This is a genomic window from Blautia parvula, from assembly GCF_020215665.1.
GTDB lineage: Bacteria > Bacillota > Clostridia > Lachnospirales > Lachnospiraceae > Blautia > Blautia celeris.
On the sequence record NZ_CP084061.1, the window covers coordinates 3,039,364 to 3,154,706 of the forward strand.

The following is a 115,343-nucleotide window of genomic DNA, read 5'->3' on the forward strand; positions in this document are numbered from 1 at the left end:
CGACTCTTTATACACTGCCGCAGTTGTCACATCCGCAGGATTGGATACCACAAGGATCAGAGGATTTTCAGCAAACTTCATAATATTCCGGGTGATACTTTTTACAATGGAAACATTTGTCTTTGCAAGATCCAGCCGTGTCTGTCCCGGTTTTCTGGCAATCCCCGCTGTAATGATTATGATCTGCGCATTGGCGCACTCTTCATATCCGCCCTTTCTCACCCACACCTGTTTAAAAAAACTTGTGCCATGAGCAATATCCAGCGCTGCCCCTTCTGCCCTGTCCTCATTTAAATCCACCAACACAATATCATTTGCCTGTACCCTTACCATCAAAGTATAGGCAATCGCCTCTCCTACATTACCTGCACCTATCACTACAATTTTGTCTCTATGGGATTCTTTCATTTATATTCTCCTGTCTGAAATATTATTTTCTATATAAGTTTTTATATCCTCCTGCAATTTCAGACAAACACCGGCGGCCCCCGCCTCTTCCAGCGATCATATCTCCTCTCACGTTCCTCCGCAGCCGCACTGCAGATACCTGCCTTCCTAGTGCACAGCCATTCCCCTGCACACACTGCCCCCACCGGAATCCCCCAGGACAATAGCTGTCCCCTTTTCTTTTCCTGCCTGTGAAGCTTGTCCTGGGAACGTTCTTTTATCACACAGTCATTATTATAATGAAAGCTTCTACGTTCAAAAGAAACCTCTGTACTTCCCTCCCGGCTATCCCACTGCCCTTCTGTCTCTGCATACGCCCCAAAAACCCCCGAAAGAACTACACCCAGAACCAGAAGACTCTTCAGAACAGTCCCTATCCTCTGTTTTATTTTTTTCACGTCTATATTTTCTCCGCCCAAATTTTTCAAAAATACACCTCCATCATAATACAGACAACCTCTTTTTTCAATACTTTATTTCAACAGAGTAGAGGAATATAAAGGCTGCTAGGTGTAGAGTTACGAATGCTGCGAAAGAGACACTGTTTTTTTATCTCCCGGTGCGAAGAACAGGGATGGAGGGGGAGGGTGCAGTTTGCTTTTGGCAGACATTGCGGCAGAGAGCCTGAAGATCCAGTACCTACTAAGACTTAGGCGCGACGGCTCTTCCGGAGCGTCTTAGTCGCAGTTCATGACAATAGGAAGTTCGCGAAGCGTACTTTCTATTGTAAGTACTTAGCTGAAGGGGAACGAAGCTGGCTGCCAAAAGCAAACTGCACCCTCCCCCTCCATCCCGTCCCCCTCCCGCCAACACACAAAAAAAAGGACAACGCCCCAAAACGTCATCCCTTTTTTCCGCCTATATAAGCTTAGAATAATCCAGAAGTGTCACCTCATTATCCTTATCCTCAATCACTTCCGGTGATTCCCCCGCCGCTTCCGCCTTAGAAAGCAGTTCCGTCACAGACGGAGCAGGCAGCACAGCTTCCTTGTCCACTACAGGCACCTCCTCAGGTTCAGATTCCATCTCCTCTTCCTGCTGTACCTCTTCCTGTGCAGCCGTCTCTTCCTGTGGCTGCGCAGCTTCTTTCTCTGCTGTCTCCTGAACAGCGCTGTCATCAGAAACCATTTCCACTGCAGACGCATCGGAACTCTCTGTTTCCTCTGCATCCTCCATACCGAGAATGATCTCTGCAGTCTCCTGCGGCACGATTGTTTCCTGTACCTTATCTGGCGCTTCTATATCTCCGTTCTGTACCTTGGCAATACTCTCTGCAATAGATGCCATGGCATCTTTCATAGCACTGTCATATTCATCAGGCTGCTTTTCCGGTATTGGGGCAGCTTCCAAAACAGGAGCTTCCTCTTCCTCATCTTCTGTTTCTTCCTCATCCAGAAGACCCTTCTTGGCAAGTTTTTTGCGGCGCTTCTCCTCTTTTTTGAGGCGCTTGCGTTCCCTGCGGCTCAGCTTCTCTTCTTCGTCGTCATCTTCGTCCTCGTCGTCCTCACTGTCCTCCTCATCCGAAGCCTCTTCATCCTCATCTTCGTCGTCCTCATCGTCAGCCTCGTCCTTACGCCATAACTCAGCCAGAATAAAAAGGATAATTAAAAAGATCACGCCGAGTCCCACAACGATCAGGCCTTCCTTGCTCTGCAGGGCAATGGCCGCATACGCAATGTAGGGAACTACCACAACGACTTTTACTGCATTATTGATTAACTGGACCGTTTCCTCCTTCGCATTCTTGTCATACACACTTTTTACCTTGTATGAACCTGCGGAGGAATCCATATCCGTAACTTTATAGACATATGCCTTATTGTTATTGGTATAGATGATCTTATCGCCCTTTTTCAAGCTTGCGGCATCTATCTCTCTTCCGTAGGCAACAGAACCCACCGGGAGATTGGTATCTTTACTGCTGTTGTCATTCATGACTGTGTTGACCCCTGCAAAGGGAGGAACGAGCAGGGCGGCTGCCACAAGAATTGCGCAGATCACAACCAGATTCACAATAAATTTCAAAAACTTAGACATGTGTGTATTCCTCATTTCGTAATCTCGTGCTTATTTTTTGCTGAAGTCCATGCATATTTTATATTAACATTTTCCGGCAGAGATGTACATAGGAAATCGCAAAAATTTTCTCAGCAGTTCCTGAGGAACGCAAGATATCCCTGATAAGCCTCATAGATATCCACTTTACTGGCAATCTCCCAGGGAGAATGCATATTCAGTACAGGCACACCGCAGTCAATGACTTCCATATTATAATTGGCCAGAATGTAGGCAATGGTGCCGCCTCCGCCTGCGTCCACCTTGCCCAGTTCCGCTGTCTGGAAGGATACCTTGTTCTCATCCATAACACGGCGAAGTTCAGCAATGTACTCAGGGTTGGCATCGTTGGAGCCGCTTTTTCCTCTGGAACCGGTATATTTGTTGAAGGTAATCCCATGGCCCAGATAGGCGGAGTTCTTCTTTTCCATCACCTCCGGATAATTGGGATCAAAGGCTGCGCTTACATCTGAGGAGAGCATTTTTGAGTTTTTCAAAGCCCTGCGCACCAGCAGTTCGCTGTACTGCCCGCAGGCATTCATCACCTCTGCCACGGTGTTCTCAAAAAAGCGTGACTGCATGCCCGTGGCACCCACACTGCCGATCTCCTCTTTATCTACCAGGAGGCATACGGAGGTATACTTCACCTCATCCACAGCGGCAATGGCCTCGAATGAGGGGTATGCACACACCCTGTCATCATGGCCGTATGCCATAAGCATACTTCGGTCCAGGCCAAAATCCCTGGCAGCTCCCGCAGGGACCACTTCCAGCTCAGCGGAGATGAAATCCTCTTCCTCCACCTGATACTTCTCCTTTAATATAGAAAGAATCTGTGCTTTTACTGCCTCTGTCTCCGCGCCTTCCAGCGGAATGCTGCCAACAAGCACGTTCAGGTTCTCACCTTCCACCACTTCCTTGGCGTTCTTCTCCATCTGTTTTCCTGAGAGGTGGATCAGCAGGTCTGAGATTCCCACAACCGGGTCGTCTGCATCCTCGCCGATGACGATGGGGAGCACTGTGCCGTCCTTTTTCACGATCACACCGTGCAGGGCCATGGGCAGTGTCACCCACTGGTATTTCTTCACGCCGCCGTAATAATGTGTGTCAAGGAGGGCCTGTTCTCCCTCCTCATAGAGCGGATTCTGTTTCAGGTCAAGTCTGGGGGAATCCACGTGGGCGCCCAGAATGCGCATTCCTTTTTCCATGGGTTCCTCTCCTATTACAAAGAGCGCCAGTGCCTTTCCCATATTGTCTGCATAGACCTTATCCCCGGCCTTCAGTTCTGTTCCTGCATCCACTACAGCATTCAGATCCTGAAATCCGGCCTGCTTCGCTCTCTTTACCATCTCCGCAACACATTCTCGTTCTGTCTTGCAGTCAGATATAAACTTCCTGTAAGCTTCGCAGAAAGCAAAAATTTCACTTTTGTCTCCGTATTTTTTCCAAGCATTTTCTGTCAATTGATGAACCACCTTTCCTATCGGGCATCTGCCTTTTTCTTATTTTAAAGCTTACTACACAGAGAATGGAAATGCAAGCGTGAACAGTAACCCAAAGGCAGTCAGGCCGGAAATCCGGCGCGGCGCCTGCTGCGGCGCCGTCTGCCAGGATTCCGGCCTGGGTGTATTTCTTCTTATTATATAGGATCAAAATTTAAGCTTCAGGGTCTTGATCTCATAAGGTTTCATCCTGAAGGATACCTTTCTTCCGTCAGGCTGCAGTTCTTCCATATCCGCTTCCAGCATATCGCATTCGCAGACTGTCTTGATGTCCTCCGCAAAGGTCAGAGAAACCTCTGTCCTTCTGTTAAAGCATTCGTAGAGTCTGACAATGACTGCCTCCTCTTCCTCCGCCTTTTTCACAACCTCAACCACCACATTCTCACGGCTGCAGGTTACAAAGGAATAGACATCCGGCAGTGTGCCGCCCTCATTGGCCTTTACGGCAGCCTCAAGAGGATTGTTCAGCAGATATGCCTGGTTTACGGTTCCCGCCTCCTTCCAGCTTCCCCGGTGCGGGTAAATGGAATAGGTGAAGGTATGGTGTTCTTTATCTGCCTCCGGATTTGGATATATGGCGGACTTCAGCATGGAAATGCCGATCACGCCGTCCCGGACACTGCATCCGTACTTGCAGTCATTTAACACGCTGACGCCGTAACCGTCCTCAGACACATCCATCCACTTGTGTACACAAACCTCGAACTTTGCGAAATCCCATGAGGTGTTGGCATGGGTAGGACGTTTCACATTGCCATACTGGATCTCAAAAGATGCCTCGCTGGTGTGGATATCCACCGGGAACAGAGCCTTCACAAAAATCTGGTGCTCTCTCCAGTCTATCTCATTTTTGATATCAATGCGGGCTGTATCCTTATAAATGCAGATGTACTGACTGATTACGGAATCCAGATAATTCCTGGTTATTTTCAGGCACCCGCGAACCGGGCCGCACTCTGCTGCCTCTATCCCGGCCACGTCATCGATCTCCCAGGATTTTTCCGTGTAGTAATTGTTCAGATCCCAGGCGTCATAATTGTGGGGCCTGTCCTCATAGCTCATGAGCACATTGGCGGCTTTCCCTTCCGGTAAAAGCTCCCGGTCTGCTCTCTTGTCATAGATGCTGATGAACTGCCCCTTCTCGTTCAGATCAATGGAGAAAAATGCGTTCTCCATATGGGTTTCCGTTACCTGAATCTCTGATTCGTATTCTTCCTCTTTCTCTTCTATCAGGAAGGTTTTATACCCTTTTGCGGGAACATCCTTTGCGGTAAACATCCAGGTGCCGTCTGCCATCTTCTGTACGGGAAGGCATTCCTCCCCTGTCTTCACTGCAGGATATGAGATATCTTCCGGACACGGGAAGCACACCGCTTCCTCAGCGTTCATGCTGTTGGGGTTGTAAACCACGACAGAGTGTTTCGGCGCATTCACGTGCTCTGCCAGACTGCCCAGCCTTCTGTCAGTGTACTCCCGGTTGGCGCTTAAGATTGCTTCGTACTCCTCTTTGGAGTCATCGTAAACCTCTTTGATGGAAGATCCGGGAAGGATATCATGGAACTGGTTTCTCAGGATCACCTCCCAGCCCTCATGGATCTCTTTGTCCGGATACGCTTCTTTCAGCAGGTACTCGCCCAAAATACCGTACAGCTCCATGTTCTGGTAAGCAAATTCTGATCTGCGGTTATATTTTTTATTCCTTGCCATGGAGGTGTAAGTTCCTCTGTGATACTCCAGATAGAGTTCCCCTACCCAGGAGGGCAGATATTTTCGGTCTCTCACCTTTTTGTCCAGCACATGGAAGAACTGCTGTGAGGTGCTCATGACCGTCTTCGGGCAGCCCGGGATCCCTTTTGCCAGACGCCTCTGGTTTTCCAGCATATCCTTTGTGGGGCCGCCGCCTCCGTCTCCGTATCCGAAGCTGCACAGAACTTCGTCGTTTAAGTATTTCTGGCTGTAGCGCTTCCATGCCCCTTTCATCTGGGACGGATTAATATATCCGTTGTAGGTGGTGAAGTGCTCCGTCTCAAAGCCGCCCTCCACGGCGCCTTTGTTGTAATCCCTGGTGGGCACGAAATGCGTCAGTATCCTGGTACCGTCAATGCCCTCCCACTCAAAGGTGTCACAGGGCATTTTATTGAATTCATTCCAGCTTATCTTTGTGGTCATGAAATAGCGGATACCGCATTTTTCCATGATCTGAGGCAGAGCCGCGGAATAGCCGAACACATCAGGCAGCCACAGGATCTCATTGTCCTTTCCGAACTCATCCCTGAAGAAGCGTTTGCCGTGTACGAACTGACGAACCAGCGCCTCACCGGAGGCAATGTTGCAGTCAGCTTCCACGAACATACCGCCCTCCACTTCCCAGCGGCCTTCCTTCACCCGCTCCTTGATCTCCTCATAGACTTCCGGCGCGTTTTTCTTTACATATTTGTAGAGCTGGGGCTGGCTGGACATGAAGATGTATTCCGGATATCTGCGCATAAGCTCCAGTACCGTGGAAAAGCTTCTCACAGCTTTATCCTCTGTCACCTTAAGTGTCCACAGCCATGCACAGTCTATGTGGGTATGTCCCACGCAGTAGATATAAGCATCACTGTCCCCGCAGTGTTTGCCGTAAAATTCCCTGGTAATATACTCCTGTGCCTTTTCCAGACTCTCATAGTATTCCCCGGAGCCTTCTTTTCTGAAGTCCAGCAGATTCAGGGATTCATTCAGGCAGTTAAGGATGGTCAGATATGCCCTGTCATCCTCCGGCAGAAGTCTTGCCACCTCATAAGGTACAGATAAATCATAAAAATATTTCTCCGTTTTTCTGTCCAGTACCTTGATGGCTGAACAGAGCCTGAGGGAAAAGTTCTGGTCACCTGTGAAGGCTGACAGGATAATGCGGTATTCCTGTCCTGCACAGGCATTTTCCGTAAGGATGATCTCCCTGTGGTTCACATCCAGACCCTGGATCCTTTTTCCGTCTACGAAAATGGAAAACTGCGGGTTGGTGGCATCCCACTCCCCTTCTCTTCCTGTCATCAGTTCGTAGACCACACATTCCCCGTCAAACTCCGAAGGGATGACCACCTTTGTCTCAAACCAATAATACTCCCTGTGACCTCCCCAGAGCTGCTCCCTTGTAAGCCTCTCCCAGTCGGAGGTGTCAAGGTTCTCAAGATCCGTGAACGTATCCTCCGTCTTCTTCATTCTGTAATCCTGAATCTCGCAGGATCTGGGATAGATCTGCTCCTGCAGGTATTCCAGCAGTTTGCCGATTCGTTCTCTCATCAACACCATGTAAAAATTCCTCCCGTTTTCACATTATCCTTTTGCTGCACCCGCCATGGTAAATCCTTTTGACATATAGTTCTGTGAGAGAATGTACAGAAGGATGGAAGGCAGTGCGTAAATCGCGGAGTATGCGGCAAGAGGACCATACTGGATGGTACCGTGCTGTCCGAAAAACTGGTACAGCATAACAGATGCCGGCATCTTCTCCGGTGAACTTAACAATATGTAGGGAATAAAGAAATTCCCCCAGCTTCCGGAGAAGGTGTAGATAAATACCACACAGATTCCCGGAAACATCAGCGGCGCCACAATCTTACGGATAGACTTCATGGTAGTGGCACCATCCACCCAGGCAGCCTCCTCCAGCTCCACCGGCACCCCGTCCATAAAATTCTTCATAAGCCAGATACCGTAGGGCAGAGATGACGCTGACAAAAACAATACCAGCCCCGGAATGCTGTCCAGAAGTCCTACGCTCAGAAAAATTTTATATACAGGCACAGTGACCGCAATCATGGGAAGTGCTGTCATAAACAGAATAACATACATAAAGCCTTTTTTGTAGCTCAAATGATATCTGGATAAAGGATAAGCCGCAAGCCCTGAGATCAGCACCACGATCAGGGACTGGGCAAAGGAAATAACAAGACCTACGCCGAATCCCCGCAGGTTATCCGAGTTGGTCAGCACATCACTGTAATTGCTGAAAGTCCACTGCGCGGGCCATTTTAAAGCCTCACCTGCATTGGTATCCAGAGACGCGATCACTACCCACAGAAGCGGAAGGATAAACACAATCCCCACGATCACCAGAAATGCACAATGCAGGGTTTTTACCATCTTTTCACTCATTACGTTCCCTCCCTTACTGGTCCTTCAGAATTCTTGTATAGATCACACTGCACACAGCGCCTACGATCAAAATCAGCATACCGATCGCGGTACCGTAGCCAAGCTGCAGCCCCTTTAAGCCCTGGTTGTACATGAATATGGGAAGGGTCGTGGTGGATGAACCGGGACCTCCTCCTGTCATGGCATAGATCAGACCGAAAACGCCCAGGGTGGACAGGGTATTCAGCATGGTATTGGTGGCAATGGTGTCCTTGATGCAGGGCACAATAATGCGGATCAGTGTCTGGAACCGGTTGGCCCCGTCCACTCTGGCTGCCTCCTCAATATCTCCGGACACATTGTCAAGGGCTGACTGGAAGTTCAGCATAGAAAATGCGGTGCCGTGCCATACATTGGCGATCACAACAGTCATCATGGGATGCTTGAACAGCCAGGATACTGCCGGTATGTGTACAGCGCCCAGGATCATGTTCATGGTTCCGTTGTCCTTGAAAAATGCCATACAGCACAGGGCAACCACGATCTCCGGCATTACCCATCCGGCCAGGATGCAGGGTCCCACAACACTTCGCAGTCCCTTGGGTTTTCCCTTCATGAAATATGCGATCAGAAATCCCAGGATACTCTGTCCCAGAAGGCTGCCCACTAAAAAGAGCAGTGTATTTTTGATACTGGTCATGGTGCTGGGGTCTGTGAGCATTCTCTTATAGTTCTCAAATCCGATAAATTCCACATTTTTTGCATTGGCTCCGCTGAGAGCCAGATTGGTAAAGGAATAATATACCGTCAGTACGATCGGTATGATAAAAAAGCATAAAAGCAGCAGCACTGCCGGAAGCAGCAGGATAGATTTCTTCGCCTCATCTTTTATGACAGCCGCACGGTTTGGTCTTGCCATAAAGCGCCCTCCCTTCAATCGTGAAAAAATATGGGCGGCGGCACTTTACGGTGCCGAAGCCGCCCAGTTGCTGAACCTGCCGGAATATCTTTCCGGACAGCCTTTTATTTCTCGGTTACATTGTCATCGCCCACGGCACGTGCCACATCCGTAGCGTACTGTGTCATGGCATCTTCCGGAGAGGTACCGGATACCACAGATTCCACCATGGTCTGGATGCTGGTGGTGACAGTGGAGTATTTGTCATTCTGCGGCCTGAAATCAGCGCTCTCCAGAAACTCTGTAGCAATCTGTTTGAAGGGCTGTGCGGAATAGGTCTCGTCACCGGCTACATCCTGTCTGGTGGCAATATTTCCCTGTGCAATAACAGCATCGGTGTAAACCTCCGGGTCCATAAGATGTTTGATGAATTCAAAGGTCTCATCCTTGGCATCTGCATTTTCCGGAATAGATAATGCCCAGCCGCCTGCCAGTGTAATGGTTTTCGGGTCCTGTCCCTCAGATGTGGGCATGGATGCGAATCCCAGTACATCCTTAGCCTCCGGCCACGGTGCTGCCCCTGTGTCAGTCCAGTTTCCTGTGATCCAGCTTCCGTCAAGGGAAATTGCCAGCTTGCCCTCCGGCAGGTACTCTCTTGCAGATGTATTGGAAGCCTGTCCGTTTAGTACAAGGGAGAGGTCCGGTCCGTATCCGTTGGTATAGATATCCTGCAGAAAGTTCAGGGAATCCAGAATACCCTGGCTCTTCACGATCCATTTATCATCATCGGAGAGCAGTCTCTCTCCGGTTCCGTAGAGCAGCATCTCATATGTCTGCATGGAAGTTGCCTCACCGGTTGCCACACCGGAGTTGCACCAGAAGGGCACTACATCGGGACATTTTTCCTTCACCGCTTTGCAGGCATCCAGGATATCGTTCCAGTTCTTTGGCTCCCAGTCCTGTCCTTCGCTGATCACACCGGCCTGTGCCAGAATGTCTCTGTTGTACCACAGTCCTCTTGTATCTGTACAGTACGGAATACCGTATACAGAACCGTCCGCGCCGGTCACGCCTTTTTTCATGGATTCATAGTAGGAGGTATTCCAGTCCTCATAATCTTTCACGTAATCATCTAATTTTGTCAGGTAGCCTGCACTCACATCATTGGGAAGCTGGAAGGTGTCCTCACAAACCAGGTCCGGGCAGGTTTTCTTATCTGCAAGCTGAAGAGCCACTTTTGTAAAGTAATCTCCCTCCTGTGCCACGATAGGGGCTATATTTAACTCCACCGTATCTTTTTTATCCCAGGTGTCATATCCGTTCTGTATCCATTTCCAGAGAGCGCCGTCCTCACCCTGGCCGTCATCCCTGAAGCAGAAGGTAATGGTCTTCTTACCGCTGTCTGCCTCTTTCTTCTCATTTCCTCCGGTGGAGGCTTCCTTGTCACTTCCTCCGCCGCAGGCGGCAAGCCCTGCTGCCATCACGACTGCCAAAGACAGGCCCATCACTTTTTTCATCTTCATACTCGTTCTCTCCTTTTCCGTGTTTTTTTGATGAAACAAGAATACCATTTTTTTCCGGTACAGTATATTCCACTTATTTAAAAAAGGGGGTCATTTTTGACCACCCTTAACGTTTTTTAATAATAATGAGTTTCACAGCGTTCTGCAGTTCCCGTGCTGTGTCCTCCGGCGGGGTGCCTCTGACCTCCATCAGTTCATAGAGACTCTCTGACACCTGCTGCGCGATCTCAAACCAGGAATTGTTGGTCTCTGCACACCATCCTTCGTTAATATAACGGTCCAGAAACTCTGTCCCCTCATCCGGCCCCACGCGCTTTGCCTGGTACGGCACCGCAGCCTTTACGGGCAGAGTATCCATGACATTGCAGATTCTCTCCTGAATCTCATCTCGATAGAGATAGGTGAGAAAACGGTAAGCCTCCCGGTCCGCATAACCCGTCACCCCAATATTTTCCCCTGAGAGCATCAAAGATTCCCTCACGTCTCCCGGCAGCGGTATGATACCCGCTGAAAATTCCATTCGTGAGCTTCTGAGAATCGTGGAGGCGCTGAGCCTGTTTGCCATCATCAGCACCTTCCCCTCAGCGAAAGAGCGGGCTACATCCGCCTCCGTGAGATTAATGGTCTGCTTTCCTACATACCGGCTCCTCTTCAGCTCCTCCAGAATACCGGCCGCCCTGATCCCGCCTTCCTGGTCTATGGTGTTTAAACTGCCTCCGCAGGCATAAAGCAGTGCTCTGTAGAAAGCGTAGATTTCCTCAGGACGCTTTGCCGCGAATCCGAACTTGTCCCCAACGCTGTCCTGCAGTGCACTGCAGGTATCCAGAAGCCCGTCCCAGTCTTCCGGGGCTGACAGCCCGTTCTCCCTGAACACATCGCTGTTGTAAAAAAGTACATAAGGATCACAGGTAAAGGGAATGCCATAATATTTTCCGTCATCCATGGTGGTGTTCCACAGCTTCTGGAAGTTCATACTGTCCTGGCAGCATGTTTCCACATACGCGGAAATATCGGCAAACACTCCCATATCAATGAGAGCAGGCATCATCCCGTTATCACATATGATCAGGTCCGCCGTTCTGCCGTTATCCATGCGGAGACAGATTTCTTTCTTAAAGTTCTCCTTTGGGATGAACTCCATGTTCACCTTGGCACAGCCGGAGCGGCTGGAATAATTTTCTGCCACTTCCTTCAAAATCTGCTGGTGCAGTTTTGTCTCATAGGCGCAGAGCACGTAGATCTGCTTTTTCTGCACCTCTTCCGCCTCCGATTCCTCTTTTTCTCCCTTCTCCGGCCAAAAGAGAAAGGCGGACACAGCCAACACACACAGAAGGAAGGCAGCAAAATACCCTTTTTTCTTCATTTTGCATTCTCCCTTTTGTATTCCGAGGGCGTGACACCGCAGAGCTTTTTAAAGACTTTCACGAAATATTTCTGGTCATGAAATCCCACCATCTCAGCCACCTCATAAACCTTATAGTTGCCGGACAGAAGCAGGCGCTTGGCTGTGCTGACCCTGAAATTCTGCAGAAAGGAGGTGAAATTCACCCCGGTCTCCCTGCAGAAAATGCGGCTTAAATATTCCGGTGTGACACAGCATCCCTCCGCTGCCTCGGACAGTGTAATATCCCTCTGGTAATTGCTGCGGATAAAGTCAATCACATTGAGTATCATGCCATTCTCTGTAATATCAAGGGTGTCCCTGCTGCTGGCAACCGCGTTCATGATCTTCTCAAACTGATATCTCACCTCTCTTTTTGAAGTGCTCCTGGCTATATTCTCCATGATATAGGAGGTATCATCCACTGCTTCCAGGCTGCCTCTGGTCTCCCCTGCCACCCTGAGGATTCCGGCTGCAAACCTGAGGACATACTCCCGGATGCAGGCAGGCCTTCCCTCGCTGTCGATCACATACCTGGCAAACTGTTCCCCGATCATGCGCACCTTGTCATACCGCCCGCTGCGGATCTCCCGGTAAATGCTCTGCTCCAGATAATCCGGATATTCCAGTTCCCTGTACACAGCGGACTCCACCAGTTCCCTGCTCAGTATGGTTTCATCCGGCAGGGAAAATGCGTACTGCATCATGTCTTTCAGCTCCTCAAGCTTCTCATTCAGTCCGGTAAGCCCGTAAAGGGTCCCGTAGCTGCAGTGGCATTCCGTGATCTGGCAGAGAGAATGATAGATTCTGGTCTTAAAGATCTTGAACAGGTTTTTATTTCTCTCCGTATCTGTCAGCATCACTAAAAACCCCTGCTGTCTCGGCAGAGGCATTACATAATAGTTTTCCATGCAGAAGGAATCCAAAAGCTCTGTGGTGTGTTTCTGGAGTTCACTCCCCGTCTCATTTGCCAGACTACACGGATAGATCAGAAAAAGTGAAATCTGTGTTCGGTCATCCACCTGCAGGGTTTCCCTGAGAATCGGTTCTGCCTGCTGCCTGTCTATATCCGTTCCGGTAAAATAGGTCCACAGAAGCTGTTCCGCAGAGACCTTTTCCACCCGGTTTTTCTCAATGTTTCCCTCCGCCTTGTGCAGCACTTCCAGAAAATCATCCACCTCCAGAGGTTTCAGCACATACTCCACCACCTGTAGCTTCAGTGCTCTCCTGGCGTATTCAAACTCCGAATATCCGGTCAAAAGGACAGCCTGTACCGCGATCCCTTCCTCCAGAATCTTTTCCAGCATCTCAAGACCGCCCATGACCGGCATCTTTATGTCTGAGATGACCAGGTCCGGTCTGTATTTTCTCACTGCCTCCAGCCCTTCTTTTCCGTTTCCGCAGACTGCTGCCACCTCATACTCTGTATCCCGGGCGAGTATGTTTAAGATCCCTTCTCTTGACTTCGGTTCATCCTCTACTACGATTATCTTCATATTGTTCCTCCTACTCATAGGGAATCAGAATGGTTATAACAGTCCCTTCCTGGCTCGACTCCACGTGAAAGCTCCCCTGCTCCCCGTAATAAAGCTTGATCCTTGTTATCACATTGCGCACACCGATGCTGGATTCTATGCGCTCTTTCTTATAATCAAAATGATTGAAATATTCTGCCTGCCCCTCCTCCATGCCTTTTCCGTTGTCTTTCACCACTATGGATATTTTATGCTCTCCTGCCTTTGTCAGGCGGATATTGATCTCATCCATACCTGTATTTCCCGGAAAACCATGGACCAGCGTATTTTCCAGAAGAGGCTGTATGAGCAGCTTGTGGATTCTGCACTTCATCAGATTCTCATCGGCCTCCACAGTACAGATAAAGGAATATTCAAATCTCTGCTGCTGGAGGTATACATACCGCTTCAGATATTCCAGTTCATCCCGGATCTCCACGATCTCATTGCTTTTGTGAATGCTGTATCTTAAGATCAGTGCCAGGCTGGTGAGCATTTTGCTGATGCTGTACTCTTTTCTGTCGATGGCGACCCAGTTGATGGCATCCAGGGTATTGTACAGAAAATGTGGGTTTATCTGGGCTTCCAGGGATTTTATCTCCGCGTATTTTTCCCGTACCAGGGCCTCCTTTTCCTGCTCATTGGATGTGCGTATCTGGCTGAGCATACTGTTAAAGTGTCTGCCGATCCTGGCAAACTCGTCCATACCCTCCTCCGGGACGCGCACCTCCATGTTCCCCTCATTGGCCTTGTCCATGGCATTTAAGATGGGCTTTACAGAGCGGTCCATGTCTTTCGAGAAGGAGACGGCAATAAGCACGCAGATAACCCCTGCCAAAAGCCCCACCAGCACAATCAGGAAGGTCAGGTTATGCAGGTCCTTCAGCACGTAATTCAAGTCCCGCACATTTACCACATAAAAGGTCTGGTTCTGGACCCCTTTGCTGCGGGCGGACAGGCTTGCGCCCTGAGGGTACCGGTTGTTCTCCACAAATTTCTGGGCTGCCTGCTCTATCTCTTCTTTGCTTCTCTCTTTTTTCTCCTCCCCGGCAAATATGTTTCTTTCCCCGTAATTGCCTTCCGGATAAGAGATAATATCACCATACCGGTTCACCACAAATGTAATATTGGATTTTGTGCTGCCCTGTTTATATACATCACACAGTGCTTTTTCATCCACACACAATAAAATGCACCCAACAGGCCCCTCCTTATAATCGTTGAAGTCTGTGAGCTGATGCGCCACATAGAAATAGTCTTTCTCCCCGTATCTGGTGTCCAGCTTGTGGTAGGTTCTGGAATAGACGGTCTGCTTCTCCGCATAGGCCTGTTTTACCATCTCATTGTTTCTGATGTTGTCCAGGTCAAAGCAGAAGCTCTCCGCGCCGGACAGGGTCATGCTGTCGTAGAAGCATACATCACCGTAAATGCCGGTGACTGCAATGCCCAGTATATTTTTGTTTATGTATACAATGTTCTGCAGATTTTCCTCTATCTTATGTTTTGCCAGGTAAAATCCGCTGCTGTCCCAAATGTTGATGGGCTTTAAATTGTCCACATAGGTCTGGTCTGTGTAGATGTCCTGTATGAGATTCTCAAAGGTATCCAGAAAGTTCTGCACATTTCCGGATGACTGTTCCAGATTGGCTTCGATCAGTTCCCCGATCTGCCTGGTTATGGTTGAGGCGCTCTGTCTGTAGGAAATCAGCAGGACGAATATGATAGGGACCAGGGAAACACCTAAAAGAAGCACAAGCATACGCCTCCCAATCCCCAGTCTCTGCAGTCTTTTATTCAAAATAGGTCTCTTCTCCTCCTTTGGCTTTTATGTGTGGTTTTATGTCCGTACGGATTTTAGGGATATTTTCCCATTATGAGATACTTCTTCATTTTACAGTATGTTTTCTTCCGTGCCAAGGTGGAGATATTTGACTTTTGGGGTGTATTCTATATATAATAAATGAAGCGATATACAGGCTGCTGTCTACAGAAAACTTTTATGATAAGGCGGAAACGCAGATGAACAGTAAGATTAAAATTATTGAGGACCTTTCCCTGAATGCATGGCCCTCACATCAGATGCAGATTTATGACGGATGGATTCTCAGATTTTCTTATTTTTATACCCACAGGACGAACTGTGTGGAGCAGATTGGTCTCTCTTCCATTCCACTAAGGGATAAGATTGCGTACTGTGAGGAGGTTTATGCCAAATGGGGGACTCCCACCATCTTTAAGATCAATCCCCTGATGGACAGCTCTTTTGACCAGAAGCTTATGGAACGGGGGTACCATACTGCCCATACCACAGAAGTGATGACAATGGATCTGGAAAAGTATAAGGTGCAGAAGCCGGCAAGACCGGTGTTTCTCAGCCGGGAGATTTCTCCGGATTGGCTGAATGGGCTTTTTTCACTGAAGGGGACTGTGAATGAGGTGCACAGAAGGATTGTGCCGTCTATGTACCGGGCGATTCCTAAGGATACTATCTTTGCGTCTATTTATGATGGGGGTAGGATCATCGGGACCGGGCTGGGGATTTTGGACAGGGATTATGTGGGGATTTATGCAATTCATGTGGATGAAAGGTATCGGAGGCAGCATTTGGGGGAGTCTATTTGCAGGTCTATATTGAATTCGGCGATTGATGAAGGGGCTACGGAGGGGTATCTTCAGGTGGTGGAAGGGAATGAGGGGGCACGGAAGTTGTATGAGGGGTTGGGGTTTGGGTATTTTTATACGTATTGGTTTCGGCAGGAATATTAGGGCGGACAGGGGGATTCAAAGGGGACGGAGAAGCGTGCCGTGGGAGCGAGGGCGGGTGTGGGTATGGGACAGACGAAGCGTTCCGCTGCACAGAAGCTAACCTGCTCTCATTCACTAAGCTCGTCGGCAATGGCCTCCTCGCTAAGTGACTGAGGCAGGTGGATCTTCTGCGCGCTCCACTGAGACATCGCCTGTCCCATACCCACACCCGCCCTCGCTCCCACGGCACGCTTCTCCTGATTTTGAAGGGCTGTCGGTTTATTATAGTAATTAGGGTCTTTTATGCATTTCTTCGGTGCGTTTTACCGCGTACTTTGTTAGGATTCTTACTTTTCTTGGTACTTCATCTTTTTTCCCTTAACTTTGCAAAATATTTATATGGAATCGTTTTGGCTGGGAGCGGTTGTTATGATCAGGTTGGTTTTTACGGAGGCGAGCCAGGTTTCTATGGATTGGGCCAGGAGGTATTGCTGGTGCAGGACGGCTTTGGCGGTTTCGGGAATTTGGGGGTTGGAGGTTTTTTCGGTTATGTTTTGTTCCAGGTTGGTTTTTAGGGTTTTTATGCCGGATGCAATGTTTTCAAGGCAGATTTTCTGGGTCTCGGGGGGGAGATTGTCCAGGTTTACCATGACAGCGTTGAAGTCCAGGAAGATGTTGATGGGCTGGGTGGAGATTCCCAGCATCAGGGTTTTGAATTCCTGCTCGCCGGCTTCGGTCAGGGAATAGACGGCTTTTTCCGCCATGTTTCCCTCTTTTACCATGGTGCTCCTGATGTAGCCTTTTTTCTCAAGCTGAATCACCTTCTTGTAGATGGAAGGGGTGCTGATCTTTACCCAGCGGGATATGTTTCGGTACTCTACCAGTTTTTGAATGTCGTATGCGCTTAGCGGCTCTTTTTTTACAATTCCCAGTACGATTAAATCTATGGTTGCCATGTGGTTACCTTCCTTTTTTATATTTTTCTTGACAGTTACTATAAATTATAGTATTATTTAGCTCAACTTGTTTTTACTATAATTTATAGTATTATATTTTATAACTGTTGTCAAGCAAAAAGAAAGGAGTTTGTAACGGTACCGTTACAGAAATCATGATTATGAGTGAAGGAAATAAAAAAATGGAACTGCTGGGCAGCGCACCTGTATGGAGGGCGCTTTTGGCAATGGGGCTTCCCACGATGATCGGGATGATGATCAATGCCTTGTATAATCTGGTGGATGCTTATTTTGTGGGGGGACTGGGGACGAGTCAGATGGGGGCAATCTCTGTGGCGTTTCCTATTGGGCAGGTTGTGGTAGGTCTCGGGCTGTTGTTTGGTAACGGGTCTGCCTCTTATATCTCCCGGCTTTTGGGAAGGGGAGACAGGAAAACGGCAGATCAGGCGGCAAGTACGGCCCTGTACAGCAGTATTGCGGTTGGTGCCCTGTTGATTCTGTGTACGGTTGTCTTTCTGCATCCCCTTTTGAAGATGCTGGGGGCAACGGAAAGTATTCTGCCTTATGCGGAGGAGTATACGCGTATCTATGTGGTGTTCTCAATTTTTAATGTGTTTAATGTGACAATGAATAATCTTGTGACCAGTGAGGGGGCTGCGAAAACCACTATGTTTACGCTGCTTGCCGGCGCTGTGCTGAATATTGTTCTGGACCCTGTCTTTATCTATGTTCTGGATTTTGGTGTGGCCGGTGCTGCGGCTGCTACGGCTATCTCCCAGATTGTCTCTTCTCTGGTATACCTGGGTTATATTCTCAGGAAAAAAGTATCTTCAGTTTCCGTATCCGTGCGTGCTGTTTCTCCAAAGAGATCATGTCTGAAATATTGAAGATCGGTGTTCCCACTATGGTATTCCAGCTTCTGACAAGTCTCTCCATCTCCCTCATTAATTTTCAGGCTAAGGAATACGGGGACTCTGTCATTGCAGGTATGGGGCCTGTGACAAGGATCATCTCTGTGGGGAGCCTTATGGTCTTTGGCTTTATGAAAGGTTTCCAGCCCATTGCGGGATACAGCTACGGGGCAAAAAAATATGAGCGTCTCCACGAGGCCATACGGCTCTCCATTATCTGGTCCACTGTTTTCTGCGTGATCTATGGGGTATCGGCATCTCTGTTCTCCGCGAATATCATCTCTCAGTTTACAAAAGGGGATCTGGAAATGGTCAGAATCGGCGCCAGGGCCCTGAGCGCAAACGGCCTGTCCTTCCTGCTGTTCGGTTTCTACACGGTGTACTCCTCACTGTTTCTGGCTCTTGGCAAAGGGAAAGAGGGCTTTATCCTGGGGGCCTGCAGACAGGGCATCTGCTTTGTGCCGTTCATTCTGCTCCTTCCCCTCTTTGCAGGTGTCAGCGGAATCCTGTACGCACAGCCGGCTGCAGACGTCATCTCTGCTGTGATCACTGTCTTCATGGCAATACGTCTTCACAGAGAACTTGGATTCTAAACTTGACTCCGGAGAAATTCTGTGCCATAATTAATTAAACGTACGGTTAATTAATTACAGAAAGGCAGTTTTATGGCAAGGAAAAAAGTACCGGAGAACTATGAGAAAATGAAACAGGGAATCATACAGGCAGCCATCGAGATCATGGTAAAGAGGAGCATGACCGAGTTCAGCCTGACCGATGTGGCGAAAAAAGTTGGTCTGACAAAGGCTGCCATCTACTGGTATTTCCCAAACAAAAATGCCCTGGTCGATGAAGTAGCCCGGAGCATTTACGATACCTATATCGGATACATAGAAAAAATCAGCGGCAGCCCTCTGAGTTCCTGTGAAAAACTCCGCAGGATCGTTCTCGGGGAGGAGGACACCATACAGGCTGCCCTGATGTGTGTCTTTCCCATCAAATTCTATCTGGAATCCTACTCCGAAAGCCACGTAGTCAAGACACTGATCAAAAACGGCTATGAAAAATACAATGCCCTCATCACTGCAGTTCTGGAAGAAGGCATCCGAAACGGGGAGTTCCAGACCTGCCTGCCGGTTTCCGAGCTGGCTAAATTCATAACAGGAGCCATTGACGGACTGGCCTTTCAGAACCTGCTGGTCTCCTCCGAAAAACCGGAGGTACCCAGATCCCTCCTATTTTCCGTATTGGATCGTATCCTGACCCCCATTCACCCAACACCAAGAAAAGAGGTCTCAAATGACTAAAAAAAGAAATTTATGGAACATCCTGCTGGCATCCCCGTTTATCCTGGCTGTCCTGACCTGTTTCATCGTAAACTTTGCCCTGGACCGGCAGTTTAGCTGGTCTCTCCTGACAGCAGCCAGTTGTCTCTACGCCTATCTGATGCTGTATACCCTCATATTCGGCGGGAAACACCGTATCCTTTTCACATACCTGGTCCTGGCCATCCTGCTGATTCCCTTCCTCTATATCATAGAATACACAGCCAATCTCTACCTCCCCCAGCCCATATACTGGACAACAAGACTCGGCATCCCCGTAAGCCTGGCCTGGCTGGCCGCACTTGCAGTCACTGCCCTTCTCAAAACCCTGACACACGCTAACGGATTCCTGACAACCGGTTACTTCATCCTTGCTTTCTACGCCGCAGAGCGCTGCACCAACAACCGGATTGATGCCTTCATCGGCTCCAATGACTCCTGGCGCCTCTCCGACCACTACCCCATCTTCTACTTCTCAGCCGCCGCTCTCTTCCTACTACTGGGCCTCATCACCACCGCCGTAAAACGTTCACGCACCCGCGCATGAGGCCTCCCCTTGGCCTCATCATCACCACCCGTAAAATACTCACGCCCCGCGCATGATGCTTTTCTCCTCCCACGCAAAAAAAGATACAGCATTCCATCACCCGACGAATGCCATATCTCTTTTTTAAAAAACCACTTACCATTGTTCTTCCACTTTCCACACAGAAGCTTCAGTCCTAAAGCGCCAGGCGGAGCAGTGGATGGGAAGGCGGGGAACCGGTTCGGGGGGAGCGATGTCTCAGTGGAGCGCCCGGGAGATCCACCTACCCCAGACACTTAGTGAAGAGCGCTCTCGCGATGAACTTAGTGACTGGGAGCAGGTTAGCTCCCGGGCAGCGGAACGCTTCGCTCCACGCGAACCGGTTCCCCGCCTTCCCATCCACTGCTCCGCCGTCCCCCTCAGCCAAAATTCCTATCTAAACACCAATTCCCCCAACTGCAGATCCCTCTTAAACCCGCGAATCTTCGTATCCCCATCAATATAAACCGCTTCAATCCCCATAGCCGCAGCCCAGTCACCCATCTGCTCAGCCGTAATATCATAAGAGAACGCCGTATGATGTGCCCCTCCTGCCAGAATCCAGGCTTCCGCACCTGTAGCCAGATCCGGCTTCGGTGTCCAGAACGCTGTAGCCACCGGCAGCTTCGGCATGGCCTTCTCTGTCTTCTTACAATCCACCTCATTAATGATCAGACGGAACCTGTTCCCCAGATCGATCAAAGATGCAGCGATGGCCGGACCGGTCTTAGCTGTGAATACAAGACGCGCCGGGTCTTCCCTGTCTCCCATGCTCAGCGGATTCACCTTAATGCTGATCGGACCGTCAGAAATAGTCGGGCACACTTCCAGCATATGCGCCTGCAGAATTCCTTCCTTACCCGGAACCAGATTATATGTATAATCCTCCATAAAGGAAGTACCCTTTGCACCTTCCATACCTGCTGTCATGATCTTCATCAGACGCACCATAGCTGCAGTCTTCCAGTCACCCTCTCCGCCGAAACCGTAACCTTTTTCCATCAGCCTCTGAATAGCCAGTCCCGGAAGCTGTTTCAGGGAACCCAGATCACCGAAATGTGTTACGATCGCCTGATAATTTTTCTCCTCCAGGAATCTCTCAAATCCGATTTCGATCTGTGCCTGCACTGCCACGTGACGCTTGAACTCTTCCGGATCTCTGCCTTCCAGAAGAATCTCATATTTATCGTAATACTCTTCCACCAAAGCGTCCGTATCACCCTTTGACACGGCTTCCACTGCCTCTGCGATCTCATTTACCGGATAAGCGTCAATTTCCCATCCGAACTTGATCTGGGCCTCTACCTTGTCACCTTCTGTCACAGCTACATTTCTCATGTTGTCCGCAATTCTCATAACACGGATATGGCTGCTCTCCATAATACCTACTGCAGTGCGCATCCAGGACGCAATCTTTTTCTGTACTTTTTCATCGCTCCAATGGCCCACTACCACTTTGCGCTCAATCCCCATGCGGGACACAATGTGACCATATTCTCTGTCACCGTGGGCAGACTGGTTTTCATTCATAAAATCCATATCAATGGTATCATATGGGATTTCCTGGTTGAACTGTGTATGCAGATGCATCAGGGGTTTTCTGTACTCCTGCAGTCCCAGAATCCAGGACTTAGCCGGTGAGAAGGTGTGCATCCATGTGATGACACCTGCGCAGTCCTCATCGTCATTTGCCTCATTGAATGTCTTTCTGATAACCTCATTTGTGATCAGAGTTGGTTTCAGAACCACTTCGTAAGGAAGCACTCCTGATTTATTTAATTCCTCTACGATAATTCTGGAATGCTCAGCCACTTTTCTGAGGCACTCATCTCCGTACAGATCCTGAGAACCTGTTGCAAACCAAAACTTGTAATTTCTGCCTGTCTTCATTAAAATCGCCCTCCTGTTAGGTTTTCTGTTTCCTTTATCTTAAAACTTGTACGGTTATCTTTACAAGTTGTATTCACAGGAAGGGTACAAGTTTTTCAGTTGTATGTTTATGGCCGCATCCAGCCGTCCGGAAAGGTGATCCCGTGCTTAAGCCCCCCGAAGTCCTCGGTCACATCGATCAGGGAACTGATATAACATCGGATTCTGTTGCTGCCGCCCCCTGCCTCCTTAAAAAGACGGCTGATGCGCTCCGCCACACGGAAACAGTTTTCCTGGGTAATGCCCGGAAGCATGACCAGAAACTGACAGGAGCTGTATCTGGTATATAAGTCTCCGCGGCGCAGGGACAGCTTCACCGCTGTCTGGAATTTTTCTGCTGCTTTACTGATCTTCTCTTCTTTTTCAATGGGAACTCCAAAACTGTCCGTCAGTGTGCACAGCATGAGAAATACAGACATCCCGGTCCTCTCCATCATACGCGTCATAATCCTGTAGGTATCAATAAAACTGGGCAGAGAGCAGAAATAAGCGCCTTTTCCCTTTGTCTTCTCCCTTAAGTCCCTGCGGATCTCCGACATATCTGAGGGAACCCCCTGTATCTGACTGCTCATGGCATGAAAGCGCTCCAGCATTTTCCCGGACGGATTTAAGCCAAACTCATTAAAATACAGGGATGCGGTCTCCTCATAGACCTTCAGTGCCTCTTTATGCCGGTTCAGGGCAAGGAGGCTGTCAATCCGCCAAAGCTGCCACTCCTCATAGGGATAGATAGAGGCCGCATGGGAGCTGATGTAAAGTATATCCTCATAGGCTCCGCGGTTTTTCAGAATGGAAAACAACTCCCGCATACAGTCAAAGTATAAGTCTCTGTACTTCACGCCTGCTATGACAGACCAGGCTTCCGCTGCGGAGGATGGCAGAAATTCCCCTTTATACAGACTGCAGGCTTCCTTTAAAAGCTCTTCCTTCTTCTCCCCGTTTTCCATGCAGGCCTCCTCGATGGCTGCCTCCATTTGATGGATATCCACCACTGCCTTAATATTCTCACTCCACCGGCATTTCCCCTTCTTTACAATAATGTACGCATCCTCCGGCATGCCTGCCTTTTTCAACTGTCTGCGGAGCCTGAAGATTGTATTGTTCAGACTGCTGTTCCCGTTTTCCACCCCATCCTTGCCGTAAAGAGCATCGATCAGCTCCGCCTTATCTATCCCCTCCCTTAAGTGCAGCATGAGAAGCTGAAATAACTGGATAAATTTTGCCGGGCTCCTCCTGTCAAAGACCACTGCCGCTCCCTCATAAGTAATGGAAAACCCCCCTAACATCCTTACCCTCATAATACCGGTACTTTTTTCTCTCTCCATCTTTTTATATCTCCTGCAATCTGCGCGCCGTTAAAAAGGCCGCCCCTCATCCAGGACGGCCTCACTCTTTCATATCTGCTCTCTTTTTCCTTAAAAGTTCAATATTTATTTGTTGCTCAAATACTCTTCGATGCTTTTCATCGCTTCGACTTCGTCTTCGCCTTCAACTGATACAGTCACGCTCTCACCAGCGTCTAATCCCAAACTCATCATACCCATGATGCTCTTTGCATTTACCTTCTTTTCCTGACTCTCCAGATAGATATTGCTGGCATACTGGCTGGCTACCTGCACGAGTAATGCGATCGGTCTTGCTTCCAGGCCGTTTGAAATACCGATGGTAATTGGTTTCCTGATCATATCTGTTCCTCCTTGTTCCCTCTGAGCTCCTCTGCTATGCTGCCGATTTTCCGCAGTCTGTGATTGACTCCTGACTTTCCCACTGGCGGTGCTAGTAACATGCCAAGTTCTTTCAAAGAAGCCTGTGGATATTCCAGCCTTATCTGTGCAATCTCCTCCAAATTATCCGGAAGCCGCTCCAATCCAATGGTATCACGGATATAGGCTATATCCTCCATTTGTTTTACTGCAGCATTTACAGTCTTGTTAATATTCGCCGTTTCGCAGTTAACCTTGCGGTTTACGCTATTGCGCATTTCCTTCAGAATCCTGACATTCTCAAGATTCATCAAAGATACATTGGCCCCCATGAGGCCTAAAATTTCTACGATCTGCGCGCCTTCTTTTACATAAACAACTTCGTGCTTCTTGCGGCTTACAACTTTAGCATCCACCTCAAAGGATTGCACCAGTTCCTGAAGCTGCTGAGCTTTTGACAATGTGGAACATACGATTTCAAAATGATAAAATTTCTCCGGGTCACTGATAGAACCTGCACATAAAAATGCTCCCCGCAGAAAAGCCCTCCTGCAGCAGTTCTTTTGAATAACCAGAGGATTCACAAGAGCGGCACAGGGCATTGGCTGCCTGTCTGCGGTCAGATACTTTGCTGCCTGCAGAATTCTTACGGTATCTTCCTGACCTCGTACTTCAATCACAAATCTGTTGTTTCTTTTTATTAAACGTTTATCTATAGAAATTTCTCTATCTATTTTAAATGTTTTTTGCAATAAAGTAAAGCACTTTCTTATAACACTTTCATTTTCTGTAGAAAAACAGAGAAATGTCTGGCCTTCCTCTGTCCTCTGTATCTCACCGCAAAAGCTGAAAATAGCTGAAAGCTCTGCGATCTGGCAATGCCTGGCAGGGCTGATGCAGCGCTCCAGCTCCTGTTTTACGCTTCCGGAGAATGACATTTCTTCGCATCCTTTTCTATATCTCTATGTTCAATCCGTATTCCGTATTCTTCTGACTTTTTCAGCCGTCTGTATAGTTCATTGGCCAGCGTCACACTGCGGTGCTTGCCGCCTGTACATCCGATGGAGATCACAAGCTGGGATTTGCCTTCGGATATGTAGTTGGGGATCAGAAAGCGCAGCATATCCTCCAGTTTATCGGAGAACTCCTGTGCCAGCTCAAATCCCATGACGTAGTCGCTGACCGGCTTGTCATTGCCGCTCAAAAAACGCATTCCTTCTATATAATAAGGGTTCGGCAGAAACCTCACGTCAAACACCAGATCAGAATCACCGGGGATTCCGTACTTGAACCCAAAGGACAGAACTGTGATCATCAGATTCTTGAACTTCTGGTTCTCCACAAAGATCTTTTCCAGTTCTTCTTTCAGCTCCCTGGTGAGAAGCTGGCTGGTATCCAGAATGTAGTCCGAAAATTCCCGCAGAAAAGCCAGCCTGCTGCGTTCCAGTTGAATCCCTTCATCCACCCTTCCGTTGCCGGAAAGGGGATGGGAGCGCCGTGTCTCCTTATAACGCTTTACCAGTGTCTTGTCATCCGCATCCAAAAAGAGGATCTCCGGCTGGAATCCCGGCAGCCGCAGCCGCTCCAGAACATGTTCCAGTTCACTTAAAGCTTTGCCGCTCCTGATATCAACACCCACAGCTACACGCTCTATCTCCCCGGAACTTCCGTCCTTCACAAGCTGTGCAAATTTCTCAATCAGGAGTATGGGAAGATTATCCACACAAAAATACTCCATGTCTTCCAGCATTTTCAGGGCCGTACTCTTGCCGGCACCTGACATTCCCGTCACAATTACAAAACGCATATAGAATCCTCTCCGCTAATGTCAAAACTCACCCAGGAATTTTACTTCCGGCTCAAGTGTGACGCCGAATTTCTCCCTGACTCTCTTCTGTACTTCCTCTATCAGGTTCTTCACATCCTCCGCTGTGGCATCTCCGGTATTGACAACAAAACCGCAGTGCTTCTCGGAAATCTGCGCTCCGCCCACCTGAAAGCCGCGCAGACCTGTATCCATGATCAGTTTTCCTGCAAAATATCCCTCCGGCCGCTTGAAGGTACTTCCGGCACTGGGCATATCCAGCGGCTGTTTGCTGGTACGGCGCTCTTTGAAGTCATCCATCTGCTCCTTAATATGGGATGCCTCACCTTTGTTCAGCCTGATGACAGCCTCCAGCACAATATATCCTTTTTCTTTTACGATACTTGTCCGGTACCCCAGATTCAGTTCCTCACGTTTCAGGCGGATCACATTGCCGTCCGCATCCATAACGGTGACTTCCTCCAGTACATCCTTCATCTCCCCGCCGTAAGCGCCTGCGTTCATCACTACAGCGCCTCCCAGAGTTCCGGGAATGCCGCTGGCAAACGCAAATCCGGCCAGGCTGTGCTCCAGAGCCACCACTGCGATTTTTGAGAGAAGTGCTCCGGCCTTTGCCCTGATGACGTCGTGGTTCACTTCTATGTCACTCATATTCTTCCAGAGCTGAATGACAACACCATTGTACCCTTTATCACTTACAAGCAGATTACTTCCATTGCCCAAAATGAAAAACGGCAGATTCTCCCTTTTACAGATATGTAAAATCTTCCGCAGTTCATCCACGCTGTGAGGACGCAGGTAGTATTCCGCAGGCCCTCCAATGCGAAATGTTGTATGCTTTTTCATTGGTTCACAGACATTGACATTGTCACTGCCCAGACACTGACAAAACTCATTCTCTATTTTTTTATTCACTTTCTTACCTCTTGCTTGATAATATTATGGAAATCCAATATGACACAGCTAAAACAGTTTCAGACAGAAATTTTATTGTTACTGTTCACACGCCACTATCCCCCGAGGTGTTTTCAGGCCGAAGGCATGAAAATCCCGAGGCAGCCAGCGCGATATGGAGCAGAATGCTCCATATCTGTGCATCGCGAAGCGTGTTGCTGGGCACGCAGTGAACAGTAACATTTTATTTTCTGTCTGTCTTCTGTCTCATCCCGATTAAATCTTTTATCACCTCTCCGGCGATCATCAGTCCGGCAACTCCCGGAACAAAGGATATACTGGAGGGCACCGGCCTTCCTGTGGACGGCCTGGTCTCTTCCGTCTGTACCTTTTCTTCTTTCAGGCCCATCCGGCGTTTTTTTTCTTTTGGCGCGATTTCCGTGGAGAAAAGCACCTTAACCTTCTTTATTTTTCTCTTTTTCAATTCCGTGCGCATGACCTTTGCCAGAGGGCACACACTGGTCTTCGCAATATCCGCAATCTGAAAACAGGACGGGTCCAGTTTGTTTCCGGTTCCCATACAGGATATGACCGGCTTATTGCAGGCTTTTGCCTTCTCAATGAGAAGGATCTTGGCAGAGACAGTGTCCACTGCGTCCACAATATAGTCATAGCTGGAAAAATCAAATAAACCGGCTGTCTCAGCTGAGAAAAAAGTCTCATAGGTATGGACCACTGCATCCTCATTGATATCTGCAATGCGTTCTTTGGCAACCTGTACCTTTTTCCTTCCGATCGTAGAGCGCAGCGCCACCAGCTGTCTGTTCAGGTTGGTCACTGCAACCTCATCGTGGTCCACCAGAATCAGGTTTCCCACACCGGCTCTTGCCAGCGCCTCAACCACATAAGACCCCACACCGCCCAGGCCAAACACCGCGACCTTGGAATCGGCAAGAATCTCCAGCCCCTCTTTTCCTATTAATCCTTCTGAACGGGAAAATGCATGCAGCATACTTGCGGTTCCTCCTAAGTAAAAAGTTCTCAATGTACTGCCCTGACTGTAGTCAAGCCGTATCGAATAACGGCTCGCTTCCCGGGCTCGCCGTTATTCTTCATTATACTATTAAATCTATCAATTGTATAGAACTAGTTTTTCATCTTTGGTTTAAAAATAAGGCTGGCCAAATAGGCGAAAATGAGGGCTGCGGAGATTCCCACGGCGCTGGATGTGAAGCCTCCCATGAAGATGCCGATGAAGCCCTGCTCACCGATGGCTTTTTTTACACCTTTCCAGAGCAGGTTTCCGAATCCCAAAAGGGGGACGCTGGCACCTGCACCGGCAAAATCCATGAGCTTGTTGTAAATGCCCACAGACCCCAGTACGGCTCCGGTACATACCAGCAGCACCATAACACGGCCCGGCAGCAGCTTTGTCTTGTCTAAAAGTATCTGAACCAGGGCACAGATCAGCCCTCCTACCCAAAATGCATTGATATAATCCATATTTACTGCCTCCTGTTATCCTGTTTTAGCAATGCTCCACCACAACAGCCTGCGCAATTCCGGGCACACTTTTCCCCTCGTTGTAGCTGACCTTTGACAATAATGCCCCTGTGGGAACAAAAAGAACACGTTTCCACTCCCCCTTCTCAATCTTGGGAAGGATATAGGAGGCAAAGGTCACAGCGGAACAGCCACAGCCGCTGCCACCGGCATGTGTGTCCTGGGACTCCTTGTCATAGATCTCAATGCCGCAGTCCATATGCTGTTTCTCAATATCAAACCCCTTTTCTTTCATCATATCAAAGAGAATGTGCTGCCCAACCTCGCCCAGGTCACCTGTGATGATCCTGTCGTAGTCCTCAGGCATGCGGTTAAAGTCCATCATATTCTGGTAAATGGTATCACAGGCAGCCGGAGCCATACATGCCCCCATATTCAGAGAATCCTTAAGTCCGAAATCAATGATCTTGCCTGTAGTGATCCCTGTGATCCGTGCCTTACCGCCTTTTGTTCCAAGTACGCAGGCTCCGCTTCCCGTCACTGTCCAGGTGGCGGACAGAGGCCGCTGGTTTCCGTATCCGAGAGGAAAACGGAATTCTTTCTCCGCGCTGCCGAAATGGCTGGATGTCACTGCCACCACATAGTCACCGTATCCCGCGGCAACGGACATGGAGGACAGAGAGAGTGCTTCCCCCATGGTGGCGCAGGCGCCGTACAGCCCATACACAGGCGTATCAAACCCTATGATGCCAAAAGAGGAGGCAATGGTCTGTGCCAGAAGATCGCCCACGTAAATGGTGCGGATCTGCCAGTTCTCCAGCTCTGCCTTTCCGATTGCCATGCTGACGGCTTCTTTTTGAAGGACACTCTCTGCCTCCTCCCAGGACTGGCACCCGAACATGCCGTCCTCCCCGCCTATCACGTCAAAACATTTTCCCAGAGGGCCGTCCCCTTCCTTTTTCCCCACTATGGAGGCTCCGCTTAGAATATGAACTGCATGTTCAAACTGAATGCTCTGTTTGCCGATGGTCTGTTTTCTTACTTCTGTCATCCCACAATCCCCCATAATTTAAGAACGTAATAGATAGCCCCCAAAGCCGCGGAGGTCAGTATACCGTAAAGGATAACCGGACCTGCTATGATAAAAATCTTGCATCCGATTCCAAATACCTGTCCCTCTTTCTGGTATTCAATAGCCGGTGCTGCCACAGAATTGGCAAAACCGGTGATAGGTACCAGCGTACCGGCACCGCCCCATTTGGCTATTTTCGGATAAATATTAAATCCTGTACAGAGTACACTTAAAAGCACCAGGATCAGGGAAGTCCAGCCGCCGCTGATTTCCTTGTCCAGTCCCTGACTCATGCAGAAGTTCATGATTCCCTGCCCCAGTACACAGATCGCGCCGCCGCAGAGAAAGGCACGGCACATGTTTTTAAACAGGCTGTGGGTGGGTGTCACCTGTTTTACATATTTTTCATATTCTTTGGCTTTTTTCTGTTTTTCCTGCTCCGCCGCAGTTGCCATAACTTTCACCATCCTTTTTCCTGCTTCCTGATTTGGAAGCTTTCTGATAGTATGAGAATGTTACGGGAAAAATATGTGCTGGAAAAAATTATAAAAAAAGAGGCAGATCCGCTTATATTAAGATCTGCCTCAGCAGAAGAATCGTCAGCGCCTGTCATTGTACTGCTCAAATCCCTCTTCGATTTCTTTTAAAATTTTTGCATATCTGAGGAGTTCCTTCTGAATCTCCTCTTTGTCTTCACGCTCCTGTTTATAGCACACCCGGTGCTCCATGCTGGCCCAGAAATCCATGCCAATGGTTCTGATCTGTACTTCAACCGGATAGTATTCCGTACTGTCAATGGTGCAGACCTGAATGCCCAGAACCATGTGATAGCTCCGGTAACCGTTCTGTTTCGGATTGGCAATGTAGTCTTTTTCTTTGATCAATATGAGATCGCTCTGTTTTTTTAACTGCTCTGCCAGCAGCTCCACGTCTCTCTCAAAATAGCAGATTACCCTGGCACCTGCAATGTCCTGAAGGTTTTCCTTGGCATTTGTAAAGCTGGCGCTCAGTTCCATGCGCTCCAGTTTCTCCTCAATACTCTGTTTCTGCTTGATTCTGGACTGGATATTGTGAATCGGATGAGACGCACTGCCATACATGGAATGGTTCAGCACATCCAGCCTGGCCTTAAAAAGGTTAAGCGCATCCTGATAGGGAACAATTAAATCGTAATATTGTTCATTAGTCATACTCCGTCCTCCTTATATAGGCAGACCATCCCCCTGTCTGCCCGCTCCCTTTACTATAACATAAACCGGCTGATCCATAAATAAAGCTGGGCTGAACTTTTTCTAAAAGGCTTATAAACTCTTACTGTTTACGCACCGCTGTCCCGCCAGGTACTGCATCACGAAGCGCTCTGCCGGGTACAGATTTTGTGAAGCAGAAGCTTTAACGGATATCATATACGCTGCGAAGTCTGAGCGTATCTGCATTTCCGGACAGGATCTCCACCTCTTTGGTATCTCCGTTCAGATCAAAATAATTGTCAGAGAGGATAAGGTCTTCCGTCTCATTGAGGATCTCCACACTCTTGGCATAGGCGGACGCAGAGACTCTGATCTTATTTCCCTCTATTTCCCAGGTAAGACAGGGATTCTCATACCGGAAATATTTCGGATAGGAAAAGATAACCGTGCCCTCTGACAGAGCTTTTGCCCCGGCGCTGTCCTCTTTTTCCGGTGTCCCGCAGTTTACTTCAAAAGCCTGGAAGCTGACATATTGTTCAAAGACATCCACATCCGGAAGCTCTGTCTTATCCATCCAGACTGCCGTGAGAGCCGGCACTGCGATCACCTGCTCCTCCCGGCGAAGAACCGCTGCCTTACTGTCACGGAGCTGCCAGCAGACTTTGATCTGCCTGTCTTTTTAGGTCTCGTTCACCACATTCAGACGGATGGATTTTTCAAATGTAAAATGCTGCCGGTTCATATTAGCCTCCCGGGTCATCCAACCCTCCTCCCGGCAGGAGATCATCACCGGGGCAAAAAAGCGCCTGGCATAATAGTGAAGTGCCTTCCACCTGCCGCAGTAATCAACAGAGGACCAGGATACCACAGGCCAGCAGTCATTTAACTGCCAGTACACGGCTCCCATACATCTTCCCCTGTTTCTGCGAAAATGCTCCACCCCATAGCGGATGGCATCTGCCTGGAGAAGCTGGGAGGCATAGAGAAGGGTGGTAAATTCTGTGGGGTAGCGGTAGGTCTGCTGCAGATAATTCATGATTTTTCCGTTTGCACCGTAATTTCTCTGGTGCTTTTCCATCACATAGGAAAAAATGTTAAAGTCATCCGGGTCGTCCGTGATCTGCTCCAGAGTCTTTTTAAAGGGAAATGCCTGAAAACCGAATTCAGAAGCATAACGGAAAAAATGTTTCCGGTACTCAGAGAAAGGACGGCCGCCATGCCAGACCTTCCAGTAATGCACATCCCCTCTGTTCGGGTCATTGGGATTGTCAAAGGAACCTCCCGAGGATGGGCTGGCCGGCCAGTAAAAGGTCTGGGGATCGTATTTTGCCAGGACTTCGGGGAGAATGCGTTCATACATGAACAGGTAATCTCTCACCTCCGACGGTTTTGTCACCCAGCACCTCTCATCCACGAACATTTCCATCTCATTGTTGCCGCACCACAGACCCAGGGAAGCGTGATGCCGGATTCTCTTTATATTGTCTGCAAATTCCCGCCGGATGTTTTCCTCAAACTCAGGGGTCAGCTCATAGACCGAACAGGCAAACATAAAATCCTGCCAGACCAAAAATCCCATCTCATCGCACAGTTCATAGAACCAGTCTTCCGGGTAGCAGCCTCCGCCCCAGACACGAATGACGTTGAAGTTGGCCTCCCGGCAGGCTTCCAGCAATTTTCTTGTCTTTTCCCTGCAGGTCCTGCCCAGAAGATGGTCCTCCGGGATATAATCTGCTCCCATGGCAAATATGGCCCTGCTGTTTAACTGATGAGCGAAGCTCTCGCCCCACTGGTCTTTCTTCCGCAGCATGGTGACCTGCCGAAGACCGATTTTTTGTTCCCATATATCCAGTGTACGTCCCTGATACAGGAGTGTGACGCAGACGTGGTAGAGGGGCTGGCTGCCCAGGTTGTTGACCCACCATAGTTTTGGGTTGTCAATGGTCAGCTCTTGGGGGGAATCCTCCAGAATCCAGGTCCTGCCGCCCGGTTCTGTCATGTGGACTGTATAGGTAAGTTCGGGACTGCAGGGGCGTGGTGATTCTTCTGAGATCACTCCGGCAGACCATTCGGTTTCTACCTGAAAGGAGAGGCGGACCTTTCCCTGTGTATGATTCTGCTGTATGTATACACTGTCGATTCTGGCTTCACGGATGCCGAGAAGGGAGACGGGGCGGAATATACCTGCGTCCGGAAGATGGGCGCCCCAGTCCCAGCCAAACATATAGTGGGCTTTTCTGAGGTGCATAAAACCTTCAAATGTATCGTCATTTCCTATATTTCCGTATTTTTTATGGGCTTTGGCAATGTATTGCAGCGGGGAATGAAAGATCACCCGTATCTCATTTTCTCCTTCCTGCAGGATACCCTTCACATCAAATTCCCAGGTTCGGTGCATGTTGAAAGCTTTACCGGCATGTATTTGGTTTACATAAATATCTGCAAGTGTGTCCAGACCGTCAAAATGAAGGACAACCCTGTGATTTTCCAGTATTCCCGGAAGTAAGGTAAACCGGCACCGGTATTCATAATCTTTTTCCATGAGGGCACAGATTCTGTCCTCATTGTCTTTCCAGAACGGATCGTCCATCCGGCCGTTTCTAAGTAAATCTGTATATACCGTACCCGGGACAACAGCATCCAGCCAGGTAGTGCTGCCAAGCTCACGCATCTGCCATACTGTGCAGAGTTGTGTGTCTGGCTCTTCGGATGTTCTGCAGGGGCTCTGTATCCTCGCCACAGCTCTGCTGTATTTCTGCATTTGCTCCGCAGCTCTGCTGTGTTCCTGCATTTGCTCCGCAGCTCTGCTGTGTTCCTGCATTTGCTCCGCAGCTCTGCTGTGTTCCTGCATTTGCTCCGCAGCTCTGCTGTGTTCCTGCATTTTGTTACGGGTATCTAAATGTTGTATTTCCATAACCTGCTCCTTATATGATACTATGTCTTTTCCATTGCTTCAAAATAAGCGCCCTGCTCAATGTAAGCGGGCGCTTATTTTCCTTTTTTACCTGCAGATCATCCTTCTGCTCTGGGATATTCCGTGCAGAGCAGGCGGTACGGCGGTTCATCCTCCTCAATCTCGGGGAATCTGCCGATGGGCTCATAGAAACGGTTGTCGTTCTCATCATCATTGCACATGGAGACTTCGCCCAAAAGTACAGGGCCAGTTCCCGGCTCCAGCTCAAAATCATGGTACATATAGGGATAGACCGTAATGCTCTCCCCGGGCTGCAGCCTCACCTGTGTCCCTGCAGGAACCGTAAATTCTCTGCCATCGCAGTTTACCGTCACATCCGTATCCGCAAACTGCCCGTCCTCTGTGGAGTTGTAGACGCGAATCAGCACATTTCCTCCGCCCCTGTTGATAATATCCTCCATCTTATCCCAGTGAAAATGCATGGGCGCCATCTGACCTTCCCTGATATAGAGAAGCTTTTCCGCATATGTCTTTGTATATTTGTTGTTCTTCAGGTTGCCGTTTCGCAGTGTGATCAGGGAAAATCCCACTTCATCAAATCTTCCCAGTCCATAATCTGTAATATCCCACCCCAGCATATTGTCACGGATCTCGTCGTATGCATGGCCCTTCTGCTCCCAGTCCTTTGGAGTAAAACCGCAGAACGGAGGGAGGGCAAAACCGTGTTTCTGGATCATGGCTTCCATCTCTTTTAAAGCCGCGTTAATCTCGGATCTTTTCATCGCTCTACTTTGTCCCTTTCTGATTCCGGGCACCTGACCGCTTTCCGCATGATCAGGTAACCCGGTAATCTGACTGTCTGTTTACTTTGTGGCTTTCCACTCGTCAATCTGTTTCTGCATCTCGTCAATGACTTCCTGGATACCTGTTGCCTCCAGTTTTTCCTGGAGTTTCGGCAGATATTCGTCAGGGTCCACGCTTCCTGTGTACAGGGATTTTCCAAACTCATCCAGCACATTTCTGAAGCCTGCCACCTGGGTGCTCACCGATTCCAGATCGAAGTCAAATCCAAAGGACGGGGCTTCCTGGGAGGCATCATTGAATTCTTTAAATGTGTTCCATTTGTCAAGGGGCTCATTCTCCAGTACATAAGTGTTAAATAATCCGCCCTGTACCCAATACGGCACTGCGTAGTCTTTGTTTGCAGCCGGTTCCAGTTTTACTTTTGTGTCATAAATATAATCTTTTCCCTCTGCCGCTGCCTTTTCTTCTGCTGTGGGCTCTGCCTTTGTCCAGTGGACGCCTTCAATACCATAGTTCAAGAGATTCCTCAGGTATTCATCTGTGTTGACCAGGTTCAGGAATTCCATAGCCTTTTCCGGATGCGCAGAGTTTTTGTTGATGGCTGTCAGAGCACCGCGGGCAGACGCGTTGGTTACCTGGGTATCCATGATGGGACTGGCGACCACCTCATAACCTAAAACCTTGCCCCATGTCAGTTCTGCGTAAGGCTGTCCGTCACCTTTTGTCACAAAACGTTTGATGGATTTATCATCGGTCGCGGTTGCGGCGTCCTTGTTGATATAACCTGCCTCATAATATTTTCTCATGGTTTTCAGAGTGGATTTCATCCTGTCTGTCTCAAATACATTTTTAACCGTCAGGGTATCATCGCCGTATTCAATGCCGACAGGGTCCTGGATCTTATCCATGTAGGTAGGCGCTGAGTAATCTTTTGTGAGATAGAACGGAACCACATCCGGCTCATTCTCTTTGATCACCTTCAGCCATGGTTCCAGATCCTCCAGTGTCTCGATCTCCTCATACGGGATGTTGTATTTGTCCACGTATTCTTTTGTAAATACCCACATGGGGCAGCTTCCGATCTCTTTTTCGCTGGGCACACCGTATGTTTTGCCCCCTACTTTTGCTGCTTCCCAGAAGCGCTCATCAATGGTGTCATAAATTTCTTTTCCTTCTTCTTTCAGAAGGTCATCCAGTTCCAGAAAGGCGCCCTTCTGGGCGTTCTGCAGATAGTCATTTGCCCAGGAACAGGTAAAGCACATATCCCAGTCATCACCTGTGTTGATGACCACCTGCATTTTCTGGTTGTAATCGCCCCATGCCACATTGTTTACTTTGATCTTGACTCCGATTTTCTCCTCTGTGTACTCATTGACTTTTTCTATTACGTCAGGTGCGTCTTTCTGTGCGTCCCCCACCTGATACCAGACAAGTTCAACAACTTCCTCTCCCTTTTCATTTGTCTCTGTCTTCTTGCCGCAGCCGGACAGCATTCCTGCTGTCATTGCTGCTGCCACGGAAACTGCCAGGGCACGTTTTACGATTCTATATTTCATTCTATTCTCCTCCTCAAATGTTTCACTTTCATCGTTTCTTACTCTTTCACCGCACCGATCGTCAGACCATTTACAAAATATCTCTGGAAGAAGGGGTAAGCAAAGATGATTGGCAGGGTTGAGATAACAACGATTGCCATTTTAATGGTCTCTTTCGGCATGTTCTGCGCTATCTGAATTCCATTGATGCCCATCATGGCCTTATTGCTGGCCAGCCAGTCAATGGAACTTTCAATCTTGATCAGCAGATACTGAAGGGGTATCAGGTTCTGGCTGTCTATATACATCATAGCATTAAACCAGTCATTCCAGTAGCCCAATGTAAGGAAAAGCCCGATGGTCGCCAGTCCCGGCATTGCCATGGGGATGACGATCTTGAAAAACAGCCTCCACTCAGAAGCACCGTCAATCTTGGCAGATTCCACTACAGAATCCGGTATGGTGGTCTTAAAGAAGGTTCTCAGTACAATGACATTGAAGGTGTTCAGACACAGGGGCAGGATAAGCGCCCATATGCTGTCCTTCAGCATCAGCACCTTTGTTACGATTAGATAGTTGGCTACCATACCGCCGGAAAACAGCATGGGTATGGTGATGACTGTAGTAAAAAATTTCTTAAATGCATAAGTTTTCCTGGACAGTGCATAGGCATAGGTTCCGGTAAGGAACAGGCCGATTACGGTTCCGGCAATTGTGACCAGAATTGTGACACCGTAACTGCGCAGGATATTTTCCCCGGCACTTATAATATAGTGGTATGCATAGAGACTGAGCTTTTCCGGTACAAACTGATAACCGTTCATTGCCAGGGTCTGCTCATCAGTCAGTGATATGATGACAACAAAGATGAACGGCAGAATACTGATCAGTGACATAACTGCAAGTATAACATTCAGCACTGCGTTGGTGGGCTTTTTTACCTTGTTGTATTCACAGACCTCTGCCTCCATCTTATCTATCATTTTTGCCTTTTTACGTTCTTCTCTTTTTGAAGACATTCTCCTTACCTCCTTCCTAAAATAGTGCGTTTTCGCTGTCAACCTTGGATACAAGCTTGTTGGCAATCATGATAAGTATAAATCCCACGGTTGACTGGAACAGCGCTGCCGCGGAACTCATGCCCAGCTCTCCGTTTGTCTTCAGGGCACGGAAAATATAAGTGTCAAGTACATTGGTTACCGGGTATAAAGGACCGGAATCCTGCGGGAGCTGATAGAACAGACCGAAATCCGACTTGAAGATTCCACCCACTGCCATGATCAGCAGAATGGTGATAACCGGTTTCAGCAGCGGCAGGGTAATGTATTTGATCTGCTGCCATTTGCTGGCTCCGTCAAGGACCGCTGCCTCATAGTACGTCTTGTTGATGCCGCAGATGGATGCCAGGTATACGACAGTATTGTAACCGACGCCCTTCCACTGGCTCATGAAGATAATGATAAAGGGCCACATGGATTTCTCGGTATACCAGGAGATTCCGTCGATTCCAAAATATGCAAGTACAGAGTTAAAATAACCTTTTTCCGGGTTTAAAAATGCGAATACACAGTAGCTGACAACTACCCAGGACAGGAAGTAGGGCAGAAACATGGAGCTTTGATAGATTTTAGCCATGCCCTTGTTGCGGAGTTCATTTAACATCAATGCCACGATAACAGGGAGCACGACACCAAGGATGATGAATGCAGCATTGTATAAAACCGTGTTTCTCAAAATGATCCAGGCGTCACCGCTGGAAAACAGGAACTTGAAATTATCAAATCCTACAAATTCACTGCTTAAGAGACTTGTAAAAAAGTTGCTTCCGGTCAGACGGAATTTCTTGAAAGCTACCAGGATACCAAACAGCGGCAAATATGCAAACAGGAAAAACCACGCGGTTCCCGGAAGGCTGAGCAGCAACAGTTCTTTGTTGGTTTTGACACGGGTGAAGAAGCTTATCTTTTCTTTTTTCTTCTTCTGTTTCAATTGAATACCTCCCTCTCATCCCGTCAAAATCCCTGCCGGCCGGGGGTTTTGGCGTTCTGTTTTGTATATATTTACTATACATTGGGGGAAGGGAAAATTATAGTTGAGAAATTGTAGGTTTTCTGGATGAATTCTAGACGGGGGAGTGGAAAAAATAGTGTCAACTGGAGAAATTCTAGAGAGAAGAAAAAAACGCATCATGGGGACGGGAACACAGGGATGGGGGTTCTATTGCGTTTGGTGGGTTGTGCGTATTGCTTGCAGGTGCTGCTACCATTTATCTGGCTTTTGATATTCTCACGTATCTGGCTGCTTTTGCGGCTTTTATTGCGCTGCTTATTCTTTTGTTTTTGGTTTATGTGCATACGAAATGTTTTATAAAAGATTAATCTGCATAATTATAAATATAGTTTGCAAATATAAGGTTTTATTCTATACCTTGGATTGATACAGACAGGTTCCATGACATATTCATGATTTTTTGGATTTTAATTAGAATTTTAATAGAACATAAATAGAATTTTTTGACAGGCGAATGATTGGCATTCGCCTGCAGACATTTTGATTTGTTTGGAATTGCTCAGATCAGAGGCCAAATTCCCGATATAAGGCCTGCCGTAATTTAGGATTTGAGGCTGCTTCTATGATTTCTTTCTCTCTGCCGGTCTCGGATAATTTAAGCGCTAATTCACCAAAGCGTCTCTCACCTTCCACAATGCCTTCCTGCTCCCTCTTTTTCAGCAGTTCTTCCATCTGCATATACCTCACCCCCAGATTCCGATTCTTTTTCATTTCCTTGATTCTGCTGTGAATCTTCTGAATGGTTGCATTTTTTGCCTCTGCCGCGCATGTATCCGTGCTGTTTTCCATGCACTTCAGTAAATGTATCAGCTCTTCTGAAACGCCTTCCGTATGTATCCCTTTTGTGTTCAGAAAGATTTTCTGCACCTCGTCACCTAAAGACAACTCCGTTTCCAGGCATTTATTTTCAAACGTATACCGGTACAGTCCTTTGCCGAAGGGGTCAAAGGTGCAGATAAAGATAATAAAGCAGGGTCTCAGACTTTTGAAATCTTCTCCCGGTTTCAGAGATGTGATGTCCATCTCTCCCTGATAATAGCGGCTTCGCTTTGGCAGATTATGCTCGTCCTCATTCTGCATTTCGATATCATATTCTACCTGCACTTCATCGCTTGCGTAAATATCCAGCCGTACGCTTCTGAAATCAGAACTGTACAAAATCGTATGCTCTGCATGGACTCTTATTTTCGCGATCGGTCGTCCGAGTATCATCTCCAGTATCAGACGGCATATCACCTCATCTTCCAGCGCTGCCGCAAATAAAAACGGGTCACATAAATCCAGTTCCTCAAATTTCTTCCTTGCCATATGTTTCCTCCTGCGGAATATGACATGGAAGTTACCTGTCTGTAATATGATTATAGCTGAAAGCCTCCGGATAAGCAACCTGTTTCTTTGCAAAACACGGTTCCATTACCGGGGGCTGCCTTGCGGGACAGTGACGTGTGAGCAGTAACCGGCTGCCGTCCTCTCTGCGTTTAAGGAAATCTCCCGGTTCACTCTCTCCCTCAGCCGGAGCAAAAAATCATGTTCCTTTGGATACCTCTTAAAGGTAATATCCATTCCCGCTGTTTCACGAATAAGCGCTTCCACAGAATCCCGTGACGTATACTGTTCCAGCGCCTCAAGTGCCCGAAGGTCCTCCATGGCATCTCTTAAAACTTCCAGCCGGATTGAGGAAAAGGGATGCCCGTCCGGTCCGGGGTAGACAAGGAATGCGTCTCCTGACGGAAAACTTTCACCACTGTCTGTCACAGCAAAGGGATCAATGTGCTGCAGCGAAAATCTGGTATTGTAAAAATTGTACCCCCACTGAAGGAATCCCTGCATCCGGTACAGATAGAGCTGGATACCCAAAATCCTATTTCTCCCTGAAGGCATGGCAAAAAAGCGGTTGCTCACATCCACTCCCTGGACACAGCAGTAATATGTCCACAAATCAGGAATTTCCGCTTCCAGAAATGGCTCCAAATGGTCAGAGGCAACCACAGGGTGCTCCACCAGTCCCAGACGATAAAATTCAAAATCACTCAAAGCATCCAAAAACCTGCAGTCTCCCAGTCCACTGTGCATACACTGTACTGCGCTGCGGTAGCTGTCCAGATCTTTCATGCCCGGCTCGTCGGACACATGAAACCAAGTATGCTCCAGCACATCTTTTTTCTGCAGATACGCCTTTAACCGGGGCAGAAATTCCATCAGAAAAAACCGGTATTCCTCCCCTGCTGCATCCGTATCCCAGCCAAAGACCTGCTGCTGCCTGCCCTCCTTCAAAGCCATGATCTTCGGAGCCGCGGCGGCACCCCACTGGGTAAATAAAGGTGCCATTTCCAACCAGACAATGCCGCATTCCCGGCACATAGAAATCCATCTTCCCAGCCTGGAAAAGCCGAATTTCCACCCCTCTTCTGTCAGCTCTGCATCTACGAGCTGAACGGTAGTCCGCTCTCCGCCCACAGCAGTATCCATGGGTGGTGTAAACAATGGTGTCAAAATCATATTGATTCCGCTCTCTGCTGCAAGAGTGACGAATTTCTTCAGAATCTGCCAATGTTGTTCGGAAAAGACAGGGACTCTATAATAATCCGCCAGACAGTCCGCATGGAGCCACTCCGTATGGATTAGCCGCTGTACCGGCAGTTTTCCACTATGTACCATGATTTCAGCTTCTCTTTTCCACAGGATTTCCCCATCTTTTACCGATACGGAGACAGTCACCGCATAGTTTCCGGGTCTCATATCCCGGTCAATACATATCTGCACCCAAAGTGCTCTCCACTGTCCCGGCACTGCCCGCACGGTACTGGCAGGCAGCGGTACCAGCACATCGGGAAACATGCCCGGTTCCTTTGTCAGATAGTCATCATCGGATAGACCGCTGCATGGGTAGGCACTGGGCACCAGGGCTGCCCGGAATACTTTAACCTCCATTCCCGGAGGCGTTTTTATTTCAAACTGTATGTCCTCCTCCAGCATATGGGAATCATGGTAATCTATTGTATAAGCAATCTGAAATGCAGTCCGCTCTCCCGCAAAGCATCCCGCACGAAAGGGATTTTCCCGGTCTTTTGGCGGCCTGCCCGGAAAAATCTTATCCAGGCTGTCCCCCAGGCAAAAATGATACTGATGCATCTGTCTTCCTCCTCATAAAATGATACACTGTCAAATCCTGCTTCTCGCAGCCATACATAATCTGTCTGCCTATACTGCAGTATTTAAAAAATTTCCTTCCGCACCGCGCAATTTTAAAAAAATCCAATCTTTCGCTGCGTCATTCAAAAATCTCCACCTCCACTGCGTCATTCAAAAATCTCCACCTCCACTGCGCAGTCGGTAAAATCAAAGCGGAAACGCACTGCGGCGTTGTCTTTCTCCACCGTGAACGTCCCCTTATTGGAACTTCCGCTTCTGGGATATCCGTCCCCGCAGTAGGTTGCCGACAGTGTCCCGTAGGTCGATACGGCAAAATCGTATGTCCCCGCATAAGGGATCACCACACTTAGCGTGTATGTATTATTTCCTATATAATACATCCTGGTCACTTCGCTGTTGGAATCATTTTTTACAGCTCCCACATAAGGCTGAAAGCTTCCGTAAACTACCACCTTTTCAGGAAGCTTGATCCCCGTTTCCGGATCATAAACCGCCTCCGCCCCATATGCGATCTGCAGCTCCGGATTGGCAGCCAGTTCTCTCAGACGGTGCCCCTCCTGCCACAGCCGCTTTACTGTATCCTCCTGACCGAATCCCATAGGGCAGGAAGAACTTTTTTTGTTGATCTGATAAAATGTCTGGATATCTTTTGCTCCGCTGTCCCCGCGCTCCATAGCTACCGGCGCGTCACCCAGCATACGCCGGAAGGGAATCTCAAAAAAGCCACACACGTTGTTCACTTCCAGCCAGCGGTAAGTATATTCCAGAAAATGATTCCGCTTTTCAAAGCTCTGATGTGCAAACCATGCGATCTGGTCATACCCCCACCAATCCTTTAAAGCCAGTTCTTCTCTGGAATACCGGGCCGGGTCATCCACCGCCAGACCACCCCAGTTGTCATATTCCATCAGATAGGGCATCGCCTGTGCTGACCAGCCGTTGGGGTTCAGGCCTCCCTCACTGTAGCCCTCCCGGACCAGCACCAGATCGGTACCTTCCCGTTCCATAAGGGGCACCCTGGTAAATGGCATGGCATGATAGTCAAACAACAGCTTTCCCCTCCGGTTCACCCCATGGGTGTGGGCATCCAGCAATACCTTATGCCGCCTGCCATGGACAGCGGCATACCTGCGTATCATCTCAAAAAGCTCCTGTGTTTTCACCATCCCCCGGTCATTTGCCGTGTACAGATGTACCTGCCCCATGTGGAGTGCCTCATAACCACAGTCAATATAGCGCGCTGCCCGGTAATAAAACCACATTCTGGCCTCCTGCCGGTTCAGATCCGGGATTCCCCCATTCTTCTCCGGCTCCTCTCTGCGGCTTACAAATCCCGCCGGTTCTCCGGGAAACAGGGTATCTGCCAGACAAAAGCACCTGTCTTTAGGTTCCATCCCAAAGTCACGGAACACAAATTCCGGTATCTTCACTGACTCCATCCTCTGGGTCACACACTCAAAAATACAAGCCTGCAGAATGATCTCCGAGTCTGCTTCATGCACCTTTTCTGCCAGCTCCCTGGATTTTGCAAAATGCACATCATCGTCTTCCGTCATATACCAGATCCCCGAAGCACGACCCAGGAATTTTACTCCCAGTTCCCGTATCACCCGCAGGTCATCCGAAAGTGTCTCACTCTCATAAAGCCCTGCCGCGGTCACTGCCCGCGACAGATAATTTTCCAGGACTTCCTTTGAAATCCTGCCGTCAAATTGATAATCCATCATCCCGGTTTCCCTTCTCTAAAAATGTAACGATTGAGGCAATATTTGCCCCTGTTGCTCCCTCTGCCAGCCTTTCATCCTTCCCGCGCATCACGCTTGGTCCTACAGCATCCAGGTGCACCCATTTTACCCCTTCCCGGATAAAAGATTCCAGAAAACAGGCAGCCACACTGGCTCCCGCGCCTTTGCCGGGCGCATAGTTAGCCAGATCTGCTGTGCTGCTCCGGGCAAGCAGTTCCCGGTAATAGCTGTCCATGGGCAGTCTCCATACCGGTTCTCCCGCTTCGCCTGCTGCGCATATAAAACTGCTGCTCATAAAATCATCATTGGAAAACATCCCTGTCATCCGGTCTCCAAGCGCATTATGGCAGGAGTATGTCAGTGTAGCCAGATCCACGATCCGCCGCGCACCCTGCCGCTGGGCATATACCAGGGCATCCGCCAAAATGAGGCGTCCCTCAGCATCCGTGTTGCAGACTTCCACTGTAGTCCCGTCCAGCATGGTGATCACATCCCCCATCCGGCAGGCCTTTGGGCCGATGGCATTCTCCGCCAGAGGCAGCACTGCCATGATATTTTCTTTTGTCTCCTCCCGTACAAGAATCTCAAAAGCTTCCAGCACATTGGCTGCACCGCACATATCAAACTTCATTCCCTCCATGGCCTCTGCGGACTTTAAGTGATATCCGCCGCTGTCAAAGAGAACCCCCTTTCCGACCAGCGCTGTAAAAGGCTGTTCGGGAACACATTCCCGGGTGAGAACTGCCAGTTTCGCTTCACGGGCACTGCCCTGGTTCACTGCCAGGATTCCGCCGAATCCCTGTCTTTTTAATTCCATGCCATCTAATATCCTGCACGTTGCTCCCAGTTTTGCGGCAAGCTTTTCCGTATAAGCAGAAAATTCCTCCGCTCCCAGGTAATTGGCCGGAAGATTGCCAAGGCTTCTGGCATAAGCAATACATCTCCCCTCCAATTCTCCGTACCGGACTGCACGTATAAATCCGCTGTCCTCCGCTGCACTGCTTTCCAGATAAAATACCGCGCTGCCGAAATCCGCCAGACTTTCACGCATTCCAAATACGTCCCCTTTTTGCAGTTCTTTCAGCCCTTCTTTTCGGAAACGATACGCCCCCTGATACATAGACCGCACAAGGAGACACACCATTTGTCTCTGCTCTTCCGCCTTTAGGCGGTAAAAAGCAGCGCTGTCTATATCCAGCCGTATCAGAAAACAGCCTTTCCGCTGTCTTCCCAGACGGCAGAACTGTTCTGCCAGCCGCCGGGCATCCATACTCTCAGGAATCACCTCCGTAAAGACAGAGGAATCGTGATTTCCAGGCACTGTTTCGGATGGATGTTTTAATATTATCTTCATAAAGCAATCCCCCCGCCTTTCATCCTCTGCCCATTCTCCACACGCAGAAGCAGTGTCTTGATCTCATAAGGCTTCAGGAATACCCGAATCCCGGATGAGCGCCAGGTACTCTCCGGTTCTTCCATAAGATTACATTCGCACCATTCCTTCACTTCAAAACCGGGGCATACTTTAACTTCTCCCCTTCTTCCCTGGAATTCATGGAATCTGAGCACAATTTCCTCCCCGTTTTCCGCCTGTTTCAGCGCATCTGCCACCAGGTTCTCCCTGTCGAACGACAAAAGGCTTCCATGCAAAGCCGCAGCTCCTGCTTCTGCACGGAGGGGTGCGTTCAGATCAAAAGCCTCCTGCTCTATTCCTGCGTCATACCACTCCTCACAATGAGGCAGCAGCGAGTAGGTAAAGGTATGGCTGCCCAGATCCGCGCTGTAGTCCGGGTCTGTTGCAGACTTTAAAAGTGTCAGGCGGATTGTATTTTCTTTCAGGTCATAGCCGTATTTGCAGTCATTAAGCAGTGCCGCCCCGTATCCTGTCTCCCAGATATCCGCCCATTTGTGGGCCGCCACCTCGAATTTCGCAGCCTCCCAGCTTGTATTTCTCGTAATGGGACGCCGGATATTGCCGTCCTGGATATCAAATCTGGCATCCACTGCCCGGATATCCACCGGAAATGCCGCTTTCAACAGCTTCTGCCGCTCCTGCCAGTCCACAGAGGTCTTAAAATCAATTCGTTTCCTGCTGTTGTAGAGGCACATGGTCTGGCAGATTGTGCTCTTATGGTATTGCCATGTAAATGACACCTCAATGCCCAGCGCATGTCTCCAAACACGGATGTCCGTACATTGGGTGATTTCCTCCATCTTTCTGTCAATCGTGGGTTCCAGTTCCCAGGCATCAAAACAGCGCGGTTTGTCTTCAAAAATCTGCAGTACATTGGCGCATGCACCGTGGGGCAGCATCTCTCTTTCAGCCTCCCTGTCATAGATTTTTGTGAGCTGTCCTTGTTCATTCCAGCAGATTTTGTAAAACAGAGTAGATACCTCATGAATTCCCCCGTTTGACTCCTGCTGCCGGCTGCAGGCAGTATTCTCTGTAATCCGCTGGTCAGCCGCCTTTTCGGTCTGCAAAGACCTCTCCTCCCCAGACCCCCAGGCAGGTTCCTCATGGGGCCCGGAGACACTCTTCTTCGCAGGCCCCCATACGATTTCCGTATAAGAGAAGGGTTCCATATCCCGAACAAGCACATAAGCCCCATCCTCTTTCCATACACAGGGAAGAGATATCTTCTCCTCACTGCCATCTTCCCGTTTCTGATAGAACCCGCCTTTCCCGTATTCCCCGACGCACACGGATTCTGCCTCCCTGCGGGGAATCCGGACAACGGAGGTTCGCTGCCAGTTGCCGCTGTTGAATACGGAAAACACCCGTTCCTCCCTGCATTCCCGAATAAGGCCGGCGCGGGCGGTCTCGTTCACTTCTCTTAAAAGAGCCGCGGCTTTTTCATATTCCGTATGGCTGTCAAGGTAGACCTCCCTTATGGAAGACCCCGGCAGTATATCGTGGAACTGCTGGCAGAGCACGATTTTCCACGCACGCAGGATACGCTGGGAGTCATAGGGCACACTTCCAAACACTCGGGATAAGACAGACCGGATCTCCGTATCCCTCAGCGCATATTCCATCCTGCGGTTCATCCGTTTATTATACGCCTGGGAGGTGTAAGTCCCTCTGTGGAATTCCAGATAGAGTTCCCCGTCCCACACCGGAAGATATCCTTCCATGGGATTCTCTTTCAGCGTCTCATTGAGACTGCGGAAATACTCCGTCACGGACTGTTTCCTCACATAGGGGATTCCAGGCATTTTCTCCACCATCTCTATCTGGCGGATCATATCCCGGTTCGGGCCTCCGCCGCCGTCCCCATATCCGTAAGAGATCAGCAGTTCCCTGTTGGAATCCTTGTTCTTATAATTGTCCCAGACGCTTTTCACTGCCCTGGGGCCGGAATTTCCATTGTATGTATAATAATCCTCGCCCGGATCGGATGTAGTCACAAAATGGGCTGTCACCCCGGTTCCGTCAATGCCCTTCCATGTAAAGGTATCATAGGGCAGCCGGTTGGTATCGTTCCAGCTTATCTTGGTGGTCATGAACGTGTCCACACCGGATTTCTTTAAGATCTGAGGAAGCGCCCAGGAATACCCGAACACATCCGGCAGCCAGAGAAATTCACTCTCATAGCCGAATTCTTTCCGAAAGAAATTTTTGCCCACCAGGATCTGCCGGATGATGGATTCCCCTGAGGCGATGTTGCAGTCACACTCCACCCACATGGCCCCGGAAGGCTCCCATCTTCCCTCAGCCACCCTCTTTTTGATATTCTCATAAATATCCGGGTGGTCCTCTTTGATAAATTCATAGAGCTGAGGCTGGGACTGCAGAAAATGATACTCCGGATACTTTTCCATCAAACGGTTCACCGTGGAAAATGAGCGGGCAGCCTTCTCCCTGGTATGGCACAGCCGCCACAGCCAAGCCACATCTATATGGGTATGGCCCGCCATGGTCACATGGACATCCGGTTTTCCGCGGCCGTCCAGACACTCGTCCAGGTATCCGGCTGCATCCGACACACTCTCATAAAATTCCCTGCTGCCCGGTTCCGTAAAATCCACCAGACAGAACGCCTTTACAAGCACATTTAAAATCCATTCCCGATATTCATTCTCTGCGCTCAGGGCCTCATAGGTTTCAAGGGCCGCTGTGGTCAGATAGTAAAGGTCATCCGCACTCCGGTCCAGCACACCGATCTGCGCCCTGCATATCTCCATCACATTGTCTTTGGGGATTCCTCCGCCGCTGAGTCCTGTCCACAGCCTGAATTTAAGCTGCAGTTTCTTTCCGCATACCCCGGGGCCGAAGAACACTTCCCTGTGGTTTCCGTCCACAGCCTGATACGGCACATCATTTATATAGAGCAGGCTTTCAAAGTTCCCGTTATTTCCGGTTCCCGAAGGGGCGCCGAAGTCAAAAAGGCCCAGCACTTCCTCCCCGCAGAATGCCTCCGGGATTTCCGCTTCCGCTGTCAGCCAGTAGTATTTGTCCCAGCCCCGGAAAGAAAATCCCGGTCCCACCTCCTTGGCGCACACTCTGCTCTCTCTGTCACTGTCCTCCCAGAACCGGAAGGAGGGAATGTTCCGAAGATTCCGGTACCGAAGCTCCCGCAGTTCCTCTGCCAGATTCTTTATCCTGTCAAAATCATGAAAATCAAACGGCATTTTTTACTCCTTTCCAAACAGACCTCCATATGCCTTGTCATAAGCTTCCAGCAGTTCCCCGGCAAGAGACCAGGAATTGACCAGCGGATGAAGCATCAGCGCCTGGGCTGCACATGCATAAGAACCTTTCTTTACAGCCTCCACTGTGAGACGCTCATAATTTTTGAGCAGCCGCATCAGGATATCACACTGCGGAGGGACGACAGCCACAGGAACGGGACGAATGCCCTCTGCGGATACATGGCAGGTCACTTCCACCACATCGTTATCCGCCAGTCCCGGAATACAGCCTTGGTTCTCCACAGAGAGCACCAGGTATTTTCCCTCTCTGCTCTGCATCCCCTCAATACAGTCCAGCATCACACCCGCATAGCCCATACCGTCGGGGACCTCCAGGCTGCCCTTCTCTGCCATCGGACGTTTGGCTGCCCCAGATTCAATGCTCATGTAAGAGTTCTCTCTCAACTGCATGTAATACAGAAATACTTGCAGCGCTCCCTCCGGGTCGGCATCCATGTCCATGGTTTTCAGTTCTTCCATCATGTGTCTGTTAATCGTTTCTATGGTTTCCCCTCTGGCCGCACCTGCTTTCTGTATATTGGCAAGCGCTTTCTCTCTGTGATAGTAATAATACAGATATTCATTTGGCAGAAGTCCCATGAGCCGCAGAAGCTTCGGATCGAACATGGCAAATTCCTGGATTCCGGCAAGGAAGCTGTCATCTGCCAGAAGCTTCGGAAGAATCTCCTCCCCCTTTCTTTTCACACTCCGTATCCAGGAGAGATGATTCAGTCCGAAAAACTCCACATACAGGTCATCCTCCTTCACTCCCAGCCAGTCGGCCATACGGTACTTTGTACTGCTCGGCGCATCACAGATCCCGATGACCCGGTCATAGCCTGCCGACCGGAGTGCCTGAGTCACAAGCCCGGACGGGTTGGTAAAATTAAAGATCCACGCATCCGGCGCATACTTTTCTATCATCCTGCAGTATTCCAGAAGAACGGGAATCGTCCGCACTGCCATGGAAAATCCCCCCACGCCTGTGGTCTCCTGACCGATGACACCGTGTTCCAGCGCAATCTTCTCATCCGTCACACGGGAATGGTCTCCGCCCACTCGAAGGGTAGTCACCACATATTTCGCGCCTTCCAGGGCTTCCCGGGGCGTTCCCGCTGCCCGGACCTTCAGGCTTTCCTGCTTCCTTTCCACTACATGACGGCACAGCCGCTCGATGATCCTCTGCTTTTCTTCCTGGATATCGTAAAGCACCACCTCATCAATATGCAGCTTTTTATATCTCTTTAAAAGTCCGTTGATAAATATGACGGTCCTTACACCAGCACCGCCGATGACTGCTATCTTCATACTAATCTCCTCCCGCTTATTTATTTTCGTATCTCTCTGTAAAACGCAGCAGTTCCTTTTCTTCCGGAAAACCGGTATTACCCCCATGGGCAGACACTGAGAAGGCACCACAGGCGTTTCCGTACTGCAGACATTTTTCAACCGGTTCCCCCTTCAAAAATCCATAGATATACCCGGCATTGAAGGAATCCCCGGCCCCGGTGGTATCCACAGCTTCTGCCCGGTAGGAGGACCTGCGGTACACCATACCATCTTTCACTGCAAGAGAGCCTTTCCCTCCCAGCTTAATCACCGCCTGCCCGCACTCCCGGGCAAACTGAAGGGCTGCCTCCTCTGCTGTATCTGTCTTTCCGTAGTGCTCCGCCTCTGTCTCGTTCATAAAAAGGACATCGATCCATGGAAACAGCTCACAGATCCTGCTGCTCCAGTTCCCGGTGGGATCCCATCCCACATCAAAAGAGACTGTGGCATCTGTCTCCTCCTTTACCCGGCGCAGCAGCCGCGCATAGGCAGCGTGGGAAATCTCCCCCTCATACCCTGTCACGTGAACATGGCGTGCCCGGCCCGCCTTTTCGATCTCCACCCTGTCCATGCTGATATCCCGGTTCGTTCCCCGGTAAGTAAGAAAGGACCGGTCCCGGGCATTGGTAAAGCTCAGGGAGATCCCGGTCCGCGCACCCTTTGCGGTCACAAGCAGCTCCGTATCCACACCAAAACGCTCAAAGGTCTCCCGTATCATATGACCGTAACAATCATCCCCCACTGTCCCCTGGAAGACAGGGCGCAGTCCCAGTTTACCAATCCCTAAAGTTAACAGGGCCGCCCCGCCTCCCACATAAGTCTCCATGGAGGAAACCAGCTCCTCCTGTCCCGGTGCCGGAAACGTCTCCACTCCGGGAATGATAATATCCACGTTTACATCTCCGTAGACATAGACATCCCATTTCTTTTCACTCATTTTTCTACTCCTTTTGTCTTCATCTGCAAATAAATACTGCCCGGCAGGTAAAAAACCGGCTTTCAGCGCGAACTAAAAGCCGGTTTTTTTGTCAACCCTTTACTGCCCCGATCATGGCACCCTGGGCAAAATATTTCTGCACAAAGGGATACACACACAGAATCGGAACTGTGGTGATCACCACTGCCGCCATCTTCAGAGAATCTGATGTGACAGCCGTTGCATTCTGCGCCAGTGCCTGGGCCACAGAAGTGATCTCCTGCTGGGAACTCATGGCCTTGCTCAGCATCTGCTGAAGCACGGTCTGTACCGGCCACTTGGAGGTATCACTCATGTAGAATGCCCCGGCAAACCAGTCATTCCAGTGATTGACTGCCGTGTAAAGTCCCACCACCGCGATCACAGGTTTGCTCAGCGGAAGCATAATACGCGTATAGATCTGAAAATAGCTGCAGCCATCCAGCTTTGCCGACTCCTCCAGACTGTCCGGAATCCCTTCAAAGAAGGTTCTTGCCATCAGAAGATATGTCACACTCACCAGCGACGGAACCACATACACCCAAAAACTGTTGAGCAGATGCAGGTTCTTATACTGGATATAAGTGGGGATCATACCTCCGCTGAATAACATGGTGAAGGTAATCAGCATGGTAATCAACTTATTTCCCGGCAAATCTTTCTGTTTCAGGGAAAATGCCGCAAGCGTAGTCACAGTCAGGCTTAATACGGTACCGATGACAGTTCTGGCAATGGTATACCCGTAAGCCCGGACAATACTGCCGTCCTTGAACACTTCCTTAATATTGTCAAACGTGGGCACTCTAGGCCAGAACCAGATACCTCCCCGAGCGGCATCCTTTCCGTCATTGAACGCCAGAACCAGTACATTCAGACAGGGCAGTATAATAATCAGGCAGACAGCAATGACGATCATATATACAATAACCTGCACCGCAATATCTGTCCGGCTGGCCCTGATCCTGCTTTTTTGGCCTTTCCTCATCCTTAACACCCTCTCTCACCTGTCACTGATAAAAGTTGACAGCATCTTTATCTTTGTTATAGACATCAGCCACATAATCTTCAAATTTCTCTACACCTGCTGCTTTTAACTGGCCGCGGAAGGACTCTATGATACTCTTCACCTCGTCGTCAGACTTTGCAAAACATGCCTGCACAAACACTTCGTCCCAGTTGAGCAGGTCCATCTGTGTCTTCACGTCCTCCATTCCCTCTGCGGACAGATACGCCGGCGCGTCCAGTCCCGGGATCAGTTTCTTCACATAGGGATAATCCGCTGCAACTTCAACACTTCTGGCAAAGGTATCGTTGGAGGACGCCCCCGGTCTTGCCTCTCCGAAATTATTGATGTTGTCTTTATTGGTAAGTACGAATTCAAAGAAATAGTTTCCGCTTCCGCCGAAGCCTGCGCCCACCTCATTGAGCAGATAGTCCATATTGCCATCACTCAGAGCCTGCTGTACCTCTTCTTTGAGGACCGGTTTTCCGTCAACCATATCGTAGCTTACACCTTCAACCCCGTACTGGGCGATCATCTGTCCCTCTTTTGTGGAGAGCCAGTCAAAGAACCGGAAGATTTCCTCCGGATTTTCCGCATCCGAGGAGATTGCCATACATCCTCTGGCACCCTTGCCGTGTGTCACCTTTTTGTTGTCGCCCTGAATGTCATTGAGAGGTCCCAGCGGAATCCAGTCATCTGTCTGGTAAATGATATCCGTATAATTGTTCACATCAGCGATGATGGCGGAGTTATAACTCTTGCAGGCCTCCTGGGCACGGGTGGAATCCATGGTGAAGAATTCGGGATTCATAAGCCCTTCGTCTATGAGCCTGCGGATATAATTGATCTCATCATAGATGGAATCCCGCTCTGCCTCATGCTTTACTTTTCCATCTGTATCGATATTATAGTTTTTGCTCACGCCCCAGCGGTATCCCGGACAGATATACTCCAGGGTGTCCACAGAACCGCCCCAGTATTTCGGTCCCAGCGGATAGACTGCGTTTCCGTTCTTATCTTTAAAGCCGCCCTCTTTGATCTTCACGAGCAGATCATAAAAATCGTCCTGGGTCCTGATATCATTCACGTTGATGCCAAGCTGGTCCACAATGGATTTCTGTATGTACATGCCTCCGCGGTAATCCTCCTCCGGATTATATTCCAAAGACTTGTCCGTGGCATCCACATTCATCTGCCACAAATACACGCCGTCCAGGTCTTCACGGAAGGTAACGTTCTTATAGGAATCCCAGGGAAGATAACCGTCCTCATAATATCTGGAATACACCTCTGCATTTTTCATATACTCGGATACATCGGCAAACATTCCCTCTTTTGCCGCCTTTGACAGCAGCGGGAACTCCGGTCTTGTAGAGTTGTCCAGATAAGAAACGATCACATCCGGAATGGTGCCGGACGCAAGCTGGGAGGCCAGCACTTTCGCGTCGCTGTCTCCGGGTGTGTATTTTACATCCAGCTTGATTCCTGTCAGCTCCGTGATTTTCTTCATTGTGGGGGTATTGTTCAAATCCTTGGGAAGGGAATTGCCGATGTCATCCACATACGCCTGGACTGTGATCGTGCGGTCCGCGATCCAGGTATCCGGTTTTCCTTCTTTGCTCTCTGTACTTACATTTTTTGCTGTCTCCTTACTGTCACCTCCGCACCCTGCAAGAGCACCTGCTGTCATGGCACCGCACAGAGCCAGCGCCAGAATTGTTTTTGCTGCTTTTTGTCTCATACCTCTTTCCTCCTTTATCTTCACGGTCACGCTACCAAAGCCCGACTTCTGTGACTTTCTTGCATATCTTATTGCTGATCACAACCAGGATCAGTCCCACGACGCCCTGTATGAGCCCAATGGCGGTTGCATATCCAAACTGTCCGCCCTGCAGTCCCACCCGGACTACATATACATCCAGCGTATCCGCCAGGGTCATATTGCCCGGTGTACGCAGAAGCCAGATCTGGTCCACGCCCGAGGAGAGCAGACCTCCGATGCCCATAATGAACAGCAGGCCGATGGTTCCCCGGATTCCCGGCAGTGTAATATGCCACATTTTTTTCAATTTTCCGCATCCGTCCATCTCCGCTGCCTCGTACAGAGCTGTATCCACACTGCTGATGGCAGCCAGATAGATAATGGAATCCCATCCGATATTCCTCCACAGATCCATGGAAAACAGGATTTTTAAGAAATACTTGGCATCCATCATAAAAAATGTGCCCCCGTCTCCTCCCATGCCAGCTATAAGCTGGTTCAGAATACCGGTATCCGGTGCGAGGATTCTCTGAAGCATTGTGACAATGATGACCGATGACAGGAAATGCGGCAGATATGTAATGGTCTGCGTCACCTTCTTAAATTTCATGTTCCTGATCTCATTGAGCATCAGTGCCAGAATAATGGCGAATGGAAACTCCAGCACACATTTGATAAACCCGATCCTGAATGTGTTCAGGATCAGCCTGGGGGCATCATAGCTTTCAAAAAAGGTCTTGAAATATTTAAGCCCCACCCAGGGACTTCCCCAGATACCCTTGTTAAAAGAGTAATCCTTAAAAGCCAGCACAGAACCGGCCATGGGCACATAGCAGATCAGCGCGTAATAGATAATTGCCGGCAGCAGCATCACGTACAGGGGCCAGTAACGGATAAGCCGTTTTCCAATGGGCTGCTTTGGCTGTTTTGGCTGCTTTTCTTTCTTTTTCTTTCCCAAACTTTTTGCCGTTTGCATTTGGTTTCCTCCTTCCTTCTGGTCTCTATTATATTTTTTCCGGGCGATTTTCCACAATGGATAAAAATTAATTATTTCATGGACATTTCTATTCCCCGCAGTCCCCGGGTTCCAGTACCGCGCAGATGGGGTAATGGTCAGACAGCCAGACATCCCCTTCCCTGTCTTCCCATTTTTCAACACTTTGGCAGACAAACGGCGCACCGGCATAGATGTAGTCAATCCGCTCCGGCATATCCTCTGGCTCGAATCCGTGATAGGTGACACCGATTCCCTCCGTGACGTTTGTAAATTCCCTGCGGCTTTTCAGGACTGCAAGCTCCGGGCTGTCCGGTTCCGCGTTGAAATCCCCTGCCAGGATCACGGGAATGTTTTGAAAGGCCGATTCCCAGTCCGCTCTTTTTAAGATAAGCTCCAGCCCCAGCCTTCTGGCCTCCCCGCCCATATGGTCCAGATGGATATTATACAGCCGGAACAGATATGCCTTTCCCGGCCCCCCGCTATACGAAAACACGGCCCCGGTACAGACTCTCGGGCAGATGCTCTGGCACGCGTAGCGGCTTCCCGGCACATAAGGCTCATCCGACAGCCAGAACGTATCCATGGAGATCAGATTCACCCTGTCCCTGCGGTATGCCACGGACACCTGCTCATCCTCCAGGTTTACGTCCCTGCCGCATCCGATCACATAATACCCCTTAAGGTTCTCCTTCAGCCACACTGCCACATGGGGCAGCACCTCCTGAAAACAGATGATATCCGGCTGTTCCCTCCGAATCTTCGCAGTGATCAGATCCCTGCGGCGGCAGAAGCAATTTTCTCTATCCTGTCCGAAATCACAGCGGATATTAAAAGTAACCAGTTTCATACCTCTTCCTCCCAGATCATAATAGCCACAGCCAGATTGGCTGGGACCATGCTTTTTCCCCGGCTGCGTTCTTCACCACAAGCCGTACATATTCCTCATCCCCATTCAGCACAAAGGTTCCTCCCTTTAACTTGCCTTCCTCATTGTGAAGATGTCCGCTTCTGTGCGGTGTCTTGAAATAAATATCCGTACAACCACTGCAGGAGGCACAGGCCGTATTGTCCTCCACATAAAAATCATGGATCAAAGGGCCTGAAGAGGCATAAAAGCTTCCGTCTCTCAGCGCCTCGAAGATACCTCTGTGGGTAAGCTCCCGGGCCTTTGCCATAATGAACCCGCCCATGCTGTACGGTCCCAGTTCATGGGTATCATCCGCCGCAAAGCAATACGTCCTGTTCCTCACATACAGAAAATGATCGTAATATGTCTCGGAGTTTCCGTTGCTGTCCTCAAACTCTGCCACATGGTTGTAGATTTCCATTCCCAGCAGCCCGTGAAGATTCTTGATATCCGTGGAATCCACCTTGGACCAGTAAGGATGGGCATAGATAGTGACATTGCCCCGCTGGGCCATATATTCAATGATCCTCTGTGGCGTACACAGGGTATTGCCTGTTCTCTCCCTTTCAAAACGGTAATGATCGGGAATCCGGTTCGTCTCAGGCAGACCTATGCTCACAAGATGATGGTCCTTGCGCTCCGGAAGCTCCAAATCCAGCTCTGTACCGGGAAATATGAGAAAATCCTCCCGGTTCAGCTCCTCATGCACTCCGTAGACCCAGTGGTCCGTGATAGCCAGAAAGGAATACCCCTCCTGTCTGTACCGCTTTGCAGTCTCCTCCGGTTCGCTGCTGCCGTCTGAGCGGGTGGTATGTGTGTGGAGATTTCCCTTGTAAAATTTTCCGGACTGATACAATGTTCTCTTCTGCATCTTCTATCCTCTTTTCTCAAAATTCTGCCTCCGAAAATCGGCATGGGCATATTATAAAGCACTTTCTTTCGGAAAAAGAATGAAGATTTCTCAGAAAAATAATGGACAATTCTACGATAATCTCAAATCTATTGAATCCCCATTTTATATGTAGTATCATTTACCCAAATTCTATTAACACTTTTTTCAGGAGGAGAGACATCTATGAAAGTACTTTATAAAGTTGGAGGGACTCTGTCCAAAGATTTTATCGGGCAGATATCCTATACCGTATGCCTGGACCGGAAATACGAAGAACTGGATATCGAGTTTTCTTTTGATAAGCAGAAGTACACAGCCGAGGATGTGACAGAGGACGTGATCCGTGAGCTGACAGACTACTGCCGCAGCAATTACGGCCTGGAACTGCCTCCCGGCGCAGACCCGGCAAAGGAGATCATGGACAGTGCCAAGACCGAGATACACACACTGGCAATGCTCAATGACCGCTTCATAGGCTGCATCCACCGCCAGCTCACCAACAGACATATGCACTTTTGCTCCTCCTCGGCCACTGAGGGCTGTATCCCTCAGACCGATCTTGAAGGAGTTCTGAAAGTAACCGTACTCGTCTTCAATGTCCTCATGGATGACACACACTACACACTGCAGGTCTCTGCCCGATAAGGAGGTTTTCATGTACAAACGACTGGAATTACACAATCACACCACAGAATCCGACGCTTCCCTCACGTGTGAGGACCTGCTTCGATGGATGGAGGCAGATCAGGTGGATGCCTTCGGCCTTACAGACCATAATACCATCTCCGGCCATCCCAAGATGCAGAAGCTGCTCTTGGAGAACAGTTCCGGCATACAGTGTATTTACGGCATGGAATACACCACCTACTACGGACATATCCTCTGTCTGAACTTAAAGGAGTATGTTCCCTGGGAAACCATTGACCGCCGCCGCCCTGAACTTTTGTTTCAGGCCATCCGGGATAAAAACGCTCTGGCAGGCATTGCCCATCCGTATTCCTATGGCTACCCCTTTGCCCGGGGATGCCGTTTTGAGATGGAGCTTACTGACTATAGCTGCGTGGATTTTATTGAAATCTTCAATAATCCCGAACCACTCCGCCAGGTCAATGAAAAGGGGCTGCTGCTCTGGGAAGATCTGGTGCTGAAGGGCTGGCCCATTGCCATGACCTGCGGTATGGATCTGCACGGACGCTGGGAGATGGGAAACCAGTTCGCCACCTTTGTGAAAGGGGAACCCGGGGGAGATACCGCAGCAGAACTGGAACAGGCCATCCGCAGCCAGAAGACCTGCATTTCCAAAGGGCCCATCCTGGAAGTCTCCGTGGCCCCTGACAGCCGCTCCCTTACGTTTCATCTGGCTGACACGAAGAAACCCGGCTTTTCCCGGCAGGATTCCTCACAGTTTCTGATCACACTCAAAACATCCTCAGATACATACACGGCTGCCCCGGACCAGGCTTTCCCCATAGAAAGACTGAAGGGCGCGGAATCTGTCATTCCGAAATTATATGATAAAACTGCGGAGATAGAAAACCTGGTCTGTGTGGCGCCTGTTCTGCATCTTACAGGACAGAGCCGTCAGCCATGGATGTGATGTTATGAAATGGAAGGGTATCTATTCGCACCGCATTTTTACGCAGCTTGTCGTCTTTACACTTTTGATCAGCCTGATCCCCACCCTGTCCATCACCTTTTTTCTGTTCTATAAGCTGGAGAATATGGTCAAGACAGAGCTTTCCGAATCCTACCGGCAGATGACCTCACAATATATAAAAAACATTGACGAAAAGCTGACCCAGTACCAATACAGCCTGGATGTCATTGCCGACAACACCGTGATTCTGGAAACCCTGGTGGACAAGACAGAAAGTCCTTACATCAAAGGGGAACAGATCAGCAGTGAGGTGACAAAATCCCTGCTGCTGGACCGTCAAAGAGAGATCCGCAACTGTATGCTCTACTCTGATATTGATGAGTATCCCGTATACGGAAAACGGGCTTCCATGGTCAAGGAGGCCGGACACGAGGAATGGTTTCTGCAGGAGCGCGCGATCAGGGAAAACAGCTTCAGCTATATCTCCAGCGCCGGCAATGTTCCTGTTCTCTCCTTTGTCAAAAACATTGAAAATGTCAATATCCACAATTATGAAAAAGAACAGCTCGGCTTTCTGAAACTGGACCTGTACATGGATCTGGTCTTCAAGCCCGCAGACACAGCCAATGAGGGGGATTCCTCCTATGAGGTCATTGTCTACGGCGATGACAGCAAAATCCTCTATTCCTCAGCGCCCCAAAAGAATTTCCTGCTGGACGCATGGCTTGCGGCCGGGGAATCCTCAGAACCGGTTGACGGCTTTACCATCAAGCACGAGAATCTGGAAAAATGCGCCCTGCATGTCCTGCTTCTGTTCGACAATCATCAGCTCACGGTCAAACAGCAGGCAGTCAGACAGATGATCCTGCCCATCATGCTCTGCGTTATCCTGCTCATCCTGTTCTGGTCCTGGCTCTACAGCCGTAACTTTTCAGTCAGGATCGGGTGTCTGGTACAAAAATTCCACAAAGCGGAGACCGGTGATCTGAACATCTACGGACCTATATCCGGCAACGATGAGGTGGCAGAGCTGGACCGCCAGTTTTCCCATATGCTGGGCAAACTGGATGCCCTGATCCAGAAAAACTATATCCGCGAACTGGAAAACAAGGAGGCACAGCTGAAAAATCTGCAGCTCCAGATCAACCCCCACTTTCTCTACAACACTCTGGAGACCATCAGCTCCATGGCTGCTGTAAAACAGGTATTTGACATCTGCGATATCTGCCAGAGGCTGGGGGAGATCTTCCGCTACAACCTTGGGAAGAATTACGGGGAATTTGTAACAGTGGCACAGGAGCTGGGCCACGTGCAGAATTATATCTTTATCATAAAAAAACGGTACGGAAACCGTTTTGAAGTGTTCTACAACATCTCCGTGGATACAGACAATGCCATGACGCTCCGCTTCATCCTGCAGCCCATCGTTGAAAATGCCATTCTTCACGGCCTGGTAAAACAGACCACCACGGGCACCCTGGAACTCTCCGCCTGGGAGGAGGAGGACAGTCTGATGATACGTGTGGAGGATGACGGCATCGGCATGGATATCCAGAAAGTGGAGGAGCTGAACCGCTCCATAAATGTGGCTGACGATCTTACCCATACCGGACTCAGCATTGGTATCCGCAATGTCAACCAGAGGATCAAGCTCGCCTGCGGAGACCAGTACGGAATCACCATAAAGAGTACCCTTCACTACGGCAGTCAGTTTGATCTGCGCCTGCCGCTCATTCGGAAAGGAGAAAAAACAGATGAAAAGGAACCTGCTGATAGCAGATGACGAGGAGCTTATAAGAAAAGGCCTGATCGCACGTCTTAATTATCTGGGGTTTGCATTTGGTGAGATTCTGGAAGCGGAGACGGGAACAGAGGCACTGGAGGCAGTGAGAGAAAATTCCATATCCATTGTCATCACAGACATCCGGATGCCTGATATGGACGGTCTGGTCTTCATCCGGGAGGCCAAGAAACTCTCCCCTCATCTGCGCTTCATGGTGTTAAGCGGTTACGCCGAATTTGAATATGCCAAAACCGCCTTAACTCTGGGCGCCAGTGCTTATCTGCTGAAACCTCTGTCAAACCAGGACCTGAAAGAGGGTATGGACAAACTGCTCACACAGGTAGAACTGGACACGAGAATACGCCGGGACATCACCTCCAGGAAGAAGCTGGAGGAGGAGAACACTGCGTACACCCTGGAAAAGGAGGTCAATGCTCTCCTCCATGAGCCTGAAGACGAGAAATTCGGAAAAGGCAAATATCCCGCATTCTACCATAAGATCTCCTCCGCTCCCGGAAACCGCCTTCTCCTGGGCATTGTCAACATTGAGGAGAAAAGCTGTGAGAACAACTTCTGTAAAGACGACACGGAGCTGATCCGCTTTGCCGTCAAGAATGTATTTGACGAGATCAGCTCACCCAGCAAGGTCCTTCTGGTGAACAGTATCATCCACCGACGTCAGATGTATGCCGTCTTTGAGAGCAGCGGCAGTGAGGAATCCGTGCTCCGCCGGGAGGTGGAACAGTTCTTCCTGGAGATGCGGGCTGTTCTTGAGAAGAAGATGGGCATTTACCTGACCATGGGCACCAGCAGCCAGACCGGCAGACTCTTTGCGGGAATCCTGGGGGAGGCGGAATCCGCCCTTCGCCAGCGGACCATCTACGGTGACGGCAATCTCTATTTTTATGAGGACAACACCGTCTTCTCCGGGAAGTCCTTTCCCGCCTCAGAGCTGTACTTTCTGGAACAGTACCTGATCCAGGGTAATGTCAACGGTATCCTCAAGCTTCTGTCCCAGTTATTCTCAGAGGAAATGCTCCAGAGCTGCGGCGTCTCCTACATCCGCATCCTCTGGGTGCGCATCCTGAATCTCCTCCTGAAATACTATGAACCGGAGATACGCAAGTACATCGGTGTGGAGGACCTTCTCCACAATTTCCGGATCCTGGATGAACTCTGCCTCCCGGAAAGGATCCACCGCTATATCTCGGATATTATCACGGACTGCATCAGCAAACGGGGAATGCAGGATGCCAGTTCCAAGGACAAGATACAGCTTGCCACTCAGTATATAAAAAAGCATTACAACGAAAATCTGTCCATAAACGGCCTGGCGGAACTCTACAACATGAGTCCCAACTACTTCTCCTCTGTCTTCAAAAAGGAGCTGAACCGTTCCGCGGTAAACTATATCACAGAGGTTCGCATGGAAAAAGCTAGGAAGTATCTAAAAGATACCGGCCTGAGCGTGATCGAGATCGCGGAAAGCGTGGGCTATGAGGACAGCCAGTATTTTTTCCGGGTCTTTAAAAAGACAACCGGGGTCACACCCCTTCAGTACCGGCAGCAATGCCGATCCGGTAAACCCATGTAGAAATATCTACTTTAAAATGGTGATATATCCATTTCTCCTTTTTCCGTTCTGGTGTATATTGAAGAACGAAAAAAGAAAAAAAGGGGTATCTCTCATGAAAAGATTTCACAAGCTTGAAAGCAGTAAAATGGCATTCTATCTGTTCCTCCTGTGCTGGCTGGCCTACTTTACCTCCTATATCGGACGGCTGAATTTCTCTTCCGCCATGACAGCCATGATCGAGGAGCAGGTGCTTGCCGGGTCCCAGGCAGGGTTTATCAGCATGGTATATTTCTTTGCCTACGGCATTGGGCAGATGTGCAACGGCCTGTTGGGAGACCGGTTCCATCCCGGACATATGATATTTACCGGTCTCGCCGCCGCCGCTGCCGCTAATCTCATCATGGGATTTGTGGATTCCTTCTTCCTCATGTCCCTGGTCTGGGGCATCAACGGATACGCCCAGTCCATGATCTGGCCTCCCATCATCCGTATTTTTGCGGAAATGCTGCAGGAAATGCAGAAGGTACGATATTGTATCCACATTGTGTCCTCACAGGTGGCCGGGACTCTGGGCGCCTATCTCCTGGCAGCGGCCGTCATGTGGCTGGCAGGCTGGAAAGCCGTGTTCGGTGCGGCAGCCCTCTGCCTGGGCGTCATGGCTGCTGTCTGGTCCCTGGGTTTCGGCCGTATTGAGCGTTACAGCCAGAGCTGCGGGAAGGAAGATACCGCGGCCCCGGATGTCTCGGGCCTTAAACCGCAAGACACATCAAAGGCTGTACCTTTCTCCTCTCTTCTCTTCAGCTCCGGCCTGCTGGCCGTAGTATTTCCGGTGCTGATTCACGGAATGCTGAAAGACGGAGTAGCCACCTGGGTGCCGACCTTTATCAGCAAAACCTTTCTGACCTCTCCGTCTCTCTCTGTGCTGGTGACCACCGTTCTGCCCATTGTAAATCTCACCGGTGCCTATGCCGCACAGTATGTATACCGCCGCACAGGCAGACGGGCCATGAAGGCTGCCGTTCCCTTTTTCCTGCTGGCCTCTGCCGCGCTGGCCGGAATCCGTCTGGCAGGCAGTCTGTCCATCATCCTGACCGTGATCCTGTTCGCGCTCATCACCGCCTCCATGATGGCAGTCAACACCTTATTTGTCAATCTGCTGCCCCTGAACTACGAAAAGCAGGGCCGGGTCTCCACAGTATCCGGCTTTCTGAACTCTGTGGCCTATCTCGGCACCGCGGTTTCCACCTTTTCCATTGGGGTCATGGTGGACCATCTGGGGTGGGGCGCCACTGTTACAAGCTGGATACTGGTCACAGCCGCTGCCCTTATAGTCTGCATTGTAAAATCTCTGCGCGAAAACGTTACAGGTCCCTAATATTTTTTCATCTCTCGTAAGGAAGCCGGGGACACCCCGTAGCACTGCTTGAACTTCCGGTAAAAGTAGCTGGTATCCGTATATCCTACCTCCTGGGCGATATCGTTGATCCTGCGGTTCGTATTCAGTATCAGGTCTTTGGCGATCCCGTTCTTGATATTGCTCAGATACTGGGTGAAGGAGCACCCCACTTCCTTCTGGAAAATCTGGCCCAGATACGAGGCGTTCATATGGTATTTATACGCCAGTGTCTTCAGACTCAGCTCCTCCCTGTAATTCTTCTGCACCTCTGCCATGATCTGCTTTACCACAGGCGTGTATGCGGAATTCTCTGTGTGCAGATATGTGATGATCTCCGAAATCTCCGAGATGAACATAGCCTTCAGTCCGAAGATATCCTCAGCGCCGTAAATCCCCTCCACCATATCGGACAGATCCTGCATATTCTTCTCTTCCAGCTTATATTCCCCCTTGATATCCCACAGCAGAATGGCGATCTTCAGGGCAGTCTGGTACAGGTTATTCACATCCGTGTCCTTGCGGATATTGTTGATGAACAGATCCTCGATGTAATTGATCGCCCCGTCCCTGTCCTTCTGCAGTATCATTTTGCGGAGCTGCGTCTCATCAATGGCCACATCCTTTGATTCCCGGTTCCTGATATGGTTGTCATCCACACAGCTTCCGTATCCGTCCAGCATCCTGTACTTCTGCATCCGCATGGCCTCCCGGTATGCATCCGGAAGCTTTTCATAATCCGTAAAGGAAGGGCCGATACTGATAAATGTAAAAATCCCCAGCTCACTTTCCAGGCGGTTCTGCAGACAGGAGAAACGGCTGTGGATCTCACCACGTATCTTCCCGGCAGTCTCCCCTTCCCCTCCGTTCCAGGTATAATCTGTCTGAAAACTGTCTATCAAAAGCAGGGTATCTGTGCCCAGATGGATCACTCTGCACGCTTCCTCCTGCAGAATGGAAAGCAGTTCCGACATATCCCCTTTCCGCATGCTTCTGCTGTCAATCTTCATAACTGCCGCTGACAGCAGCTCCGCCTTCTTTACCCTTGGAAACAGGGAGAGAAATGTTTTCTGCTCCTCCTCACTGCTTCCTCCCTCCAGAAACTTCTGCCATCCGATACGGTCCTCCATGTCCTTTGCATTGTCCCGGTCCATCTCCCGGAGTTTCAGAAGCGCCTTTTTTGCCACTGCCTCAAGCTGTTCCTCGTCAATGGGCTTTAATATGTAATCCTCCACGTCAAGGGGAATGGCTTTTCTGGCATATTCAAATTCATCGTATCCGGTGAGAATGACAAACCGCACCCTCTCATCCCTGCCCCTGATCTCCCTTAACAGGTTCAGGCCGTTCATCACGGGCATCTCCACATCTGTCACCACCAGGTCCACAGGCTCCTTCTCCCAGAGGGACAGTGCCTCCTTACCATTGTGGGCCATATGCACCACCTCAAGTCCCAACGCCTCCCAGTCTATGATGTTCCTTATCCCCTGGAGAATCAGCTCCTCATCCTCCACCAGCATTACTTTCTTCATCTGTTTCCCTCTCCCTGACCTTCAATTTCAATATCACATGCATGCCCCGGGGCCTGCCGGCCTCTAAAAACACACCGCATGTATCCCCATAAGCAGCCCGCAGCCTGCGGTTCACATTCGTCACGCCAATGGATTTTCTTGTATCCATCTCATTGTTTCTGAGTTCACGGTTCTTACTCTCCATGTCTTTTCCGGGCATTCCCCTTCCATTGTCTTCTACATGGATATAGAGGTCCTCCTCCACGCACCTGGCATAGATCCGAATCTCATTGTCGCTCTCCTCCATCCGGATTCCATGGATAAAATAATTCTCAATAATGGGCTGCAGGATAAACTTGATAACCGGAATGTTGGACAGTTCCGGCCCGCACTCCACACTGGAACGGAATTTTCCCTGGTACCGGTATTCAAACAATTCCAGATATTTCTTACAGTAGTGCAGCTCCTGCATAAGAGTTATCACATCCGCCTCCTTTAGCTGACTGCGGAAAGTGACGGCCAGGCTGTAGAGCATTTTCCCCACTTCCCGGTCCCCGTTGCAGATGGCTTTCATGCGGATGGCTTCCAGTGTATTGTACAGAAAATGAGGGTTGATCTGACTCTGCAGTGCCTGCATCTCCGCATTCTGCTGTTCAATCTCTGCCAGATAGCTTTTCTGGATGTAGGATTCCAGTTCCCGGCACATGCGGTTAAAATGGTGGGCGATCATGTCCAGCTCATCCCCGTGCTCATGTTCCGGAAGCTGTACCTTTAAGTTTCCCGTCTGCACCTGGTCCATGCCCTGCAGAATACCGTCAAGCCGTTTTGTAAGGCGTTTCAGATAACTGCTGATCAAGATCTCACCTGTAATGACAAGGACAGCCCCGATTCCCAGTATGGCAAAAATATGGACTGCCGGAACGGAGGCTGCAGTGTGCTTGTCAAGCCTGGCTGCCACAATATAATCTTCCACACTTTGAAGCTGTATGTAGGACCCGAGTTTTTTATCTGCGTCCTTTTGCTGGAAATCCTCCAGAAGCAGAGAGTCCGCCCCCGGAAATACCTGGTTTCCGTTCTTGTGATAGAGATACACCTCTGCCATGGGATACTTTTCCTGAATCTTTTTCATGGACCCTGTATCAAATGTAAAGACAATACACCCCTCCATCCTCATGCTGAGAGGGTCCCTGATTTCTTTCTGAAAGGAGTAGGAACCGGGCAGGGCAAGCCCGCCGTCCAGAATCTCCTTTCTCCGTTCCCTGCCTTCATGATTTACACGGATATCATTTTCGGAGTAAAAAACCGTTGTCTTGTTATTGGTATAGCTGATGAATTCTATCTCTTTGATATCCGGATACGCGGAATACGCATTTTCCACATAACTGTAAATATCCTTGTTGTCCAGTGTGTTGGAGGACGCGTACGTGTCCAGATGACGTTTGAGATATTCCTCCGTGTCATACCGGAAATAATTGAGCAGGTCCTCCAGCTCAGAACTGTTCTGGTAAATCGCTCTGTGCAGATAATCCGCGTCCGAGCTTACACGGCTCACCTCCAGAACCGCCTCCCCGCACAGCTTGCCTGCATAATCCTGATTTGTCTCCAGCATGCGGGTTCTGCTGGAGGAAACCGAATATAAGATCAGCACTCCTACGATCAGTATCAGAACTGCGGAATAACTGAAAAATAATTTCTGAAATAAATGTCCCGGACTTTTGTTTTCCATATATTCCCTCCTGCCTGTAAGTATACCATATCTCCGCCTGTCTGTGCATGCTGAGGATATGCTGACAGCACAAAAAGAGAGTCCTGTGGTTACTGTTCACACTCCACTGTCCCGCGAGGTGTTTTCAGGCCAAAGGCATGAAAATCCCGAGGCAGCCAGCGCGATATGGAGCGGAATGCTCCATATCTGTGCATCGTGAAGCGTGTTATTGGGCACGGAGTGAACAGTAATGTCCTGTGGTTAACTCTCTTCCAGTGAATGCAGAACCTTCCGGTTCATAAATGCTATGAGGAATCCGTACAGGCTTCCCATAAATAATACTGCTGTCCCTGCTTTCAGCTCAAACAGCATCAGGATGACTCCCAGGGAGACAATGCTCCCCAGAGTGCTGACAGGCCTGGTGACAAGAAGGATCAGGGAGGTCTTAACAATATCCCTGTTCTTCATCCGGTACCGGGAGGCCAGCAGGTACAGATTCGGTGTCACCGCCAGGGCGGCTGCGAATAATATCACAAAAAGGATCATAAGAGGAAAGACCGGAATCTGTACCGCAAAAAACTCTATATTTATCTCAAATACCAGGATCAGGAACATATGGCCTGCCGCCAGCAGATATTTCTGTCCCCAGTCATCCCTGTATGCCTTCCTGTAGTCTCTCCATACCCCGGTCTCCGTTTTGGAGAGCAGGCGGTTCATGGTGTAAAACAGGGCGGAGAGCGCCGGCCCCGCAGGAACCATGCACAGCAGGAAGAATGGCAGGCAGGTGCGCACCTGGGAGGCTCCCACAAAGAGGAAAAACAGGAGCGCCGGAAGGTTGGAGAGCAGAAACAAAAGGTTCGCTCCAATCACATACCACAGCTTTTCACAAAATCCCAATATCTTATCCATCTGGAACACTTCACTAAACATTTTCTCCTCCTCTTCCCAAGCTGCCGGTCTGCAGCCGCTCTCAGGTACGTTCTGCGCCATAAATGCACAGGCCTGACCGGATCATTACCATTATTCTTACAGCTCGATCAGGATCGTCTTGATCTCATAGGGATGCAGATGAAGCTTCATCTCCCCTGCCGGCCTTGCCTTTGTGAGCGGGCGTTCCCTCAAATCCCCCTCCATCCAGCAGGAATAACCAAATCCCGGTGTCACCGTCACGTTCTGGGAACTTCCCGCAAACTCATGGAAGCGCAGAACAATATACTTTCCGTCCTCGGACTTTTTCACTGCGTCCACTTCCACCTGTTCATTGTCAAAGGTGACAAAACTCTCAAAGTCTGCCTTCGTCCTTCCGGCAGCCGCCTTCATGGGGTCATTGAGCGTACATGCCTCCTGCACGGTACGTCCCTCCACAAAATCCCCGCCGTGTGGCAGAAGGGCATAGGTAAAGGTGTGCATACCCTGGTCCTGCAGATGGTCCGGCTGCAGACCAGAACGCAGAAGGGAAATGCGGATCACATTATCCTTGATGTCATGTCCGTATTTGCAGTCATTCAAAAGGCTGACGCCGTAATTTCTCTCGGAGAGGTCAGCAAAACGATGGGCAACGCTCTCAAATCTGGCCTGATCCCAGCTTGTGTTCCAGTGGTTTGGGCGCCTCACATTGCCGTACTGTACATCATAGGTTGCATAGGTGGAGCGGATATCCACCGGGAAAGCAGCCTTTAATAACTGCTGTCTTTCATGGAAATCCACATCTGTCCGAAAGTCGATCCTTCGGGAATCCCGGTACAGGCTCATATCCTGGGAAATGAAGGATCTCATGTATTTCCATTCCATGTGGATGGTCAGTTTCAGCGGACCGCACTCCGTCACTTCAAAGGCCGTCAGCTCTGTGATCTCCCTCATTTTCTGCTGGTAGTAAATATCAATGTCCCACGCGTCGTTGTCAAGAGGCTTATCCTCGAACATCTGCAGCACATTTCCCCGCTCCCCTTCTGCCAGGACCTCACGGCCGAAGGTCTTGTCATAGAGCCGTGTTATCTGGCCGTAATCATTCAGGGAAACCAGATAATAAGGTGTCTCAATCTCCCTTCCCCGGATGACGAAGCTGTTCTGCTCCTCTTTTCCCTGTGCCTGGGGATGGAAGAAGATGACCTTATGCCCCATGGCCGGCACCTGCTCTGCCTTTACATACACGGCATTTTCCCCTTTCTGTACAGGAAGCACACACCCCTTATCATCTGTAAAGTATCCGTTCTCTGTGCAGGGGATGGATATCAGCTCATCCTTCGTCCAGGCAGAAGCATTCCATACGGTCCAGGTGTTCTCCTCCGGCAGGGCTGTGTTCTCCGTGAAATCCTCCTCCACCTGAACTGCGATTTCTTCAATGGCAGCGTAATCTTTATGGCAGTCCTCATATACCTCATGGATGGAGGAGCCGGGTATGATATCATGGAACTGGTTGGTCAGGATCAGCTTCCAGCCCTTTGTGAGGCTTTCCTGTTCTGCTTTTTCCAGGCTTCCTGCCATGAGGCCCTGCATAACGGTCATCCACTCAGCCCTGCGGTACAAAAGCTCCATTTTCCTGTTCATGCGTTTGTTGTAGCCCTGGCTGGTGTAAGTTCCCCTGTGGTATTCCAGATACAGTTCCCCGTCCCAGGTATTTACATACTGGTCTGTGTCCTTTACTGTCTCCTTCAGTTTTCTGAAATACTCCCCTGCTGTGGATGTTTTCACATGAGGCAGTCCCGGAATCCTGTCCAGTCTCCGTCTCTGTTCCAGCATGTCACGGTTCACACCCCCGCCGCCGTCTCCGAATCCATAGGCGATGAGCAGGTCTTTATTCATCTCCTTCTCACTGTAGGCATCCCACACGCCTTTTACAGTCTTTGGCATAAGCTTGCCGTTGTAGGTGTAGAACCAGGAGCCCGGTTCATTCCAGGGTTCCGGTGTGGTGATGAAATGGGTCAGCACTTCGCTGCCGTCAATGCCCTTCCATTTGAAGGTGTCGTGAGGCATACGGTTAAACTGGTTCCAGCTTATCTTTGTGGTCATGAACATATCAATGCCGGATTTTTTCAGGATCTGGGGAAGTGCCCAGGAGTAGCCGAACACATCCGGCAGCCAAAGGTATTCCACATCTTTTCCGAACTCATCCTTGATGAATTTGCTCCCGATCAATATCTGGCGTGTCAGGGATTCTCCGCTTGTCAGGTTGCAGTCTGCCTCCACCCACATGGCGCCGTCCGCTTCCCAGCGTCCCTCTCTGACGCGCTCCTTGATCTTCTCATAGATTTCAGGGAAATCCTCTTTGATATACTCATAAATCTGGGGCTGCGTCTGCAGGAAAATGTATTCCGGAAACATTTCCATCATGCGGAGCACTGTGGAGAAGGAACGGGATGCTTTCTCATGAGTGTGCTTCAGCCGCCACAGCCATGCCATGTCAATGTGGGTATGGCCTACACAGTAGACATTTACCAGGGAATGCTTATCCATCTTGTCAATCTTCTCATTCAGCACCTGATCCGCCTGATGAAGGGATTCATAGAATTCATCACTTCCCGGATATGCCCAGTCAATGCAGTGACACGCTTCATCCAGTGCGTTTCTCAAATCATAGCGGATGGGATTGTTTTCCTCCAGGTTCTCAATGGTCTCAAGCACCATGGTTCCCAGATAGTAAAAGTCGTCTGCCTCTTCATCCAGCCAGGCCAGATCTGCCCTTTTGATCTGATGCTCCTGCACCGCGGGCACACCGCCGCCCTCCAGCCCTGACCAGAGGCGGAAAGTCAGGCTTGTGTCCTTTCCATAACATTCCTCCGGGAAAAATACCTCCTGATGGTTCACATCAACACCCTGGAAGGGTTCCTCATCCAGATAGCACATGGACTCAAAACCACTGTTGTTTCCCGCACCTGTATTTCCGAAATCAAAGATACCCACTGCCCGTCTGCCGGCCCACTCTGCCGGGATCCGGATATCCCTGTGCATCCACAGATAGCGGTCCCTGCCGGCCCAGCACTCACCCCCGGCAATCCTTCCCCAGCCGTCAAAGTTTACGGGAACCCTGGGATTTACCAGCTTCTGTTCATCCTCGCACATTAGGAATTCTCCTATAGGAGTCACACCGCGGTATCTGTATTTCTTCACTTCATCCATTCGTCTCTGTAATTTCCTGTCTGTCAAAAACATAATACCCTCCTGTTTGATGCCGCCTTTCCCACCGCCTTAAGCAGCTCTGCAGCCAGCAGCACGCTTCGTTATTTTTATTTTACATGTTTTACAGGAAATAACAATTTCCCTTTTTCTAGGTTAACTGTACAAATTCTAGTGCGGTATTCCGGTGCGCGCTTACCGCTTTACCCGGTATCCCAGAAAGTCCAGCATCAGTTCACTGTACATGGCATTGGCCCAGGAAAACCATTCTCTTGTGAAAATCTCAGGGTTATCCACAAAGACACCCTCGTGCATCATACCTTTTCCACCGTCTGTCCCCGCAAGGCGTCTGAGTACCTGAAGTTTCTCCTCCTCTTTTTCCGCAGTCAGCCCCTCCATGGCTGCAGCAATGTGCCATACATATCTGGATGGTGTATGGGGACTTCCGATGCCGGACAGCCTGTCCCCTTTATAATAGTAAGGATTGGCCTCACTCAGCAGAAATCTCCTTGTGTTTTCCGCCACGTCACGGCGTCTCGGTATGTAGCCCAGATATTCCATGGATAAAAGGCTGGGCACATTGGCATCATCCATGAGATTATACTGCCCGAAGCCGTCCGTCTCATAGGCATAGATCTCACCGAATTCCGCTGTCCTGGCAATTCCGTATGTCTCGATTCCCGCTGTTATCTCCTCCCGAAGGCGTTCTGCCCGCTGTGCTGCTGCCTCCTCATGAAGGATTTCCCGGCAGATTTCAGACATGTATCCTAAAATAACACAGGCAAACATGTTGGACGGTATCAGATAACCATAGGTACATGCATCGTCACTTGGGCGGAATCCTGACCAGATCAGACCGCAGCCTTCTTTTACCAGAGCGCCCTTTCCATCCCTTGACAGTGTATCTGTGTGAATGGCATTTTTCCGCTGGAAACGGTACTGTGACCTGGACTCATGATACTGTTCCCGTTCAAACACATCCATGATAGTTTTTATCCCTGTCAGAAAGGTATCATCAAAATGCGCGGTATATCCCGTATTCTTCCAGAGCAGGTAGGCAAGCTGGACGGGATAACACAGGGAATCCACCTCGAATTTCATTTCCCATACCCATGGGTTCTGATCCGGGAAATCCTTCTCCCAGCAGTTCCCGTTGTCTGTCTCATTAAACGCATTGGCGTAAGGCTCTGTCAATATGCAGCGAAACTGCCGCTTCACAAGCCCTGCGATCACCTGTGTCAGCTTCTCATCCTTCCCGGCAGCCAACAGATACGGGCGGAGCTGCGCAGTGGAATCCCGCAGCCACATAGCCGGAATGTCGCCTGTGATAACATGGGTGGTGCCGTCCTCCATCTCCCTCACCGTTGTGTTCAGGGTGTTGGTAAAGCAATTGCGAAACACCTCTGCCAGGTACGGTTCCTCCCTGCACTTGAGTTCTGCTTCCTTTATCAGTTCTTCTATGATTCCCGGGTTCTCCATTTTTAAAGTCCTCCTGTAATTTTTCTTATGTGTCCATCCTATCAAAAACAGATGGGGCTGTATAGTGAAATATCTCTTGAAATTTGTAAACTTTTCTACTCCGGGCTTCTGGCCGCATATGCAGAAAAGGCCCCACGGACTAACCGTGGAGCCTTTTCTATCTCTTCTGGCATTTCTCGCAGAAATATACATTCCCGCCCATATACGCCGCCCTTTTTATTTCCCCACCGCACCGCATGCACGGCTGGTGCAGAGAGTTTTTGGAGAGCTGGGTTATGTACCCGCCTTTGTTTCCGAATAAATCCCGCTCTGTATCTCTGCCCCCCTCATCACACATCTTTTTCAGTGTTTCGGTAACAGATTTGTAGAGATTCACAAAATCTTCTTCCTCCGCCTCCCGCATGTCAAACCTGGGGTCAATGCCTGCATTCCACAGAATGTCCTGCAGCACACCGTTTCCAAGGCCGGGTATGCGCTGCTCGGTTGCCAGAAATGCTTTGGCTGTCACCTTTTTTTGGGTATCCGGGTACAGACTCCGGAAATACTCGTAAGTAAATCCCTCCTCCAAAGGCGTACACTTGCTGACAGACGAAATATAATATTCATCACTGCATTTTCCCAGCGGATATACTCCGATAAACGCATACATCTGCACCGACACGGACAGGGCCGTATCGTCGTCAAAGGCCGCAAAAAACTGATGCCTTTTCGGGAACTCTGCCTTCTTTTCACAGTATTTCGGATAGGCGCCGTCAAAAAGCAGGATCATACAGTCTTCCGTATCAATCTCAATCATGCCGCCCCGGTTCACAGCCTTTACAATGGACTGCCCCTGGAGCATCTCATCATAATTTTCTTTGTCTCCGTGAAAGAACGCAAACTTATGGGGCGTATGGCCTGCTGTGACATAGTCAATAGTCTTTCCTTTCAGGTTATCTGTTATCTGCTTTGCTATGGTTCGGCTCTCCGGCAGTTCCAGCATATCATATTCCTCCTCCGGCATGTGTTTCAAACTGCATTCGGCAGGCTGTGCGTCACAGTTTGCCGAAATGAACTTTCAGGCATCTTCTAAGACTGTTTCCACCTCTTCAGTGTGGGGAACCAGGATTTCATCATTTTTTCTGCTTCCTCCTGCGTACCGAAAGGATTTCCGTTTTCCTCATTAAACTTCAGGTTAAACTGAATCATATCCTCCATTGTCATATCACCGGTAAAGCTGCCGTCCTTATAGCAGTAACAGCAATAATCCTCATTTCTGCTGCCGTCCCTTTCCGTTCCGAAATCTTCTTCCTTCTCCATAGGCATTCCGCAGCTCTGGCAGAATTTTTTATCTTCCATGATATCTGTCCTCCTGTTTTTCTTACAGGATACGATATCTAATATGACACCTTATGTCATATACGGTAAAGTTCCCGAATCTTTTCCGCCTCCTTTTCGATCTGCACTCTCAGCCATTCCGGCTCCAGGACCCTGGCATCCGCGCCGAAGGATAAAATAAAGCCGGTCAGCCACCTGCCAGGTGAAAAAGCAGTCTTCACCTCAAAGCCACCGTCCTTTTGTCGGACAATATCCTCCTCAGCGAAAAAGTCCAGCACCTGATAGCCCGCTGCCTCCGTAAATCTGAGTCTGACCGCTGTCATATCCTCTGACATGTCCCCGCCCGCGTCCTTTTCCCCGGGCATCGGTCTTACCTGGAACTGTTCCTCCTCCATCTCCAGCTCCCGGACCCGGTTCAGACGGAACAGGCGGAATGCCTGCTTATTCCTGCAGTAACCGGACAGATACCAGTGGCCGCCCTTAAAGCATAGGCGCAGCGGCTCCACCGTTCTTCTACTCTTAATACCGGAGGAATTATAATACCGGAAGGTCAGAAGGCGGCGGTGCAGAATTGCATATTTACAGAGTTCAAAATACTTCTTCTCCAGCTTTCCCGCGCCCCATGTCTCAAAATCCACCTCCAGCCAGTCCACCGTCTGTCTTCCGAACAGTCCGGCAAGCTGGGAGAGCAGACTTCGCGAGTCCGCCGCTCCCACAGCATCCAGACTTTGAAGAGCCGTCATAATGTGCTCCTGCTCCTCCTCGCCCAGCAGCGTCCTGTCAAGCTGAAAATGCTCCATCAACCGAATTCCCCCGCCGTGCCCTCTCTCTGTATAAACCGGTATTCCCGCTGCGGAGAGCGTGTCCAGGTCCCGGTATATGGTGCGTACCGATACCTCAAGCCTTGCAGACAATTCCCCGGCAGTGATCCCGCGGTGCTCCATCAGTATGTATAATATCTCAAATAATCTGCTGTTCTTCATCTTCCCATCCCGTCTGTCACTACAGCCGTCCTGCTGCCTCTTCCCGCAAAAGGAATACAGCCTGCCCGGGAAGAAAATATCCCCGGGCTGTGTAACCTGCCCAAAGGCTGTCTGTTTTCATGTTAACAGTATAACACAGCCCTGATTCTGCCCACAAGGAGCACTTGTCACGTCATAAGGAAAAACTGGATCAGGCTTCCCAGTGTCTTACCGATGGCAATGGACAGCACCACAAGCCCCACACCCTTTGTAAGGCCGATCCGCCTTGCCATAATAGCGAATACATTCACCACTTCACCCAAAGCAATGATCCAGCTTCCCAGGAACATGCCGAAGAATATGCCGATGACAGCCAGTCCCCAGTGTCCGAAAGGCACATGGAACTGATACAGGTATAAAATATTTCCCAGAAAGGTCCCCAGGATCAGAGCGTCCTCATAGAGGAGCAGATTATGGCCCGTATGGGTAACACCCGCATACCGGGGAATGATACCCAGCCCGATGATAAAAGCAGCCAGCGCGGTGGCTACAACCATACCGCCGCTTAAGCCTACAATGGCAGCGATCACTTCATTCACCCACATCTTAACTCTTCTCCTTCCTGTTCTTCTTCTCGATCAGAGTCTTATCTACATCATCCTCATAGACACGCATCTGTACTTCCATAGGAGTAGGGTCCTGCGTGATCTTTCCATGTCCGAAATGATTGAAGAAAAATATAACGCCAAGGCCGATTCCCAGGGAATAGGTAAATTCCAAAATGGTGTGCCCCGTGGAAATATTGCCTGTGAGCTGCTTGTAAAGCTGAAAAAACAGTCCGGATGTATCCACATCCATATTAAACGTCATAATGGAAAAAGCCCCTCCGAAAAATGTAAGAAAGCACACCAGAGCCGTCTTCATCCAGCTCCACAGCACATGCCCATGCTTCTGCGTCTCATAGGTAATGACAAAATTCGCCTCACCGATATGCGTCACATCCACACTCTGTTCCTTATCCTGGATCGCCTCCACCAGCTCCAGGGCAGATACCACATAGCGCCCCGGCTTACCGTCCGGAACGGTGAATACCTTTCTCACCCGGTTCCTGTTCAGTACACTGGTACTGCTGGAGGAAAGCTTTGCCACATCCTGCAGGTAGACCTCCGGCTGATGTACCTCCACATTTTTCTCTGTCTGCACATATAAAACATCACTCATGTAAATATCTCCTTTGAACATAGACAGCCGGACGAAATCCTCCTGACTGCAATTACGATTACAGGGATAGTATGACATTTTCCTGTGCAAACTATTCTTAAAACAGCACACTTGCCGTGCCATAAATCAAAGCTTTTCCCGTAGGCGGCTCAATATTTTTTTCTCCAGCCTGGACACCTGTACCTGGGATATTCCCAGCTCTCCCGCAATCTGGGTCTGGGTCTTCTCCTGGAAGAAACGCATGTAGATCAGTTTTCTCTCCTCAGGGTCCAGCGTTCCCAGCATCTGCTCCAGCATCATACGGTTTAACAGATGTTCCTGGTCATTGCGCTGCTCCTCAATCTTGTCTTCTAGAGAAATATCCGTGCCGTCGCCCTGGTATATGGTCTTCTGCAGGGACTCGATCTGTGCCCCGGACTCCATTGCCAGCACCAGTTCCTCTCTGGTCACTGCAATACGCTCCGCAATCTCATCCATCTCCGGCTCTTTCCCGTTCTCCATCATCAGTTCCTCTCTGGCTGTGTAGGCTCTGCAGCATATCTCCTTTAAGGAACGGCTCACCTTCATCATGCCGTCATCCCTTAAAAAGCGTTTGATCTCCCCTGTGATCATGGGGACCGCATAGGTGGAGAATTTCACATCATAGGAAGTATCGAATTTGTCAATGGCTTTCAACAGGCCAATGCTCCCTATCTGGAACAGATCCTCTGCCTCCACGCCGCGGTTTAAAAAGCGCCTGACAATGCTGTGTACCAGACCAATATTTTTCTCTACCAACGTATCTCTTGCTTCCTTATCTCCCTGGTGCGCACGCCCGATAAGGGCAAGGATATCCTCCATACAGCCTCCTTTTACTCAAATACCTGACTTCCGGTTCCGATTTTTTTCTTCATCCGGACGACAGTGCCCTTTCCCGGCTCAGATTCCACTTCCAGCATATCCATGAAAGCCTCCATAAAGGCAAAACCCATACCTGAGCGATCCTGTTCCGGCTTTGTGGTGAACATGGGTTCCATGGCTTTCTCCACATTCTCAATCCCCCGCCCGTGGTCTGTTACCGCCACGGTCAGCTCTCTGCCGCAGATGGTACAGTCTATCCTGATCTTCTCTGTCTCCTTCTCGTAAGCATGTACAATACAGTTTGTGATCGCCTCGGAGACAGCAGTCTTAATATCCGCCACCTCCTCAAGTGTGGGATTTAACTGGGTGGCAAATGCTGCCACCGTGATCCGTGCCAGCCCTTCGTTGCAGGAACGGCTGTCCATCTCCAATGTCATTTCATTGGTATTCTCCATATCTACCTTCCCCCTTACCTTCTTTTCTGGTGCCAGACAGCTTCCTGGCTGATTTCAATATATTTGTAGATCCCTGACAGGCGCATGATACGGTTTACCCTGTCATTTACATGGATTGCCGACACCCTGCCTCCGCTGTAATGCAGAAGGCGGTATCTTCCCATAAGCATACCGATTCCGGAACTGTCCATAAATGTAGTGCCGGAAAAATCAAAGACAAGCTGGCGGACATTCCCCTTCTTCAGCTCCCTGTCCACTTCATCGGTGATCTGGCTGGCAAAATGATGGTCCAGCTCCTGTGGTACATATACCATCAGGCAGTTGCCCCTCTTTTTTAACACATCTTCCATACTCATTTCCCCTTACTATTCCAATGCATCCCATCCGGCTGCTGCTGCCTGCAGAAATCCCATATTTTTCTGCGGACAACAAAAGGATGTGCATACGCTTATGCACACCCTTTCCTTCAAGGTTTCTCTTAGGTTATTCTTCTCCGGTGTCATCCAAGTTATCCTGGCCGTCACCTTCACCGTTGTTGTCATCGCCGCTGTTGTCATCGCCATTGTTGTCACCATTATTGTCGTCCTGGTTTCCATCTGTATTTCCGGAATCCAATCCGTCCTCACCGCCGCCGTTATCCTGGCCCTCATCTGTCTCTCCTCCGGTGTCATCCTGAGGCTCCCCCTGGTCAGCCGGTGCCTGGGAACCATCCCCGCCGCCGTCCTGCCCTGTGGGTGTTCCGCCGATGGCAGTCATATAATCCTTTGCGTCGCTGGCATAGCTGGTACCCGGAAATGCGTCTATGATCTTCTGATACCAGACAATGGCATTGGCGTTGTCCCCGCTCTTCTGGTAAGACTGGGCCAGATAGAACATGGAGTCATAATCCGGATCTCCTATCTCCTGTGCCTTCAGCAGATTGTCAATGGCAGCGGCATAATCCTGTCCTTCATACGCCGTGATGCCTGTGCTCTTATATCCCGCTTTAACGGTTTCACCGATCTCGTTCATGATGGTATCATACATGGCCTTGGCATCCACAGACAACTGGGATGCATCCACACTCTCCAGAGCGTTGGCTGCATTCTGGTAGTTACCGCTGTTGTATGCCTGCCAGGCTTTGATCAGGTTATCATAGCTCTCCGATTTGGTGTTGGCCTGGGCGATCTGCTCATTGGCCGTGTTCACCGACTGGGAAGAAGCGTCAATCTCCTGCTGCATCCTGTCTATCTCCGCTGCCTGGGTGGCTACCTTGTCACTGTATTCCACGATCTTCTTGTTGGCCTCATTGTTGATCTTCTGCGTCTTGGCCGGAACGATGAGGAACCAGAGCGCAGAGGCCCCCACCAGCAGGCCGATGATCAGATTGATCAGCGTATTGGTCACGGTCCTCTCCCTGTATTCCGGGGGCTGAATGATGGTGTCATTGCCTGAGTTGTAGATCACACGCCCGTCTTTTTCCTCACGATTCTTTTCCTTTGCCCTGAATCTTGGCTCCAGACTGGTCATTCTACCGGTCTGGTCATCCACCTCCCGCAGAAAACGAAGCGTGGTGGTGTTGGTCTTGTCTATCTTCGCCGCAATTTTAAGCTGTTTTCTGGCCTTCTCATATGCTTCTTCCTTTATATAGATCAGAGAGAGCAGATGATAACCCTTGATCAGCTTTGGATTGCTGGTCAGCACCTTCTTAAGCTGCATCTTAGCCATATCCAGATTTCCGGTACGGCAGTATGCGAGACACTGGTTATATTTCTTGATGCTGGTATTGATGGTGTCCAGCCGGTTGGCATTGCTCTGCAGCTTGTTGATGTAATCTGAAGCCACATTGCCGTCCGGCATAATGTTCTTGCTGATGACCCATTCACTTAGAGCTGCCACTACCTCTCCGGTCTCAAAATACACCAGACCCAGAAGGTTTCTGGCCTGGATATTGCATTTGTTCATCTTCAGGCTTCGTTTCAGGCAGGTGATGGCTCCGGACAGGTCACGGATCTGTGCCTTCTCCAGCCCCTGATTGTAGTAGAGATTGGACAGTGCCACTGCCTTTTTCTGGGCGGTCACATTACACCCGCACTTTGGGCAGTAAGGTGAAGTGTTGAGCTGTGCTTGGCATATCATACAATTCATCTGTCTTCTCCCTAATTCTTAGCCGTTCCATTGGTTTCTTTCAGCATTTCCTTCAAAATATCGATCACATCCGTCAGATCCTGTTTGTAGATGTTGCCTTCCGCGTCATCCACATCCAGGCACGGCTGGAATTTCTTCAGTTCTTCCTCGTAATTAATCATTCATTCTCCTCCTAACGTAATCCTTTATCTCCCCGGCAAGATACAAGGAACCCACAACGAACATCAGGCCGTCCCCCTTCAGGGCGTATGCCTTCTCAAATGCCTCTCCCGAATCCGGCACTGCCATTACACTGCTGCATCCGTTTGCACGGAACAGCTCTGCCAGCTCTTCTGATGACTGCTTCCTGCTGCCCCATATCTCTGTTGTCACCACATTGGCAAATCTGAGTCCGCCGCAGACTCTGCGAATCATATCCTCATAGTCCTTATCCGAAACAGTGGCAAACAAAAGCGTTATGGAAAACTCCTCCTGAAAATGCCGGACTGTCTCCACAAACTGGGCAACCCCGTCCTCATTGTGGGCACCGTCCACGATCACTCCCGGAAGTATGGTCTCCATTCTGCCCTGCCATTTGGTATGTTCAAGGCCCTTTTTCAAAGTTTCCTTTCCTATCCCGTGGTTTTCCCTGAGGACACCCATTGTCTCCACTGCCAGTGAGGCATTCATCATCTGGTATTTTGCAATAAACGGAACAAACAGCTCTGTCGTCCCGTAAACAGCGGAATCAAAAGTAAAACCGATTCCTTTTGGCGTGTAGGATAAAAGCTTCTGGCTTTCTGCCCTCACCTCATGGGCGGGACATCCAAGCTCCTCCGCCCGGCTGCGGATCACAGCGGCTGCTGTCTCGTTGTTCGCGTCAAAGATGACCGGCACACCCTTCTTGATTATGCCAGCCTTCTCCCCGGCTATCTTGTCGATGGTATCTCCCAGATATTCCACATGGTCCAGACTGATGGATGTGATGACACAGGCTAATGGATTCAAAATGGAGTTGGTAGCGTCAAGTCTTCCCCCAAGGCCTGTCTCAAGTACAACAATATCCACATCCTCATCTTCAAAAATCAGCATTCCCATGAGAAACAGGAACTCAAAATATGTGGGATGGTAATCCCCCTGCTCCACAAGGCGGTCGGAAAGCTCCTTCACCTTCAGAAAAGCCTCCAGAAATTTTTCATCTGAAACCATCTGTTCATTGATCTGGAATCTCTCATTGATCTTCATCAGGTGCGGGGATGTAAAAAGTCCGCATCTGTAACCGCCTTCCTCCAGCATGGTGGACAGAAAAGCGCAGACGCTTCCCTTTCCGTTGGTTCCTGCCACATGGATTATCTTTCTATTTTTATCGGGACTGCCCAGCATGTCCAGGCATTTCCTGGTGTGTTCCAGTTTATTTTTCGTTGTAAATTTTGGAATTTCTTCAATGTATGCTGCTGCTTTTTCATAAGTAAACAAAAGCGTTTTCCTTCTTTCCGTCTTTGGTAAGCCTTATCTATATAGGAAAGTCACCACTTCCCCTTATAAGGACAAGACCGTCTGCTGCAGTCCGGACAGTAGCCGCCGGATTGTAACAGGTCACTTATCATTATAATGAAGTGGTGACAATATGCAAGCAAATTATGTCGGTTCTTTTAAAAGTTTTTAATTCTGGACCGGGTTTTCCACATCAGGTACCTCTATCGGCCCTTCTCCGGCGGCTGTCCCGGTGTTATTTTCTTCCCCTATGGGATTCCCGGCGGCGCCGCCTTCTTTGTTCGCCGCATTCGGGTCAATGGTGTCCGCCCCGCCTTCTTTGTTCTCATCGTCCAGAGGCGGTACCTCCGGAGTCAGCGGCTCCACAGGCACTTTGTAGATAATACTGTCGGTTCTGGTGAGTACCTTGCGGGTGGAACTGTTGCTTCGGATCGCTACATCCACCTCATCCCCGTCTTTTAACTCCACATCATTCAGCAGAAGTGTGGTTGGGCTGATATAGGTGGTTTCCAGAAGTTCACCGTTCACCTCCACATACGCGGACTGGGTGAAGTTCTCACCGGTGATATAATACCTGCCGTCTGAGATCTTCTCAATCTTTTCAAGCACAGCGTCTTTTACTCCCAGATGCATCTCTGTCCGTTCAAAAGGATTCTCACCGTCGTAGACATACTGTTTTCCATACAGGATATCATACTGGAGGGTTTCCAGATCCACCTGGTAATTTTTCGTCTGTCTTCTGGCCTGATGGAAGCGGAAAATATTTCCCTCATGGATTCCCACACGGTCCATCACCTCTGCTGCCATCTGGTAGGCTGCCACATTGGCATCCTTCTTCTCAAGCCCCATATTGTCCCAGATCACATACTCTGTCTGGAACAGATAGCGGTTCTTCACATCCTTGACCTTCAGACCCATGGTCGGAAGGTGGTCACCGTACATGACAAGCACAACGTCCTCATCATATTCGGCCAGGGTTTCCGTAAGCTGCTTGACAAACTGGTCCATCTCATAAATCTGATTGCAGTAATACTCCCATTTATTATTGACAGCGTCGGACTCTCCGCCGGTGACAGTGATCTTGGGGTCATCGATCATAGGCTCCTCCGGATAATCCCCATGGCCCTGTACGGATATGGTGTAAATGTAATCCGGGTCGTCGGATGATTCCAGTGCTTCCATAATATATTTTGTCAGGTTCCTGTCGCGCATCCAGTCATTTGGATTAGTGTCATCCTGCTCTGACATGTATTCCTCTGAGGTAAAACTGTCAAATCCCAGATTGGCGAATACATTCCTTCTGCCGTAAAAGTTTGCCTCATTGTTGTGTATGGCATGGGTGCTGTATCCCAGATTCTTTAACACATAGGGCGCGCTCTCACAGGTGGTCTCTTTTAAGATACTCTTGTAGGGGTATTCCCCCGGTCCGAAATAGCGCAGGCTCATGCCCGTGATGGATTCAAACTCCGTATTGGCTGTTCCCGCGCCCACACTGGGCACCTTGTAGTAGCCTGAGGAATATTCCTTCATCAGTTTCCTGAAGGTTGGAATCGGGTCCTCAGAAATCTTCAGGAAGTTCACCAGCGTAGGATCAAAGAAGGACTCAAGCTGCAGGAAAATAATATTTGGACGTTTTTCTCCCGTCTCGGCAAGGCCGCTCTCGCTCTTCTCGATTCTTTTGATGGATGCCTCAGAGTAATCCCTGGGACAGCTGATGCCTGTGTTAAATATGGTGGTTGCCAGACAGTAAGGATATCCATAGTCTTCATAGGCAAACGCAATATTTCCGAAATAGTTGGACAATACCCTCTTCTCCAGTGCCAGCTTGGTTGTTCCGGCAAATGCCAGCACCCCGGCCAGCACCAGAGGAATATTGAGTTTGTATGTCATTTTTCCCTGATACTTCGGTCCCTTCAAAAACAGAAATACCAGTCCAATGAGCGCCGCTGCTGCCAATATGATCACGATCACAAAAAAGACAGGTGACAGATACTTATTGGCGATCTTAAACGCATCTGTGATCAGGTGCAGATCCGGCCCGGTGAAGGGAGTGACACGGTTTGCCAGAAGCACGCCGTTGATAATTCCCAGTACCAGCCAGAAGATAGCCAGAAGGGTTCTCATAAAAACCCTCCGGCGCACCAGATATACTAACAGTGTGGTAGTGAAGATCAGAAAGGAATTGTAGAGAAACACCAGAGGCCTTTCCGTCATATACGTGTATGCTTCGCGGACGGAATGTCTGGAGATTGCTTCTATCACAAAATACCCCATCATAACCACTACCATCTGAATCGGCAGAGAAAGCCGGTTCAGATATTTTAACCACTTCTCATTCATATATTTAACTCTCCTATAGCCTGCGCAGTTATCTGCCAAGCTGTGCAAGCCTTTCCTTTACCTGTTCCATCATATTTGTGTATTTTTCAAGTTTGGCCTTCTCCTCAGCCACCTTGCTCTCGGGAGCTTTGCTCAGGAACCGTTCATTGCTCAGCATTCCGTTTACACGGGCAAGCTCTTTGTTCAGGCGTTCGGCCTCTTTGTTCAGACGCTCAATTTCCTTCTCGATATCCACCAGCTCCGCAAAAGGCATGTAGATGACTGCCTTTGAAGTTACCGCAGAGACAGCGTCATCCGCAATTCCCGTCTTGTCGGCCTGGATGGTCACTTCGCTGGCATATCCCAGAGCTGCGAAGAAGACTTTTCCGTTCTCAAAGACCTGACGGATCTCCTCCTCCTCTGATACCACGTATACTTTCGCCTTTTTACTTGGTGGTACATTCATATCGGTACGAACATTACGGATGCTTCTTACAGCTTCCTTGATGATCTCAACTGCGCGCTCATCCTCTGTGAAGCTCCACGCTTCTGTCTTCACCGGCCAGGAAGCGATCATGATGGACTCTTCCTCAGGGTGAAGGGTGCAGAAGATTTCCTCTGTGATAAAAGGCATGTAAGGATGCAGAAGCTTCAGCGCATTGCCCAGAACGGTCTTCAGCGTCCAGAGGGCTGCTGCCTTGGTGTTGTCCTCGTCATTATACAGCCTTGGTTTTACCATCTCAATATACCAATCACAGAATTCTTCCCAGATAAAATCGTATACCTTCTGAACCGCAATGCCCAGCTCGTATTTGTCCAGATTCTCTGTAACTTCCTCTGCCAGTGTATTCACTTTGGAGAGGATCCACTTATCCGCTCCGGTCAGGGTATTCAGGTCAATCTCAGCGGGAACCTCCGCTTTTTCCAGGTTCATCATTATGAAACGTGACGCGTTCCATACCTTGTTGGCAAAGTTGCGGCTGGCTTCCACTCTCTCCCAGTAGAAACGCATATCATTGCCCGGCGCGTTTCCTGTCATAAGGGTGAGGCGCAGGGCGTCAGCGCCGTATTTATCAATAACCTCCAGGGGATCAATGCCGTTCCCCAGGGATTTGCTCATCTTGCGGCCCTGGGAATCACGCACCAGACCGTGGATGAGAACATGGTGGAACGGTGTCCTGCCTGTCTGCTCCAGACCTGAGAATACCATACGGATAACCCAGAAGAAAATAATATCATAGCCTGTTACCAGCACATCTGTGGGATAGAAATAATCCATCTCTTCCGTTTTCTTCGGCCATCCCAGTGTGGAGAAGGGCCAGAGGGCGGAGGAGAACCAGGTATCTAAGGTATCCTCATCCTGTGTCAGATGCTCACATCCGCATTTTGGACAAACTTCCGGCATGTCACGGGTTACCACTACCTCACCGCATTTGTCGCAGTAATAAGCAGGGATCCTGTGCCCCCACCAGAGCTGGCGGGAAATACACCAGTCACGGATATTCTCCAGCCAGTGCATATAGATTTTATCAAAACGGTCCGGTACGAACTGCAGACTTCCGTCTTCCAGTGTCTTGATGGCAGCCTCTCCCATCTCTTTCATTCTGACAAACCACTGGGGCTTGATCATTGGCTCCACTGTAGTGCCGCAGCGGTCATGGGTTCCCACACTGTGGGAATGAGGCACTACCTTTACCAGCAGCCCCTGCTCCTCCAGGTCTCTGACCATGGCTTTTCTGGCCTCATAGCGGTCCATTCCTGCATATTTGCCGCCCAGCTCATTGATGGTGGCATCGTCGTTCATGATATTGATTTCCGGCAGGTTATGGCGTTTTCCCACTTCAAAGTCATTGGGGTCGTGTGCCGGTGTGATCTTCACGCATCCGGTACCAAACTCCTTGTCTACATATTCATCTGCCACAACCGGGATTTCCCTGTCTGTGAGCGGCAGCTTCAGCATTTTTCCAACCAGGTCTTTGTATCTCTCATCCTCCGGATTGACAGCAACCGCCGTATCACCCAGAAGCGTCTCAGGACGTGTGGTGGCAATTTCCACATAACGGCCCTCTTCCCCTGCGATGGGGTAATTGATGTGCCAGAAAAATCCGTCCTGGTCCTCATGCTCTACCTCTGCGTCGGAGATGGATGTCTGGCATACCGGACACCAGTTGATAATACGGGAACCTTTGTAGATATAACCTTTTTCATATAATTTAATGAAGACTTCCTGTACAGCCTCGGAACAGCCCTCGTCCATGGTGAAACGTTCTCTGTCCCAGTCAGCGGAAGCGCCCAGCTTTTTCAACTGGTTGATGATCTTGCCGCCGTACTCCTCTTTCCACTCCCAGGCGTGTTTCAGGAATGCTTCCCTTCCGATCTCGTTCTTGTCAATGCCCTGTTCTTTCAGTTTCTCAATGACTTTGACCTCTGTGGCAATGGCTGCGTGGTCCGTGCCCGGCTGCCACAGTGCCTCGTATCCCTGCATTCTCTTGAAACGGATGAGGATATCCTGCATGGTCTCATCCAGTGCATGTCCCATATGAAGCTGGCCTGTTACATTTGGCGGGGGCATCACAATGGTAAATGGTTTCTTATCTCTGTTTACTTCGGCGTGGAAATATTTGTTGTCCAGCCATTTCTGGTAAATTCTGTCTTCCAGTCCCTTGGGGTCATAAGTTTTGGCAAGTTCCTTGCTCATAATCTCCTCCTTAAAATGAAATGGAATCCCGCGTGCAGCCATCTTCCTTTTGTATGCATAGAGTATCCTGCCCGGCAGACGTTTTGTGTTACAATAAAAAAGCCCTCTACAGAATAAACTGTAAAGGGCGAAATCTTCCGCGGTACCACCTTTTTTTCTCACTCATGTCCGTTAACGCAGACTACGCGTGAAGGCCTACTCCTGATTCATCCTTTACAAACCACTCTGTTCAGCCCTCCGGTTCAAAAGCTACCTTCCATCCGTTCCTCTGAAACGACCTTGCAGCCGGTGGGTCGTTCTCTCTGCCAGTTTCCGGGATGTACTCCTCTTTCTCATCACCTTTTCATACGTCCCATCATAATCACATTGTTCTCTTTTGTCAAGTGAATAAATTGTGAAGAAATAAAAATAAGCCCGTATCTGCGGACTTATTCCTCATTTGTTCGTAATACACGCTATCCTATGCGGGATATTATCCCTCTGATTTCATCCCGGTTCCTTCTATATAAAAGGGTGCGGTTACACCGGGAATAAAAATCAGAGGAATCCCAGCCGTTTAATCTGCTGCATAATTCTATAAATTCAGGTTTCGGCCTTTCGGCATTCCATAATAAGAATCTCACATGGAAGATTCAGGTTCTAAACTTTGCACGGAAGTTCTCACCCTACTGCCATCAAGCAGGTTTCCTGGCTCATGGTTCATCGCTCAGCCGCCTTCTCACACTTTCATGCAATGGCATTTTGGCTTCGCTTCCCATTTACAGTGACCGCATCGCTCAGGATTTGCACCTGATTCCCTTTTCACCAGCACTGTGCGGCCAGTGCGGATGCACTTGATCGTTTTATGGAATTATACATATTTATGTTACCATTGTCAAAGTGTTCAGTCAACCCCCATTTGATTTAACCGCTCCGTCCGCGTACACGCAGTGATCAATCCATTTACCTTTTATCATTCGCAGGGAGCACCAGACTGATTTGATCATCCAGTCTGCTTTCAGGGCAACATAAATTAAAAATGCCGGTGCATGCCAAACAAGTCCCAGAAGGATTCCCAAAGGTATCGAGACCAGCCATAAAAACAGAATGTCTGCGTACATCAGGAATCTGGTATCGCCGCCGCCGCGCAATACTCCTTTTGTTAATACTGACTGTACTGACTGGAATACTACCATGATTGCAACAGCATACATCAATTCTCTGGCGATCTTTACAGTCTCCTCTTCCAACTGAAAACTATTGATTATAACCGGACATAACAATATAATCGTAATGCCCGCAAATATTCCTAATCCGATACTGAGAGCCCAGAAGGTTTTTCCCTGTTCATAGGCTTTCTTTTTTTCTCCTGCACCCAATGAATTTCCTGTAATCACGCCGGAAGAACTGGATACTCCCTGAGTTAGGATTGTGGACATTCTGGTAACCTGAGATACGATTGCATTGGCTGCCACGAATGATGCACCGATATGTCCCATTACAATTGAAACAACACTATTTCCTAGTCCCAACAAAGTATCTGAAATAAGAACAGGCACACAGTATGAAATATAGAGATGTAATATATCCTGACATCTCATCTTCAGGTCGCGCATACGATAACCGATCTTTGAATCCTTAAAGAAGAAGAAACCGCCGATAATTCCAACCTCAACTATTCTGGAAAGCAGAGTTCCTAAAGCAGCCCCTGTGATCTGAAGTTCCGGCGCTCCGAGGTTACCGAATATAAATACCCAGTTCAGGAATATATTAACAAAAAACACTATGACAGAGGTTATAAACGGCAGCCTTACTTCCTGTACCGAACGCAAAACGGCAGTCAATGTCAAAGAAATACCTGTAGGTATGTAAGCAAATGCACTGACACGGAAATACAAAATTCCTTTATCCACTATCTGATAATCGTCTGTAAATATTTCCATAAGCTGTGCCGGGAACAGGAAAGTGATCATACTGAATATGGCAGAAACCGCCAGGCATAGACGCAGCATAACCGTGACTGTTTTTTTCAGTTTCTCAATATTCTGTCCGCCCCAATATTGTGCTGTCAGAACTGCTGCCCCATATCCCATTCCCATAGACATAATCTGAAAGATATTAATAAACTCATTGGCCAGGGATGAGCCAGCCAGTTGATACTCACCATATGCTCCCAGCATAATGGTATCGATCATGTTTACGCCTATAGTCAGCATTCCCTGTAATACCACAGGCACAGCCAAATTTACTACTTTTCGATAAAATGTTTTATCGTTCACAAACAGTTTCAACGATAACCTCCTAACATCAACACAGCCTTTCAAACAAACTTCGGCAGACGCTGATGTTTACTTTTCCGGTTGACATAATCTGACTCCTCCAAGCTGTTTCCTCAATATTTCTGCAGTTCCATGAGCCAGTCTGGCATAATTACTGCTGCAGTACAGAACATCATCCAACTTTGAAATGCGCATAGAAAACCATGTCTCCAGAACCTCCTCAATGGGAATATAAAAGATACCACAGTAATATAGGGCCGGTTTATTCATTCCCTCCAGATTGTTATTTTTAAAGACAGCTTCCATACCATTTCCGAATATCAACTTATTTCCATCTTTCCAGATGACTTCTGCCCTTTCACCGCCCCCTGATATCTGCACCTCCACTGGAAATACTTTATCTAACAGAGTAATCGGAGCATACACTGCCCGCTGATGATTACAGTCACTTTCAAGGGCCATATGGACCGGAGAGTTTGTCTGGGGCTGTATATACATTACCCGGGCATTACTCTCTTCTGCCATTGAAATACATCCTTCCTGGCGCCATACTTTTTCTGAACCCACCGCCAGAACAAACACCTTATGGCACATTGGTTCAGAAAATGGTTTAAGCTCTACAATTTCTTTCTCTTTCCGGCAATAACGTGAATAACAGTAATCCCAGAATATCTGTGGCAATTCCACTGTCTCCTTATGAGGAACGTCCTTTACCTCATAAAATATCACATCCGCACAGCCTGCATATCTTGCCATGTTATGCTTTCCCCAGATATATACTTCCGGAATTGTACATGTCCGGTTAGCTTTTAGCCAAAAAGAACGGTTCAGTTCATTTAATTCATCTCTCACTTCATAAGGATTTTCTTCCCAGTTTTCTCCGCCGTTTAAAACATCCTTTTCTCCGCGCATCTGAATAACAGGCAGTACAACAGATGTATCCTTTAAAAATTCTTTTCCCGACGGACCCGATATAAAACCTGCCGCTGCAAGCAGTTCACCTTTACTCTGTGCAAAGGCCTGCGTCATCACATCACCATTACTAAACCCCTGCATATATATTCTTTCTGTGTCAATGGCGTACTTTTCGCATATCCGGTAAATTAATCTCTCGAGATACAATATGTCTCTCTCATCACAAAGCCAGTGTTCAAACAGCAGGGAATTGGGGTAAACAACTATAAACTCTTCTTTTTCCGCGACGAAATGCCATCCAGTCTTAGCTGCTGTTCTTCTCCCGTCAAGCAAACCGCCGTGTATTTCGATTACCAACGGCAGCTTTTTGGAACCATTGTAGGAAGAAGGTATATATTCATACCAGCAATTCATCATGCCCTCTATCAACGATTCTTTGCATTCTATCAGATTATCCGGTCCTGGTATTCTTATCTCACTTTCCATCACTCTGCTTCGTGCCGGCTCCGGAATCATTTCTTTAAATATCATAATATACCCTCTTCCTCAACTGTTATTTAATCTTAATTAACTGCGGTGTCAATTGATTTACCGATTCTATTCCGATATTCATATCCGATATATTTTTTTGTGTATAGAAAAATGTAGACGGCATAAAGACCGGACATACCAGACAATGCTTCACACAAATCAACTCCTGCAGTTTGTCTGTGCAGACTTTAATGTCTTCCTGACTGGTAGCCGCTTTTCCTTCATTTATTAATTCAACTATTTCCGGAACCGGCTCCAATGAGCTGCAGAAGAAAAATGGATGCTCTCCAAATGTATCATTAAATCCATTGATCTCCTGTCCTGAACCAGATGTCCACATAGCAATTCCGTCCCAGCCTCCGCCGCCGACAACAGCCTGGTCAAATACAGATTGTTCCACACTGTTCATCTCAATAGTAAATCCGGCTTTTTCCAGAACTCCCTGCATAATTGTTGCCAGTTCCACATCTGATGCCGGATAGGTAAGCGGCAATGTGATTCCATCCTCATATCCTGCTTCTGCCAGTAATTCTTTACATTTCTCAATATCATACTGATAGGTCTCCAAATTATCATTATAGGACCAAAAACCCTTGGCGCTAAACTGGTCAGCCATGGGATATTTTCCTCCCGATACTGCCTGTATAACTTCTTCCCTGTTTACTGCATGGCAAACGGCTTCTCTGACCTTTACATCCTGAAGCGGACCTTCATCCAATGTATTGAATATTAATCCCCGCAGCATTCCTCCTACAACAGGATTTTCCGAAACACACGGATAACCGGCCGCGTCAAGAGTCTCTGCTTCATTTATACCCGGTGATATCACATCAAGCTCACCTGCCATAAAGGCTGACAGACGCGCCTGTGCATCTTCGATCAACTTAAACTCCACACCATCGATATAAGGCCCTTCGCCCCAATAATTGTCCTGTCTTACCAGACTGATCTTCTCTCCGGCATCCCAACTGTCAAACAAAAACGGACCTGTACCTACTGGTTTTTTCTGGAATCCGTCCTCTCCCAATTCTTCAAACGCCTGAGATGACATCATAAACAAACCGCCAATCTGGTTGACACCGCTGCTGTTCCATTCAGAATAAGTAATCACCACTGTCTTGGGATCAACCGCTTCCACTGATTCTATTGCCCCAAGACTTGCCTTAACCTCCTGAACATATTCAATATTCCACTTCACATTCTCCGCATCTAAGGTGGAACCGTCGCTGTACTTAATACCATCTTTCAAACGGACCGTCAGCGTCATATCTTCCGGATTTTCTATAAATTCTTCAGCCAGAAACGGTTCCATTTGTCCTGCTTTATCCAGACGTCCCAAGCGCTCCATAACAAAAGACGCCAAAATATAACTATCCAGGAAGGATATGTCCGTAGACAAGAATCCTGTTGGCTCCATACTCATAGACATTCTCAGAATACCGCCTGTTTCCTCTTCCTTCACAGTGCTTTCATCGCCCGCACTGCTTTTATCTTGGGTTTCTTCCGGCACCTTTTCCTTTGCTCCGCATCCTGCCATCAGTGATGCCGCCAAAGCAATTACTGTTAACCATGTAATACCTTTTTTGCCTTTCCTCATCTCATATTTCCTCCTTTAATTTTTTTATCTGATTACACAGCACGAAATGACCTTCCGTATACTCTTTCATCTGCATACTGTGTTCACATTCCTTTGTGGCTTTCGGACACCGTGGCCTGAAACCGCATCCCCGTATTTCTAATGCTCCGTCTGATACCTCGCCTTGTATCCTGATTGTTTTCCGCTCTTTTTCCACAACTGGATCAGGGATGGGAATTGCTGAAAGAAGGGCCTGCGTGTATGGGTGCAGCGGGTTTCTATATAACTCTTCACATGGCGCAATTTCCACGATTTTTCCCAGATACATAACTGCGATCCTGTCACTGATATGCTTTACCACAGAGAGGTCGTGAGCAATAAATATGTAGGTCAACTGCAATTTATCAGCCAGTTCCTCCAACAGATTAATGATCTGTGCCTGAATGGAAACATCCAAAGCTGATATAGGTTCATCACAGAGAATAAACTCAGGGTTGGAAGCCAAAGCCCTGGCAATACCCAGCCGCTGTCTCTGTCCCCCGGAAAACTCATGTGCCACACGGTCTTTTAATGCCGGGTCTAAATTCACCATCCGAAAAAGCTCATCCACCCGATTTGCATACGCCTCCGGAGTAGATACAAGCTTATGTATTTTCAGGGGCTCCCCCACAATGCTTCCGGCTGTCTGCCTGGGGTCAAGTGAACTGAAAGGATCCTGAAAAATGCAGGAGATCTGAGCGCGGAGCCCCTTCATCTCCCTCTCCTTCAGAGGAATGATATCTTTTCCCCGAAATAAGATTTTACCCTCATTTGCCTGATAAATCTTAAGTATACACTTGGCCAGAGTAGACTTTCCGCATCCGCTTTCTCCTACCAGCCCAAGAATCTCACCTTTTTTTATAGTAAGTGAAACATCATCCACAGCCTTAAATACCTCACCGCCCCCTTTTAAAAAACCTCCGGATTTTTTAAAAGATTTTGTGACATGCTGTAATTCCAACAGCTTTTCTTCCTTTATGATGCCGTGGTGATGTCTTTTCAAAGTACGCTTTTCAAAATTTTTCTCAGCCTCATCAAGTTCCTCTGCTTCCAGGTGACATGCCGCAAAATGTCCTTTGTCTGTCTCATGTAATACCGGTTTGTTTTTCTCTCTGCAGTCTCTCCCTGCATATTTGCACCGCGGCTCAAATGCGCAATATGCCGATTTATCAGCCAGATCCGGAGGAAGCCCGTCAATAGGCTCTAACACCCGCTCTTTATCGTCGTCAAGGCGCGGAATAGCTTTTAGCAGTCCCCGGGTATATGGGTGAGACGGGTGAGCAAATATCTGCTGTGTATCCCCCGATTCCAGTATCTCACCGGCATACATTACATAAATTCGCTGTGCATACCTTGCTACGATTCCCAGGTTATGAGTCACTATTATAAGCGAAGAGTGATAACGCTTCACCAGCTCTTTCATCATCTCTAAGAGCTGAGCCTGAGTGGTTACGTCCAGGGCTGTAGTCGCTTCATCTGCAATCAGGATATCCGCTCCTGCAGCAAGAGCAATTGCGATCATAATCCTTTGTCTCATTCCTCCGCTGAACTGATGCGGGTATTCATCTTTTCTAATCTTCTCATTTTTAATCCCTACATCCCGCAGCAATTGAAGTGTCCTCTCTTCTGCCTCCTGATTCGTCATTTTATGATGTAACAGAATACATTCCTTTATCTGCTCTCCCACCCGGAGCACAGGATTGAGACTGGTCATGGGTTCCTGAAAAATCATGCTGATACGTCCGCCTCTGATTTTTCGCATCTCTTCACTGTCTGCGGGGTATTTGAGAATGTCCTGTCCATCTAAAAGGACTTCTCCGGCCATGATTCTGCCAGGTTTTCTAATCAGCTGTAAGATACTCATCTGTGTAACAGATTTACCGCTCCCGCTTTCACCGACGATACTGATAATCTCACCTCTGTCTACATGAAAGGAAACCCCATCCACGGCCCGTACAGTCTGTCCGTCAACCTCAAAACCTGTACAGAGATTTTTTACTTCTAAAATTCTCTCTTCCATTTTCGCCTCCTAATGCTGTCCCCGCAAACGCGGGTCCATAGCGTCCCGGATACCATCCCCCAGAATATTTAATGCCATTACCAGTAAAACAATGAAAATTCCCGGTGCAATGGAATATACTGGATTTGTCAGCAAATATTGTCTTCCCTCATTTATCAGTCCGCCCCAGGTTGCTGTTGGCGGGTCAATTCCCAATCCCAGGAAGCTGAGTCCCGCTTCTCCCAAGATCGTGCCGCCAACACTTTGTGTCATAAACACCAGAATAGGTGAAAAGCCATTGGGAAGCATATGAAAAAACATCAGTCTTCCCGGAGAGGCCCCTATTACTCTGCCTGCTGTAATAAAGTCCTGTTCTTTAATAGCCATTACCTGACCTCTCAGCATTCGTATATAACCCGGTATCGCTCCTACTGACATCAGAAAAGTCAGATTCCATAAACCATTGCCTAAAACGGCTGCCAGCGCCAACGCCAATACCACCTGAGGAATGGCAAACATCATATCTGTTATCCTCATCACTACCGTATCCAGCCAGCCGCCAAAATAACCTATTATCATCCCGATTGTACTTCCAATCACAAATGCGATCAGAACTGACCCCACTCCAACTATTAAAGAAATTCTGGAACCATATATGATACGGGATAAGATATCCCGGCCATATTTATCTGTGCCGAATAGATGTTCACTGCTGATTCCCTGTAAGGTATGCATCAGATCCTGTTCATAAGGGTCATAAGGTGCCAGCAGCGGAGCCAAAACTGCCATCACAAGAAATACAAGAACTACCACAAAACTGACCATCACTATCTTTCTGGAAAACAGGGTATCCATAAATCTTCTAAACTTACTCTTTCTCACACCACCACCTCATTTCACGCGAATTCTCGGGTCAACCAATCCATAAACAATATCAACAGCCATATTTGCCATACAGATGACTGCCGCCATAATGAATACGCAGGCCTGCACTACCGGAATATCCCTGTTGCCAATGGCGGATACCAGCAAATTTCCCATCCCCGGTATGGAAAACACTGTTTCGATAATTGGAGAACCGCCGAAGATAAATCCAATACCAATTCCCATCAATGTGATAACAGGTATCAAGGCATTTCTGATTGCGTGTTTTCTTATAATATCTTTTTCTTTCATCCCTTTCGCTCTGGCTGTTCTGATATAATCCTGGTTCACAACCTCCAGCATAGAGGACCTGGTCTGTCTTGTCATGACACTGAGCGAAGTCAGCACTCCTACTAAAATCGGCATGATCAACTGTCTGACACTGAGCGCAAAGTCTTCCCACGGCCATGTAAATCCCATAGTCGGCAGTATCTGCAGCTTAACTGCCAGAAAATAAACCAGAATAATGCCAATCCAGAATCCAGGAACACAGGCAAAAATATTAGAAAAAACAGTAATAAAATTGTCCACTTTGCTTCCTCTTCGCACAGCTGAAATGATTCCCATCCAGATTCCCAGAGAAGTGCTGATCGTCATCACGATTACATTTATAAAAAAAGTAATCGGCAGTCGTTTTGCCAGCAATTCTACCACAGGTACTTTATAATAAATAGACCTGCCAAAATCCCCCTGAACCAATCCTGAAAGCCATTCACCATACCGCACCAGAAAAGGCTTATCCAGTCCCAATTCCTTATATACCCGTTCATACTGTTCCGGTCTGATCTTATTTCCGAGTATAGCGTAAACCGGGTCCCCCGGAATCAGATCCAGAAGAAGATAAACAAAAAATGTCACCAGAAAAAGGACAACCAGCATCTGTCCAAAACGCTTTAAAAAATATTTCCCCATTTTCCCTTCCTCTCTTTTCTTTATTCATTCTCCAGTTCCATGAGACGCCTGCCTTCTTCCAAAAAAGGCGCAAGCAATTCATACTGTTCCCAAAGATAATCCTGTCTTATTTCCCATTCCCTGTCAATGACCATGATTTTCCTGCATCTTCTGTCGTATGCCGGCCATTTTGGTATTCTCTCATGCCATGGATTCCCATTTCTGATAAAGGCTGCCCAGGCCCCCATTAACTTCTCCGACAAAGAAATCTCTTCTTCATCCTCTTCAATATTTCCAAATATATATGGATTCATGGCGCCATGACCAGCCCGACAATGCTTTTTGTGATCATATTTGCTGAAGTAAAATACATATACATCTGTATGTACGCAAAATGCCTCCGCTAATATCAGACCAGGGACTCTGAGATATAAGTCTGACTGCAAATCCATATAAACTTCTTTTTCGGGCATGTTAACTGCCAGATTTAAATATTTTTCGATTATTTCAGGATGCCCCATAAGTTTTCCCTGATTCAGCAAGGTAACCTTCTGCCTTGTCTCATCACTGCTCAGCCCAATAAACATCTGGTCATACTCGCCCTGGCTTGTCCCCAGCATGACAGGTATTTCAGGAAATTTCCTTTTTATTGCATCTGCAAACGGATCTTCACTGACTACCATACCATCCGCCACCGGCGAAAACAATTTTCCTTCTTTTCCAGGCAATTTCGCCATATACAGTTGTTTCTGGGCCTCTAAAATCTCCTGCGGTGATAGTTCCAACAATTGTTTCAATTGTTTTGTTTGACTGATCTGAAAAAAAGTTTCTGCTGCTGCAAGACTTCTTTCTCTGGTTGTAAATCCCAAATCAGGAAAAAAAGAACTTTCACATATGGCTTTATTAAAATATTTTCTGGATTCATCCAAAAGCAAATGATGCGTTATGGCATTTGAACCTGCTGAATGGCCGAACAATGTTACATTTTCCGGGTCTCCGCCAAAAGACTCGATATTGTCATGTACCCATTTCATTGCCATTCTCTGATCTAACAAGGCAAGATTACAGCTTTCACCATATTCTCCTGAAGAATCAACGGATGACAGATTTAGCGAAGCCAAAATACCCAATCGATAATTTGGCACTACCACCAGAATGTCCCGATTTTTCCTGACCAGTTCTTCTGGTGAATACTCACTTATGTGATTATGCCCGGCAACATAAGAACCGCCATATATCCAGAATAACACTGCTTTTTTCCCTGTTTCTTTATTGCTTAGCCAAATATTCAAATACAGACAGTCTTCACTCATAGCAAGCGGCGCTGTTTTGCTGTTCTCTGTGGAAATAATCTGGATCGGTATCGGGCCGTTTTGATAGGCTTTATAGACACCTTTCATTTTATCTGGCTTTTGCGGCGCTCTCCAGCGGAGATGTCCAACCGGAGGTTTTGCAAAAGGAATCCCCAAAAAACTAATAATCCCTTTTTCATCTGCTCTTCCTTCCCATGTGCCGTCCGCTGACTTCACTACCCTGGTATCATACATGTTTTTTTCACCTACTCCTTTCAGCACAAACGTTTCAGCAAAAATTAAAAAAATAAAAAAGCCTTACTGAAACGTTTCAGCTACTAAATAAAAAATACCATACTTTTACCTGAGTTGTCAATGAGCCTTTGCATTTTCGCCAAAATTAATATTTTTCCCATCTCTTTTTTGTGCAACTTTCCCTTTCAATTAGTGTTGTCGGTAACTTTACACATGTCTGTTCCAATACATTGCTATTATTCTTTCCGGACAATATTCGTATCCCCTCCGCTGCCATCTCTTCAATAGGCATATTTGTTACAGTGATTTGCGGATAAGTGCATTTGGAAAATATGGCATTTCCATGAGACATCACCTTCACCTGCCGTCCGATTTCACCTCTGTGAAAGCTCAGCCAATTAACACCGCCTGCCGCCATAATATCCATAAGATAATACAGACCATCCACCTTCGGATAATCCCGGACAGCCTCCATGGCAGCCTTCATTCCGCCCTCTATGGAATACTCATATTCTTTATCCTGAATGTAAACATTCACCCCCAAATCCATACACCGCTGCTGAAAGTTAGTAACTCTCCCTTCCGCATCATCCATGAACTTAACCCGCTGAATGACAACTATTTCTTTACATCCACAGTCAGCCATGTGTTCTGCAGCTATTATTCCGATTTTTTCATCATCAATAATCACAGAGTTAAACTTCTCCGATTTTACAAAAACAACCATAGGAATACTAAAATCCTGCTTTTCCGCATATTCCACATCCTTCATATTGACGCCAAGCCAAATGGCTCCGCTGCAATAAGATTTTTTCAGATAATTGCACGCATCTGCCAACGTATGATGATTATAAGGATAAATGACAATCTCAAAGGATAATTTTTCTTTCTCTCTGGCCTCCTGAACCCCGCTCATAAAGCGTTCCAACAGATTAGAATTTGCTCTCTCATTCCACAGCACCGCATACGTCGGACTGAATGCCTGACCAGTCTTCAGTTTCTTCGCCTGCATGTTTGGCCTGTAATTAAGCTCTTCAACTGCTTCCCATACTTTTTTCTGAGTCACTTCTGAGATTCTGATCTGCTCTGCTTTACCGTTTATCACATAGGAAACCGTACTCACCGATACTCCGGCCTTAGCTGCCACATCTTTTATTTTGACCATCGCATTCCCTCCATTCATTTTTCTGCCTACTCATAAAGTATAAGGGAAATTGGAAATAATAACAAGTATCTCCAGCATATAATCATAATAGGGGGCCACTATCTTATTGGTCAGGAAGGAGGCTTGCTTCTTTCCCTGCCTGACCAGAGTGGTGCCTGAAAGTTCAAAAAGCCCCAGCTAACCGCTTGGGCTAATGTTTCACTTATTTGGGGGCATTTTAAAAATGCTTGATACCCCCATTTGATGTATCCTCTGCATTTTTGCTCTCACGTTTTCTTCTTGTCATAATGCCGCCGATCCGGCCTGTCTCTTTGGCAGAAAGACTCTTCCATCCTGACTCCAAAACCTGGTCAAGAAGGCCCAGCTCCTCTGCTATTTCATATTTCAGCATCTCATCACGGGGAATCTTATTCAGATCAATCTTCTCATCATTTTTCTTATTCATGAAAAGTCACACTCCTTTATAAATAATTAAAGTCTCTTTCAAGTATGACCTGTTCTTTTCTTTTTAAACAAATTTGACCCAAAATGTTTATCTGCTCCGTGATATTCCAGATGTTCCCTGTTTCTTTCCCGGTGAAAACGTGTTACCATTCTTTTCGTAACAATTACATAACATTTTCGTAACAATTAAGGAGGTCTCTATGAAACATAAAATATTACCAGGTTTTCTTGCGCTGGCTGTTGTCAGCGCCATGGGAATGGCTACGGCCACTGTGCAGGCTGCCGGCATTGAAGATGTAAAGCAAAATCTGCAGGGCAAGGGTATCATTGTAGCCGGAAATGTCTCCAATCTGGACGAATTAAAGCAAAAGTTGGAAAGCATGGGAATTGACTGTTCTATCCCCGGCTGGCTGGAATCCCTCTGCCCGGAACTCCCGGGAATCGGACAGCCGGGAGACCCGGATACTCCGGACAACAACCAGCCGGAAAACCCAAGTGTCCCGGATGACAACCAGCCAGAAAATCCGGGCACTCCGGACAATAACCAGCCAGAAAACCCGAGCACTCCGGACGGCAGCCAACCGGAAAATCCGGGTACTCCGGACAACAACCAGCCAGAAAATCCAAGTGTCCCGGATACTGACACAGAAAACGCCAGTTTTGTCCGGCAGGTAGTAAATCTTGTCAACCAGGAGCGTGCCAAAGCTGGCCTGTCACCTGTAACAGCTGACACTTCCATCCAGGCTGCCGCTCAGGTCAGAGCAAAAGAGATTGAGAAGTCCTTCTCACACACCCGTCCTGACGGAAGCTCCTTCAGCACTGCTCTGACCCAGCAGGGTGTCACTTACCGCGGCTCAGGCGAAAATATTGCATGGGGTCAGAAAACCCCGGAACAGGTTATGAACGGCTGGATGAACAGCGATGGCCACAGAGCCAACATCCTCAACAAAAACTTCACAAAAATAGGCGTAGGCTACCACCAGAACGCCTCCGGTACCAATTACTGGACCCAGTTATTCACTTACTAAAACACACACAATCATAAGTACACACACCACACATAAAAATACAGAGGCTGCAGTGTTCCCCCACTGCAGCCTCTGTATCTTTATATTTGTCTCTTGTCGCTTTTCTTTATTTTGGAATTATAATTGAGGCAATAATGTACGCCACAATTCCGGTCCATACCATTCCAAAGCAGGAAAGGATTACCCATGCAAGCCTTACCAGCGTAGGATCAATATTGAAATACTCCGCAATCCCTCCGCATACTCCTGTCAGCATATAATTTGTAGATGACCTATACAATCTCTTATCAGACATAACCATTCTCCTTTCATCTGAAAACATTTTCTATTTATCTATTCCTGTCACCGGTTCCCGCAAATCATTCCCCGTTTTCAAATAGTATATCCACACTGCCCATTCCGCACTCTATCTCCAAATATTTCGGAGCATTGCTGTCACCAGTCCTCAGGGAACTGACGCCGCTGTGAGATTCGCTGCCCACATTGACGGACCCTAAGCCACAGTCTATATCTGTGCTGTAATCCTGGCGTTTTCCCGCTAATCTGGCGTTTACCGTGCCCATTCCGCAGTCCAGGGAACCTGTATTGAATTCTATAAAGGCAATATCCATTGTTCCCATACCTGCTCCCAGTTCTGCTTCATCGGCCCTGATGATTCCGGTAGTCTCCGCACTGCCTGCCCCTACATACATAGTAAGCTTTTCTGCCTCTAAATCCTGAACCTCCAACGCTCCTGCCCCGATATGGAGTTCTGCTTCCTCAAACTTTTTGTCTTTCGGAATCTCAATCTGAATCGGATATTTTTCTATAGAGCGTCTGCGGTAGGATCTTTCTACGGAGAGCCGGCCGTCATCTTCGTCAAAATTCACCTTATCCTTATTGGAATAGACTCTGACGCGTATCTTATCCTTGTCTGAAGAACGGATCACGGAAACATAAGCATATTTTGTATCCACATCCAGTTCCCTTACCTGGTCTGCGTCAAATTCAAACTCCTTATCCGCTTCTCCTTTCAGCGTATCTTTAATATTGTCGAGAGATTCTGTAAATTCATAATCATTGTCATAACGCATCCAGCTTTTAAAAGGAATCCAGTTAATTCCATTCTCTGCAGCCGTTGCCACCCCTTCCCAGGTAGCCCCCATAACGAGGCCCGATAAAAACAGGGCACCTCCCACAACCGCCAGCACTAATGCTGTGATCAGACAGAATTTCGTAAACTTTTTCATGAATGGTCACCTCCCCTTATTCCTCTGTGCACAATCCTCTGGATCAAATCTATGACCCAGCGGAACACAGCCGGTACCACCTTAACCACAACCAGGACAAATACCAATATCAGCAGAATCCCAATGGCTGACAACATAATTCCCGCACCGGAAAAAGCCAATGCCACCGCAGGATTCCCCAACATATGAATCAGTGCATAAACCACCATGGCAATACCGCCGCCCAGCAGCCCTACGCCGCATCCCAGGATTCCTGCAAAGATTCCGAGCAAACCAAGCAGCAGTCCGAAAGGTACGCCGAGAATTCCAATACCGATTCCTCCCACCACCGGGACAGCAATGATGACACATATGATAATGATGCCCCACATAAGCCCGCTTCTGTTTCTCTGGTGCTTTGCCGAACCGTAGCCGTGTCTGCTGTAGGGGCCGTTATATCCGTTCCCCTCCTGCTGTCTCTGTTCCTCTTTGTCTGTGTTTTCCTTTTTCGTATCTGCACCTGCGCGTTCCGGCATATCCCTGTCATCAAATATCCCGTCGCTGTATCCGGTCTCCGTGTATTCTCCGTACTCCTTGCGGCTCCCTCCCAGGTCGGCCTTGATAATGGCAGCCACCTTGCCGGGACTTCCCAATTCCTGAATGACAGAGGATTCGTTTTCAGCCCCTGCATCATCAAAATAATTATTGTAGAATTCCAGTGCTTCCTCTCTCTCCTGCACCGGAATATCCCAAAGCAGCCGTTCCAGCTGCGCTAAAAATTCCCTTCGACTCATTTTGGTATCCCTCCCTCGAACAATCTGGAAATTTTTGTGGAATAGTTTTTCCACTCTGTCTTATAAAGATTCAGCTGTGCCATACCTCTCTCTGTCAGCTTATAGTATCTTCGGTTCCTGCCCCCGTACTCCTGATCGTAAGTCTCCAGGCATTCATCCTTCTGAAGCCTTCTGAGTACCGGATACAGTGTGGATTCGGATACCTCCAAAACCTGCCGTACATCCTGGGTGATCTTATACCCGTATGTGCCGTCCGCCTCCTTGGAGACAACCGCCAGTACAATTGCATCCAGCAGCGCGGCGCCTGTATTAAAAACCATATGCTCACTTCCTTTTCTATATATAAGCCGTCTGCACTGCCAACGGCCGACTCCCGATATGATACTGTAATGCTTCGGGATATTTAGGATTTGTATAATATTATATTTTTTACAATACTATTTTATATTTAATACTATACGCTATATAATATAGTTTTGTCAATAGTATTATATGAAAAATATTTATTCCAGCTGTTGGGATATGGAAGATTGTATCGCAGCAATGATTTTACCTGTAATTCTCATTCAATATTTCGGCCTTATATGTATTATGGACATATGAAAATTGGGTTTTTTCTCAATTTACCACTAATTTCTCTCACTACGTTCTATTCTATCTGTAATCCTAAAGGCATAAGTCCGCTTTTCTTCCTTTTTTACCTATAAATCCCCACACTTCGTTACACTCTATCTGTATTCCTAAAGGCCCAAGCACACTTTTCTTCCTTTTTTACCTATAAATCCCCACACCATGTTACACTCTATCTGTATTCCTAAAGGTCCAAGCACACTTTTCTTCCATTTTACCTATAAATCCCTACATCATGTCACATGCAATCTGCATTCCTGCAAATTCTCCTGGCTCCTCTCCTGTTCAGGAAATATTCTCATAAAATAATCACTCTTATATATATTCCTAATGTCCTAATTCAAACATCTCCTGATTTTACCATTGCTTTTTCCATACTCACGTTTTCCAACCGGCAATCATTTCTCAGGTTACATTTCACTCCGCACCCAGCAACATACTTCGCAATGCAAAGGTATGGAACATTCTGCTCCATACCATACTGGCTGTCCCGGGATTTTCATGCCTTCGGCCTGAAAACAGCTCGTCAAACAGTGAGCGTGAGCAGCGACTTTCCCAGAACATCATTTACCCGAACCTGTTACTTTTCCTTTTCAAACGTCGGAAAAAGACGTATAATGTAGAAAACAGCACTGTATACAAGCTGCTCAACAGCAATACTGAATATCAAAAAATACGGAGGTAAGAATGAAAAATAAAATAGCAAGGGTAATCGGCGTAATCTGTGTCCTGATACTGGTAATCTTCGGTATTTTCCTGGGACGATACTGGGAGGGGCGCAAATATCAAAAGGCAGACATCTCTGTTTCCGCTATCACTGCCCGCTTGACCCAGGCCAGCGACTTAGCCACAGCGCGCCTGGAATACAGGGGACTTATCCGCTATGAAGCCGGAGAAATCCGTTTTATCACCCAGAAAGGCTTCACCATGATCTACAATGCCCATATCAAGGCAGGCATTGACCTCTCCAAAGCAAAGGTGGACGTATCCGGCGAAACCATCACTGTGACACTTCCAAAGGCAGAGATTCAGGATATCACCATTGACCCTGACAGCCTGGAGTTCTACGATGAGAAAATAGCGCTATTCAATCCTCAGAACAAGGAAGACACCGTAACCGCACTGCAGGCAGCCAAGGAGGACGCAGAAAAAAATGCCGCTGACAGCGAACTGCTGACAACGGCAAATGAACAGGCCCAGCGTCTGATCCAGGAATTGCTCGCACCTGTAACAAAGGACAGTGAAAAGGAATACACCATTGTATTCAACGAACCGTCCGAGAACTGAGCTAATATCAAAAATACATAAAAATGTAAAAACGGGCCGGGAGAATATGGCAATTCTCCCGGCCCGCCTTTGTATTCTATGCCTGCAGCCGCTGTAACAATTCCCGGAAGACGAACGGCTGCGTACATGCCCATTAAAAACCGCTTCGCACTGGGCCGGATGGCTGCCGACACCGGTTCAGCGCTGTGAATGTGCAGACCTGCCTGAACCGTTATCCGCCATGTCCTGTCCGGACAGAAACTGGCTGTTATACAGTCTGGCATAGAAACCGTTTTTCTCAAGCAGTGATCTGTGATCTCCCTGCTCCACAATATTTCCGTTATTCATTACCAGGATCACATCCGCCTCCCGGATGGTGGACAGGCGGTGTGCCACAATAAAGCTGGTCCTGCCCTGCATCATCTTTGCAAATGCCTCCTGAATGTGCATCTCTGTTCTGGTATCAATGGAGGATGTAGCCTCATCCAGAATCAGCATGGGCGGCAGGCAGAGCATAACCCTGGTAATACACAGAAGCTGCTTCTGCCCCTGGGACAGCCCGCCGCCGTCCTCTGTGATCTCTGTGTCATAGCCCTTGGGAAGACGTTTGATAAAACTGTGCGCATGGGAGGCTTTGGCTGCGGCTTTGATCTCTTCCTCCGTGGCGTCCGGTTTGCCCATTGTGATATTATCCCGGATGGTGCCTGTTCTGAGCCAAGTATCCTGGAGCACCATTCCATAGGACCCCCGCAGGCTTTTTCTGGTAATACTGCGGATATCCCGGCTGCTGACACGGATACTGCCGCTGTCCACATCATAAAAACGCATCAGCAGATTGATGATAGTAGTCTTTCCGCAGCCGGTGGGTCCCACAATTGCCACTCTCTGCCCCGGCTGCACATGGAGATTAAAATCCTGCACCAGCTTTATCTCCGGTGAATAGGAAAAATATACATGCTCCAGATCCACCTTCCCATCTGTATGTTCCAGATTCTCAGCATGATCCGGTTCCGGTGTCTGAGGCTCCTCCTCTATGAGCGCAAATATGCGGGAAGCGCATGCCAGCGCATTCTGAAGCTCTGTCACCACGCCTGAAATCTCGTTGAAAGGTTTTGTATACTGGTTGGCATAGCTTAAAAAACAGGAAAGCTGCCCCACAGTTATCCCGCCGTTTATAACCGACAGTGCCCCTACCAGCCCGACTCCGGCATAAACAAGACTGTTGACAAACCGTGTACAGGGATTTGTCAAAGACGAAAAGAAAATAGCTTTCAAGGAACAGTCTGCCAGCTTTTCATTGATCTCATCAAAATGTTCCAGAGCTTCCTCCTCATAATTGAATGCCTGCACCACCTTCTGTCCGCCTATCATTTCCTCCACAAGCGCAGTCTGCTCTCCGCGGGCCTCTGACTGCTGCTTGAACATAACGAAAGTCCTCTTTGCAATGAAATTTGCCACAAAAAGGGACAGCGGTGTGATCAGAACCACCACCAATGTAATGCCCATATCTCTGGTGAGCATAAAAAGCAGGGTACCCAGAATCGTGATCACACCGGTAAATAGCTGGGTAAATCCCATTAAAAGTCCGTCTGAGAACTGGTCCACATCCGCTATGACACGGCTTACCACCTCACCGTAGGAGTGGTCATCCATGTATTTAAGCGGCAGGATCTGTATTTTCTGAAATGCCCGGTTCCTCACATCCTGTACTGTGTGGTAGGCGATTTTATTGTTGCTCACATTCATGATCCACTGCGCCAGGGCTGTGAGCAGAATGACGATCCCGATTTTCTGCAGAGTGCCGAACACATGGACAAAGTCAACTTTTCCCTTGTCGATAATGTAGTCAATGGCCTCTCCTGTGAGAATAGGCACATACAGAGTCAGAACCACAGTCACCGCCGCTGCCGCAATGGACAGAATCAGAAACGGCCAGTAATGGCGGACATATTTTAATACCTTCAGAAGTGTTTCCTTCTGCGCTGATTTTTTCTTGTCCATATTATGCCTCCTCCTGTCTGCTCTCAAACTGTGATTCATAGATTTCCCTGTACACGCTGCAGGTCTCCAGAAGTTCTCCGTGACTGCCGGCCCCTGCCAGACGGCCGTCCTCCATAACAAGGATCAAATCCGCATACATGACAGAGGAAGCCCTCTGGGATACAATGAATACTGTCATCCTGTCCTTCAGATTTCCTATGGCCTGACGTAGCCTGGCGTCTGTGGCAAAGTCAAGGGCTGAGGCACTGTCATCCAGGATCAGGATCTCAGGATTTTTGACCAGGGCTCTGGCAATGGTGAGGCGCTGTTTCTGTCCGCCGGAGAGGTTCTTACCACCCTGCACCACCTCTGTGTCCAGGCCGTCCTCCTTCTTATCCACAAATTCCTTTGCCTGGGAGATTTCCAGCGCGCGCCACAGCTCTTCGTCGGATGCCCCCCGGTTTCCCCAGAGGAGATTTTCCCGGATAGTCCCTTTAAAAAGGGTTGCCTTCTGCAGGACCATCCCCACCTTCTGTCTGAGCTCATGGATGGGATAGTTCCTCACATCCACGCCGTTTACCCGTACTTCACCTGCCGTGACGTCATAGAACCTGGGGATCAGGTGTACGAGAGATGATTTTCCGGAACCGGTACCGCCAATGATACCGATGGTCTGTCCCTTTTCCGCCTTAAAATCAATGTCTGTCAGGGATTCCTCCCCGGCATTTTTATACGTAAGTCCCACATGGCGAAATTCTACAGACGGGCTGCCGGTTTTGGCCTTTTCCGGGGATTTTCTGTCTGCGTCCTGCATACTGGACTGTATTTCCAGGACACTCTCCACGCGGTTTGCACAGGCAAGTGCTTTGGTGATGGTGATGATCAGGTTCGCCAGCTTGATCAGCTCCACCAGGATCTGGGACATATAATTTACCAGGGCGATAAGCTGGCCCTGAGTGATATACCCTGTATCCACGCGGATGGCGCCTGTCCACAGCAGAACCACCAGGGCACCGTTGATGATCACGTATGTCATGGGATTCATCAGACCTGATATTTTCCCCACGTGCTTCTGCATTGCAGTGAGTGTATCATTGCTGACTTCAAAGCGTTCCTTCTCTTCCTCTTCCTTATTAAATGCACGGATAACCCTTACGCCGGTCAGATTCTCCCTGGTAATTCCCAGTACCCGGTCCAGGGCGGCCTGTGTCTTCTTATACAGAGGAATGGTGATCAGCATGATACCAAATACTACCACAGAGAGCAGGGGAATCGTCACCACAAAGATAAGCGCCGCCTTTACGTCAATGGTAAACGCCATGATCATAGCGCCGAACACAATGCACGGCGAGCGGAGGAACAGACGCAGAACCATATTGACTCCATTCTGCACCTGGTTGATATCACTTGTCATCCTGGTGATCAGAGTGGAGGTACCCATGGTATCCATTTCTGTAAAAGAAAGCCCCTGGATATGGGAAAATAACGCGTGCCGCAGCTTTGTGGAAAATCCCACTGCCGCCTTTGCGGCAAAATACTGTGCCGTGGCGGAGCACACAAGTCCGATAATGCCCAGGCTTACCATGAGCAGGCACATGATGGTCACATAATGCTTGTCTCCGTTTCCGATGCCCCGGTCAATGATCCTGGCCATAACAAGAGGCACCAGCAGTTCAAAGGATGCTTCCAGAAGTTTGAACAGGGGTGCCAGGACAGACTCTTTTTTATAGTCTTTCATATAAATCAGCAGTTTTCTCATGATGTTCTCCTACCGGTAATTTATTTTCTTTCTTATCTTATCACCTCTTTCGTGGAATGACAAACCTTTCCTCCAATAAAAATAACCTGCTGCTATCTGATATATTCCGGCACAGGCACATCCTTGAGTATTCTGACAGTGACTTTTGTTCCCCACCCTTCTCTGCTGTAGATGGAGACACCGCAGTCCTCCCCGTAGGTGCTCTTTACCATAGCCTTCACAAGACGTACCCCAAATCCGCCGTTATCTCCTGTATCGTCCTGAAGCAGGCGGCGGGTGGTCTCCTGCGGCATCCCTTTTCCATTGTCCCAGACTTCAAAAACCAGGTAATCCCCCTCCTGTCTGAGGCTCACACGAAGCTGCCCTTCCTGTTCATCCATACCATACTTAATAGCATTTTCCACCAGTGGCTGAATCAGCAGTTTGGGCATCTCACATTCTGAAAGCTCCTTGGGAATGTCGATCTCATACTGCAGCTTTTCGTTAAGAAGCAGCCTCTGGAATGACAAATAGGAAGACAGGTATCTCATATCCTCCTGCACTGTAACAAATTCCTTTTTGTGGTTGACACAATACCGCAGAATGTCCGCAAGGGTTGCCACCACATCGGCAATCTCATACTCATTTTTCAGAACCATCTTCCAGTAGATCATATCAAAGGCGTTATAGAGAAAATGAGGATTCAGTTTTGATTTGAGTGCCAGCATTTCCAGCTTATAGTAGTTGTTGCGCTGTCTCTGCACCGTATGGAGCAGTTCCTTGATGCGCACAAGCATATAATTGAAACTGTCGATGATCATGCCGAATTCATCCTGCTTCTTGCGCTCCATAGTAAAATCCAGCTCTCCGTTCTGTATCCGCTCCATGCCGTACAGGAGCTGTTTTACCGGCCTTAGAAAAGACTTGAAAATGGTGAGGGCTATGATTCCAACCAGAAGAGCTATGCACACAAAGACAATGATCAGTATCGGGATGATCTTATTCAGTTCCTGTGTGACGGCTGTACTTTCCAGAATCCCGCACAGGTTCCATCCAAAGCTTCCCAGGGGGTAGGCTACATGATGTTCCTCTGCCTCCTGCGCTGGTGCCTTCACATATTTTCCGATCAGGCTTTTGTCCTCTGTAAACAGAATGCGTCCGTCAGCATCTGTCAGCAGCATTTTCTCCTGGCGGCTTTTATTCTTAGCTGTAAATAGTGTCTCGAAACTCTCCTGTGTAAACTGGACGACCAAAAGCCCGTAAACCACATCCCCGTCATGAATATAGCTTACGGCCTCCATCATACGCGGCTCCCCCTGGGGATACCGCCACAGGATATTTCCGTGGGGAAACTCCTGGTATTTTTCCAGATATATCCTGTATGGCTCTTCTGTCTCAAATACCGCGTTTCTGTAAAAACAGTTGATCGGCTCATAATCCTCTGTATAGACATAGACATTTTCCGCCATATTGAGATTTCTCTCCCGCAGAGCCTCCCGCACAATACGCACCTCTGTCATGGAAAAATTATCTCTGCCGGACATAAGCCCGGACAGATAATTTTTCACCCACTGGTTCTCTGAGATTCCCAGTATCAGATCCTCCATCTGCCCTGCCTCCTGGCTGCATCTCTCAGAGACCTGGTACACGGTATTTTCAAAGAGCAGGTTTGTCTTCTCTGTCATGATCTTCACTGTCCGGTAATACAGGATGCTGAAAAGAATGCAGATAAAGATACCGCCTGTCAGGAAGATCAAAATTGTCTTGATCCACAAGGTTCTGGGTCTGTTCAGCTTTAATTTACTCATAGTCTTTCGGCACCTCTGTCCTGATCTCCCCGTCTGTGTCATAATGCTCAAAATAATTCCTGATCTCTTCCATGCCGATGAGACATTCACCATTTACCACAATGGTGGGCACCCACAGAGATTCCTGTTCCCTGCCGTAGAGAATATAAAACTTTTTCAGCATCTCCCAGCTTCCCGGTTCCCCACTGCCCACAGGGTAAAAGTCGAATTTTTCATACAGCTTTTTGTCCAGCTCCTCATTTCTGCCGTCCAGCCATTCTTTTGCCTCCCGGCAGTCCGGACATCCGTCCATGGTAAAGAATACGATCCGGGGGATCTCACGGCTTCCCATATGCGTTTCCCTGTGGATTCCCAGCAGGTATCCCAGTTTCTTCTGCCAGGCCCCTTCCTCCGCAATGGCAGATAACAGCTTAGCCTCCACCTCATCTTCCCCCAGCAGCATGGTGCTGCCCACAAAAACCACGGGGTAGGTCATCTCAGAGGGTTCACTGGCAGTCTGCATGGCTTTTGTAAGGTTACTCCTGTAAAACGAATAGAGAACATTATAAATCTTCAGCTCAACCTGATCTCTCACTCCACCTTCCTCCAGCACGGATTCCATCTTGATCCTGTACTGCCGTTCACCGGTACACGCATTGCAGGGATGGTCCGTCACAGAACATCCCCCGCACTGGTCATATATGTAGCACGATACAGGAACCGGTATCCTGCTTATTTTCCTCACAGCACATGCCCCTCCTGCAAGCAGCAGCAAAAGTACAGCTCCAAAAACCATTTTTCTCTTCAATACCGGTTCCTCCTGTCTTAAATGATCTCCAGATCGTCCCTGTTCCCAAGCACGGAACCGCTGGACACCGGTTTGTCCTGATACCAGTAGGCCACAGATGAGATATCATCCTGCAGCGGCAGATACCTGCCGCCCGAACGCCAGCCCAGTGCCTGAATTGTAACCTTCAGATCCGTATCAAAATATACCGGATCTGTAATATGCCAGCGGTACATACTGAACCTCTGCTGTGTTTTGTAAGCACCGTCCGTATTGGTTATTTTGGACAGCCCTGCATACGGGGTACAGTACGGCCGGTAAACCCCGTCCACCTCAAAGTCATAAGCTCCGCAGAAATAATCTTCTGTCCCTGTTCCGCAGATGGTCGGATATTCCCGGTCGCCGTCCATGAAGAACTTGATCTCGCCCTCTCCCCACCATCCGTTGTTATTGACACCCCAGAACATATATGTTCCCACATATTGTCCTTTTCCCTTCACTCCATCCAGGATGGTGTAGTCTTCTTTATACGGAAGAGGATTGGTACGGCGGTACTGTGCATGAAAATAGCCGTATCCTTCTTCCAGTTCCCGAAGCTGGTAATCAATCTGGTAATACACGATCACAGGTTCCTCTGCCAGATTTTCCAATGTCATGCGGCAGCCTTCGTAAAACGGCATGTCCCAATAACAGTTCAGTCCTCTGCGCGGATTTACACAAACCGCAAGGGAGGTGAGCTGCTCATACTGCTGTTCATCCGCGCTTGCAAAAAAATCCCCAAGCGGAGCCTCCACAGACGGGAACTCCTGCTTATCCCAGTAGATTCTCAAAACCAGAGTCCTGTTCTGCATACTGCTGGTGGTCACCCAGATGTGCTTTACCATCCCCTGCCCGCTGATATCTGCCAGGGTAAATGTCTTTCCCGGCTCAATCTGAACAGACGGCGAAACTTTCCACCCCCTGCCCAAATCCCTTGCGCAGGAAGCGCCGGTCCCTTCCACTGCCTGCCCTCCGGCCCCCTTCTCTCCCGTAAAGTTTTCAGGACTGACAGAACGTGTCCTGATATTTCGCATTTTACTTAAACTGCTCATATCTCCAATCATGTTTTTCTCTTCCTTCGTAACTGTTCAGTGCCCTCACAATCACGAGCAAAAATCCATGCAGAATCGCCTGTGGCGATGGGATTTTTGCCTGACTGCGGAACGTTTTCTTACGGTCATCGCAGTAAATGTGCAGACCTGCTGAATCGTTACTTCCTTTCTTATTTTTCATAGCGGTAACATAAAACCGTATGCCCGTCTTCCATGGGATACATAGACGGACTTTTCTGCCTGCATTTCTCTGTGGCATATCTGCACCGGGAAGCAAATTTACAGGCAGTGGCAGCAAACTCCTTCGTTTCCAGGTCAGGCAGCACCATATCCTGATCCCATTTTCTTCCCACAACAGGAATAGACTCCTGCAGAAGCTCTGTGTAGGGATGGCCCGGATTCTCTAAAATAGATTTTGCTTTTCCGAATTCAATAAGATTCCCCCTGTACATGGTGGCTATATAGTCACTCACATAGTAAGCTGTGGAAAGGTCGTGTGTAATGTAAATAAAATTTACATGGTAGTCATTTTTCAGCTTCTTAAAAAGGTTTACAATGTTCATTCTCAGGGAGGCATCGATCATAGCCACCGGCTCATCCGCCACGATCAGCTTTGGCCTCGTGATCAATGCCCTGGCAATGGAAATACGCTGCAGCTCTCCCCCTGAAAACTGATTTGGGAATTTCCCCTGGACATGTTCCATATTAAGCCCCACCTCTGCAAGGGTTTCCCGGATTTTTTTGGCAGCCTCTTCTTTTGACCTGATTCCTCCCAGATTACAGGCTGTCTCGTACAAATAGCTGTCCACGGTTCTCCTGGCGCTGAAAGCGGTAAACGGATTCTGGAAAATAGGCTGCACCATCCTTCTGAATTCCTTTTTTCTCTTGTCGTACACAGAAAGATTTTCACCTCCCAGGGAAATATTCCCGCTCCCTGCCTCCAAAAGCTTTAAAACCATTTTTGCCAGAGTACTTTTCCCGCTTCCCGATTCCCCCACAATAGCCATGATCCAGGGTTTGTCTGAATGGATATCCAGGTTCACATGGTCCACAGCAACAATGTTGGTGCCGAAAATCATTCCGCCTATTTTAAAAGATTTCGTCAGATCCTGAATGGATAAATTATAGTTTTCCATGGCTACCTCCTTTTGTCTGCCAGCAGATGACAGCTTGCCTGATGCCGTTCCCCTACCGATACGGATGCAGGCTGTTCTCTGCGGCACCTGTCCGCCGCATAGGGACAGCGGGGGGCGAACCTGCATCCCTTTGGCGGATTTCTGAGACTCGGAGGCAGACCCGGTATCCCTTCCTTCTGTGTGTCATCCCCCAGCCTTGGCAGGGCTTTGATCAGCATCTGTGTATAGGGATGCTTTGGATTTCCGAATATTTCCTCTGTGGGTCCGTCCTCGATCATCTGCCCTGCATACATGATTCCCAGTCTGTCCGTGATCTGATAATGGACACCCATGTCGTGAGACACTATGACCATGGAATTCTGCAGTTTCTTCTGAACCCTTGACAACATGGTCAGAATTCCCCGCTGTACCACCACATCCAGAGCAGTAGTGGGTTCATCTGCAAGCACCAGATCCGGCCCCAGAAAGGTGGCAAGGGCAATGATGACCCTCTGCCGCATGCCGCCGCTCAGCTGATGGGGATAGGCATCCAGGACTTCGGGCGGCAGCTCCAGTTCTTTCAGATACGCTGTGATGCTCTTTTCCTGTTCTGCTTTTTTCTGTCTCTTCTCTTTCGGAATCACATCAAAGAACTGCTCCCTGACCTTTTTTACCGGGTTCATAACGTGCATGGCCCCCTGCGGCACATAGGAGATTTCCTTCCACCACTCATCTCTGATCTCTCCTGTTGTCAGCACTCTCTTTTCTTTTGAGGATTCTGTGACCAGAGATACCTTTCCCCCGCAGATCTCCAGCGGAAAACCCACCAGGTCATACATGGTTTTCAGAAGTGTGGATTTGCCGCAGCCTGACTCCCCTGCAATACCCATGATCTCATTTTTCCGAACCTCAAAACTTACATTATCCACAGAATTCACGTATCCGCTGACTGTCTCATAGCGGGCACTCACCTGTTCCATTTTAAGCATTGGTCCCCCTCCTTTTCGCCCACATCTGCTGTGCTCCTGTCATGGTGAGGAACAGACCGATGAAGATAAGTGCCGTGGATACCACCGGCGCTCCGATCCATACCCAGCGGCCTGCCAGCATGGCCTGGTGTTCATTGGCCCAGTAGATCATGGTCCCCAGTGTGGCCGTGGTATTGCTGGACATTCCGATTACGGCAAGACTGGATTCCGCAGCGATGGCCACCAGGATTGTATTGATAAAGTTTGCCAGAGACCAGTTCATGACAAACGGAAAAATCTCTTTTAATATAATCTTTCCGGTGCTCTCCCCGGAAAACAGGGCCGTGTTGATAAAATCACGTTCCTTCAGAGTCAGCGCCATGGAACGCACCTGTCTGGCCGGCCAGGGCCAGTTGAAGATCACCAGGACCACTGCCACGTAAAAAAGCGGCGCGGTCCCCTTCATCATACTGGATATGAGGATCAGTATGGGAAGCGATGGGATCACAATAAAGGAATCTGTCAGAAGGGTAATGATGCGGTCTGCCCATCCGCCCTTGAAACCTGCCAGCAATCCCATGAAAACACCGATAGCCGTAGCAAAGAATGCAACACCGATGCCTACCAGAAATGAGTTTCTGACAGAATAGGCCAGCAGCCAGAAGACATCCTGGCCAAGGCCTGTGGTTCCCAGCCAGTGCTCTGCTGTGGGATCCATATTTCTGGAATAAGACTGCCACTCCACAGGACTGACTTTACAGAAAACCGGCATGATAAATCCGATGACGAGGAAGACACAGAGCAGCACTGCTCCCATCTTCAGCCGGAAATTCCAGTATTTATTTGTTTTGTTCTTTTTTCCTGCCATTTTCTCTCCCCCTAACTATAGCGGATTCGCGGGTCCAGGAATGGATACAGCAGGTCTATGACAAAGGTTGTCAGGGCAACACTGATGACTGAAATGGTGATCGTACCCATGATCAGATTGTAGTCACTCTGCAGGATTCCCTGATAGATCAAACTGCCCAGCCCCGGAAATCCAAACAGAATCTCTGTCACAAGCGCGCCGTTGAAGATACCGCCAATCTGCAGCGCCAGATTGGTGACCTGGGGCAGCATGACATTCGGCATCACATAACGCCTCATGATACGTCCCTCGTGCAGACCTTTCAGCCTTGCAAATTTAACATATTCCTCTTCATTGGCATTGCTTACCATGGTCTTCATGCTGATGACCCACCATCCGAAACCTACCAGTATCAGAGACAGTGCCGGCAGAAAGCAGTTCCAAAGTATACTTTTGATATGTACCCAGTTAAATCCTTCCCCCTGCACAACAAAAGACAGCGGAAATACGGGAAGCAGATAACAGAAGAACATGATCAGCAGCAGTGCGAAAATGTAATATGGAATAGGATACATGAGGATCGCGATCCCTTCCAAAAACTTTGACAGGGGCTTGTCCTTACGGAAACCTGCCAGAAGTCCGATCAGGTTTCCGATCAGCCAGGATAGGACCGTGGTGGTCAGCATCAGCCCCAGTGTCCACGGCAGCGCCCTGGCGATCATCTGCATAACCGGTGTAGGATATGCGGACAGGGACGGGCCAAAGTCATGAGAAATAACCACACGTTTAAAAAAATCCAGATATTGGTGCATGACAGAACCGTCCAGGCCGAAGAGGGAATTCATGGATTCCCTCATCTGCTCGACTGCCTCCGGGCTCATGGAACCGGCATTGGACGTCATCTGTCCAATCATTGCTTCCACCGGGTCATTCGGCATGAGCCTCGGAACAAAGAAGACGGTTGTCACACCAATAAAAATCACGAGTAGAAATGTCGCGATCCTGGAGAGAAGAAATTTACCAAATTTCATTCGTTGCCTCCTTATGATTGGTGTTGTGACAAATTATTTTGCAGCTTCGATTTTCGTAGTATAGAATCTGAATTGTGACCACCACCACCAGGGTCCCTCAAAGGGATTCTCTGAATCCTGGAAACCGGTCCAGTATGTCTCCACAACGGGAACAAATTTTGCTGTTCCGAACATGGGGATCGCAGGCATTTCGTCCACGAAGATCTTCAGCATCTCTTCCACCGTTTTGTTTACCTCCGGGTCATCCGGCTCCAGTGTCTGCAGTTTATCAATGGCAGCGCTCAGCTCTTCGTTGGCGTAACGCTCTTTGTTGCCTGCTGCGTTTTCCCCGTTGGGAAGAATATATTTTTCGTGCCAGGTCTGGATATTTTCTGTCAGGTCAGGAATCAGTCCGCAGAACGGCCAGTATGCGCCTGTATCGTAATTTCCTGTGGCATAGGATGTCCAGAATGTGGAGGAATCCTGCTGTTTTACCTCGGCCTTCACTCCGAATTTACTCCAGGCATCCGCAACGGCAAATGCAAGCCGCATGGATTCGATCTCAAAATCCGCCGGTGCCAGAATAATGATCTCCCAGGGTTCTCCCTCCGGTGTCATCCACTGACCGTCCTTTTGTGTAAAGCCGTTTTTCTGGAGCAGTTCTGCTGCCTTGTCTGTATCATATTTCCACCAGCCGATACCGAAGATATCCGTGATCTCCTCATCTGTGGTCGGAAGATTTTCCACGCCTTCCGTCTTAAGAAGTTCTACCATCTCTTTTGCTGTGTTCTCATTGAAGGGTTTGTATCCGTCCTCAAAGGCATACGTTTTCAGCCATTCCGCCATTGGTTTCTGATATACATCTGTGAGTGCTGTTGTGGGCGGCACAGCCAGAGGGGAAAATTTCAGTTTTCCGCCGAAGGTCGCCATGCTCACCTGCTTGATATCCATACTCAGTGTCAGCGCCCAGCGCACATCCCTGTTGCTGTAATATTCGTTGGAGCAGTTGAAAGAAATACCGCGCTCGCAGGGGTCATCCGGGATTGCATACGGAAATTCCTCGGTCCAGCATTTTGCATTGGGATTTTTCTCTTTCAGGATATCCCAGCTCTCCGGGGAAATATCCTGCAGAATGTCAATCTCATTGTTCACGGCTGCCATGACACGTTTCTCTTCACTCCCGAAATATTTGAACAGTACATACTGTGGTTTCGGCTCGCCGTCAATGACGCCTACGTCTGATTTATCCCAGTCCTCTCTCTTTTCATACAGGAACCAGTTTCCCTGAGCATCACGTTTTGACAAAGTATACGGCCCGAGGGACAGAGGGTCTGTGTATTTAAAAGTGGCCGGGTCCTCTTTTTCCCAGATGTGTTTCGGAAGCACTTTAAAGTTGTTGCCAAACACAATAACGCCAAGTTTCTGCTGGGGCTTCACATTTGGCTCCACAAGCTCCATCTCCACTGTGTATTTGTCCACAGCCTTCATGCTCTTTACAAAGGACTTGTACCAGCTTCCCCAACTGAATTCCTCTGTGCTGCTGAGTATATCGGATGTAAACTCCACATCCTCTGCAGTGAACTCCACGCCGTCCGACCAGGTGATGCCCTCCCGCAGGTGGAACCGGTATTTTGTGTTGGTGTCATCCATGGCTTCCGGAAAATCCGCTGCCAGGTCACAGGTCTGTTCTCCATTCATGGTGTCAGCCTCCCACAGGCACGGATACAGGAGCTGGTGAAGGCCGCAGTCCATGGCCACACAGCCTGTCATATAGGGGTTGAAGTTATCCGGGTCTGTCTGTGTACCGCTCAGCATGTCTACGATCAGTGTATCCTTTCTGGGTGTTCCCACATCTGTCATCTTATCCCCCGACGCTGCAGTCTGTTCTGATGTTCCCTCTTTGGATTCACCTGCACCGCCTCCGCAGCCGGATAACAACAGGGCTGCTGCTGTGGCAGCCGCTAAAATTTGTTTCCCTTTTCTACGCATCTTTTTTCCTCCTTTGTTTCTTGTTTTGATGGTTTCAAGTATATCTTTTTCTGTAAAAAAAACTGTTGATTTCATTAGATTTCTTGTAAATATATTTTATGTTTCACAGAAAAAAACAGGAATCATCAGTATTTTGACGATTCCTGCCTCTCATACATCATGTTTATTTATTCATTATTTTCATTCGATACTCTTTGGGAGACATTTTCTTAAACTTCTTGAACACACTTCCGAAATAGGCGGAATCCTTAAATCCCACCAGTTCCGCTATCTCTCCTATCTTTAAATCTCTCTCCTCCATCAGGCTGACCGCTGCCTTTATCCTAATCTGGTTCAGATATTCCCCCATGGAAATTCCCATATATTTTTTAAATTGAGAGCTGAAATACCAGGGGTTCAGTGAAACATACTCCGCAACCTTCTGCAGAGACAACTCCTGCATATAATTCGCTTCTATATATGCAGATGCCAGCCGGATATAAGAGGGCACCTTGGCCTTTTCCTGAAAAAAGCTGAGGATCTGCTGCAGATATGCTTCCAGATTGGCCCATGCCTGCATTAAAGTTCGGCTGTTTCTCAGGTCTGAAAGAATCTTCTCCTGTTCAGAAAGACTCTCCGGAATTTTACCCGCCTCCTCAGTCTTTATCCGCTCCTCCAGCAAGTAACAGAAATGGATCATACCCTTTTTTAACTGCACCGGTTCAAAACCATCTGTTCTGCCAATCAGCCGCCGTCTGCCTTCGCGCAGTGTCAGCTGGAGCTGATCTTCTCTGCCCCGCATGAGAATCATCTCAATTTTTGAAAACGGAAGAAACTCCTCCATTTTGATTTCCTCTGCCTGACTGGTTTTCTTCTGCCATATTTCCTCATCCCAGGCGTACAGCCTGCCGTTAAAATCCATATAAAATTCCCGCTCCAAAAGTGTATGTACCGTCTCCTGCAGTTCCCGCTGTCCCCACTTAAAATTTTTCTTCAGATGAACAACAAGATTCCCGTCATTCACACAGATATCCGGAAAGCCTTCCCCCTCCGTTCCTGATATAGGCGTTACGATCCACAGTCTGTGTTCTTCCACGGTCCCTACAGCGTTTCTCTTTCTCAGCTCTTCCCTTGACCGGTACATAACTGCCTCCCACTCCTCACGGCCTCTGTCCCTGTCTGACCACATAGTGCACACACACGCTTTCCCCTCCGGAAATATACAGAAATCCTTATCCTGCCAGTCTTCATTCCCTTTCAGCAGTTTTAAAAAACGACGCTCCCTCTGTTTTTCCTCCGTCTCCTGAGCCCGTTCTTTTTTCTGCCTCTCCACTTTCTCGAATATTCCCAGGATTTCCTTGCGTCTGCAGGGTTTCAGAAGATAATCCACCGCTCCGTTTTTCATGGCCTGACGGATATATTCATAGTCCGTATAGGCACTCATGGCAATCATGACGATCTC

The 115,343-nt window shown here is 48.7% G+C and carries 91 protein-coding genes, 2 pseudogenes, 1 riboswitch and 1 other annotated feature (2 of these 95 only partly in view); of the genes and pseudogenes, 11 read left to right on the top strand and 82 right to left on the bottom strand.

The window, feature by feature from the left end:
• The 11 genes from LC508_RS14185 to LC508_RS14235 form a co-directional block, all read right to left on the bottom strand.
• Positions 1-408 carry the start of an L-lactate dehydrogenase gene (locus LC508_RS14185; protein ID WP_033143885.1) on the bottom strand. It extends 540 nt beyond the left edge of the window, so only the first 408 of its 948 coding nucleotides appear in the window; it begins with the start codon at positions 406-408; its stop codon lies off the left edge, out of view.
• Positions 409-467: 59 nt separating this feature from the next.
• The gene (locus tag LC508_RS14190) at positions 468-875 is read right to left on the bottom strand and encodes a hypothetical protein (protein WP_033143886.1); all 408 of its coding nucleotides are present in this window, start codon (positions 873-875) and stop codon (positions 468-470) included.
• 430 nt (positions 876-1,305) lie between these two features.
• A complete protein-coding gene (locus tag LC508_RS14195) occupies positions 1,306-2,484 on the bottom strand; it encodes a sortase family protein (RefSeq protein ID WP_103731987.1) in 1,179 nt (392 codons plus the stop codon).
• Positions 2,485-2,594: 110 nt separating this feature from the next.
• Entirely contained in the window at positions 2,595-3,965 is a 1,371-nt protein-coding gene (locus LC508_RS14200; RefSeq protein ID WP_033143888.1) for an aminopeptidase, read from the bottom strand.
• A 186-nt stretch (positions 3,966-4,151) separates the two neighbouring features.
• Entirely contained in the window at positions 4,152-7,295 is a 3,144-nt protein-coding gene (locus tag LC508_RS14205; protein ID WP_103731986.1) for an alpha-mannosidase, read from the bottom strand.
• A gap of 24 nt (positions 7,296-7,319) precedes the next feature.
• A complete protein-coding gene (locus LC508_RS14210) occupies positions 7,320-8,141 on the bottom strand; it encodes a carbohydrate ABC transporter permease (RefSeq protein ID WP_052099733.1) in 822 nt (273 codons plus the stop codon).
• Positions 8,142-8,154: 13 nt separating this feature from the next.
• Positions 8,155-9,039, bottom strand: coding sequence for a carbohydrate ABC transporter permease (locus LC508_RS14215; protein WP_052099734.1), 885 nt, complete (start codon positions 9,037-9,039; stop codon positions 8,155-8,157).
• A 104-nt stretch (positions 9,040-9,143) separates the two neighbouring features.
• Positions 9,144-10,541, bottom strand: coding sequence for an extracellular solute-binding protein (locus tag LC508_RS14220; protein ID WP_033143890.1), 1,398 nt, complete (start codon positions 10,539-10,541; stop codon positions 9,144-9,146).
• A gap of 106 nt (positions 10,542-10,647) precedes the next feature.
• Complete coding sequence (locus LC508_RS14225; RefSeq protein WP_054351894.1) at positions 10,648-11,904, bottom strand: ABC transporter substrate-binding protein; 1,257 nt, start codon at positions 11,902-11,904, stop codon at positions 10,648-10,650.
• Positions 11,901-13,418: a response regulator transcription factor gene (locus tag LC508_RS14230; protein WP_033143892.1), complete on the bottom strand. Its 1,518-nt coding sequence runs from the start codon at positions 13,416-13,418 to the stop codon at positions 11,901-11,903. The genes LC508_RS14225 and LC508_RS14230 overlap by 4 nt, the downstream gene beginning before the upstream one ends.
• A gap of 10 nt (positions 13,419-13,428) precedes the next feature.
• On the bottom strand, positions 13,429-15,234 hold the full coding sequence (locus LC508_RS14235; protein ID WP_225305379.1) for a cache domain-containing sensor histidine kinase: 1,806 nt from the start codon (positions 15,232-15,234) through the stop codon (positions 13,429-13,431).
• Positions 15,235-15,455: 221 nt separating this feature from the next.
• Between LC508_RS14235 and LC508_RS14240 the strand changes: the two genes are divergently transcribed.
• The gene (locus LC508_RS14240) at positions 15,456-16,202 is read left to right on the top strand and encodes a GNAT family N-acetyltransferase (RefSeq protein ID WP_033143900.1); all 747 of its coding nucleotides are present in this window, start codon (positions 15,456-15,458) and stop codon (positions 16,200-16,202) included.
• A 374-nt stretch (positions 16,203-16,576) separates the two neighbouring features.
• On the opposite strand, the gene LC508_RS14245 is transcribed toward LC508_RS14240, so the two are convergent.
• The gene (locus LC508_RS14245) at positions 16,577-17,137 is read right to left on the bottom strand and encodes a PadR family transcriptional regulator (protein WP_103733041.1); all 561 of its coding nucleotides are present in this window, start codon (positions 17,135-17,137) and stop codon (positions 16,577-16,579) included.
• 161 nt (positions 17,138-17,298) lie between these two features.
• On the opposite strand from LC508_RS14245, the pseudogene LC508_RS28595 reads away from it, so the two are divergent.
• From LC508_RS28595 to LC508_RS14260, 3 genes and pseudogenes are all read left to right on the top strand, one after another.
• Positions 17,299-18,641, top strand: a pseudogene (locus LC508_RS28595) (MATE family efflux transporter).
• Positions 18,642-18,713: 72 nt separating this feature from the next.
• A complete protein-coding gene (locus tag LC508_RS14255; RefSeq protein WP_103733040.1) occupies positions 18,714-19,352 on the top strand; it encodes a TetR/AcrR family transcriptional regulator in 639 nt (212 codons plus the stop codon).
• Positions 19,345-19,917 (top strand): hypothetical protein, encoded by a 573-nt coding sequence (locus LC508_RS14260; protein WP_103733039.1) that lies wholly within the window; start codon positions 19,345-19,347, stop codon positions 19,915-19,917. The genes LC508_RS14255 and LC508_RS14260 overlap by 8 nt, the downstream gene beginning before the upstream one ends.
• A gap of 411 nt (positions 19,918-20,328) precedes the next feature.
• On the opposite strand, the gene araA is transcribed toward LC508_RS14260, so the two are convergent.
• The 28 genes and pseudogenes from araA to LC508_RS14400 form a co-directional block, all read right to left on the bottom strand.
• Positions 20,329-21,825: an L-arabinose isomerase gene (gene araA / locus LC508_RS14265; RefSeq protein WP_054352077.1), complete on the bottom strand. Its 1,497-nt coding sequence runs from the start codon at positions 21,823-21,825 to the stop codon at positions 20,329-20,331.
• A 107-nt stretch (positions 21,826-21,932) separates the two neighbouring features.
• Positions 21,933-23,189, bottom strand: a complete 1,257-nt coding sequence (locus tag LC508_RS14270; RefSeq protein WP_103732771.1) for a BTAD domain-containing putative transcriptional regulator — start codon at positions 23,187-23,189, stop codon at positions 21,933-21,935.
• A gap of 105 nt (positions 23,190-23,294) precedes the next feature.
• The gene (locus LC508_RS14275; protein ID WP_054352075.1) at positions 23,295-23,549 is read right to left on the bottom strand and encodes an HPr family phosphocarrier protein; all 255 of its coding nucleotides are present in this window, start codon (positions 23,547-23,549) and stop codon (positions 23,295-23,297) included.
• Positions 23,546-24,505 carry a DNA-binding protein WhiA gene (whiA, locus tag LC508_RS14280; RefSeq protein WP_033143396.1) on the bottom strand — a complete coding sequence of 320 codons (960 nt, stop codon included), beginning with the start codon at positions 24,503-24,505 and terminating at the stop codon, positions 23,546-23,548. The genes LC508_RS14275 and whiA overlap by 4 nt, the downstream gene beginning before the upstream one ends.
• Positions 24,484-25,374 (bottom strand): RNase adapter RapZ, encoded by an 891-nt coding sequence (gene rapZ, locus LC508_RS14285; protein WP_033143397.1) that lies wholly within the window; start codon positions 25,372-25,374, stop codon positions 24,484-24,486. Before rapZ ends, whiA begins: the two co-directional genes overlap by 22 nt.
• Positions 25,375-25,395: 21 nt before the next feature.
• Positions 25,396-26,307, bottom strand: coding sequence for a UDP-N-acetylmuramate dehydrogenase (gene murB / locus LC508_RS14290; RefSeq protein WP_033143398.1), 912 nt, complete (start codon positions 26,305-26,307; stop codon positions 25,396-25,398).
• A gap of 223 nt (positions 26,308-26,530) precedes the next feature.
• Positions 26,531-27,298: a tRNA threonylcarbamoyladenosine dehydratase gene (locus tag LC508_RS14295; protein WP_103732536.1), complete on the bottom strand. Its 768-nt coding sequence runs from the start codon at positions 27,296-27,298 to the stop codon at positions 26,531-26,533.
• 134 nt (positions 27,299-27,432) lie between these two features.
• Positions 27,433-27,789 (bottom strand): stage V sporulation protein AE, encoded by a 357-nt coding sequence (gene spoVAE, locus LC508_RS14300; protein WP_033143953.1) that lies wholly within the window; start codon positions 27,787-27,789, stop codon positions 27,433-27,435.
• A gap of 25 nt (positions 27,790-27,814) precedes the next feature.
• The gene (locus LC508_RS14305; protein WP_033143954.1) at positions 27,815-28,840 is read right to left on the bottom strand and encodes a stage V sporulation protein AD; all 1,026 of its coding nucleotides are present in this window, start codon (positions 28,838-28,840) and stop codon (positions 27,815-27,817) included.
• The gene (locus tag LC508_RS14310) at positions 28,837-29,328 is read right to left on the bottom strand and encodes a SpoVA/SpoVAEb family sporulation membrane protein (protein ID WP_225305380.1); all 492 of its coding nucleotides are present in this window, start codon (positions 29,326-29,328) and stop codon (positions 28,837-28,839) included. Before LC508_RS14310 ends, LC508_RS14305 begins: the two co-directional genes overlap by 4 nt.
• Positions 29,329-29,460: 132 nt before the next feature.
• Positions 29,461-30,051 carry a GTP pyrophosphokinase gene (locus tag LC508_RS14315; protein ID WP_033143955.1) on the bottom strand — a complete coding sequence of 197 codons (591 nt, stop codon included), beginning with the start codon at positions 30,049-30,051 and terminating at the stop codon, positions 29,461-29,463.
• A gap of 202 nt (positions 30,052-30,253) precedes the next feature.
• Positions 30,254-32,722 (bottom strand): annotated as a pseudogene (locus tag LC508_RS14320) (glycosyl hydrolase 2 galactose-binding domain-containing protein).
• 341 nt (positions 32,723-33,063) lie between these two features.
• Positions 33,064-33,747 carry a D-lyxose/D-mannose family sugar isomerase gene (locus LC508_RS14325; protein WP_033139254.1) on the bottom strand — a complete coding sequence of 228 codons (684 nt, stop codon included), beginning with the start codon at positions 33,745-33,747 and terminating at the stop codon, positions 33,064-33,066.
• Positions 33,748-33,828: 81 nt separating this feature from the next.
• Positions 33,829-35,325, bottom strand: coding sequence for an ABC transporter substrate-binding protein (locus LC508_RS14330; RefSeq protein ID WP_033139253.1), 1,497 nt, complete (start codon positions 35,323-35,325; stop codon positions 33,829-33,831).
• 38 nt (positions 35,326-35,363) lie between these two features.
• Positions 35,364-36,323, bottom strand: coding sequence for a carbohydrate ABC transporter permease (locus LC508_RS14335; protein WP_054352074.1), 960 nt, complete (start codon positions 36,321-36,323; stop codon positions 35,364-35,366).
• A gap of 16 nt (positions 36,324-36,339) precedes the next feature.
• Positions 36,340-37,293, bottom strand: coding sequence for an ABC transporter permease (locus LC508_RS14340; RefSeq protein ID WP_033139251.1), 954 nt, complete (start codon positions 37,291-37,293; stop codon positions 36,340-36,342).
• Between the two features lie 585 nt (positions 37,294-37,878).
• A complete protein-coding gene (locus LC508_RS14345; protein ID WP_054352072.1) occupies positions 37,879-38,682 on the bottom strand; it encodes an Rpn family recombination-promoting nuclease/putative transposase in 804 nt (267 codons plus the stop codon).
• A gap of 105 nt (positions 38,683-38,787) precedes the next feature.
• Positions 38,788-40,506, bottom strand: a complete 1,719-nt coding sequence (locus LC508_RS14350; RefSeq protein WP_103731817.1) for a DUF4091 domain-containing protein — start codon at positions 40,504-40,506, stop codon at positions 38,788-38,790.
• Positions 40,507-40,673: 167 nt separating this feature from the next.
• Entirely contained in the window at positions 40,674-42,254 is a 1,581-nt protein-coding gene (locus tag LC508_RS14355) for a hypothetical protein (RefSeq protein ID WP_103731818.1), read from the bottom strand.
• Complete coding sequence (locus tag LC508_RS14360; RefSeq protein WP_103731819.1) at positions 42,235-43,626, bottom strand: M17 family metallopeptidase; 1,392 nt, start codon at positions 43,624-43,626, stop codon at positions 42,235-42,237. The genes LC508_RS14355 and LC508_RS14360 overlap by 20 nt, the downstream gene beginning before the upstream one ends.
• Positions 43,623-46,904 (bottom strand): alpha-mannosidase, encoded by a 3,282-nt coding sequence (locus LC508_RS14365; RefSeq protein ID WP_103731820.1) that lies wholly within the window; start codon positions 46,902-46,904, stop codon positions 43,623-43,625. The genes LC508_RS14360 and LC508_RS14365 overlap by 4 nt, the downstream gene beginning before the upstream one ends.
• A gap of 3 nt (positions 46,905-46,907) precedes the next feature.
• Entirely contained in the window at positions 46,908-48,272 is a 1,365-nt protein-coding gene (locus tag LC508_RS14370) for a family 4 glycosyl hydrolase (RefSeq protein WP_103731821.1), read from the bottom strand.
• 16 nt (positions 48,273-48,288) lie between these two features.
• Complete coding sequence (locus LC508_RS14375) at positions 48,289-49,230, bottom strand: carbohydrate kinase family protein (RefSeq protein ID WP_054352066.1); 942 nt, start codon at positions 49,228-49,230, stop codon at positions 48,289-48,291.
• 91 nt (positions 49,231-49,321) lie between these two features.
• On the bottom strand, positions 49,322-50,233 hold the full coding sequence (locus LC508_RS14380; protein WP_033139246.1) for a carbohydrate ABC transporter permease: 912 nt from the start codon (positions 50,231-50,233) through the stop codon (positions 49,322-49,324).
• 22 nt (positions 50,234-50,255) lie between these two features.
• Positions 50,256-51,992 carry an extracellular solute-binding protein gene (locus tag LC508_RS14385; RefSeq protein ID WP_103731822.1) on the bottom strand — a complete coding sequence of 579 codons (1,737 nt, stop codon included), beginning with the start codon at positions 51,990-51,992 and terminating at the stop codon, positions 50,256-50,258.
• Positions 51,993-52,023: 31 nt separating this feature from the next.
• Positions 52,024-52,989: an ABC transporter permease gene (locus tag LC508_RS14390; protein ID WP_033139244.1), complete on the bottom strand. Its 966-nt coding sequence runs from the start codon at positions 52,987-52,989 to the stop codon at positions 52,024-52,026.
• 88 nt (positions 52,990-53,077) lie between these two features.
• On the bottom strand, positions 53,078-53,857 hold the full coding sequence (locus LC508_RS14395) for an endonuclease/exonuclease/phosphatase family protein (protein ID WP_103732904.1): 780 nt from the start codon (positions 53,855-53,857) through the stop codon (positions 53,078-53,080).
• 16 nt (positions 53,858-53,873) lie between these two features.
• Positions 53,874-54,788 carry a CehA/McbA family metallohydrolase gene (locus LC508_RS14400; RefSeq protein ID WP_054352061.1) on the bottom strand — a complete coding sequence of 305 codons (915 nt, stop codon included), beginning with the start codon at positions 54,786-54,788 and terminating at the stop codon, positions 53,874-53,876.
• Between the two features lie 204 nt (positions 54,789-54,992).
• On the opposite strand from LC508_RS14400, the gene LC508_RS14405 reads away from it, so the two are divergent.
• The 5 genes from LC508_RS14405 (at position 54,993) to LC508_RS14425 (ending at position 61,140) form a co-directional block, all read left to right on the top strand.
• Positions 54,993-55,454 carry a DUF6669 family protein gene (locus LC508_RS14405; protein ID WP_054352060.1) on the top strand — a complete coding sequence of 154 codons (462 nt, stop codon included), beginning with the start codon at positions 54,993-54,995 and terminating at the stop codon, positions 55,452-55,454.
• 10 nt (positions 55,455-55,464) lie between these two features.
• Positions 55,465-56,406, top strand: a complete 942-nt coding sequence (locus LC508_RS14410; protein ID WP_158587221.1) for a CehA/McbA family metallohydrolase — start codon at positions 55,465-55,467, stop codon at positions 56,404-56,406.
• Between the two features lie 4 nt (positions 56,407-56,410).
• Positions 56,411-58,189, top strand: a complete 1,779-nt coding sequence (locus LC508_RS14415; protein ID WP_118593784.1) for a sensor histidine kinase — start codon at positions 56,411-56,413, stop codon at positions 58,187-58,189.
• Positions 58,161-59,783, top strand: a complete 1,623-nt coding sequence (locus tag LC508_RS14420) for a helix-turn-helix domain-containing protein (protein WP_054352056.1) — start codon at positions 58,161-58,163, stop codon at positions 59,781-59,783. Before LC508_RS14415 ends, LC508_RS14420 begins: the two co-directional genes overlap by 29 nt.
• Before the next feature lie 94 nt (positions 59,784-59,877).
• Positions 59,878-61,140: an MFS transporter gene (locus LC508_RS14425; RefSeq protein ID WP_103732745.1), complete on the top strand. Its 1,263-nt coding sequence runs from the start codon at positions 59,878-59,880 to the stop codon at positions 61,138-61,140.
• Here the strand turns inward: LC508_RS14425 and LC508_RS14430 are convergent.
• The 27 genes from LC508_RS14430 to LC508_RS14560 all read right to left on the bottom strand — a co-directional run bounded on the left by LC508_RS14430 (position 61,137) and on the right by LC508_RS14560 (position 95,665).
• Positions 61,137-62,687 (bottom strand): response regulator transcription factor, encoded by a 1,551-nt coding sequence (locus LC508_RS14430; RefSeq protein ID WP_054352052.1) that lies wholly within the window; start codon positions 62,685-62,687, stop codon positions 61,137-61,139. The two genes, LC508_RS14425 and LC508_RS14430, sit on opposite strands and share 4 nt — an antisense overlap.
• A complete protein-coding gene (locus LC508_RS14435) occupies positions 62,659-64,392 on the bottom strand; it encodes a sensor histidine kinase (RefSeq protein ID WP_103732746.1) in 1,734 nt (577 codons plus the stop codon). The genes LC508_RS14430 and LC508_RS14435 overlap by 29 nt, the downstream gene beginning before the upstream one ends.
• A gap of 240 nt (positions 64,393-64,632) precedes the next feature.
• Positions 64,633-65,301 (bottom strand): YesL family protein, encoded by a 669-nt coding sequence (locus LC508_RS14440; protein WP_033139237.1) that lies wholly within the window; start codon positions 65,299-65,301, stop codon positions 64,633-64,635.
• Between the two features lie 96 nt (positions 65,302-65,397).
• Complete coding sequence (locus LC508_RS14445; RefSeq protein WP_103731954.1) at positions 65,398-68,520, bottom strand: alpha-mannosidase; 3,123 nt, start codon at positions 68,518-68,520, stop codon at positions 65,398-65,400.
• A 159-nt stretch (positions 68,521-68,679) separates the two neighbouring features.
• Positions 68,680-69,963 carry a glycoside hydrolase family 125 protein gene (locus LC508_RS14450; RefSeq protein WP_103731953.1) on the bottom strand — a complete coding sequence of 428 codons (1,284 nt, stop codon included), beginning with the start codon at positions 69,961-69,963 and terminating at the stop codon, positions 68,680-68,682.
• Positions 69,964-70,120: 157 nt separating this feature from the next.
• Positions 70,121-70,945 carry a DNA-formamidopyrimidine glycosylase family protein gene (locus tag LC508_RS14455; RefSeq protein ID WP_103731952.1) on the bottom strand — a complete coding sequence of 275 codons (825 nt, stop codon included), beginning with the start codon at positions 70,943-70,945 and terminating at the stop codon, positions 70,121-70,123.
• Between the two features lie 86 nt (positions 70,946-71,031).
• Positions 71,032-71,301: a zinc ribbon domain-containing protein gene (locus LC508_RS14460; protein ID WP_054352048.1), complete on the bottom strand. Its 270-nt coding sequence runs from the start codon at positions 71,299-71,301 to the stop codon at positions 71,032-71,034.
• A 56-nt stretch (positions 71,302-71,357) separates the two neighbouring features.
• Complete coding sequence (locus LC508_RS14465) at positions 71,358-72,263, bottom strand: helix-turn-helix transcriptional regulator (RefSeq protein ID WP_054352047.1); 906 nt, start codon at positions 72,261-72,263, stop codon at positions 71,358-71,360.
• Between the two features lie 167 nt (positions 72,264-72,430).
• Positions 72,431-72,847 (bottom strand): stage V sporulation protein AB, encoded by a 417-nt coding sequence (locus LC508_RS14470; RefSeq protein WP_033139231.1) that lies wholly within the window; start codon positions 72,845-72,847, stop codon positions 72,431-72,433.
• A 1-nt stretch (position 72,848) separates the two neighbouring features.
• A complete protein-coding gene (locus LC508_RS14475; RefSeq protein WP_033139261.1) occupies positions 72,849-73,463 on the bottom strand; it encodes a stage V sporulation protein AA in 615 nt (204 codons plus the stop codon).
• Between the two features lie 126 nt (positions 73,464-73,589).
• Positions 73,590-74,303 carry a SigF/SigG family RNA polymerase sporulation sigma factor gene (locus LC508_RS14480; RefSeq protein WP_033139230.1) on the bottom strand — a complete coding sequence of 238 codons (714 nt, stop codon included), beginning with the start codon at positions 74,301-74,303 and terminating at the stop codon, positions 73,590-73,592.
• Positions 74,304-74,314: 11 nt separating this feature from the next.
• The gene (spoIIAB, locus tag LC508_RS14485) at positions 74,315-74,758 is read right to left on the bottom strand and encodes an anti-sigma F factor (RefSeq protein WP_033139229.1); all 444 of its coding nucleotides are present in this window, start codon (positions 74,756-74,758) and stop codon (positions 74,315-74,317) included.
• A 14-nt stretch (positions 74,759-74,772) separates the two neighbouring features.
• The gene (locus tag LC508_RS14490; RefSeq protein ID WP_033139228.1) at positions 74,773-75,108 is read right to left on the bottom strand and encodes an STAS domain-containing protein; all 336 of its coding nucleotides are present in this window, start codon (positions 75,106-75,108) and stop codon (positions 74,773-74,775) included.
• Between the two features lie 133 nt (positions 75,109-75,241).
• Positions 75,242-76,885, bottom strand: a complete 1,644-nt coding sequence (locus LC508_RS14495; protein WP_033139227.1) for a tetratricopeptide repeat protein — start codon at positions 76,883-76,885, stop codon at positions 75,242-75,244.
• An 11-nt stretch (positions 76,886-76,896) separates the two neighbouring features.
• Entirely contained in the window at positions 76,897-77,046 is a 150-nt protein-coding gene (locus tag LC508_RS14500) for a hypothetical protein (RefSeq protein ID WP_018597822.1), read from the bottom strand.
• Positions 77,039-78,340, bottom strand: a complete 1,302-nt coding sequence (locus LC508_RS14505; RefSeq protein ID WP_118593785.1) for a bifunctional folylpolyglutamate synthase/dihydrofolate synthase — start codon at positions 78,338-78,340, stop codon at positions 77,039-77,041. Before LC508_RS14505 ends, LC508_RS14500 begins: the two co-directional genes overlap by 8 nt.
• 186 nt (positions 78,341-78,526) lie before the next feature.
• On the bottom strand, positions 78,527-80,698 hold the full coding sequence (locus LC508_RS14510; protein ID WP_103731922.1) for an LTA synthase family protein: 2,172 nt from the start codon (positions 80,696-80,698) through the stop codon (positions 78,527-78,529).
• Between the two features lie 28 nt (positions 80,699-80,726).
• Entirely contained in the window at positions 80,727-83,375 is a 2,649-nt protein-coding gene (locus LC508_RS14515; RefSeq protein WP_103731921.1) for a valine--tRNA ligase, read from the bottom strand.
• Positions 83,376-83,495: 120 nt separating this feature from the next.
• Positions 83,496-83,720, bottom strand: a binding site (T-box leader).
• A gap of 315 nt (positions 83,721-84,035) precedes the next feature.
• Positions 84,036-84,227: riboswitch (cobalamin riboswitch) on the bottom strand.
• Positions 84,228-84,262: 35 nt separating this feature from the next.
• Entirely contained in the window at positions 84,263-85,645 is a 1,383-nt protein-coding gene (locus LC508_RS14520; protein ID WP_225305188.1) for an MATE family efflux transporter, read from the bottom strand.
• A 57-nt stretch (positions 85,646-85,702) separates the two neighbouring features.
• Positions 85,703-87,079: an alpha/beta hydrolase family esterase gene (locus LC508_RS14525; protein ID WP_103731920.1), complete on the bottom strand. Its 1,377-nt coding sequence runs from the start codon at positions 87,077-87,079 to the stop codon at positions 85,703-85,705.
• A 22-nt stretch (positions 87,080-87,101) separates the two neighbouring features.
• Entirely contained in the window at positions 87,102-88,676 is a 1,575-nt protein-coding gene (locus LC508_RS14530) for an ABC transporter substrate-binding protein (protein ID WP_103731919.1), read from the bottom strand.
• 1 nt (position 88,677) lies between these two features.
• A complete protein-coding gene (locus LC508_RS14535) occupies positions 88,678-90,714 on the bottom strand; it encodes an ABC transporter ATP-binding protein (RefSeq protein ID WP_054352038.1) in 2,037 nt (678 codons plus the stop codon).
• Between the two features lie 9 nt (positions 90,715-90,723).
• Positions 90,724-91,575 (bottom strand): ABC transporter permease, encoded by an 852-nt coding sequence (locus tag LC508_RS14540; protein ID WP_033139220.1) that lies wholly within the window; start codon positions 91,573-91,575, stop codon positions 90,724-90,726.
• Positions 91,576-91,584: 9 nt separating this feature from the next.
• The gene (locus LC508_RS14545) at positions 91,585-92,529 is read right to left on the bottom strand and encodes an ABC transporter permease (protein WP_118593786.1); all 945 of its coding nucleotides are present in this window, start codon (positions 92,527-92,529) and stop codon (positions 91,585-91,587) included.
• A 20-nt stretch (positions 92,530-92,549) separates the two neighbouring features.
• A complete protein-coding gene (locus LC508_RS14550; RefSeq protein ID WP_118593787.1) occupies positions 92,550-94,055 on the bottom strand; it encodes a carboxylesterase/lipase family protein in 1,506 nt (501 codons plus the stop codon).
• 145 nt (positions 94,056-94,200) lie between these two features.
• Positions 94,201-95,220 carry a LacI family DNA-binding transcriptional regulator gene (locus LC508_RS14555; RefSeq protein WP_033139217.1) on the bottom strand — a complete coding sequence of 340 codons (1,020 nt, stop codon included), beginning with the start codon at positions 95,218-95,220 and terminating at the stop codon, positions 94,201-94,203.
• 217 nt (positions 95,221-95,437) lie between these two features.
• Positions 95,438-95,665: a small, acid-soluble spore protein, alpha/beta type gene (locus LC508_RS14560; RefSeq protein WP_033139216.1), complete on the bottom strand. Its 228-nt coding sequence runs from the start codon at positions 95,663-95,665 to the stop codon at positions 95,438-95,440.
• Positions 95,666-95,864: 199 nt separating this feature from the next.
• On the opposite strand from LC508_RS14560, the gene LC508_RS14565 reads away from it, so the two are divergent.
• Complete coding sequence (locus LC508_RS14565) at positions 95,865-96,692, top strand: CAP domain-containing protein (RefSeq protein WP_054352031.1); 828 nt, start codon at positions 95,865-95,867, stop codon at positions 96,690-96,692.
• Positions 96,693-96,798: 106 nt separating this feature from the next.
• On the opposite strand, the gene LC508_RS14570 is transcribed toward LC508_RS14565, so the two are convergent.
• The 4 genes from LC508_RS14570 to LC508_RS14585 form a co-directional block, all read right to left on the bottom strand.
• Complete coding sequence (locus tag LC508_RS14570) at positions 96,799-96,987, bottom strand: PspC domain-containing protein (RefSeq protein ID WP_033139214.1); 189 nt, start codon at positions 96,985-96,987, stop codon at positions 96,799-96,801.
• 64 nt (positions 96,988-97,051) lie between these two features.
• Positions 97,052-97,921 carry a DUF4097 family beta strand repeat-containing protein gene (locus tag LC508_RS14575; RefSeq protein WP_103732719.1) on the bottom strand — a complete coding sequence of 290 codons (870 nt, stop codon included), beginning with the start codon at positions 97,919-97,921 and terminating at the stop codon, positions 97,052-97,054.
• Positions 97,918-98,694, bottom strand: a complete 777-nt coding sequence (locus LC508_RS14580; protein WP_103732718.1) for a DUF1700 domain-containing protein — start codon at positions 98,692-98,694, stop codon at positions 97,918-97,920. Before LC508_RS14580 ends, LC508_RS14575 begins: the two co-directional genes overlap by 4 nt.
• Positions 98,691-99,014, bottom strand: a complete 324-nt coding sequence (locus LC508_RS14585; protein ID WP_033139211.1) for a PadR family transcriptional regulator — start codon at positions 99,012-99,014, stop codon at positions 98,691-98,693. Before LC508_RS14585 ends, LC508_RS14580 begins: the two co-directional genes overlap by 4 nt.
• Before the next feature lie 997 nt (positions 99,015-100,011).
• Here LC508_RS14585 and LC508_RS14590 point away from each other — a divergent pair.
• Positions 100,012-100,611 (top strand): DUF4230 domain-containing protein, encoded by a 600-nt coding sequence (locus LC508_RS14590; protein ID WP_103732717.1) that lies wholly within the window; start codon positions 100,012-100,014, stop codon positions 100,609-100,611.
• 177 nt (positions 100,612-100,788) lie between these two features.
• Here LC508_RS14590 and LC508_RS14595 read toward each other — a convergent pair whose 3' ends face one another.
• From LC508_RS14595 to LC508_RS14645, 11 genes are all read right to left on the bottom strand, one after another.
• On the bottom strand, positions 100,789-102,591 hold the full coding sequence (locus LC508_RS14595) for an ABC transporter ATP-binding protein (protein ID WP_054352025.1): 1,803 nt from the start codon (positions 102,589-102,591) through the stop codon (positions 100,789-100,791).
• Position 102,592: 1 nt separating this feature from the next.
• Positions 102,593-104,329, bottom strand: coding sequence for an ABC transporter ATP-binding protein (locus LC508_RS14600; RefSeq protein ID WP_103732318.1), 1,737 nt, complete (start codon positions 104,327-104,329; stop codon positions 102,593-102,595).
• Between the two features lie 92 nt (positions 104,330-104,421).
• Complete coding sequence (locus LC508_RS14605) at positions 104,422-106,116, bottom strand: sensor histidine kinase (protein ID WP_158587222.1); 1,695 nt, start codon at positions 106,114-106,116, stop codon at positions 104,422-104,424.
• Positions 106,109-106,903: a glutaredoxin family protein gene (locus tag LC508_RS14610; protein ID WP_054352022.1), complete on the bottom strand. Its 795-nt coding sequence runs from the start codon at positions 106,901-106,903 to the stop codon at positions 106,109-106,111. The genes LC508_RS14605 and LC508_RS14610 overlap by 8 nt, the downstream gene beginning before the upstream one ends.
• 17 nt (positions 106,904-106,920) lie before the next feature.
• The gene (locus LC508_RS14615) at positions 106,921-107,985 is read right to left on the bottom strand and encodes a glycoside hydrolase family 172 protein (RefSeq protein ID WP_103732320.1); all 1,065 of its coding nucleotides are present in this window, start codon (positions 107,983-107,985) and stop codon (positions 106,921-106,923) included.
• A 158-nt stretch (positions 107,986-108,143) separates the two neighbouring features.
• Positions 108,144-109,109: an ABC transporter ATP-binding protein gene (locus LC508_RS14620; protein WP_103732321.1), complete on the bottom strand. Its 966-nt coding sequence runs from the start codon at positions 109,107-109,109 to the stop codon at positions 108,144-108,146.
• A 2-nt stretch (positions 109,110-109,111) separates the two neighbouring features.
• A complete protein-coding gene (locus LC508_RS14625) occupies positions 109,112-110,077 on the bottom strand; it encodes an ABC transporter ATP-binding protein (RefSeq protein ID WP_103732322.1) in 966 nt (321 codons plus the stop codon).
• Positions 110,070-110,924 (bottom strand): ABC transporter permease, encoded by an 855-nt coding sequence (locus LC508_RS14630; RefSeq protein WP_118593788.1) that lies wholly within the window; start codon positions 110,922-110,924, stop codon positions 110,070-110,072. Before LC508_RS14630 ends, LC508_RS14625 begins: the two co-directional genes overlap by 8 nt.
• Positions 110,925-110,935: 11 nt before the next feature.
• Positions 110,936-111,934 carry an ABC transporter permease gene (locus tag LC508_RS14635; protein ID WP_103733112.1) on the bottom strand — a complete coding sequence of 333 codons (999 nt, stop codon included), beginning with the start codon at positions 111,932-111,934 and terminating at the stop codon, positions 110,936-110,938.
• Between the two features lie 33 nt (positions 111,935-111,967).
• On the bottom strand, positions 111,968-113,902 hold the full coding sequence (locus LC508_RS14640) for an ABC transporter substrate-binding protein (RefSeq protein ID WP_225305189.1): 1,935 nt from the start codon (positions 113,900-113,902) through the stop codon (positions 111,968-111,970).
• Positions 113,903-114,065: 163 nt separating this feature from the next.
• Positions 114,066-115,343, bottom strand: partial view of a response regulator gene (locus tag LC508_RS14645; RefSeq protein ID WP_118593790.1) — the 3' portion only. It continues 231 nt past the right edge of the window; only the last 1,278 of its 1,509 coding nucleotides appear in the window; the start codon falls outside the window, past its right edge — the gene reads right to left on this strand; it ends in the stop codon at positions 114,066-114,068.

Excerpts from the sequence above, each read along its gene's own strand:
- LC508_RS14195 (WP_103731987.1), bottom strand. The coding sequence starts at position 2,484 with ATGTCTAAGTTTTTGAAATTTATTGTGAATCTGGTTGTGATCTGCGCA.
- LC508_RS14205 (WP_103731986.1), bottom strand. The coding sequence starts at position 7,295 with ATGGTGTTGATGAGAGAACGAATCGGCAAACTGCTGGAATACCTGCAG.
- LC508_RS14210 (WP_052099733.1), bottom strand. The coding sequence starts at position 8,141 with ATGAGTGAAAAGATGGTAAAAACCCTGCATTGTGCATTTCTGGTGATC.
- LC508_RS14215 (WP_052099734.1), bottom strand. The coding sequence starts at position 9,039 with ATGGCAAGACCAAACCGTGCGGCTGTCATAAAAGATGAGGCGAAGAAA.
- LC508_RS14220 (WP_033143890.1), bottom strand. The coding sequence starts at position 10,541 with ATGAAGATGAAAAAAGTGATGGGCCTGTCTTTGGCAGTCGTGATGGCA.
- LC508_RS14225 (WP_054351894.1), bottom strand. The coding sequence starts at position 11,904 with ATGAAGAAAAAAGGGTATTTTGCTGCCTTCCTTCTGTGTGTGTTGGCT.
- LC508_RS14230 (WP_033143892.1), bottom strand. The coding sequence starts at position 13,418 with ATGAAGATAATCGTAGTAGAGGATGAACCGAAGTCAAGAGAAGGGATC.
- LC508_RS14240 (WP_033143900.1), top strand. The coding sequence starts at position 15,456 with ATGAACAGTAAGATTAAAATTATTGAGGACCTTTCCCTGAATGCATGG.
- LC508_RS14245 (WP_103733041.1), bottom strand. The coding sequence starts at position 17,137 with ATGGCAACCATAGATTTAATCGTACTGGGAATTGTAAAAAAAGAGCCG.
- LC508_RS14255 (WP_103733040.1), top strand. The coding sequence starts at position 18,714 with ATGGCAAGGAAAAAAGTACCGGAGAACTATGAGAAAATGAAACAGGGA.
- LC508_RS14260 (WP_103733039.1), top strand. The coding sequence starts at position 19,345 with ATGACTAAAAAAAGAAATTTATGGAACATCCTGCTGGCATCCCCGTTT.
- araA (WP_054352077.1), bottom strand. The coding sequence starts at position 21,825 with ATGAAGACAGGCAGAAATTACAAGTTTTGGTTTGCAACAGGTTCTCAG.
- LC508_RS14270 (WP_103732771.1), bottom strand. The coding sequence starts at position 23,189 with ATGGAGAGAGAAAAAAGTACCGGTATTATGAGGGTAAGGATGTTAGGG.
- LC508_RS14275 (WP_054352075.1), bottom strand. The coding sequence starts at position 23,549 with ATGATCAGGAAACCAATTACCATCGGTATTTCAAACGGCCTGGAAGCA.
- whiA (WP_033143396.1), bottom strand. The coding sequence starts at position 24,505 with ATGTCATTCTCCGGAAGCGTAAAACAGGAGCTGGAGCGCTGCATCAGC.
- rapZ (WP_033143397.1), bottom strand. The coding sequence starts at position 25,374 with ATGCGTTTTGTAATTGTGACGGGAATGTCAGGTGCCGGCAAGAGTACG.
- LC508_RS14295 (WP_103732536.1), bottom strand. The coding sequence starts at position 27,298 with ATGCTGCATGCATTTTCCCGTTCAGAAGGATTAATAGGAAAAGAGGGG.
- spoVAE (WP_033143953.1), bottom strand. The coding sequence starts at position 27,789 with ATGGATTATATCAATGCATTTTGGGTAGGAGGGCTGATCTGTGCCCTG.
- LC508_RS14305 (WP_033143954.1), bottom strand. The coding sequence starts at position 28,840 with ATGACAGAAGTAAGAAAACAGACCATCGGCAAACAGAGCATTCAGTTT.
- LC508_RS14310 (WP_225305380.1), bottom strand. The coding sequence starts at position 29,328 with ATGGTGAAAGTTATGGCAACTGCGGCGGAGCAGGAAAAACAGAAAAAA.
- LC508_RS14315 (WP_033143955.1), bottom strand. The coding sequence starts at position 30,051 with ATGACTAATGAACAATATTACGATTTAATTGTTCCCTATCAGGATGCG.
- LC508_RS14325 (WP_033139254.1), bottom strand. The coding sequence starts at position 33,747 with ATGAAAAGATCCGAGATTAACGCGGCTTTAAAAGAGATGGAAGCCATG.
- LC508_RS14330 (WP_033139253.1), bottom strand. The coding sequence starts at position 35,325 with ATGAAATATAGAATCGTAAAACGTGCCCTGGCAGTTTCCGTGGCAGCA.
- LC508_RS14335 (WP_054352074.1), bottom strand. The coding sequence starts at position 36,323 with ATGTCTTCAAAAAGAGAAGAACGTAAAAAGGCAAAAATGATAGATAAG.
- LC508_RS14345 (WP_054352072.1), bottom strand. The coding sequence starts at position 38,682 with ATGGCAAGGAAGAAATTTGAGGAACTGGATTTATGTGACCCGTTTTTA.
- LC508_RS14350 (WP_103731817.1), bottom strand. The coding sequence starts at position 40,506 with ATGCATCAGTATCATTTTTGCCTGGGGGACAGCCTGGATAAGATTTTT.
- LC508_RS14355 (WP_103731818.1), bottom strand. The coding sequence starts at position 42,254 with ATGATGGATTATCAATTTGACGGCAGGATTTCAAAGGAAGTCCTGGAA.
- LC508_RS14360 (WP_103731819.1), bottom strand. The coding sequence starts at position 43,626 with ATGAAGATAATATTAAAACATCCATCCGAAACAGTGCCTGGAAATCAC.
- LC508_RS14365 (WP_103731820.1), bottom strand. The coding sequence starts at position 46,904 with ATGCCGTTTGATTTTCATGATTTTGACAGGATAAAGAATCTGGCAGAG.
- LC508_RS14370 (WP_103731821.1), bottom strand. The coding sequence starts at position 48,272 with ATGAAGATAGCAGTCATCGGCGGTGCTGGTGTAAGGACCGTCATATTT.
- LC508_RS14375 (WP_054352066.1), bottom strand. The coding sequence starts at position 49,230 with ATGAGTGAAAAGAAATGGGATGTCTATGTCTACGGAGATGTAAACGTG.
- LC508_RS14380 (WP_033139246.1), bottom strand. The coding sequence starts at position 50,233 with ATGAGGAAAGGCCAAAAAAGCAGGATCAGGGCCAGCCGGACAGATATT.
- LC508_RS14385 (WP_103731822.1), bottom strand. The coding sequence starts at position 51,992 with ATGAGACAAAAAGCAGCAAAAACAATTCTGGCGCTGGCTCTGTGCGGT.
- LC508_RS14390 (WP_033139244.1), bottom strand. The coding sequence starts at position 52,989 with ATGCAAACGGCAAAAAGTTTGGGAAAGAAAAAGAAAGAAAAGCAGCCA.
- LC508_RS14395 (WP_103732904.1), bottom strand. The coding sequence starts at position 53,857 with ATGAAACTGGTTACTTTTAATATCCGCTGTGATTTCGGACAGGATAGA.
- LC508_RS14400 (WP_054352061.1), bottom strand. The coding sequence starts at position 54,788 with ATGCAGAAGAGAACATTGTATCAGTCCGGAAAATTTTACAAGGGAAAT.
- LC508_RS14405 (WP_054352060.1), top strand. The coding sequence starts at position 54,993 with ATGAAAGTACTTTATAAAGTTGGAGGGACTCTGTCCAAAGATTTTATC.
- LC508_RS14410 (WP_158587221.1), top strand. The coding sequence starts at position 55,465 with ATGTACAAACGACTGGAATTACACAATCACACCACAGAATCCGACGCT.
- LC508_RS14415 (WP_118593784.1), top strand. The coding sequence starts at position 56,411 with ATGAAATGGAAGGGTATCTATTCGCACCGCATTTTTACGCAGCTTGTC.
- LC508_RS14420 (WP_054352056.1), top strand. The coding sequence starts at position 58,161 with ATGAAAAGGAACCTGCTGATAGCAGATGACGAGGAGCTTATAAGAAAA.
- LC508_RS14425 (WP_103732745.1), top strand. The coding sequence starts at position 59,878 with ATGAAAAGATTTCACAAGCTTGAAAGCAGTAAAATGGCATTCTATCTG.
- LC508_RS14430 (WP_054352052.1), bottom strand. The coding sequence starts at position 62,687 with ATGAAGAAAGTAATGCTGGTGGAGGATGAGGAGCTGATTCTCCAGGGG.
- LC508_RS14435 (WP_103732746.1), bottom strand. The coding sequence starts at position 64,392 with ATGGAAAACAAAAGTCCGGGACATTTATTTCAGAAATTATTTTTCAGT.
- LC508_RS14440 (WP_033139237.1), bottom strand. The coding sequence starts at position 65,301 with ATGTTTAGTGAAGTGTTCCAGATGGATAAGATATTGGGATTTTGTGAA.
- LC508_RS14445 (WP_103731954.1), bottom strand. The coding sequence starts at position 68,520 with ATGTTTTTGACAGACAGGAAATTACAGAGACGAATGGATGAAGTGAAG.
- LC508_RS14450 (WP_103731953.1), bottom strand. The coding sequence starts at position 69,963 with ATGGAGAACCCGGGAATCATAGAAGAACTGATAAAGGAAGCAGAACTC.
- LC508_RS14455 (WP_103731952.1), bottom strand. The coding sequence starts at position 70,945 with ATGCTGGAACTGCCGGAGAGCCGAACCATAGCAAAGCAGATAACAGAT.
- LC508_RS14460 (WP_054352048.1), bottom strand. The coding sequence starts at position 71,301 with ATGGAAGATAAAAAATTCTGCCAGAGCTGCGGAATGCCTATGGAGAAG.
- LC508_RS14465 (WP_054352047.1), bottom strand. The coding sequence starts at position 72,263 with ATGAAGAACAGCAGATTATTTGAGATATTATACATACTGATGGAGCAC.
- LC508_RS14470 (WP_033139231.1), bottom strand. The coding sequence starts at position 72,847 with ATGTGGGTGAATGAAGTGATCGCTGCCATTGTAGGCTTAAGCGGCGGT.
- LC508_RS14475 (WP_033139261.1), bottom strand. The coding sequence starts at position 73,463 with ATGAGTGATGTTTTATATGTGCAGACAGAGAAAAATGTGGAGGTACAT.
- LC508_RS14480 (WP_033139230.1), bottom strand. The coding sequence starts at position 74,303 with ATGGAGGATATCCTTGCCCTTATCGGGCGTGCGCACCAGGGAGATAAG.
- spoIIAB (WP_033139229.1), bottom strand. The coding sequence starts at position 74,758 with ATGGAGAATACCAATGAAATGACATTGGAGATGGACAGCCGTTCCTGC.
- LC508_RS14490 (WP_033139228.1), bottom strand. The coding sequence starts at position 75,108 with ATGGAAGATGTGTTAAAAAAGAGGGGCAACTGCCTGATGGTATATGTA.
- LC508_RS14495 (WP_033139227.1), bottom strand. The coding sequence starts at position 76,885 with ATGAATTGTATGATATGCCAAGCACAGCTCAACACTTCACCTTACTGC.
- LC508_RS14500 (WP_018597822.1), bottom strand. The coding sequence starts at position 77,046 with ATGATTAATTACGAGGAAGAACTGAAGAAATTCCAGCCGTGCCTGGAT.
- LC508_RS14510 (WP_103731922.1), bottom strand. The coding sequence starts at position 80,698 with ATGAATGAGAAGTGGTTAAAATATCTGAACCGGCTTTCTCTGCCGATT.
- LC508_RS14515 (WP_103731921.1), bottom strand. The coding sequence starts at position 83,375 with ATGAGCAAGGAACTTGCCAAAACTTATGACCCCAAGGGACTGGAAGAC.
- LC508_RS14525 (WP_103731920.1), bottom strand. The coding sequence starts at position 87,079 with ATGATATTTAAAGAAATGATTCCGGAGCCGGCACGAAGCAGAGTGATG.
- LC508_RS14530 (WP_103731919.1), bottom strand. The coding sequence starts at position 88,676 with ATGAGGAAAGGCAAAAAAGGTATTACATGGTTAACAGTAATTGCTTTG.
- LC508_RS14535 (WP_054352038.1), bottom strand. The coding sequence starts at position 90,714 with ATGGAAGAGAGAATTTTAGAAGTAAAAAATCTCTGTACAGGTTTTGAG.
- LC508_RS14545 (WP_118593786.1), bottom strand. The coding sequence starts at position 92,529 with ATGGGGAAATATTTTTTAAAGCGTTTTGGACAGATGCTGGTTGTCCTT.
- LC508_RS14550 (WP_118593787.1), bottom strand. The coding sequence starts at position 94,055 with ATGTATGATACCAGGGTAGTGAAGTCAGCGGACGGCACATGGGAAGGA.
- LC508_RS14555 (WP_033139217.1), bottom strand. The coding sequence starts at position 95,220 with ATGGTCAAAATAAAAGATGTGGCAGCTAAGGCCGGAGTATCGGTGAGT.
- LC508_RS14560 (WP_033139216.1), bottom strand. The coding sequence starts at position 95,665 with ATGAATAAGAAAAATGATGAGAAGATTGATCTGAATAAGATTCCCCGT.
- LC508_RS14565 (WP_054352031.1), top strand. The coding sequence starts at position 95,865 with ATGAAACATAAAATATTACCAGGTTTTCTTGCGCTGGCTGTTGTCAGC.
- LC508_RS14570 (WP_033139214.1), bottom strand. The coding sequence starts at position 96,987 with ATGTCTGATAAGAGATTGTATAGGTCATCTACAAATTATATGCTGACA.
- LC508_RS14575 (WP_103732719.1), bottom strand. The coding sequence starts at position 97,921 with ATGAAAAAGTTTACGAAATTCTGTCTGATCACAGCATTAGTGCTGGCG.
- LC508_RS14580 (WP_103732718.1), bottom strand. The coding sequence starts at position 98,694 with ATGAGTCGAAGGGAATTTTTAGCGCAGCTGGAACGGCTGCTTTGGGAT.
- LC508_RS14585 (WP_033139211.1), bottom strand. The coding sequence starts at position 99,014 with ATGGTTTTTAATACAGGCGCCGCGCTGCTGGATGCAATTGTACTGGCG.
- LC508_RS14590 (WP_103732717.1), top strand. The coding sequence starts at position 100,012 with ATGAAAAATAAAATAGCAAGGGTAATCGGCGTAATCTGTGTCCTGATA.
- LC508_RS14595 (WP_054352025.1), bottom strand. The coding sequence starts at position 102,591 with ATGGACAAGAAAAAATCAGCGCAGAAGGAAACACTTCTGAAGGTATTA.
- LC508_RS14600 (WP_103732318.1), bottom strand. The coding sequence starts at position 104,329 with ATGAGAAAACTGCTGATTTATATGAAAGACTATAAAAAAGAGTCTGTC.
- LC508_RS14605 (WP_158587222.1), bottom strand. The coding sequence starts at position 106,116 with ATGAGTAAATTAAAGCTGAACAGACCCAGAACCTTGTGGATCAAGACA.
- LC508_RS14615 (WP_103732320.1), bottom strand. The coding sequence starts at position 107,985 with ATGATTGGAGATATGAGCAGTTTAAGTAAAATGCGAAATATCAGGACA.
- LC508_RS14620 (WP_103732321.1), bottom strand. The coding sequence starts at position 109,109 with ATGGAAAACTATAATTTATCCATTCAGGATCTGACGAAATCTTTTAAA.
- LC508_RS14625 (WP_103732322.1), bottom strand. The coding sequence starts at position 110,077 with ATGCTTAAAATGGAACAGGTGAGTGCCCGCTATGAGACAGTCAGCGGA.
- LC508_RS14630 (WP_118593788.1), bottom strand. The coding sequence starts at position 110,924 with ATGGCAGGAAAAAAGAACAAAACAAATAAATACTGGAATTTCCGGCTG.
- LC508_RS14635 (WP_103733112.1), bottom strand. The coding sequence starts at position 111,934 with ATGAAATTTGGTAAATTTCTTCTCTCCAGGATCGCGACATTTCTACTC.
- LC508_RS14640 (WP_225305189.1), bottom strand. The coding sequence starts at position 113,902 with ATGCGTAGAAAAGGGAAACAAATTTTAGCGGCTGCCACAGCAGCAGCC.